The 113,457-nt window shown below is 69.0% G+C and carries 101 protein-coding genes (2 of these 101 cut by a window edge); 52 read left to right on the forward strand and 49 right to left on the reverse strand.

Annotated features, from left to right (window positions below):
• On the reverse strand, positions 1 to 134 hold the 5' portion of the coding sequence (locus FJ887_RS15950; RefSeq protein WP_249356398.1) for an ABC transporter permease. The gene continues 1,204 nt to the left of window position 1, outside the view; 134 of the gene's 1,338 nt are visible here — the first part of the coding sequence; its start codon is at positions 132 to 134; the stop codon falls past the left edge of the window.
• A gap of 123 nt (positions 135 to 257) precedes the next feature.
• Here FJ887_RS15950 and FJ887_RS15955 point away from each other — a divergent pair, with 123 nt between their 5' ends.
• The 3 genes from FJ887_RS15955 (at position 258) to FJ887_RS15965 (ending at position 2,777) form a co-directional block, all read left to right on the forward strand.
• Positions 258 to 827: a TetR/AcrR family transcriptional regulator gene (locus FJ887_RS15955; protein ID WP_137824168.1), complete on the forward strand. Its 570-nt coding sequence runs from the start codon at positions 258 to 260 to the stop codon at positions 825 to 827.
• Between the two features lie 76 nt (positions 828 to 903).
• Entirely contained in the window at positions 904 to 1,500 is a 597-nt protein-coding gene (locus FJ887_RS15960) for a TetR/AcrR family transcriptional regulator (protein WP_137824167.1), read from the forward strand.
• An 86-nt stretch (positions 1,501 to 1,586) separates the two neighbouring features.
• Entirely contained in the window at positions 1,587 to 2,777 is a 1,191-nt protein-coding gene (locus FJ887_RS15965) for a M20 metallopeptidase family protein (RefSeq protein WP_137824166.1), read from the forward strand.
• 43 nt (positions 2,778 to 2,820) lie between these two features.
• On the opposite strand, the gene FJ887_RS15970 is transcribed toward FJ887_RS15965, so the two are convergent.
• The 4 genes from FJ887_RS15970 to FJ887_RS15985 all read right to left on the reverse strand — a co-directional run bounded on the left by FJ887_RS15970 (position 2,821) and on the right by FJ887_RS15985 (position 6,283).
• On the reverse strand, positions 2,821 to 3,558 hold the full coding sequence (locus FJ887_RS15970) for an MgtC/SapB family protein (RefSeq protein WP_137824165.1): 738 nt from the start codon (positions 3,556 to 3,558) through the stop codon (positions 2,821 to 2,823).
• A 156-nt stretch (positions 3,559 to 3,714) separates the two neighbouring features.
• Positions 3,715 to 4,293 (reverse strand): NADPH-dependent FMN reductase, encoded by a 579-nt coding sequence (locus tag FJ887_RS15975; protein WP_140955606.1) that lies wholly within the window; start codon positions 4,291 to 4,293, stop codon positions 3,715 to 3,717.
• Between the two features lie 72 nt (positions 4,294 to 4,365).
• The gene (locus tag FJ887_RS15980; RefSeq protein WP_140955671.1) at positions 4,366 to 5,094 is read right to left on the reverse strand and encodes a DsbA family oxidoreductase; all 729 of its coding nucleotides are present in this window, start codon (positions 5,092 to 5,094) and stop codon (positions 4,366 to 4,368) included.
• A 133-nt stretch (positions 5,095 to 5,227) separates the two neighbouring features.
• Entirely contained in the window at positions 5,228 to 6,283 is a 1,056-nt protein-coding gene (locus tag FJ887_RS15985) for an iron-siderophore ABC transporter substrate-binding protein (RefSeq protein ID WP_137824162.1), read from the reverse strand.
• Between the two features lie 151 nt (positions 6,284 to 6,434).
• Between FJ887_RS15985 and FJ887_RS15990 the strand changes: the two genes are divergently transcribed.
• Positions 6,435 to 7,238: a helix-turn-helix transcriptional regulator gene (locus tag FJ887_RS15990; protein WP_249356421.1), complete on the forward strand. Its 804-nt coding sequence runs from the start codon at positions 6,435 to 6,437 to the stop codon at positions 7,236 to 7,238.
• A 46-nt stretch (positions 7,239 to 7,284) separates the two neighbouring features.
• Here FJ887_RS15990 and FJ887_RS15995 read toward each other — a convergent pair whose 3' ends face one another.
• Entirely contained in the window at positions 7,285 to 8,346 is a 1,062-nt protein-coding gene (locus FJ887_RS15995) for an Rv2578c family radical SAM protein (RefSeq protein WP_181365670.1), read from the reverse strand.
• A gap of 314 nt (positions 8,347 to 8,660) precedes the next feature.
• Between FJ887_RS15995 and FJ887_RS16000 the strand changes: the two genes are divergently transcribed.
• Both FJ887_RS16000 and FJ887_RS16005 read left to right on the forward strand, forming a co-directional pair.
• A complete protein-coding gene (locus FJ887_RS16000; RefSeq protein ID WP_140955607.1) occupies positions 8,661 to 10,202 on the forward strand; it encodes an NCS1 family nucleobase:cation symporter-1 in 1,542 nt (513 codons plus the stop codon).
• A 43-nt stretch (positions 10,203 to 10,245) separates the two neighbouring features.
• Complete coding sequence (locus FJ887_RS16005; RefSeq protein ID WP_137824159.1) at positions 10,246 to 11,034, forward strand: aspartate/glutamate racemase family protein; 789 nt, start codon at positions 10,246 to 10,248, stop codon at positions 11,032 to 11,034.
• Between the two features lie 26 nt (positions 11,035 to 11,060).
• On the opposite strand, the gene FJ887_RS16010 is transcribed toward FJ887_RS16005, so the two are convergent.
• Both FJ887_RS16010 and FJ887_RS16015 read right to left on the reverse strand, forming a co-directional pair.
• The gene (locus FJ887_RS16010) at positions 11,061 to 11,756 is read right to left on the reverse strand and encodes a GntR family transcriptional regulator (protein WP_140955608.1); all 696 of its coding nucleotides are present in this window, start codon (positions 11,754 to 11,756) and stop codon (positions 11,061 to 11,063) included.
• 91 nt (positions 11,757 to 11,847) lie between these two features.
• Positions 11,848 to 13,527: a DUF885 domain-containing protein gene (locus FJ887_RS16015; RefSeq protein WP_137824157.1), complete on the reverse strand. Its 1,680-nt coding sequence runs from the start codon at positions 13,525 to 13,527 to the stop codon at positions 11,848 to 11,850.
• Between the two features lie 162 nt (positions 13,528 to 13,689).
• Here FJ887_RS16015 and FJ887_RS16020 point away from each other — a divergent pair, with 162 nt between their 5' ends.
• Genes FJ887_RS16020 through FJ887_RS16030 form a run of 3 tightly spaced genes read left to right on the forward strand, consistent with a single transcriptional unit; the run spans position 13,690 to position 16,568 of the window.
• A complete protein-coding gene (locus tag FJ887_RS16020) occupies positions 13,690 to 14,886 on the forward strand; it encodes an MFS transporter (protein ID WP_137824156.1) in 1,197 nt (398 codons plus the stop codon).
• A gap of 60 nt (positions 14,887 to 14,946) precedes the next feature.
• Entirely contained in the window at positions 14,947 to 15,744 is a 798-nt protein-coding gene (locus FJ887_RS16025) for a carbon-nitrogen hydrolase family protein (RefSeq protein WP_137824155.1), read from the forward strand.
• A 47-nt stretch (positions 15,745 to 15,791) separates the two neighbouring features.
• Complete coding sequence (locus tag FJ887_RS16030) at positions 15,792 to 16,568, forward strand: TetR/AcrR family transcriptional regulator (RefSeq protein ID WP_137824154.1); 777 nt, start codon at positions 15,792 to 15,794, stop codon at positions 16,566 to 16,568.
• A gap of 43 nt (positions 16,569 to 16,611) precedes the next feature.
• On the opposite strand, the gene FJ887_RS16035 is transcribed toward FJ887_RS16030, so the two are convergent.
• Both FJ887_RS16035 and FJ887_RS16040 read right to left on the reverse strand, forming a co-directional pair.
• Positions 16,612 to 16,947 (reverse strand): hypothetical protein, encoded by a 336-nt coding sequence (locus FJ887_RS16035; protein WP_249356396.1) that lies wholly within the window; start codon positions 16,945 to 16,947, stop codon positions 16,612 to 16,614.
• A complete protein-coding gene (locus FJ887_RS16040) occupies positions 16,944 to 18,524 on the reverse strand; it encodes an acyl-CoA carboxylase subunit beta (RefSeq protein ID WP_137824153.1) in 1,581 nt (526 codons plus the stop codon). Before FJ887_RS16040 ends, FJ887_RS16035 begins: the two co-directional genes overlap by 4 nt.
• 67 nt (positions 18,525 to 18,591) lie before the next feature.
• On the opposite strand from FJ887_RS16040, the gene FJ887_RS16045 reads away from it, so the two are divergent.
• Both FJ887_RS16045 and FJ887_RS16050 read left to right on the forward strand, forming a co-directional pair.
• Positions 18,592 to 19,551 carry a biotin--[acetyl-CoA-carboxylase] ligase gene (locus FJ887_RS16045; RefSeq protein ID WP_137824152.1) on the forward strand — a complete coding sequence of 320 codons (960 nt, stop codon included), beginning with the start codon at positions 18,592 to 18,594 and terminating at the stop codon, positions 19,549 to 19,551.
• Positions 19,517 to 21,163, forward strand: coding sequence for an adenylate/guanylate cyclase domain-containing protein (locus FJ887_RS16050; RefSeq protein WP_249356393.1), 1,647 nt, complete (start codon positions 19,517 to 19,519; stop codon positions 21,161 to 21,163). The genes FJ887_RS16045 and FJ887_RS16050 overlap by 35 nt, the downstream gene beginning before the upstream one ends.
• Before the next feature lie 116 nt (positions 21,164 to 21,279).
• On the opposite strand, the gene FJ887_RS16055 is transcribed toward FJ887_RS16050, so the two are convergent.
• The 3 genes from FJ887_RS16055 to FJ887_RS16065 all read right to left on the reverse strand — a co-directional run bounded on the left by FJ887_RS16055 (position 21,280) and on the right by FJ887_RS16065 (position 27,644).
• Positions 21,280 to 23,949 (reverse strand): DNA gyrase/topoisomerase IV subunit A, encoded by a 2,670-nt coding sequence (locus FJ887_RS16055; RefSeq protein WP_137824151.1) that lies wholly within the window; start codon positions 23,947 to 23,949, stop codon positions 21,280 to 21,282.
• A 197-nt stretch (positions 23,950 to 24,146) separates the two neighbouring features.
• Positions 24,147 to 24,701, reverse strand: coding sequence for a TetR/AcrR family transcriptional regulator (locus tag FJ887_RS16060; protein ID WP_137824150.1), 555 nt, complete (start codon positions 24,699 to 24,701; stop codon positions 24,147 to 24,149).
• Between the two features lie 270 nt (positions 24,702 to 24,971).
• The gene (locus tag FJ887_RS16065; RefSeq protein ID WP_137824149.1) at positions 24,972 to 27,644 is read right to left on the reverse strand and encodes a bifunctional acetate--CoA ligase family protein/GNAT family N-acetyltransferase; all 2,673 of its coding nucleotides are present in this window, start codon (positions 27,642 to 27,644) and stop codon (positions 24,972 to 24,974) included.
• A 73-nt stretch (positions 27,645 to 27,717) separates the two neighbouring features.
• Here FJ887_RS16065 and FJ887_RS16070 point away from each other — a divergent pair, with 73 nt between their 5' ends.
• Together FJ887_RS16070 and FJ887_RS16075 are read left to right on the forward strand one after the other, a co-directional pair.
• A complete protein-coding gene (locus FJ887_RS16070; protein ID WP_137824148.1) occupies positions 27,718 to 28,305 on the forward strand; it encodes a DUF5998 family protein in 588 nt (195 codons plus the stop codon).
• Complete coding sequence (locus FJ887_RS16075) at positions 28,305 to 29,483, forward strand: alkaline phosphatase family protein (RefSeq protein WP_137824147.1); 1,179 nt, start codon at positions 28,305 to 28,307, stop codon at positions 29,481 to 29,483. Before FJ887_RS16070 ends, FJ887_RS16075 begins: the two co-directional genes overlap by 1 nt.
• Here the strand turns inward: FJ887_RS16075 and FJ887_RS16080 are convergent.
• Complete coding sequence (locus FJ887_RS16080; protein ID WP_137824146.1) at positions 29,443 to 30,063, reverse strand: GtrA family protein; 621 nt, start codon at positions 30,061 to 30,063, stop codon at positions 29,443 to 29,445. The two genes, FJ887_RS16075 and FJ887_RS16080, sit on opposite strands and share 41 nt — an antisense overlap.
• Positions 30,064 to 30,294: 231 nt before the next feature.
• Between FJ887_RS16080 and FJ887_RS16085 the strand changes: the two genes are divergently transcribed.
• From FJ887_RS16085 to manA, 6 genes are all read left to right on the forward strand, one after another.
• Positions 30,295 to 31,470 (forward strand): 5-(carboxyamino)imidazole ribonucleotide synthase, encoded by a 1,176-nt coding sequence (locus FJ887_RS16085; RefSeq protein ID WP_284711335.1) that lies wholly within the window; start codon positions 30,295 to 30,297, stop codon positions 31,468 to 31,470.
• 1 nt (position 31,471) lies between these two features.
• A complete protein-coding gene (purE, locus tag FJ887_RS16090; protein WP_137824144.1) occupies positions 31,472 to 32,011 on the forward strand; it encodes a 5-(carboxyamino)imidazole ribonucleotide mutase in 540 nt (179 codons plus the stop codon).
• Between the two features lie 36 nt (positions 32,012 to 32,047).
• Positions 32,048 to 33,196, forward strand: a complete 1,149-nt coding sequence (locus FJ887_RS16095) for an acyl-CoA dehydrogenase family protein (RefSeq protein ID WP_137824143.1) — start codon at positions 32,048 to 32,050, stop codon at positions 33,194 to 33,196.
• A 279-nt stretch (positions 33,197 to 33,475) separates the two neighbouring features.
• Entirely contained in the window at positions 33,476 to 34,975 is a 1,500-nt protein-coding gene (locus tag FJ887_RS16100) for an LCP family protein (protein WP_137824142.1), read from the forward strand.
• Positions 34,976 to 35,342: 367 nt separating this feature from the next.
• The gene (locus FJ887_RS16105) at positions 35,343 to 37,931 is read left to right on the forward strand and encodes an NlpC/P60 family protein (protein ID WP_249356387.1); all 2,589 of its coding nucleotides are present in this window, start codon (positions 35,343 to 35,345) and stop codon (positions 37,929 to 37,931) included.
• Between the two features lie 217 nt (positions 37,932 to 38,148).
• The gene (gene manA / locus FJ887_RS16110) at positions 38,149 to 39,471 is read left to right on the forward strand and encodes a mannose-6-phosphate isomerase, class I (protein WP_249356384.1); all 1,323 of its coding nucleotides are present in this window, start codon (positions 38,149 to 38,151) and stop codon (positions 39,469 to 39,471) included.
• Positions 39,472 to 39,642: 171 nt separating this feature from the next.
• On the opposite strand, the gene FJ887_RS16115 is transcribed toward manA, so the two are convergent.
• From FJ887_RS16115 to FJ887_RS16130, 4 genes are read right to left on the reverse strand one after another with little or no spacing between them, the layout of a single operon-like run.
• On the reverse strand, positions 39,643 to 40,308 hold the full coding sequence (locus FJ887_RS16115; RefSeq protein WP_137824140.1) for a CoA transferase subunit B: 666 nt from the start codon (positions 40,306 to 40,308) through the stop codon (positions 39,643 to 39,645).
• A gap of 12 nt (positions 40,309 to 40,320) precedes the next feature.
• Entirely contained in the window at positions 40,321 to 41,109 is a 789-nt protein-coding gene (locus tag FJ887_RS16120) for a CoA transferase subunit A (RefSeq protein ID WP_137824139.1), read from the reverse strand.
• Entirely contained in the window at positions 41,097 to 41,822 is a 726-nt protein-coding gene (locus tag FJ887_RS16125) for a hypothetical protein (RefSeq protein ID WP_137824138.1), read from the reverse strand. The genes FJ887_RS16120 and FJ887_RS16125 overlap by 13 nt, the downstream gene beginning before the upstream one ends.
• 34 nt (positions 41,823 to 41,856) lie before the next feature.
• Positions 41,857 to 42,996 (reverse strand): coenzyme F420-0:L-glutamate ligase, encoded by a 1,140-nt coding sequence (locus FJ887_RS16130; protein WP_249356379.1) that lies wholly within the window; start codon positions 42,994 to 42,996, stop codon positions 41,857 to 41,859.
• A gap of 499 nt (positions 42,997 to 43,495) precedes the next feature.
• On the opposite strand from FJ887_RS16130, the gene FJ887_RS18605 reads away from it, so the two are divergent.
• Genes FJ887_RS18605 through FJ887_RS16145 form a run of 3 tightly spaced genes read left to right on the forward strand, consistent with a single transcriptional unit; the run spans position 43,496 to position 48,368 of the window.
• Complete coding sequence (locus tag FJ887_RS18605; protein ID WP_332839545.1) at positions 43,496 to 43,756, forward strand: WhiB family transcriptional regulator; 261 nt, start codon at positions 43,496 to 43,498, stop codon at positions 43,754 to 43,756.
• A complete protein-coding gene (locus FJ887_RS16140) occupies positions 43,753 to 46,914 on the forward strand; it encodes a glycosyl transferase (RefSeq protein WP_181365671.1) in 3,162 nt (1,053 codons plus the stop codon). Before FJ887_RS18605 ends, FJ887_RS16140 begins: the two co-directional genes overlap by 4 nt.
• Entirely contained in the window at positions 46,911 to 48,368 is a 1,458-nt protein-coding gene (locus FJ887_RS16145; protein WP_137824136.1) for a DUF5719 family protein, read from the forward strand. Before FJ887_RS16140 ends, FJ887_RS16145 begins: the two co-directional genes overlap by 4 nt.
• 33 nt (positions 48,369 to 48,401) lie before the next feature.
• Here FJ887_RS16145 and FJ887_RS16150 read toward each other — a convergent pair whose 3' ends face one another.
• The gene (locus FJ887_RS16150; protein WP_137824135.1) at positions 48,402 to 48,770 is read right to left on the reverse strand and encodes a metallopeptidase family protein; all 369 of its coding nucleotides are present in this window, start codon (positions 48,768 to 48,770) and stop codon (positions 48,402 to 48,404) included.
• Positions 48,771 to 48,942: 172 nt separating this feature from the next.
• Between FJ887_RS16150 and FJ887_RS16155 the strand changes: the two genes are divergently transcribed.
• The 3 genes from FJ887_RS16155 (at position 48,943) to ahcY (ending at position 52,266) form a co-directional block, all read left to right on the forward strand.
• Entirely contained in the window at positions 48,943 to 49,269 is a 327-nt protein-coding gene (locus tag FJ887_RS16155) for a DUF3499 family protein (protein WP_249356376.1), read from the forward strand.
• A gap of 32 nt (positions 49,270 to 49,301) precedes the next feature.
• Positions 49,302 to 50,735, forward strand: coding sequence for a phosphohexomutase domain-containing protein (locus FJ887_RS16160; protein WP_137824133.1), 1,434 nt, complete (start codon positions 49,302 to 49,304; stop codon positions 50,733 to 50,735).
• Positions 50,736 to 50,805: 70 nt separating this feature from the next.
• Positions 50,806 to 52,266, forward strand: coding sequence for an adenosylhomocysteinase (ahcY, locus tag FJ887_RS16165; RefSeq protein WP_137824132.1), 1,461 nt, complete (start codon positions 50,806 to 50,808; stop codon positions 52,264 to 52,266).
• Positions 52,267 to 52,282: 16 nt separating this feature from the next.
• Here the strand turns inward: ahcY and FJ887_RS16170 are convergent, their stop codons facing one another.
• Positions 52,283 to 53,131 carry an RDD family protein gene (locus FJ887_RS16170; RefSeq protein WP_137824131.1) on the reverse strand — a complete coding sequence of 283 codons (849 nt, stop codon included), beginning with the start codon at positions 53,129 to 53,131 and terminating at the stop codon, positions 52,283 to 52,285.
• Positions 53,132 to 53,211: 80 nt separating this feature from the next.
• On the opposite strand from FJ887_RS16170, the gene FJ887_RS16175 reads away from it, so the two are divergent.
• Positions 53,212 to 54,210, forward strand: a complete 999-nt coding sequence (locus FJ887_RS16175) for a stage II sporulation protein M (RefSeq protein WP_140955609.1) — start codon at positions 53,212 to 53,214, stop codon at positions 54,208 to 54,210.
• 55 nt (positions 54,211 to 54,265) lie between these two features.
• On the opposite strand, the gene FJ887_RS16180 is transcribed toward FJ887_RS16175, so the two are convergent.
• From FJ887_RS16180 to FJ887_RS16200, 5 genes are read right to left on the reverse strand one after another with little or no spacing between them, the layout of a single operon-like run.
• Positions 54,266 to 55,552 (reverse strand): DUF58 domain-containing protein, encoded by a 1,287-nt coding sequence (locus FJ887_RS16180; protein ID WP_137824129.1) that lies wholly within the window; start codon positions 55,550 to 55,552, stop codon positions 54,266 to 54,268.
• Entirely contained in the window at positions 55,553 to 56,575 is a 1,023-nt protein-coding gene (locus FJ887_RS16185; protein WP_137824128.1) for an AAA family ATPase, read from the reverse strand.
• A complete protein-coding gene (locus tag FJ887_RS16190; protein WP_140955610.1) occupies positions 56,572 to 57,807 on the reverse strand; it encodes a DUF4350 domain-containing protein in 1,236 nt (411 codons plus the stop codon). Before FJ887_RS16190 ends, FJ887_RS16185 begins: the two co-directional genes overlap by 4 nt.
• Positions 57,804 to 58,511: a DUF4129 domain-containing protein gene (locus tag FJ887_RS16195; RefSeq protein WP_181365672.1), complete on the reverse strand. Its 708-nt coding sequence runs from the start codon at positions 58,509 to 58,511 to the stop codon at positions 57,804 to 57,806. The genes FJ887_RS16190 and FJ887_RS16195 overlap by 4 nt, the downstream gene beginning before the upstream one ends.
• The gene (locus tag FJ887_RS16200; RefSeq protein ID WP_140955611.1) at positions 58,508 to 59,563 is read right to left on the reverse strand and encodes a hypothetical protein; all 1,056 of its coding nucleotides are present in this window, start codon (positions 59,561 to 59,563) and stop codon (positions 58,508 to 58,510) included. Before FJ887_RS16200 ends, FJ887_RS16195 begins: the two co-directional genes overlap by 4 nt.
• A 79-nt stretch (positions 59,564 to 59,642) precedes the next feature.
• Here FJ887_RS16200 and mtrA point away from each other — a divergent pair, with 79 nt between their 5' ends.
• The 5 genes from mtrA (at position 59,643) to hpf (ending at position 65,281) form a co-directional block, all read left to right on the forward strand.
• Positions 59,643 to 60,323 (forward strand): MtrAB system response regulator MtrA, encoded by a 681-nt coding sequence (gene mtrA, locus FJ887_RS16205; RefSeq protein ID WP_137827092.1) that lies wholly within the window; start codon positions 59,643 to 59,645, stop codon positions 60,321 to 60,323.
• The gene (gene mtrB / locus FJ887_RS16210; protein ID WP_250786266.1) at positions 60,320 to 62,092 is read left to right on the forward strand and encodes an MtrAB system histidine kinase MtrB; all 1,773 of its coding nucleotides are present in this window, start codon (positions 60,320 to 60,322) and stop codon (positions 62,090 to 62,092) included. Before mtrA ends, mtrB begins: the two co-directional genes overlap by 4 nt.
• Positions 62,089 to 63,813, forward strand: coding sequence for an LpqB family beta-propeller domain-containing protein (locus tag FJ887_RS16215; RefSeq protein WP_140955612.1), 1,725 nt, complete (start codon positions 62,089 to 62,091; stop codon positions 63,811 to 63,813). Before mtrB ends, FJ887_RS16215 begins: the two co-directional genes overlap by 4 nt.
• A 9-nt stretch (positions 63,814 to 63,822) precedes the next feature.
• Positions 63,823 to 64,533 (forward strand): ComF family protein, encoded by a 711-nt coding sequence (locus FJ887_RS16220; protein ID WP_137824744.1) that lies wholly within the window; start codon positions 63,823 to 63,825, stop codon positions 64,531 to 64,533.
• Positions 64,534 to 64,600: 67 nt separating this feature from the next.
• Positions 64,601 to 65,281: a ribosome hibernation-promoting factor, HPF/YfiA family gene (gene hpf, locus FJ887_RS16225; RefSeq protein WP_137824743.1), complete on the forward strand. Its 681-nt coding sequence runs from the start codon at positions 64,601 to 64,603 to the stop codon at positions 65,279 to 65,281.
• Positions 65,282 to 65,392: 111 nt separating this feature from the next.
• Here the strand turns inward: hpf and FJ887_RS16230 are convergent, their stop codons facing one another.
• From FJ887_RS16230 to FJ887_RS16245, 4 genes are all read right to left on the reverse strand, one after another.
• Complete coding sequence (locus FJ887_RS16230) at positions 65,393 to 66,433, reverse strand: DUF418 domain-containing protein (protein WP_137824742.1); 1,041 nt, start codon at positions 66,431 to 66,433, stop codon at positions 65,393 to 65,395.
• Positions 66,434 to 66,500: 67 nt separating this feature from the next.
• A complete protein-coding gene (locus FJ887_RS16235; RefSeq protein WP_137824741.1) occupies positions 66,501 to 67,154 on the reverse strand; it encodes a response regulator in 654 nt (217 codons plus the stop codon).
• Positions 67,151 to 68,410, reverse strand: a complete 1,260-nt coding sequence (locus FJ887_RS16240; RefSeq protein WP_171006979.1) for a sensor histidine kinase — start codon at positions 68,408 to 68,410, stop codon at positions 67,151 to 67,153. The genes FJ887_RS16235 and FJ887_RS16240 overlap by 4 nt, the downstream gene beginning before the upstream one ends.
• 61 nt (positions 68,411 to 68,471) lie before the next feature.
• On the reverse strand, positions 68,472 to 69,035 hold the full coding sequence (locus FJ887_RS16245; protein ID WP_140955613.1) for a hypothetical protein: 564 nt from the start codon (positions 69,033 to 69,035) through the stop codon (positions 68,472 to 68,474).
• Positions 69,036 to 69,206: 171 nt separating this feature from the next.
• Between FJ887_RS16245 and FJ887_RS16250 the strand changes: the two genes are divergently transcribed.
• Both FJ887_RS16250 and secA read left to right on the forward strand, forming a co-directional pair.
• Complete coding sequence (locus tag FJ887_RS16250; RefSeq protein WP_249356662.1) at positions 69,207 to 70,451, forward strand: winged helix-turn-helix domain-containing protein; 1,245 nt, start codon at positions 69,207 to 69,209, stop codon at positions 70,449 to 70,451.
• A gap of 55 nt (positions 70,452 to 70,506) precedes the next feature.
• On the forward strand, positions 70,507 to 73,203 hold the full coding sequence (secA, locus tag FJ887_RS16255) for a preprotein translocase subunit SecA (RefSeq protein WP_140955614.1): 2,697 nt from the start codon (positions 70,507 to 70,509) through the stop codon (positions 73,201 to 73,203).
• A gap of 40 nt (positions 73,204 to 73,243) precedes the next feature.
• On the opposite strand, the gene FJ887_RS16260 is transcribed toward secA, so the two are convergent.
• Together FJ887_RS16260 and FJ887_RS16265 are read right to left on the reverse strand one after the other, a co-directional pair.
• Positions 73,244 to 73,702: an Rv3235 family protein gene (locus tag FJ887_RS16260; RefSeq protein WP_137824737.1), complete on the reverse strand. Its 459-nt coding sequence runs from the start codon at positions 73,700 to 73,702 to the stop codon at positions 73,244 to 73,246.
• Positions 73,699 to 74,514, reverse strand: coding sequence for a LysM peptidoglycan-binding domain-containing protein (locus FJ887_RS16265; protein ID WP_212743285.1), 816 nt, complete (start codon positions 74,512 to 74,514; stop codon positions 73,699 to 73,701). The genes FJ887_RS16260 and FJ887_RS16265 overlap by 4 nt, the downstream gene beginning before the upstream one ends.
• Positions 74,515 to 74,652: 138 nt before the next feature.
• On the opposite strand from FJ887_RS16265, the gene FJ887_RS16270 reads away from it, so the two are divergent.
• A complete protein-coding gene (locus FJ887_RS16270) occupies positions 74,653 to 75,168 on the forward strand; it encodes a hypothetical protein (RefSeq protein ID WP_137824736.1) in 516 nt (171 codons plus the stop codon).
• Positions 75,169 to 75,205: 37 nt separating this feature from the next.
• On the opposite strand, the gene FJ887_RS16275 is transcribed toward FJ887_RS16270, so the two are convergent.
• Complete coding sequence (locus FJ887_RS16275; protein ID WP_137824735.1) at positions 75,206 to 75,427, reverse strand: helix-turn-helix domain-containing protein; 222 nt, start codon at positions 75,425 to 75,427, stop codon at positions 75,206 to 75,208.
• 164 nt (positions 75,428 to 75,591) lie between these two features.
• Here FJ887_RS16275 and FJ887_RS16280 point away from each other — a divergent pair, with 164 nt between their 5' ends.
• The 3 genes from FJ887_RS16280 (at position 75,592) to FJ887_RS16290 (ending at position 78,005) form a co-directional block, all read left to right on the forward strand.
• Complete coding sequence (locus FJ887_RS16280) at positions 75,592 to 76,221, forward strand: hypothetical protein (RefSeq protein WP_137824734.1); 630 nt, start codon at positions 75,592 to 75,594, stop codon at positions 76,219 to 76,221.
• A 5-nt stretch (positions 76,222 to 76,226) separates the two neighbouring features.
• On the forward strand, positions 76,227 to 77,477 hold the full coding sequence (locus FJ887_RS16285) for a CpaE/TadZ family protein (RefSeq protein ID WP_140955615.1): 1,251 nt from the start codon (positions 76,227 to 76,229) through the stop codon (positions 77,475 to 77,477).
• A 69-nt stretch (positions 77,478 to 77,546) separates the two neighbouring features.
• Positions 77,547 to 78,005 carry a DUF6912 family protein gene (locus tag FJ887_RS16290; protein ID WP_137824732.1) on the forward strand — a complete coding sequence of 153 codons (459 nt, stop codon included), beginning with the start codon at positions 77,547 to 77,549 and terminating at the stop codon, positions 78,003 to 78,005.
• Positions 78,006 to 78,014: 9 nt separating this feature from the next.
• On the opposite strand, the gene FJ887_RS16295 is transcribed toward FJ887_RS16290, so the two are convergent.
• Positions 78,015 to 78,479, reverse strand: coding sequence for a DUF2505 domain-containing protein (locus tag FJ887_RS16295; protein WP_137824731.1), 465 nt, complete (start codon positions 78,477 to 78,479; stop codon positions 78,015 to 78,017).
• A gap of 143 nt (positions 78,480 to 78,622) precedes the next feature.
• Between FJ887_RS16295 and FJ887_RS16300 the strand changes: the two genes are divergently transcribed.
• Entirely contained in the window at positions 78,623 to 83,506 is a 4,884-nt protein-coding gene (locus tag FJ887_RS16300) for an NAD-glutamate dehydrogenase (protein ID WP_137824730.1), read from the forward strand.
• Between the two features lie 103 nt (positions 83,507 to 83,609).
• Positions 83,610 to 85,124, forward strand: coding sequence for a sensor histidine kinase (locus FJ887_RS16305; protein WP_137824729.1), 1,515 nt, complete (start codon positions 83,610 to 83,612; stop codon positions 85,122 to 85,124).
• Positions 85,125 to 85,268: 144 nt separating this feature from the next.
• Here FJ887_RS16305 and FJ887_RS16310 read toward each other — a convergent pair whose 3' ends face one another.
• Positions 85,269 to 85,517, reverse strand: a complete 249-nt coding sequence (locus FJ887_RS16310) for a WhiB family transcriptional regulator (protein ID WP_009374875.1) — start codon at positions 85,515 to 85,517, stop codon at positions 85,269 to 85,271.
• A 415-nt stretch (positions 85,518 to 85,932) separates the two neighbouring features.
• On the opposite strand from FJ887_RS16310, the gene FJ887_RS16315 reads away from it, so the two are divergent.
• The 5 genes from FJ887_RS16315 (at position 85,933) to FJ887_RS16335 (ending at position 89,745) form a co-directional block, all read left to right on the forward strand.
• A complete protein-coding gene (locus FJ887_RS16315; RefSeq protein WP_137824728.1) occupies positions 85,933 to 86,493 on the forward strand; it encodes a gamma carbonic anhydrase family protein in 561 nt (186 codons plus the stop codon).
• Positions 86,494 to 86,574: 81 nt separating this feature from the next.
• Positions 86,575 to 88,008, forward strand: a complete 1,434-nt coding sequence (locus FJ887_RS16320) for an NAD(P)H-quinone dehydrogenase (protein WP_137824727.1) — start codon at positions 86,575 to 86,577, stop codon at positions 88,006 to 88,008.
• Positions 88,009 to 88,128: 120 nt separating this feature from the next.
• Complete coding sequence (locus FJ887_RS16325) at positions 88,129 to 88,470, forward strand: YciI family protein (protein WP_137824726.1); 342 nt, start codon at positions 88,129 to 88,131, stop codon at positions 88,468 to 88,470.
• An 8-nt stretch (positions 88,471 to 88,478) separates the two neighbouring features.
• On the forward strand, positions 88,479 to 89,438 hold the full coding sequence (locus tag FJ887_RS16330; RefSeq protein ID WP_249356661.1) for an RNA polymerase sigma factor: 960 nt from the start codon (positions 88,479 to 88,481) through the stop codon (positions 89,436 to 89,438).
• On the forward strand, positions 89,416 to 89,745 hold the full coding sequence (locus FJ887_RS16335; protein WP_249356660.1) for an RNA polymerase sigma factor: 330 nt from the start codon (positions 89,416 to 89,418) through the stop codon (positions 89,743 to 89,745). Before FJ887_RS16330 ends, FJ887_RS16335 begins: the two co-directional genes overlap by 23 nt.
• 27 nt (positions 89,746 to 89,772) lie before the next feature.
• Here the strand turns inward: FJ887_RS16335 and FJ887_RS16340 are convergent, their stop codons facing one another.
• From FJ887_RS16340 to FJ887_RS16350, 3 genes are all read right to left on the reverse strand, one after another.
• Positions 89,773 to 91,581: an acetyl/propionyl/methylcrotonyl-CoA carboxylase subunit alpha gene (locus FJ887_RS16340; protein ID WP_137824725.1), complete on the reverse strand. Its 1,809-nt coding sequence runs from the start codon at positions 91,579 to 91,581 to the stop codon at positions 89,773 to 89,775.
• Positions 91,582 to 91,705: 124 nt separating this feature from the next.
• A complete protein-coding gene (locus FJ887_RS16345; RefSeq protein WP_137824724.1) occupies positions 91,706 to 92,383 on the reverse strand; it encodes a Maf family protein in 678 nt (225 codons plus the stop codon).
• The gene (locus FJ887_RS16350; RefSeq protein WP_249356659.1) at positions 92,380 to 93,348 is read right to left on the reverse strand and encodes an SGNH/GDSL hydrolase family protein; all 969 of its coding nucleotides are present in this window, start codon (positions 93,346 to 93,348) and stop codon (positions 92,380 to 92,382) included. Before FJ887_RS16350 ends, FJ887_RS16345 begins: the two co-directional genes overlap by 4 nt.
• Before the next feature lie 66 nt (positions 93,349 to 93,414).
• Here FJ887_RS16350 and FJ887_RS16355 point away from each other — a divergent pair, with 66 nt between their 5' ends.
• Positions 93,415 to 94,830: an AI-2E family transporter gene (locus FJ887_RS16355; RefSeq protein WP_137824723.1), complete on the forward strand. Its 1,416-nt coding sequence runs from the start codon at positions 93,415 to 93,417 to the stop codon at positions 94,828 to 94,830.
• 134 nt (positions 94,831 to 94,964) lie between these two features.
• On the opposite strand, the gene greA is transcribed toward FJ887_RS16355, so the two are convergent.
• Together greA and FJ887_RS16365 are read right to left on the reverse strand one after the other, a co-directional pair.
• Complete coding sequence (gene greA, locus FJ887_RS16360) at positions 94,965 to 95,459, reverse strand: transcription elongation factor GreA (RefSeq protein WP_137824722.1); 495 nt, start codon at positions 95,457 to 95,459, stop codon at positions 94,965 to 94,967.
• 254 nt (positions 95,460 to 95,713) lie between these two features.
• Positions 95,714 to 96,136 (reverse strand): DUF4307 domain-containing protein, encoded by a 423-nt coding sequence (locus tag FJ887_RS16365; protein WP_140955616.1) that lies wholly within the window; start codon positions 96,134 to 96,136, stop codon positions 95,714 to 95,716.
• Positions 96,137 to 96,260: 124 nt separating this feature from the next.
• On the opposite strand from FJ887_RS16365, the gene mca reads away from it, so the two are divergent.
• Positions 96,261 to 97,244, forward strand: a complete 984-nt coding sequence (mca, locus tag FJ887_RS16370) for a mycothiol conjugate amidase Mca (RefSeq protein WP_137824720.1) — start codon at positions 96,261 to 96,263, stop codon at positions 97,242 to 97,244.
• On the forward strand, positions 97,241 to 97,606 hold the full coding sequence (locus FJ887_RS16375; protein WP_249356658.1) for a hypothetical protein: 366 nt from the start codon (positions 97,241 to 97,243) through the stop codon (positions 97,604 to 97,606). Before mca ends, FJ887_RS16375 begins: the two co-directional genes overlap by 4 nt.
• A gap of 170 nt (positions 97,607 to 97,776) precedes the next feature.
• On the opposite strand, the gene trhA is transcribed toward FJ887_RS16375, so the two are convergent.
• Positions 97,777 to 98,550: a PAQR family membrane homeostasis protein TrhA gene (gene trhA, locus FJ887_RS16380; RefSeq protein ID WP_137824719.1), complete on the reverse strand. Its 774-nt coding sequence runs from the start codon at positions 98,548 to 98,550 to the stop codon at positions 97,777 to 97,779.
• A gap of 208 nt (positions 98,551 to 98,758) precedes the next feature.
• On the opposite strand from trhA, the gene FJ887_RS16385 reads away from it, so the two are divergent.
• Positions 98,759 to 99,520 carry an isoprenyl transferase gene (locus FJ887_RS16385; RefSeq protein WP_137824718.1) on the forward strand — a complete coding sequence of 254 codons (762 nt, stop codon included), beginning with the start codon at positions 98,759 to 98,761 and terminating at the stop codon, positions 99,518 to 99,520.
• A 60-nt stretch (positions 99,521 to 99,580) separates the two neighbouring features.
• On the opposite strand, the gene FJ887_RS16390 is transcribed toward FJ887_RS16385, so the two are convergent.
• Entirely contained in the window at positions 99,581 to 100,309 is a 729-nt protein-coding gene (locus FJ887_RS16390) for a class I SAM-dependent methyltransferase (RefSeq protein ID WP_137824717.1), read from the reverse strand.
• A 175-nt stretch (positions 100,310 to 100,484) separates the two neighbouring features.
• On the opposite strand from FJ887_RS16390, the gene phoH2 reads away from it, so the two are divergent.
• The gene (gene phoH2, locus FJ887_RS16395) at positions 100,485 to 101,792 is read left to right on the forward strand and encodes an RNA 5'-3' helicase PhoH2 (RefSeq protein WP_137824716.1); all 1,308 of its coding nucleotides are present in this window, start codon (positions 100,485 to 100,487) and stop codon (positions 101,790 to 101,792) included.
• A gap of 77 nt (positions 101,793 to 101,869) precedes the next feature.
• On the opposite strand, the gene FJ887_RS16400 is transcribed toward phoH2, so the two are convergent.
• The 3 genes from FJ887_RS16400 to glpX all read right to left on the reverse strand — a co-directional run bounded on the left by FJ887_RS16400 (position 101,870) and on the right by glpX (position 105,213).
• Positions 101,870 to 103,273, reverse strand: a complete 1,404-nt coding sequence (locus FJ887_RS16400) for a class II fumarate hydratase (RefSeq protein ID WP_137824715.1) — start codon at positions 103,271 to 103,273, stop codon at positions 101,870 to 101,872.
• Between the two features lie 79 nt (positions 103,274 to 103,352).
• The gene (locus FJ887_RS16405) at positions 103,353 to 103,979 is read right to left on the reverse strand and encodes a carbonic anhydrase (RefSeq protein ID WP_137824714.1); all 627 of its coding nucleotides are present in this window, start codon (positions 103,977 to 103,979) and stop codon (positions 103,353 to 103,355) included.
• A 109-nt stretch (positions 103,980 to 104,088) separates the two neighbouring features.
• Positions 104,089 to 105,213 carry a class II fructose-bisphosphatase gene (glpX, locus tag FJ887_RS16410; protein WP_137824713.1) on the reverse strand — a complete coding sequence of 375 codons (1,125 nt, stop codon included), beginning with the start codon at positions 105,211 to 105,213 and terminating at the stop codon, positions 104,089 to 104,091.
• 331 nt (positions 105,214 to 105,544) lie between these two features.
• Here glpX and FJ887_RS16415 point away from each other — a divergent pair, with 331 nt between their 5' ends.
• Positions 105,545 to 106,114 (forward strand): DUF4245 family protein, encoded by a 570-nt coding sequence (locus FJ887_RS16415; protein WP_137824712.1) that lies wholly within the window; start codon positions 105,545 to 105,547, stop codon positions 106,112 to 106,114.
• Positions 106,115 to 106,251: 137 nt separating this feature from the next.
• Here the strand turns inward: FJ887_RS16415 and FJ887_RS16420 are convergent, their stop codons facing one another.
• Complete coding sequence (locus FJ887_RS16420; RefSeq protein WP_137824711.1) at positions 106,252 to 106,488, reverse strand: exodeoxyribonuclease VII small subunit; 237 nt, start codon at positions 106,486 to 106,488, stop codon at positions 106,252 to 106,254.
• Between the two features lie 2 nt (positions 106,489 to 106,490).
• Positions 106,491 to 107,792, reverse strand: a complete 1,302-nt coding sequence (gene xseA, locus FJ887_RS16425; RefSeq protein ID WP_137824710.1) for an exodeoxyribonuclease VII large subunit — start codon at positions 107,790 to 107,792, stop codon at positions 106,491 to 106,493.
• A 176-nt stretch (positions 107,793 to 107,968) separates the two neighbouring features.
• Here xseA and FJ887_RS16430 point away from each other — a divergent pair, with 176 nt between their 5' ends.
• A complete protein-coding gene (locus tag FJ887_RS16430) occupies positions 107,969 to 109,027 on the forward strand; it encodes a 4-hydroxy-3-methylbut-2-enyl diphosphate reductase (protein WP_137824749.1) in 1,059 nt (352 codons plus the stop codon).
• Between the two features lie 87 nt (positions 109,028 to 109,114).
• On the opposite strand, the gene FJ887_RS16435 is transcribed toward FJ887_RS16430, so the two are convergent.
• A complete protein-coding gene (locus FJ887_RS16435; protein WP_137824709.1) occupies positions 109,115 to 110,281 on the reverse strand; it encodes a DNA recombination protein RmuC in 1,167 nt (388 codons plus the stop codon).
• 72 nt (positions 110,282 to 110,353) lie between these two features.
• Between FJ887_RS16435 and ychF the strand changes: the two genes are divergently transcribed.
• Positions 110,354 to 111,439: a redox-regulated ATPase YchF gene (ychF, locus tag FJ887_RS16440; RefSeq protein ID WP_137824708.1), complete on the forward strand. Its 1,086-nt coding sequence runs from the start codon at positions 110,354 to 110,356 to the stop codon at positions 111,437 to 111,439.
• 401 nt (positions 111,440 to 111,840) lie between these two features.
• Here ychF and FJ887_RS16445 read toward each other — a convergent pair whose 3' ends face one another.
• Together FJ887_RS16445 and FJ887_RS16450 are read right to left on the reverse strand one after the other, a co-directional pair.
• Positions 111,841 to 112,884 (reverse strand): zinc-dependent alcohol dehydrogenase family protein, encoded by a 1,044-nt coding sequence (locus FJ887_RS16445; protein WP_137824707.1) that lies wholly within the window; start codon positions 112,882 to 112,884, stop codon positions 111,841 to 111,843.
• Positions 112,885 to 112,918: 34 nt separating this feature from the next.
• Positions 112,919 to 113,457, reverse strand: the 3' end of a protein-coding gene (locus tag FJ887_RS16450; protein WP_137824706.1) for an MFS transporter. The gene runs 706 nt beyond the window's last position; 539 of the gene's 1,245 nt are visible here — the last part of the coding sequence; the start codon falls outside the window, past its right edge — the gene reads right to left on this strand; it ends in the stop codon at positions 112,919 to 112,921.

The raw sequence follows: 113,457 nt of genomic DNA on the forward strand, positions 1-113,457 counted from the left end.
CGCCCGCTCGCACCAGCGGCTCTGCCCTGATCCCCGTCCTGATCGGCGGCTCCGCCCGGGGAGTCGGCACCGAGGTGGTCGTCGCCGGTGCCCGGAGCGGAGGCGGCAGAGGTCCTGAGAAGTCTCGTGGTCATGGTCGTCCAATCATTGAAAACGAATGCACGTTCATTTTTACGCCGTGGTCTACAATTAATCAAGAATGATCATTCGTTTTTGGAGGAGCGGTGCCGAAGGTCACAGAAGAACACAGGGCCGCGATGCGCACGCGCATCCAGGATGCCGCGCTCGTCTGCTTCGCGCGCAAGGGCTTCGCGGCGGCGTCGATGGCCGACATCGTCAAAGAGGCTGACCTGTCGGCGGGAGCCGTCTACCTCTACTACTCCTCGAAGTCCGAACTCATGGTCGCCGCCGGTCGGCGGATCATGGAGGAGCGCATCACCGCGCTCGGCGACCTCGATGACGCCGAGGCGGTGCCCCCGCCCAGCATTGTCTTCCCACGCCTGCTCGATGCGGTCCTCGACGGCAACCCGTTCCCCTCTCTTGTCGTTCAGGTCTGGGGCGAGGCCGCCCATGTGCCCGAATTCGCGGCGATCGCGGAGAAGATCTTCGGCGAGGTCCAGGCTCGCTTCGAGGCCTACCTCGCCGCCTACTTCCACCGCACTGCCGGTCTCGACGAAGCGGAGGCTCAGACCCGGGCACGCGAGACGTCTCCGGCGGCACTCGCGATGGTCCAGGGCGGCATCGTCCAGACCGCCGTGCTCGGCCCGGCGGTCCGACCGCGCGTCGCTGGATCGATGGCCGCGCTCCTCGCCGAGCTCGAGAGCTGATCTGGCGGACACCACGATCCGAGACAAACGATACGCAGTGTTGCGGAAAAAGCTGTCTGCGTGAAAGGCTCGGCCTATGACGCAGGCCACCCCGAAGGGTCGACCGCTCGACCCTGAGCTCACTGAGCGCGTGCTCGCCGCTGTGCGCGCCGAGGTTGCGGAGCACGGCTTTCTGAACCTGCGCATCGAGAGCATCGCCACCACCGTCGGCTGCGGGAAGACCGCGATCTACCGCCGGTGGCCCACCAAGCCCGAACTCGTCGCCGCCGCCATCCTCGACACCTTCGAACTCGGCGAGGTGCCCGACACCGGCGACGTCGTCGACGATCTCGTCGCGCATGCGTGGCAGAACATCGAGAACTTCCGCCGCTCACTCGACGTCCGCACGCACGGAAACGGCCTCCTGCTCGCGATGTTCGACATGGACGTCATCCCGCTCATCTCCGCCGACTACATGGACGAGCGCCACGCCAGGGGCCGGGCGATCCTCGCCCGCGCCGTCGACCGCGGACAGATGAGTGCCGCGCTCGACCACGATCTCATCCTCGACACACTCGCCGGACTCACGCTCTTCACGATGACACTCCGACCCGAGAGTCCACCGCCGGACGATGCCGCGCTCACGGACAGATACCGCGCCCTGGCGAGATCACTCGTCGGCGCGGAGGACTGAGACCCACAACGTCGACGGGGCCGCGACCAGGTCCCACCGCTGACCACCCACCACCGACCATCCACCGCGAAAGGAACAACTCCACCATGACGATCGACTTCACCGCCGAGGCCGCCGCGATCGGCGCTGAACTCACCGCCCTCCGCCGCGACCTCCACCGGAATCCCGAACTCGGACTCGACCTGCCGTACACACAGCAGGCCATCCTCGACGCCCTCGAGGGCCTGCCGCTCGAGATCACCCTGGGTCGCGAGCTCAGCTCGGTCGTCGCGGTGCTCCGCGGCGGTCGGCCCGGACCGACGATCCTCCTGCGCGGCGACATGGACGCCCTGCCGGTCGTCGAGGCCACCGGCCTCGACTTCGCCTCGACGAACGGGAACATGCACGCGTGCGGCCACGACCTCCACGTCTCCGGCCTCGTCGGCGCCGCCAAGCTCCTCGCCGCGCACCAGGACGAACTCGCCGGCACGATCGTCTTCATGTTCCAGCCCGGCGAAGAGGGCCAGGGCGGCGCGAAGCTCATGATCGACGAGGGCATGTTCGACCTCGCCGGCCAGATTCCCGACGCCGCCTACGCAATCCACGTTGCCCCCGGAGCCCCCGGCACGTTCGTCACCCGCCCCGGCTCAATCATGGCCGGAGCCAACACCTTCCACCTCACGATGCACGGCAAGGGCGGACACAGCTCCCGACCGCAGGACGCGATCGACCCCGTCCGTCCCCTCCTCGAGTTCGGGCAGGCGGTGTACGCGATGATCACCGGGTCCTTCAGCGTCTTCGATCCCATCGTCGCCGAGGTGACCCTCCTCGACGCCGGCAGCGCGGTCAACATCATCCCGTCGACGGCGACGCTGGGCATGTCCGTGCGCACCCTGTCCCCGGAGACGACGCAGCGGTTCCCCGAACTCGCGACCCGCTTGGCCGAGTCGATCGCCGCCGCCCATCGCTGCACCGCCGAGGTGGTGTGGAACGAGCAGTACCCCGTGACGGTCAACGACGCCGCAGAGGCCGCGTTCACCCTTGAGACGCTCACCGAGGCCTTCGGCGCTGACCGCGTCGTCAACGCCCCCGACCCGGTCATGGGCTCCGAGGACTTCTCCTACGTCCTCGAGGAGGTGCCGGGAGCGTTCATGTTCCTCTTTGTTACCCCTCAGGGCGTCGATCCCGACACCGCTGCGGTCAATCACTCGCCCGAGGTCCTCTTCGACGACGCTCACCTCGCCGACCAGGCCGCAGCCCTGGCCACTCTCGCGTGGAAGCGGTCGCTGCGCGACTGAGCAGTCAGACTGAGGAATCACGCTGAGGAATCAGACTGATTCCTCAGACCGAGTCGCCGTCGGCGTCGACGGAGTGGACGCGATCCTCGCGCAGGGCCACTTTGTCGACGCCGTCGAGTTCCATGAGCGGCGGCACGAGCATGTCGAGTGGGCGCTTGCCCTCGAACCTCACCTCGATGCGGACCATCTTCGCCCCGTCCTCGGCCTCGAAGCGCTGGGAATCGAGGATCGTGTTCGAGAACCCCATCGTGCTCGCCACCCCGAGGATCTCCCGGAGCACTCCGCCGCCATCGCGGTAGACGATGTGCACGAGCTTGCCGCGATTGCGGTCGGGGATCTTCCGCACGAGCGGCGCCACGACGAAGAGCGTGAGCAGGTGGAGCCCCGTGAGCATCGTCGCCAGGGCGAGCATTCCCGCTCCGCAGGCCATGCCGACGGCCGCGCACACCCAGATCGATGCTGCCGTCGTGAGCCCCCGGACCATGTTCCGTCCCTTGAAGATGACCCCGGCACCGAGGAAGCCGATGCCGGAGACGATCTGCGCGGCGATCCGCGAGGGATCGAGCTGGACGTCGCTGTCGAGGACCCCGGCGAACCCGTAGGCGGAGACGAGGGTGAACGCGCACGTGCCGATGCCGACGAGGACGTGCGTGCGGTAACCGGCGCTCTTCTGCCGGAACTGCCGTTCGAAGCCGATGAGCGAACAGAGCACGAAGCTCGCCAGCAGCAGCGTGCCCTCGAGGAGGATGTTCGATCCGAAGATGTCGCCGAATGAGCCCATAGTGGGCACCTTAGTCGTGTTGCCGCGCGCTGAGAACGGTTCGACCGAGCGCCCCGCACTGTGCTCAAGGCAGGAGCAGAGCACGCCTGGAACAGCAGAACTCCGCGGACCCGCCTCGGCGGATCCACGGAGTTCGGACAGTGCTGGCGAGCCCTTTCAGGCCTGGGGGACGAGGCTGCGGTCGAGAGCCTTCGCAGCGGTGCGGAGCTCGTCGGCGTATCCGGCCACGACCTCCTTCGCGTCGGTGAGTCGCCAGTCCGGGCCGTAGGAGTCGCGCGGCAGGGTGATCTCGACGTTGTCGCCGACGAGGTCGAGTCCGATGAACTCGAGCACGGCCCGCAGCTGCGCGCCGGACATTCCGCCGCCGTGGCCGCCGTAGCTGATGATCAGCGACGGCTTGTCCTTCCATTCGGCGAAGAGGTAGTCGATGGCGTTCTTCAGCGAGGCGGGGTAGCCGGCGTTGTACTGCGGGGTGACGAAGACGACGGCGTCGGACTCGTCGACGATCCGCGCCCATTCCTTCGTGTGCTCGTTCTGGTAGTCACCGAGTGCCGGCATGCGCGGCTCGTCGAGCAGCGGCAGGTCGAGGTCGGCGAGGTCGATGATCTCGGTGCGGGCAGCGGCCGCATCGGAGATGATCTCGGCAACGGCGGCGGCGATCTGATCGCCGACCCGCACCGGGCGGACGCTGCCGACGATGATGCGGATGAGCGGGGCGGTCGGGGTCTCAGTCATGGGTGGTGGTCCTTTCGACGTCTGTGGATCTGAAGTGAGGTGGAGAACTGGGGTGGCGTGGATATGAGGGAGTCAGCTGCAGCCCTCGGGGCCGCACACGGCACCGTCGGGATAGTCGTCCCCGCCCTCGGCCGTCGAACCGGTGCCGGCGAGCACGGTGAGCTTCTGACTCTCGTCCCATGCGGTCTCGAGCGCCTGAGTGAAGACCGGCGGCTTCTGCGCGCCGGAGATCCCGTACTTGCGGTCGATGACGAAGAACGGCACCCCGTTGGCGCCGAGCATCCGAGCCTGGGCGACATCAGCCTTGACAGCGTCGGTGTACTCGTCGGATTCGAGGACCCGACGGGTCTCGGTGGGATCGAGACCGAGGGACTGACCCACCTCGGCGAGGTAGTCGATGCTTCCGATGTCACGACCGGACTCGAAATGCCCGGACATCAGCGCCTCCTCAGCGGCCGCCATAACACCGTGGCTCTTGGCGAAGTGGAGGAAGCGGTGGGCGGTGAAGCTGTTCGCGACGACGACGGAATCGAAGTCGTAGTTGAGGCCCTCGCGCGCTGCCTGGTCGCTCACCTGGGCGAACATCTGCCGCACCTGCTCGGCGGGCATGCCCTTCGAGCGGCTGAGATAGTCCGCCTCCGACTCCTCGACATGTGCGGGAAGGGTGGGATCGAGCTGGAAGCTGCGCCACTCGACCTCCACGTCGTCCTTGTGCGGGAAACCCTCGAGGGCGGTTTCGAAGCGACGTTTGCCGATATAGCACCACGGACAGGCGATGTCCGACCAGATCTCGATTTTCATAGACATTTCAACTACCTGCCCGTGGAGGATATTCCCGCCGCCGGGCCGGGTGCGACCCTTGTCACATCCGGCCCGGAGGGGCATTCCGCCGAGGCGGTCGTCCCGCTCCGGAGGCTCCCGATCCGATGGAGGGTCAGCGCGACACCGTCTCCCTGATCTGGGGCACCATCTCCCCGAGCGCGTAGTCGAGGCTGAGGATCGTGCCCCAGCTGAAGGCCCCGGACACGACCTCGTCCTCGACCCAGAGCACGCGGCCGTCCCGGACCACGGGGAGGTCGGAGTAGAGCGACATGGCCTCGACGGTCGCCTTCGCATCGGGGGAGAAGCCGACGTTCCACACGAGCAGGTCCGTCGAGAGCTCGTCCATCCGCTCGTCGGGGACGTAGACCTCACCGGCCTCATTCGGTGCGAATTCGGCGATCCGACTCGGAACCGCGAACCCGAGCTGGCTGAAGAACTGGGCCCTGACGTCATTGCCCGTGCGCACGACTGTCTCGCCCTCCTGGAAGCGCTCGGCGACGACGGCCTCCCGGCCGGCGAAGTCGGGATTGTCCTCGCGGGCTGCGGTGAAGGAGGCTTCGAGATCGGCGACGAGGGCGAGTGCCTCGTCCTCCCGTCCCAGGGCCTCTCCGGTGGCTCGCGTCGCCTCCTGCCACGTGATCCTGAAGTTCGTGTACTCCTCGTCGGGGACGACGACGGGCGCGATTTCACTGAGCTGCTCGTACTGCTCCTCGGTGGTGCCGTTGTAGAGGGAGATGATGAGATCGGGTTCGAGCGACGCGATCTCCTCGACGGGCGGATTCGCCTCGTCTCGGACCCCGCCGTTGAGCACCGTCGGCTCCGCGTCACCGAGTTCGTCCTGGGCCCAGGGCCACGTCGCGAACTCGTAGTCACCCCACCAGGGGGCGACGGCGATCGGCGCGACGCCGAGGGCGAGCAGCGGATCCTGATCGGAGAGGCCGAGGGTGACGACCCTCTGCGGCTGTGCGGTGATCGTCGTCGACCCGTACGCGTGATCGACGGTGACCGGGAACGACCCCTGCGCCGAGGAGGCCGCGCCATCGCTCGCCGCCTCCGGTGAGGCCGAGGGCGCACAGGCCGAGAGCGCCAGGGCCAGGGCGGAGGCGCACGCGATCATGGACAGTCTCGCCCGGGAGCGGGCGCGGCGGGTCAGGGTCATCGAACTCATCTCTCATCGGTGTCGGAGTGCTTCGGCAGGGGAGGGGGCTGAAGCCGTCTCATCGCCCTGTCTCAGGTAAGGCTATCCTCAGGAGAAACGGCATTCCACTCTTCTCAGCGGACAGAGATGGGCCTGGGCAGACGCTAAAGTGTCGTCTGTGATGAATCGCGATGCGCTCGAGCCAGCAGCGGCGAGGGGTGAGGGTCCTGTGCCGCCGATCCATGCCTCTGAGCTGACATCGGCGACTTTCTCCGGCGCCGAGCATCGGGACGTCTCCTACGCCGCCCACAGCCACGACGGCGACCAGCTCTTCTGGTTTCCCGACGGCGGCATGGATGTCCTCATCGACGACCGGCGCTGGCTCGTCCACGCCGACACCGTCGTCTGGATTCCCGCCGGCATCGTCCACTCGAACCGTCTCCTGCGGGAAGGAACGACGCTGAGCGTCTATCTCAGTCCGTCGCTGCGGCCACCGGGGGACCGCTGGTCGCTGCCGCGGGCCCTCGCCCTCGACCCCCTTCTCGGCGCGCTCATGCGCCATCTTCCCGGGCGACGCCTGTCCCCGGTCCGGCGAGAGCACTGCTGCCGGCTCCTCATCGATCTCCTCGCCGAGGCCGAAGACCGGGAGATGACCGTGCCCACGCCGCGCCATCCGGCCGCGCGCACCGTCGCCGAGGCGGTGCTCGCCGATCCCGCCGACCGCACCGAACTCACCGACTGGGCGCAGCGCACCGGGGTGAGCGCTCGGACGATCGCCCGGGCCTTCGCCTCCGAGACCGGTTTGAGCTTCTCCGCCTGGCGGACGCAGGTGCGCCTGCTCTCCGCTCTTCCGCTGCTCATCGACGGCAGCGCCGTACACGAAGCCGCCGCGCAGAGCGGATACGGCAGCGTAGGCGGGTTCATCTCCGCCTTCGCACGGGAATTCGGGACGACGCCCGCCGCCTACGTCCGCGATCGGTGGTAAAACGCGGGGACAACGGCATCAGAGCAGTGTGGTCAGAAGAGCACCGTCAGAACAGCGCCGCCTGAGGGTCAGGCAGGGCGGACTCGACGGCGGCACTCGGCGTTGCCGGTCCGACTCCGGTGGCGCCGCGCCGGGGCCCATGCCTCGTCCGCCTCGTCGCGGGATAGTCATCGTCGCTGGTCCCGCGCAGGTCGTAGCGGTCGATGAGCGGGTTGATCCGCGCCGCCAGCCAGGTCCGGTACTCCTTCGAGGCATAGGCCGAAGTCGCATACATGCGGCGGTAGCGGGGGAGGAGCTCGGGGTGCTCGCGGTCGAGCCAGGCGAAGAACCACTCGCGAGCGCCCGGGCGCAGGTGAAGGGCGCCGTAGACGACTCTGCTCGCGCCGGCGTCCTTGATCGCCGCGAGCGCCGTGTCGAGATGCTCGCGCGAATCGGTGAGCTTGGGCAGCACCGGCATGATGAACACGGTGACCCGGAATCCCAGCTCCGCTGCCGCGCGCACCGTCGCCAACCGCGCCGCGGTCGTCGGCGTCCCGGGTTCGATCGCCTGCTGGAGCTCGTCGTCGTAGACGGCGATCGACATGCTGATCTCCACGGGGACGTCCCGGGCGGCGTCGGCGAGCAGCGGGAGGTCGCGCCGCAGCAGGGTGCCCTTCGTGAGGATCGACAGCGGGGTGCCGTGTTCGGCGAGGGCGGTGATGATTCCGGGCATGAGGCGGTAGCGTCCCTCGGCGCGCTGATAGGGGTCGGTGTTCGTCCCGAGGGCGACGAGCTCGCGTGACCAGCGGGGCTTGGCCACCTCGGCGGCGAGCACCTCAGGGGTGTTGACCTTGACGATGACCTGCCGGTCGAAGTCGTCGCCGGAGTCGAGGTCGAGATACCGGTGGGTGCTCCGGGCGAAGCAGTAGACGCACGCGTGGGAGCAGCCCCGATACGGGTTGATCGTCCACGCGAACGGCATCGCACTCGATCGCGGGATCCGGTTGAGCGCCGACTTCGCGAGGACCTCGTGAAACGTCATCCCCGCGAACTCCGGGGCCCGCACGGTGCGGATGAGTCCGGTGACCCCGAAGAGCCCGGCTGTCGGTTCCGCGTCATTCCATCTCACACCGGTATTCGAACACGTGTTCGAGTCGAAGTCAAGAGGGGTGCGGGTGTCTGTTCCGGCAGCAGGCCACGATTCAAACAAATGGTATGCCAAATAGTCCAGGCTCGGGCATCATCGATCTGCGGCCATCGCCCCAGGTCCGGAGGCGCGCCTCGCGCACTCCAGGCGTTGTCAGTACTGGACTGACGGAGATGAGCCCATTGCGGAAGCAGTGTGACCCAGGTTACGCTCACGGGGTCAGCTCTCACTGCCGCGAGGCCGCGAAGACCTCCTTTGGTATTCCAGCACCGCGCCCGTCTGATTCGAGAACTCCCATGGCCCACACCGTGACGTCCGACCAGCCCGTGCCCGACCCTCAGTCGAGCACCGTGCCGCACCGGCTCGGACCGAGCCCGGAACAGCTCGCCGCGCACCGGATCAGCCCGCGCTTCTACAACGCCGATCTCGCACCGAGTAAGAAGGAGGGTCGCAGCTGGACGGCGTACAGCGTCTTCTCGCTCTGGGCCAACGACGTCCACTCGCTCGGCAACTACGGATTCGCCCTCGGCCTCTTCGCCCTCGGCCTCGGGGCGTGGCAGATCCTCGTCGCCCTCCTCGTCGGTGCCGTCCTGCTCTTCGTCCTCCTCACCCTCTCCGGGTTCATGGGCCACAAGACCGGCGTGCCCTATCCGGTGATGTGCCGCATCGCCTTCGGCATCCACGGCGCCCAGCTGGCCGCCTCGGTGCGCGGGATCGTCGCGATCGCCTGGTTCGGGATCCAGACCTACCTCGCCGCGAACGTCCTCAACGTTCTCCTCATCACCCTCATCCCCGGCCTCCAGGCGTGGACGGAGGTCGAGTTCCTCGGGCTGAGCGGCCTCGGCTGGTTCTCCTTCACTCTGCTGTGGATCGTCCAGGTCGTCATCGTCAGCTACGGGATGGAGATGATCCGCCGTTACGAGGCGATCGCCGGCCCGATCATCCTCGCCACCTTCCTCGCCCTGGCGATCTGGATGCTCGTCCGCGTCGACTTCCGCATCGCCTGGTCGATCGACGACCCGCTCACCGGGTGGCAGATGTGGACGAACATCCTCGGCGGAGGGGCCCTGTGGGTGGCGATCTACGGCACCTTCGTCCTCAACTTCTCCGACTTCACCCGGTCGGCGAAGAAGAAGGGCTCGATCGTCGTCGGCAACTTCTGGGGCATCCCCATCAACATGCTCGTCTTCGGCCTCGTCGTCATCTCACTCGCCGGCGCCCAGTACTCGATCGACGGCACGGTCATCAGCTCGCCCGCCGACATCGTCCAGGCCATCGGCAACCCGGTCCTCCTCGCCGCCGCCTCGCTCTCGCTGCTCGTGCTCACGATCGCCGTCAACCTCATGGCGAACTTCGTCGCCCCGACCTACGCCCTGACGAACCTCTTCCCGCGCCATCTCGACTTCCGCCGGGCCGCCATCATCTCCGCGATCATCGGGTTCGCCATCCTCCCGTGGAACCTCTACGACTCACCCGTCGTCATCGTCTACTTCCTCGGCGGCCTCGGCGCGCTGCTCGGGCCGCTGTTCGGCGTCATCATGGTCGACTACTGGCTCGTGCGGAAGACGAAGGTCAACGTCCCGCAGCTTTACACCGAGGCCCACGACGGCGAGTACTTCTACCACCACGGCGTCAACTGGCGGGCGATCGGGGCGTTCATCCCCGCCGCGATCCTCTCGCTCATCCTCGCCCTCGTCCCCGCGTTCTCCGGCGTCTCCCAGTTCTCCTGGTTCCTCGGCGCAGGAATCGCCGCAGTCATCTACTTCGTCATCGCCCGCCGGGACTTCACGTTCCGCGAGGTCGACGGCGAGGAGATCGCCGTGCCCACCGCACACTGACGCTAATCCAAAGACCCACCGGACCCCGCGAAGGACAGCGCCCATGAGAATCCTCGTCGTCAACGTCAACACCACTGCGGCGATGACCGCCGGCATCGCCCGCGCGGCCCGTGACGCCGCCTCGGCGGGCACCGAGATCATCGGCCTCACCCCGACCTTCGGCGCCGAATCCTGCGAAGGCAACGTCGAGAGCCATCTCGCCGCGCTCGGCGTCATGGATGCCGTGCTCGGCTACGCCGGAGAGTACGACGCCGTCATCCAGGCCGGATACGGCGAGCACGGCCGTGAGGCTCTCCAGGAGCTCCTCGACGTCCCCGTCGTCGACATCACCGAGGCGGGGGCGCAGCTGGCGATGATGCTCGGGCGCCGGTACTCCGTCGTCACCACCCTCGACCGCACCGTTCCCCTCATCGAGGACCGCCTGCTGCTCGCCGGACTCGACCGGCACTGCGCGTCCGTGCGGGCGTCGGGGATGCCGGTGCTCGACCTCGAGGCCCACCCCGATCGGGCGGTGACCGCGATCGCCGAGGCGGCCGCCGACGCGGTCGGGACCGATCGCGCCGAGGCCATCGTCCTCGGCTGCGGAGGAATGGCCGACCTCGCTGAGGTCATCGAACAGCATTGCGCGGTGCCCGTCGTCGACGGCGTGGCCGCCGCGGTCAGACTCGCCGAGGCGCTCGTCGGCTTGGGTCTGACGACATCGAAGGTGCGCACATACGCCCCGGCCCGCCCCAAGCGCCTCGACGGCTGGCCCTTCGCGGCACGAGCCGGAGCGTCCCCGGCGACTCCGGAGACCGTGACGAGGCACGACTCCGCCGTCCGGGCCTCCTGAGGCCGGGGCAGCCCGAATCCGCGGCGTCAGTCCGAATCCGCGGCCCCGCCGGGGTCGGAGCCCTCCCGCGGCTCATGGGCGAGACGTTCGCGGTGCTTGTCGTGCTGCTGCCGGCTCGTGTCGAGATGGTGGGAGGCCAGCGCGCGCACCCGTTCGATGTCGCGGTGGGCGATGGCATCGAAGAGCTCGGCGTGTTCGGTGGCGACGACGTCGAGCTCGTCATGCTGGCTCAGCTGCCACCGCATCCGGGAATCGAGGAGCTCGCCGACCTCGACGAGGAGCCGATTGCCCGAGAGCTCGGTGACGATGGCATGGAAGTCCGCGGCGGACCGGTGCGCCCCCACGGCGTCACCGGCCTCGGCCTGGCGGCGACCGGCCGTCATCGTCGCCTCGAGCCGCTCCAGCCCCTCGCGGGTGTGACGCTGGGCGGCGAGTTCGAAGGAGAGGAGATCGAAGGCCTGACGCACCTCGGCGAGGTCGGCGATATCGCTGGGGGAGAACTCGCGCACGGTCGCCCACGTGTTCGGCCGGTGCGTCACGAGCCCCTCGGACGCGAGCTGCTTGAGGGCCTCCCGGATCGGGACCCGACTCACCCCGAGCTCGGAGGCGAGGTTGCGTTCGACGAGGCGGCTGCCGGGCGCCCGCTGACCGTCGATGATCTCACCGCGCAGCACCTCGGTGACCCGCAGCGTCTCCGATCGGGGGGTGTCGTTGTTCTTCACGCGCTCATTCTCTCACTTCGCCGGGCACGGACGCGGGCGCCCACCGCCGTGCGGACGGTGGGCGCCGGCGCCGGAACGCAGGTCCGCGGCCTCAGCGCCGCATCGCCCGGCCGAGGGTGTCGAGGCCGACGGACCCGAGACCCAGCGCCTTCGAATGGAACGCCTTGAGATCGAAGTCCTCGCCCGCCTCGGCGGCCGCCTCATCGCGGAACTGCTCCCACAGGCGCTGACCGATCTTGTAGCTCGGTGCCTGCCCCGGCCAGCCGAGGTAGCGGTCGAGTTCGAATGCGAGGAAGCTGCGATCCATCGCGACGTTGTCGGTGAGGAACTGCCAGGCCTTCTCCCGATCCCACGTGCCCCCGCCGAGGCTCTCGGGAGCCTCGAGGCCGAGGTGGAAGCCGATGTCGAGGACGACGCGAGCCGCCCGCAGGCGCTGCGAGTCGAGCATCCCGAGGTAGTCGGCCGGGTCGTCGAGGTAGCCGAGGTCGGCCATGAGCTTCTCCGCGTAGAGCGCCCAGCCCTCGCCGTGCCCGGAGACCCAGCACATGAGCCGGCGCCAGCGGTTGAGGGTGTCGGAGACGTACGTCGCCTGCCCCACCTGGAGATGATGACCGGGCACGCCCTCGTGGTAGACGGTGGTCTTCTCCTGCCACGTCGCGAACTCGGTGACCCCCTCGGGCACCGACCACCACATCCGCCCCGGCCGGGAGAAGTCGTCGGTCGGGCCCGTGTAGTAGATTCCGCCGGTCGACGAGGGCGCGATCATGCACTCGATCGTGCGCACGGGCTCGGGGATGTCGAAATGGGTCTTCCCGAGTTCGGCGATCGCCTCGTCGGCGACTCCCTGCATCCACTCGCGCAGGGCCTCCTTGCCGACGAGCATGCGCTCGGGGTCCTTGTCGAGCGCCTTCATGACGTCGAAGAGGTCGACGCCGGGCATGATCTGCTCGGCGACGCGCCGCTGCTCGGCGTCGATGCGCTCGAGTTCGGCCAGACCCCACGCATACGTCTCGTCGAAGTCGATCTCGGCGCCGAGGAAGTCCCGCGAATGCAGGGCATACGCGGCCCGGCCCGCCGCCTCGTTCTCCGGGGCGATCGGGAGCAGCTCGGCGGCGAGGAAGTCGGCGAGTCCGGCGAACGCGGTGCGGGCCGCCTCGGCGTGGGAGGCGAGGTCATCGCGCAGCGTCTGGGGCACCTCGGCGACGTCGTCGGCTCCGGCGATGACGGCGAGATACGGGGACTCGTCCCCGGCGATCGCCTGCACCTGGTCGATGACCTTCTCGATCTGGATGCGTGCGGCGACCTGCCCGCGGTCCTTGGCCAGGGCCAGCGACTCCTCGTACCCGGCCACGGAGGCGGGAATGGCCGCGAGCGTCTCATCGACGGTCTCCCAGTCGGCGACGGTGGCGGTGGGCATGAGGTCGAAGATGTCGCGCATGTCCTGGACGGGGGAGGCGATGACATTGAGGCTGGCATGCGTGAAGCCGGCCTCGTAGAGGTCCCGGTCGACGCCGAGGCGGTCGCGCATCGCGTCGATCGTCACCCGATCGATGTCGTCGAGGTCGGCGCTCGCCTCGACCTCGTCGAGCTTGGCAAGCGTCTCCACGGTGAGGTCGTGGTGGGCGGCGAGTCCGGCGGGGGAGAAGTCGTCGAAGCCCTTCGCGCCGTCGATCCCCAGGTAGAGGGCGAGGGAGGGGGAGAGGGCGAGGGAGCGATCGACGTACTCTTCGGCGACGGCGTCAACGGCCGACGGGGTTCTCTTCTCAGTCATGACCTCACCATATATGAGGCCGGACACACCCCGTGACCGGGCCGACAGTCTATGAGGAGAGGCACACGGCCACGGGCTGGAATGCGGCGTCTGGGAATTCGCTGAAGCTATAGCCTGGTTGAGCCCGCCCCCCCGGACAACCGTGAATCGAGAGTAGAGAACGTGGCACGAGCACAGCTGTGGACCAAGGACTTCATCGTGGGCATCGGCCTCAATCTCACGATGTCCATGGTCTTCTACCTGCTCATGACCTCGATGGCCGGTTACGCGGTCGCGCGCTTCTCCGCCGGTCAGGCCGCAGCCGGTTTCGCCTCCTCGAGCTTCATCGTCGGCGCCGTCGTCGCCCGCATCCTCACCGGCAAGTATCTCGACTTCATCGGCCGCCGCAAGCTGCTCGTCATCTCGATGGGCGTCTTCGTCCTCGCGTCCCTCGCCTACATCGCCGCCGACACCCTCACCCTCCTCATCGTCATCCGCCTCATCCACGGCGTCGCCTTCGGGGCGGGGAACACGGCGATCATGACGGCCATCCAGTCGGTCATCCCCGCCTCGCGGCGCGGGGAGGGCACCGGCTACTTCGGCACCGCGACGACGCTGTCGACGGCGCTCGGGCCCTACCTCGGCGTGCTCCTGCCCGCCGAGTTCGACTTCACCGTCCTCTTCATCGCCTCGGCGATCATGTCGCTCATCTCCCTCGTCCTCTGCTTCTTCCTCGACCTGCCGAAGCAGGAGCTCAGTCAGGCCCAGCGGGACACGAAATGGCATCTCCATCCCCGCACGATGGTCGACCGGGACGGTCTGCGCATCGGGCTCATCATGCTCATCGCCGGTGTCGCGTTCGCCGCGGCCCTCGTCTTCCTCGCCGGCTACGCGGCCGACAACGGCGTGCCCGGCGCCGCGTCGCTCTTCTTCATCGCCTACGCCGCGGCCTCCCTCATCGCCCGCCTCTTCGTCGGGCGGATCCAGGACGCCTACGGCGACAACGTCGTCATCTACCCAGTGCTCATCCTCAACGCCCTCGGCAACGTCCTCCTCGCCCTGTGGCCGACGACGGCGGGCATCGTCAGCGCCGGCATCCTCATCGGCTTCGGCTTCGGCTCCCTCATGCCGAGCGCCCAGACGATCACCGTGAAGTCCGTGCCGATGTCCCGGGTCCCGGTGGCCACCGCCTCGTTCTTCCTCCTCCTCGATGCGGGCTCGGGAATCGGCCCGATCATCCTCGGCGCGCTCATGCCGCTCACCGGGGGCAGCGGGATGTTCCTCCTCTGCGCCGGACTCGTCGTCGTCTCAATGCTCGTCTATTCAGTCGTCCACGGCCGCGGACGCGGCGGCCGGCCCGGACGCGAGTTCGTCGGATGACGCAGGCTGGTGATCCGAGTAGCCTGAGAGCACGTCACCGACTGCCCACGGAGGATGAGGATGAAGCTCGGACTCGCCCAGATCAACACGACCACCGATGTCGCCGGCAACCTCGAGAAGGTGCGCGACTATGCGGGGCGGGCCGCTGCTGACGGTGCCGAGGTCGTCATCTTCCCCGAGGCGACGATGTCGGCGTTCGGGTCGGGTCTGGCCGAGATCGCCGAACGCGAATCCGCAGGCTGGCGTGAGGCTCTCACCCTGCTCGCCGCCGACACCGACACGGCGATCGTCGTCGGGGAGTTCGCCGTCTCCGCCGGCAAGGTCGTCAATCTCCTCGCCGTCTACGCCCCGGACGGCACGCGCTCCGAATACGCGAAGATCCACCTCTACGACGCGTTCGGGTTCAAGGAGTCCGACACCGTCGAGGCGGGGGAGGACCCGGCCCTCGTCGCCCTCGGCGGCGAGGACGTCGGCATCGCCATCTGCTACGACATCCGCTTCCCCAAGCTCTTCGCCGAACTCAGTCGCCGAGGCGCGCGCCTGGCGATCGTCTCCGCATCGTGGGGTGCGGGGCCGGGGAAGGTCGAGCAGTGGGAGCTGCTGGCCCGGGCGCGGGCGGTCGACTCGAACATGTTCGTCGTCGCCGTCGGACAGGCCGATCCGCAGGTCAGCGGCGTGGCCGTGCCTCCGAAGGGGCCGACGGGAGTCGGTCACAGTCTCGTCTCCGATCCGTTCGGGCACGTCATCGTCGCCCTCGGCGGAGAGGAGGCCCTCGAGATCGTCGACCTCGACCTCGGACTCGCCGATGAGGCCGCCGAAGCGCTGCCCGTCCTCGCGAATGCGAAGCTCGGGTACTAGACCCCATCGCGGACTCGCGCACCCGGGCAGAGTGGGAGAATGAGGGCATGGCGATCACCGACAGCCCTGCGCACGTCGACTCCGGAGAGGACTCCGTCTCCCCGCACGAGGGGACAGCTCCGCAGGAGAGAGCAGTTCCGCCGGAGGAGACAGCCCCGAAGGAGGGCCTGCGTGAGCGGAAGAAGCGCGAACGCCAGCGCGCACTGCGCCGGGCCGCGATCGAACTGACCCTGGAGAAGGGGTTCGCCAACGTCACGATCGAGGACATCTGCGAGCGCTGCGGGGTCTCCCGGCGCACCTTCTTCAACTACTTCTCGAGCAAGGAGGAGGCACTCCTCGGGCGGGCGGACACGGTCTTCGACGACGAGGACGAACCGGCGATCGCCGTGTTCGAAGCCGGGGGACCGACGGGCCGGCTGCTCGAGGACCTCGAGCGGCTGCTCGCCGGGGTCGTGCGCACCCGGCTCAGTCACCGCGAGGAGCGCCATCAGTACCATCAGATCCTCAAACAGGAGCCCGCGCTCATGCAGGCGCAGATGTCGCGGATGGGCGAGAACGAACGCCTCTTCCGCGAGATGATCCAGCGACGGCTCGACACGCTCGGTGCCGCCGAGGGGACCGCCCGCGGGGAGGACCCGGGTGCCGTCGGCCGCTGCACGGTCGACGACGGACCGCCGGTCTCACCGAAGGCCGAGGTCCTCGCGGCGCTGGCGATGATGGCGATCAAAGCGACCTTCGTGCGGCTGCGCCGCGTCGAAGGCGACCCGGCGCCGATCATCCACGACCTCTTCGACGAGCTGCGCACGATCTTCGGCGAGGGCTGACGACGCCCTCCGTGCCGAACAGCAGGGCGGCGTCAGCGAGTGCTCAGCGGCCGAGCGGCTGCGTCCACGTCTGTGGGAGCCGCCTGCGGACGTTGCGGCGCGGAGCATTGAAGCCCGCGCGGTCGTGCTTCTTCGTCTCCACCTCGGCGAGGGCTTCGGCCTGGTGCGCGGCATAGGCGAGGGCGACCTGGCGGATCGCGACGACGGCGGCCACCGCGGCGGCACTGGCCATCTCGTCGCTCACCGGCTGGCCGTCGTCGGCGCGCACCTGCGCGCGGTCCTCGACCGAGGGCACCGTCGCAGGCGCCGCGCCCGCCGGGGCCTGGTCGGCCCCGACCGCCTCGGCGCTTCGGGGATCTGACTGCGCATCCGTGCTCATAGGGGGATGTTACCGTGCTTGCGCGCCGGCGCGTCGACGTGCTTGTTCTTCAGGGCACGCAGCGCGCGGACGATCCGGTTGCGGGTCTCGCTCGGCTTGATGACGGCGTCGATGTAGCCCTCCTCGGCCGCGAGGTACGGGTTGAGCAGGGCGTCCTCGTAGTCCTGGATGAGGTCGGCGCGGAGCGCATCGACGTCCTCTCCGGCCTCCTCGGCGGCCTTGAGCCTGCGCCGGTAGACGATGTTCGCCGCCCCCTGGGCGCCCATGACTGCGATCTGCGCCGACGGCCACGCGAGGTTGATGTCGGCGCCGAGCTGCTTCGACCCCATGACGCAGTACGCGCCGCCGTAGGCCTTGCGGGTGATGAGCGTGATGAGCGGAACCGTCGCCTCGCCGTAGGCGTAGATGAGCTTGGCCCCGCGGCGGATGATGCCCCCGAGCTCCTGGTCGGTGCCCGGGAGGAAGCCCGGCACGTCGACGAAGGTGAGGATCGGCAGGTTGAACGCGTCGCAGAGGCGGACGAACCGGGCCGCCTTCTCCGAAGCGTCGATGTCGAGGGTGCCGGCCAGCTGCATGGGCTGGTTGGCGATGACGCCGACGCTCACCCCTTCGACACGGCCGAAGCCGGTGACGACATTCGGTGCGAAGAGCTCGGAGACCTGGAGGAACTCACCGTCGTCGAGCACCGTGGTGACGACGTCGAGGATGTCGTAGGGCTGCGAGGGCGAGTCCGGCATAAGGGTGTCGAGCGCCTCGTCCTCAGGCGTGAGCTCGAGGTCGGACTCGAAGACGTCGGCGTCGGCGGGATCGAGGTTGTTCTGCGGGAGGAAGGAGAGCAGGTCGCGGACGTAGTTGAGGGCGTCCTCCTCGTCGCTGGCGAGGTAGTGGGCGTTGCCGGAGACGGTGTTGTTCGTCCGGCCGCCGCCGAGCTCCTCATGGCCGACCTCCTCACCGGTGACGGTCTTGATGACGTCGGGACCGGTGATATACATGTGGCTGATCTTGTCGACCATGATCGTGACGTCGGTGAGGGCGGGGGAGTAGACCGCGCCGCCGGCCGAGGGGCCCATGATGAGCGAGATCTGGGGGATGACGCCGGAGGAGGCGACGTTGAGGCGGAAGATCTCGGCGAACAGCGCGATCGATCCCACACCCTCCTGGATGCGGGCGCCGCCGGAGTCGTTGATGCCGATGATCGGGCAGCCGAGCTTGAGCGCGAGCTTCTGGACCTTGACGATCTTCCGGCCGTTCGCCTCGGCGAGTGACCCGCCGAGCACGGTGAAGTCGTGCGCGAACACGGCCACGGTCTTTCCGTCGATCGTGCCCAGACCGCACACCACGCCGTCACCGTCGGGACGGTTCTTCTCCATCCCGAACTGGGTGTTGTGGTGCCGGGCGAATTCGTCGATCTCCTGGAACGAGCCCTCGTCGAGGAGCTGGTCGATGCGCTCCCTGGCTGTCTGCTTGCCGCGCTTGTGCTGGTTCTCCACCGACTTCTCGTTGCCGGTGTGGGCCGCGTCCCGACGCGTCAGGAAGGCGTCGATGCGATCGGCGGTGGTGCGTGGGGTTTCCGTCATGCTCCCACCCTATCGAGGGGAGCCGAGTTCATTGTGCACTCCCACCAAAAGAATCTAGAGTGGTCTGGTGACCAGCCAACACGCGCCCTTCCTCGTCGATGTCGAATCGCTCCGCGCCCGTGCGGAGGCCATCGGAATCGACCTTCCGCTCGTCATCTGGGACGAGTCGAGTCCGTCGACGAACGATGCGCTCGCGGCCCTGGTCCACCATCCCGCCGAGGTGACCGCCTCCCCGCAGGTCGTCCGTGACCTCGCCGGTGACGCCCCCGCTGCGGGGCTGGCGGAGCTGACGATCCTCGGCACCGATTTCCAGAGTGCGGGCCACGGCCGACTCGGGCGCACATGGACCGTGCCGCCGCGCCGCTCGCTGACGTTCTCGATCCTGCTCACCCCGACGACACCCGTGCGCACGTGGGGCTGGATCCCGCTCATCACCGGTGAGGCAGTGCGTGCGGCGATCGCCGAGGCGGGGGTGCCCGCCGTGCTCAAATGGCCCAACGATGTGCTCACCGCAGACGGCAGGAAGCTGTGCGGGATCCTCGCCCGCATCGAGACGACGCCGGAGGGTCCGCGCATCGTCCTCGGGATGGGGACGAACACGCGTCTCGAACCTGCGGACCTGCCGCGGGAGGACGCGAGCTCACTGGCGATCGAGCTCGGCGTCGCGGGTTCAGAGATCGATCATGAACGGTTGCTACTGTCGATTCTCAGCACACTTGTTCCCGGCCTGAGGGAGTTGGCAGAGTATGGAGAGGACTTCGGTCGCAGCCCGTTCGCCGCGAGAGTGCGGGCGGGAATGGTGACGCTCGGGACGCGGGTCAAGGTCGAACGCCCCGACGGCAGCTTCCTCGTCGGTGAGGCCACGGGCCTCGACGCGACGGGTGACCTCGTCATCGACGATCGGGTCTCGGTCAGTGCCGGCGACGTCCACCATCTGCGCCCGGCGGCTCCGGCCGACGGGACCGGACCGGAGGCCGGGACTGGTGCGGCGAATGCAGCAGTGGGACGACGCAGCGATGACCGGTGACGGCTCGGCCCGTCGGGACCGGACGGGCGGCATCGTCGAACGCGACCCGCAGTCGCGTCCCGTGGTGCGGGCGAGCAGCGGCGCGCACCTGCGCGGGGACGGCGACGCGTCACACGATGCCGTGAGCGAAGATCGCGCGCAGACGACGCCGGAGGCTGCGACCCCGGCCGCATCGGCACCGCCGAAACCCGTGGGTGCGCCGGAACCGGTCGCTCAGGCCGCTCCATCCGCACCGGCGCGCTCGACGCCGGCCCGAGTCGAGCCCGCACAGACCGGCGACGATGACGATTCCGCGTCACACGCCACGGCAGAAGACGACGATCACGGGCAGGCACCCCAGGCCACAGGCGATGCCGAACTGCCGGCCACCTCGGTGATGCCGGTCATCCAGTCAGCGGAGTCCGGGTCGGAGGAGGCAGGCGAAGACGACGACGCCTCCGAGCCGAACACGACCGCACAGCAGACCGGGAAGCCGATGTCGTCCGACTTCTTCGGCGGCCTGCACGAGGACCCGCGCACCTCGGCGCTGAGCATCGTCGACGAGGACACCGACGACGATCCGATCTACGAGACCCGGAGTGCTGCCGAACGCCTCGAGGAGATCCTCCTCGACGGCAAGCGCGTGCTCGATCGTCGCGAAGCGGCGAAGCTCGGCGGCATCTCGACGGTCTCGGCGCGGAAGATGTGGCGGGCGCTCGGGATGTCGCAGACCGATGAGCACGACAAGGCGTACACGGTCAGCGATGCGCATGCGCTGCGGATGTGGGCGAAGCCGGTGGCCGACGGGCTCATCGACCAGGAGACGGCGCTGTCGCTGGCGCGCGCGATCGGGCAGACGACGGACCGGCTCGTCGTGTGGCAGATGGAGACGCTCGTTGAGTACCTCACCGAGGAGAAGGGCATGAGCGAGCCCGAGGCCCGGCGGGAGGCGCTCGAGGTCATCGAGGACCTCATCGATCCGATGCAGAAGATGCTCGTGTATTCGTGGCGGCGCAACCTCGCCGAGGTGATGGGCCGCCTCAACGTCAACGTGTCCGACGGTCTCGCGATGGACAACCGGCAGGGCTGGTACGACTCGTCGATGCCGCTGGCGCGGGCGGTCGGGTTCATCGACCTCGTCTCCTACACGCGCTTGTCGCAGAAGCTCGAGCCGAGGCAGCTGGCGAACATGGTCCAGGAGTTCCAGGGCATCTGCTACAACATCGTTGCCACCGGGGGCGGGCGGATCATCAAGACCGTCGGCGACGAGGTGTTCTTCGCCGCCGAGACGCCGATGGCCGGCGCCGAGATCGCGATGACCCTCATGGAGCGCGTGTCCGCGGCCGCCGATCTGCCCCAGGCGCGGGTCGGGTTCGTGTGGGGGAGGGTGCTCTCCCGCCTCGGCGACATCTTCGGCTCGAGCGTCAACCTCGCCGCCCGGCTCACGGCCGTCGCCGAGCCCGGAACGATCTTCACCGACGAGGAGACCGCGCGTGTGCTGTCGACCTCCGACGCCTACGTCTTCGAACCTCGGGGATCGCTGACCCTCCAGGGTCTCGGGGAGACGGGCATCTGCCAGATGCTGCGCGGCACGGCGGCGCGGATGAAGCTCGACCTCGACGACGAGAGCTGAGCCCCGTGGGCTGAGTTCCGAGGCCTGAGTCTCGAGGCCTGAGTCCACAGGTGTGAGCGCGTCGCGCGCTCGGAACTCAGACGGGCGCCCCGGCTTTCACAAGGGCGCCCCGCGACTCAGAAGAGCGCGGAGTCGTCGTCTTCGTCGTGGGAGACGATGACGCCGTTGTCGGTGTCGATGCGGGCGCGGGCGATCGCCTCGCGCGCGTCGTCGACGTCGAGGTCGAAGCCGTCGAGGCTCGTCGCCAAGCCTCCCGTCCCCGGTGCCTGCGCCGCCACGGCATCGGCCCCGGTGTCCCCGGAGCCTGCGTCACCGAAGTCCGCACCATCACCTGCGGCTGCGACATCATCCGGACCGCCGAGGCGGGGGAGCGTGCCGATGACATCGATCTTCGACTCGAGCGGGGAGCCCGAGCCGTCGCGCTTCGACATCTCGGTCGGCAGGGTCCGCGCACCGCCGGCCGAGGCTGCCGCCTGCGGTGAGTCGCCGACCCACGCGAGCGAGAGCTCGGTCTCGCCCTTGAGGAACTTGTGGGCCCGCACACCGGCGGTCGCCCGGCCCTTCGTCGGGAACTCGACGAACTCGCTGACCTTGATCGACGACGACGGGGCGCCGTAGAAGTTCTCTCCGCTGGCGATCGTCACGACCGACAGCGCCATCTCCTCATCGGGTTCGGCGGGGACGGCGCCGAAGAAGATCGCCGTCGCCTCGGCGGCGAGCTTGATGCCGGCGACGCCGGAGGCGTTCCAGCCCTGCGCCCGCAGTCCCGAGGCGTCGAAGGCGAGCAGCTGGGCGTTCGAGGTGACGAACACGGCCCGCGACGCATCGATCTCCCGCGGCTGGGCGATGCCGATGACGGCGTCCTTGCCCTTGAGGGCGATCGCATCCCACTCGGACTTGTTCGGCCGTCCGGCCACCGACACCCGCTTGACGACGCCCTCGGCGGTGCCGAGGAGGAACTCGCGGTCGAGGTCGATGAGCCCGATGACCTTCTCGGACTTCTCCAGCGCCATGTACTCGGCGATCTTCACCCCGCCGGCGACGTTGGGTCGCGCCGCTCCCGGGGGCAGCGCCGGGAGGTCGACGACATCGACCATGTGGAGCCGGCCGGTCGACGTCACCGCACCGATCCGGCCTTGCGTCGTCGTCACGATCTCCGAGACGAGCGCATCGTGGCTGGCGCGCTTGCCCGACCGGGCGAGCACGGCGGCGTCGGAGGTCCGCGCGATGCGTCCCGACGTCGAGAGGAGCACCCGGGTCGGGGCGTCGGCGATCTTGAGGTTCTCCGGGGCCTTCTTGCCCTTGGCCGTGAGCTCCTTCATCGCCCCTTCGATGAGCACGGTCCGGCGCGGGGTGCCGATGATCTCGGCGGTGGCATCGAGTTCGGTGGCGACGAGCTCACGCAGCTTCGCCTCATCGGCGAGCAGACCCTCGAGGTACTCGATGCGGTTCTTGAGCTCATCGCGTTCGGCTTCGAGTTCGAGGCGGGAGAACTTCGTCAGGCGCCGCAGCTGCAGATCGAGGATGTACGTGGCCTGGAGCTCCGAGAGATCGAAGACGTCCATGAGCCGGGTCCGTGCGGTCGCGGCGTCGTCGGAGGAGCGGATGAGCTGGATGACCTCGTCGATGTCGAGGATCGCGATGAGCAGACCCTCGACGAGGTGGAGGCGGTCCTTGGCCTTGCGCAGCTGGAACACCGTGCGCCGACGCACGACGTCGATGCGGTGGGAGAGGTAGACAGTGAGGAGGTCGCGGAGTCCGAGGGTGCGCGGCTGGCCCTCGACGAGGCACACGTTGTTGATGCCGAAGGACTCCTCGAGCGGCGTCTGCCGGTAGAGCTCGGCGAGCACGGCTTCGGGGTTGAACCCGTTCTTGATCCCGATGACGAGCCGCAGACCGTTCTTCCGGTCCGAGTAGTCGTCGATCGAGGCGATGCCGGTGAGCTTCTTCGCCCCGACCGCGTCCTTGACCTTCGCGACGACCTTCTCCGGGCCGACGAGGTAGGGCAGCTCGGTGACGACGATGCCCTTGCGCCGGGCGTTGATGTTCTCGATCGAGACCGTCGCACGGGTGCGGAACGTCCCGCGCCCCGTCTCGTACGCCTCCCGCACGCCGTCGAGTCCGATGATCCGCCCGCCCGTGGGCAGGTCGGGACCCGGAATGAAGCGCATGAGCTCGGCGAGATCGGCCTCGGGGTTGCGGATGAGGTGGCAGCACGCGGCGATGACCTCGCCGGGATTGTGCGGGGCCATGTTCGTCGCCATGCCCACCGCGATGCCCGAGGCGCCGTTGATGAGGAGGTTGGGGAACGCGCTCGGCAGGACTTCGGGCTGGGTGAGCGTGTTGTCGTAGTTGGGGACGAAGTCGACGACCTCTTCGTCGAGGCCGGCGATCATCTGCATCGACGCCGTCGTCAGCCTGGCCTCGGTGTAGCGGGGGGCCGCGGGGCCGTCGTCGAGGGTGCCGAAGTTGCCGTGGCCGTCGACGAGGGGCACGCGCATGATGAAGTCCTGGCTGAGCCGGACGAGGGCGTCGTAGATCGCAGTGTCACCGTGGGGATGGAGCTTGCCCATGACATCGCCGACGATGCGCGAGGACTTCACATGGCCGCGGTCGGGGCGCAGCCCCATGTCGCCCATCTGGTAGACGATGCGCCGCTGCACGGGTTTGAGGCCGTCGCGGGCATCGGGAAGCGCGCGTGAGTAGATGACCGAGTAGGCGTACTCGAGGTACGAACTCTCCATCTCCGCCGAGACGTCGACATCGATGACTCTGCCTTCGGTCATGGAACTCCTTCGACACGTGGAACACTGCAGCGCCGTCGAGCACTGACGACGGCACCCGTCGATTCTAGCGTTCTGGCAGGGTTCCCCGGCTCAACTGCGCCGGTTCGTGTCGGATTCCGCGCAGAGCTCACGCCGACCGGACGCTCAGCCCCGATGCGCGGGGCAGTCAGGCCGAGACCGGCGGGGCGCACCTCAGCTCAGGCGGAGGCGAATTCGGCGCGCAGCCACTTGTCGAGCTCGCTGATGTACTTCTCGACCCGCTCGCGGCTCGCGGTGCCCGAGATCAGCTCGGTGATCATCATCCCGAGCACCGAACTCGAGATCCGCTTCGCCAGGTCGGGCTCGACGCCGCTGAGTCGGGCGACGAAGGCGTCGACCTGGTCCATGTTCGCCTGCTTCGCGGCGACGGCCTCGGTCGGCAGCGCGGGATCGAGGCCGAGCATCACCGAGGTGTAGAAGCGGCTGCGGTCGGTGGTCAGCAGCTCCATGCACAGGCCGACCGCGGCATCGAGCTGGGTGGTCTCGTCGTTTCCTGCAGTGTCGAGGAGTCGCTCGAGGCGACGGGCGTTGAGTTCGCCGATCCTCTCCATGATCCCGGTGATGAGGGCGTCGCGGGTGCGGTAGACGTTGGACGTCGAACCGACCGGCAGCTCCGCCATCGCATCGACGGCCCGATGGGTGAGTCCGCGGACTCCCTGTTCGGCGACGACGGCGATCGCGGAATCCGTGACGACATCTTTACGCGAAATCAATACTCTCAGCCTCGCTCTCATGCGGCTGTTCCCGATCAAGGGTGCCTGCTGACGGTGAAGGACGAACACTGCTCACTGCCATGTCACGTTTTCACCTTCTCGTTGAATGGCACAAAACGATAATTATTCATGGAGGAACGGAATCAGACACTACAGGTTCGGTGCCGGAATTGGTATAAGACGCGCCAAACTGACAGTCGGTTCCCACTTATCGGGTCGAATTCGCAGGTCCGGCGCGATCTCACCCGATAAAGGTCCATGTCAGCAAGGTCAGCTGAGCAGTCGCCTTGTCGTGTCGATCCGGGTCGCGTCCGCGAGCAGCGAGATCCGCACGCTGAGGATGTAGCTGTCGGTCTCGGTCGCGACGATCGGGTGCATCTCGACGTCGAGGATCTGCGGATGGCGTTCGACGAGGACGGAGAGGCGCTCGAGGACGTCGATGAGCGGATCGATGTTGACCGGGGGCAGACCTCGGTAGCCGAACAGCCTCGGCGAGGATTTGATCGCGCGGATCATCTCACCCGCGTCCTTGTCGGTGAGCGGGGAGACGCGGTGCTCGACATCGCCGAGGAGCTCGGTCGTGTCCCCGGCCAGAGAGAACGAGAGCATCGGCCCGAGCAGCCGGTCCTCGCCGGCGCGGATCACGCACGGCACCCCGGGCGGGGCCATCGCCTGGACGTCGACGAGGGGCTCCTCGTCGGCCCCGAGCGATTCGATGAGGGCCTGGAGGGCCGTGAAGTCCTCGACGAGTTCGTCGGGGGTGTCGATGTTGAGCCGCACCCCGCCGAGCTCCATGCGGTGGCGCAGGGCCTTCGTCACCGCCTTGAGCGCGACCGGGTAGCCGAGCGTCTCGGCCGCCTTGAGCCCCTCGTCCACCGAGGCGGCCGTGATGTAGGGCATCGTCTCGATTCCGTAGCAGTCGAGGAGCGCCCTGGCCTGATCGCGCTCGAGGACGACGGGGCAGCCGGGCCGCGCATCGGTGAGCGCGGCGTCGACGATGTCGCGCACGCCCTTGTCGTCGAGGTCCTCGATCTCGAGGAAGTTGCCGTGATCGGCCGAGCGCCACCGGGCGTAGTCCGTCGCCCGCGCGAGCGCCCACACGGCATCCTCGGGACCCACGTAGCTCGGGACGGTGTGGGTCACGCGCTTGCCGTCGGAGTCGGTGAGGAAGCTCGTGAGCTCGTCCTGGACGCCGAGGATGCCGAGGAAGCAGGCCACCGTCGTCTTCGACGACCGGGCGGCGGTCTCGGCGAGCACCGCGGCGATCTCGCTCTCCTCGGCTCCGGCCGAGGGCGTGAAGTTGACGATGACGGAATCGATGTCGTCCCGGTCGTACATCGCGGTGAGCCTCTCGCCGAAGGTCTCGGCATCGACCTCGGGGTGGAGGGAGACGGTCGCGGATTCGACGCTCAGCCCTTCTGCCCGGGCCCGTTGGACGATGAGGGTCGACAGCGCGGCGGAGTTCCCGATGACACCGACCCGGCGCCCCGCCGGCAGCGGCTGGGTCGAGAACACCTGAGCGAGGTCGAAGAGCTGGTGGACGGTGTCGGCCCTGACCACCCCGGCCTGGCCGAGCACCTGGTCGAGGGTGTGCGGGGCGAGTGAGGACGTGCGCACGACGTGGCCGGGCGGCAGCTCACGCCCGGTGACATCGGACTTGACGACGATGACGGGTTTGACGCGGGAGACGCGCCGGGCGATGCGGGAGAACTTCCGCGGGTTGCCGATCGATTCGAGGTAGAGGCCGACGGTCTTCGTCGCCGGATCCTCCTCCCAGTACTGGAGGACGTCGTTGCCGGACATGTCGGCGCGGTTGCCGGCCGAGACGAACGTCGAGATGCCCAAGCCCCGCGTCTTCGCCGCCGCGAGCAGGGCCGTGCCGAGCGCCCCGGACTGGCTGAACAGGCCGAGGGTGCCCGGTTCGGGGAGGAACGGGGCGAGTGAGGCGTTGAGGGAGACGTCCTCGGCCTCGTTGACGATGCCGAAGGAGTTCGGCCCGATGAGCCGCATGCCGTACGCCCGCGAGGTCGCGACGACCTGGCGCTGGAGCTCGGCACCGGCGCGGCCGGTCTCGGCGAAGCCCGAGGAGATGACGAGCACGCCCTTGGCGCCGTGGGCGGCGCACTCCTGGACGACCTCGGTGACGGATTCCGCGGGCACGGCGATGACGGCGAGGTCGGCGGTGCCCGGCAGCTCGGCGAGGCTCGGGTACGCCGGGACGCCGGCGACCTGGTCGGCCTCGGGGTGGACGACCCAGAGCTCGCCCTTGAAGTCCGCGGAGACGATGTTGCGGATGAGGAGGTTGCCCGTGGAGTTGCGCTTGCGGCTGGCGCCGATGACGACCACCGAGGCGGGATGGAGGACGGTGCGCACGCTCTTGGCCTCAGCACGGTGCTCGCGGGTGGCCTGGACCTCGAGCGAGCGGGCGGTGGGGTCGATGTCGAAGCTCACGGCCACGACCCCGTCGTCGAAGCCGCGGCTGACCTCGTAGCCGGCGGCCTGGAAGACCTGGAGCATCGAGCGGTTCTGGGGGAGCACCTCGGCGGTGAATTTGCGCAGCCCCGATTCCCGGGCGGCCGCGGCGAGGTGCTCGAGGAGGATCGAGCCGATCCCGCGGCCCTGGTGGGCGTCGGCGATGTTGAATGCGACCTCCGCGGTGCCCGGGGAGATCTTGTCGTAGCGGCCGACCCCGATGATGTCGTCGCCGATCGTCATCACGAGCGCCACCCGGTCGTGGTGGTCGACGTTGACGAAGCGGTCGAGGTCGCGTTTGGGCAGTTTGGGCAGGGGCGCGAAGAAGCGGAGGTAGATCGACTCCGGCGACTGCGACTCGTGCATCCGGGACAGCGCCTCGGCGTCGTCGGGAACGATCGGACGCAGGTGCGCGGTGCCGCCGTCGCGCAGCACGACGTCGGCCTCCCACGCGGCAGGATAGTCTTCCATACCCCAAGCATAGGTGCCCGACCGGTGCGTTCGCGGCTGGGAACGGGTGTGCGAGTACGGCACAATGGTGGGCATGTCTCTACCCGACGTCCTCGTCCGCGATCTCCAATCGGCCGGCTACTACCCGCAGCTCACCGAGGGGATCCTCGCCGACTCCCTCTACGACGAACCGGTGCTCAGCCACTTCGTCCACATCGACACCCACGTCGACATCGAATCGATCCACCGGCACGTCACGGCGTTCGTCCTCACCGAGACCCGTCTCCTCCTCGCCCACGTCGACGATGACCCCGCCGTGGCTCCCGGCGGCAAGGCGCGGGCGGTGACGAGCAGCGAGGACATCGAACTCGAGCGCCTCGGCACCGTCATGGTCGGGCGCACCTTCGCCGACCCCGCCTCGTATGCCCCGGGCGACGCCCCGGTCGAGGTCTCGCTGACGCTGTCGTGGGGTGCTGCCCGGCGCATCGAGGCGTTCCCGGAGACCTGCGGTGACCCGGACTGCATGGGCGACCACGGGTACGGGGGGTCGATCTTCGCCGAGGACGTCCTCCTCCGCGTCTCCGCCGAAGCCGAAGGACAGGCCGCCGTCGACCGCATCGCCGACTTCGCCGACCGCCTGCGCGCCGCCGTCTTCCACGCCCGCCTCCGGTCGCGGCGCTGATGGCCGACCTCCCCTCGCACCAGGTCCCCACCGCGAGCCTGCTCGCTCCTCCCGACTACGGCAGTCCCCTTCTCTCCGATGTCGTCCCGGCTGCGGCGCTCAGCCTCGGCGCCGGCGGCGTCCTCGATGACACCGCGGCCCGGCGCGCGCAGCGCCTCGGACTCGACCGCGAGGTGCGCACCGCGATCGTCGTCCTCATCGACGGCCTCGGCGAGCAGCTGCTCGCCCGCGACAGCGGCTACACCCCGTTCTTCCGGTCCCTGGCCGGCCAGCGGCGGACCGTGTCGACGGGATTCCCGTCGACGACGGCGAACTCCCTGTCCTCATTCGCCACCGGCAGGCTGCCCGGGGCCCACGGCGTCGTCGGCTACCGGCTGCTCGACCCCGCGAAGGACGCGGTGTTCAACCAGCTGACGTGGGATCTCGACGTCGATCCCGTGAGCTGGGTGCCCGACGCCACGCTCTTCGAGCGCCTGGAGACCGCCGGAGTCGACGTCGTCAGCCTCGGGGAGGCGAAGTTCGCCGGTCGCGGACTCAACCGCGCCTCCCTGCGCGGGGGCCGGTTCCGGGCGTCGAAGACGCTCGAGGAGCGGTGCGCGCAGGCACTCGCCGAGGTGCGGGCCCCGGGCACCCGGCTCGTCTACCTCTACTGGGGCGGACTCGACAAGACCGGGCACGTCCACGGCTCGAACTCGGCGCAGTGGACCGAGGAGCTCGAACGCATCGACCTCGCCCTGTCCCGGCTCGCCCAGGACCTGCCGGGCGATGCGGCGATGATCGTCACCGCCGACCACGGGATGGTCGACGTCGACCACGACACCCGCCTCGACCTCGTCGACGCTCCCGAGCTCAAGGCCGGTCTGCGCCACCTCGGCGGGGAGCCGCGGGCCCTCCACCTCTATGCGCAGCCCGGCGCCGCCGGCGATGTCGCGGCGGCGTGGACGGAGACGCTGGGGGAGCGGGCGCTCGTCCTGCCGCAGGCCGACGCGGTGCGGCGGAACTACTTCGGTCCCGTCGATCCCCGGGTCCGCGGGCGCATCGGGGACGTCGTCGTCATCTGCACCGACGGCTTCGCCGTCGTCGATTCGGAGACGGAGTCAGCCTCGGCCCTCGCGCTCATCGGCCATCACGGGGCGACTACGGCACGCGAACTCGAGATCCCGCTCCTCGTCGTCTGACGCCGGTCCGCGGGACTGCAGCACTGGCGTCAGTGCCGTCGTCGGTCGCGATGTCTTCAGCGGTGCCGCTCGCGGCGTCGTCGGCGCTCGCGACGCTGTCGCAGTCGTCGTCGGCGCTCGCGTCGCTGTCGTCGGTCGCGACGATGGCCCGCCTCGGCGAGGTCGTGCCGGGAACGCGGTAGAGGACGCGGCTGTACATGATGTAGCGGAAGATGTTGCCCAGCAGCACGCCGACGACGTTGGCGGAGATGTTGTCGGCCAGGGGCGAGGTCCAGCCCATGACGTAATGGCTGACGATGAGGCAGAGGCCGGCGATGCCGAGCCCGGCGAGGTTGACGAGGAAGAAGCCGATCGCCTCGCGCCAGGGCCGGCTCGTGCGGCCGTCGCGGAACGTCCAGTGCCGGGAGCCGAGCCAGCTCACCGTCGTCGCCGCCGCCACGGACACGACCTTGGGGATGAGCGGACCGATGTCGGTGGTGAAGAGGATGAGGTTGAAGACGCCGAGGTCGACGAGGAACGCGATCGTCCCGACGGCGGTGAACTTCGCCAGACGGGAGAGCTCGGACCGGGTGCGTCCCATGTCCCTCCTCATCTCGCGGCTCGTGGTCTCCTGGCTCGTGGGCGGAGACCCGAGGTCATCGTACGACAGCCGGATCGGCGTTCCCTGCGGACAGGGGCGTCCGCAGCGGACAGGGGAGCCGACGGGAGCCGGAGGACTGCCCTCGCGCACCGTTCGGAGCGGCCCCGCGATAGGATGGCAGGCGTGACTTTTCCTACCATCGGCGTCATCGGCGGCGGTCAGCTCGCCCGCATGCTCGCCCCCGCCGCCGAAGCCCTCGGCGTGAGATTCGCCGTCCTCTCCGAGTCCGCTGACGCCCCCGCCGCGCAGGTCATCCACGACGTCACGGTCGGCGACTACACGGATCTTGCGACGCTCAAGGCCTTCGCCGAGACCGTCGACGTCATCACCTTCGACCACGAGCACGTCCCGCCGGAGCACCTCGAGGCCCTCGTCGCCGCCGGGCACGCCGTCCGCCCGGGACCGCAGGCGCTCATCTTCGCCCAGGACAAGATCCTCATGCGCCGGAAGATGGACGAACTCGGCCTGCCCAACCCCCGGTGGGCGGAGATCGGCAGCCTCGCCGATGCCGAGGCCTTCGCCGCCGAGGCGGGTCTGCCCTTCATCCTCAAGACCCCGCGCGGGGGCTATGACGGCAAGGGCGTGCGCGTCATCTCCGACCTCGCCGAGGTCACCGAATGGCTCGCCGAGGTCCCCGTCCTCCTCGCCGAGGAGAAGGTCGACTTCACCCGGGAGCTCGCCGTCATGGTCGGTCGGTCCCCGATGGGTCAGACGGCCGTGTGGCCGGTCGTCGAGACCTGGCAGCAGGACGGCGTGTGCAAAGAGGCGATCGCTCCGGCCCCCGGTCTGCCCGGGCAGAAGGCGACCGCGATCACCGAGGCGGTCCTCACCGTCGCCGGTGCCCTCGACGTCACCGGGGTGATGGCGATGGAGATGTTCGAGACCCCGGACGGCTTCCTCATCAACGAATTCGCGATGCGCCCCCACAACACCGGGCACTGGACCCAGGACGGCTCGGTGACGAGCCAGTTCGAACAGCACCTGCGCGCCGTTCTCGACCTGCCGCTCGGCAGCCCCGCGGCCCGCGACGAGGTCTCGGTCATGGTCAACATCCTCGGCGCCGACCACGAGGACCTCTACCATCCCTACCTCCACGTCATGGCCCACGACCCCGACGTCAAGGTCCACCTCTACGGCAAGGGCGTGCGCCCGGGGCGGAAGGTCGGACACGTCAACGCGTACGGCGCCGATCGCGCGCTCGTCCTCGCCCGAGCCCGGCACGCCGCGGACTTCATCGCCGGCGTCGACGTCGACCCGCACCCGAGCCTGCCGACACCGACCGATCTCACTCCGGAGGGCGCGGACGACAGCGCGCCCCGCGCGACCTCAGCCGAGGAAAGGGACTGACATGACCACCTCCACGCAGCAGACCGACGAGGCGACCGCCTCGGCGAGCGTCCCCGTCGGGATCGTCATGGGATCGGACTCGGACTGGCCGACGATGCGGGCCGCCGCTGAGGCGCTCACCGAACTCGGCATCGCCTCGACCGCCGAGGTGGTCTCGGCCCACCGCATGCCCGAGGACATGATCGAGTGGGCGCGGACTGCGGCCGACCGCGGACTGCGCGTCATCATCGCCGGGGCCGGGGGCGCGGCGCACCTGCCGGGGATGATCGCATCGATGACGTCCCTGCCGGTCATCGGGGTGCCCGTGCCGCTGAAGCACCTCGACGGCATGGACTCCCTCCTCTCGATCGTCCAGATGCCCGGCGGCGTGCCCGTCGCGACGGTCTCGATCGGAGGAGCGAAGAACGCAGGACTGCTTGCGGCACGGATCCTCGCCGCCGGCACCGACGCCGAGGCGCTCGCCCTCCGCGGCCGACTCGACGACTACCGGGCCACCCTCCGCCAGGTCGCCCTCGACAAAGGGGCGGCACTCGGGCAATAATTGTTGACTGAACGATCGATCAGTCAAAGGAGCACGATGTTCGACCTCTACCAGCCCAGTGACGAGCACGAAGAGATCCGCGCGGCGGTGCGCGACGTCGTCGAGAAGCGGATCGCGCCCTTCGCGGCCGAGGTCGACGCCGAGTCCCGGTACCCGCAGGAAGCCCACGACGCGCTCGTCGAGACCGACTTCTTCGCCGCCCACATCCCCGAAGAGTACGGGGGAGTCGGAGCCGATGCCCTGGCGGTGGCGATCATCATCGAAGAGGTCGCGCGCGCCTGCGCCTCGTCCTCGCTCATCCCCGCGGTCAACAAGCTCGGCAGCATGCCCGTCCAGCTCGGCGGAGACGACGCGATCAAGGAGAAGTACCTCACCCCCGTCGCCCGCGGCGAGGCCGGATTCTCCTACGGGCTGTCCGAACGCGAGGCCGGCTCCGACACCGCCTCGATGACGACGCGGGCGACCCGCGACGGCGATGACTGGGTGCTCAACGGCGTGAAGACGTGGATCACCAACGCCGGCGTCTCCGAGTACTACACGGTCATGGCCGTGACCGATCCCGACGGCGCCCGCGGACGCAACATCTCCGCGTTCGTCGTCGAGAAGTCCGACGAGGGCTTCACGTTCGGTGAGAAGGAGCGCAAGCTTGGCATCAAGGGCTCGCCGACCCGAGAGCTGCTCTTCGACAACGTCCGGCTGCCCGGCGACCGCATCGTCGGCGCCCCGGGGGAGGGCCTGAAGATCGCACTGCGCACCCTCGACCACACGCGCGTGACGATCGCCGCCCAGGCCGTCGGCATCGCCCAGGGCGCACTCGACTACGCGCTGGGCTACGTCAAGGAGCGCCAGCAGTTCGGCAAGCGCATCGCCGACTTCCAGGCCATCCAGTTCATGCTCGCCGACATGGGCATGAAGCTCGAGGCCGCGCGTCAGCTCACCTACACCGCGGCGGCGAAGAGCGAACGCGGCGACGCCGACCTCACGTACTTCGGGGCCGCCGCGAAGGCGTTCGCCTCGGATGCCGCGATGGAGATCACGACCGACGCCGTCCAGCTCCTCGGCGGGGCCGGCTACGTCGTCGACCACCCCGTCGAGCGGATGATGCGCGACGCGAAGATCACCCAGATCTACGAGGGCACGAACCAGATCCAGCGCCTCGTCATGGGTCGCCAGCTGCTCGGCTAGCGCGAGCTGCCCGGCCGCGCCGCCGGCAGTCGCGCACCCGGCAGCGCGACCGACGCGGGACCGCAGCGGGAGGCGGACACGTGGTCTGCCTCCCGCTGAGGCAGTGTGAGGAGAAACACTGAGGCGCCGCGACATGCGCAGATCCCAGGTGCGGGAATCCACGGCGTCCACGCGACACAATGGATGAACACAGTGGACTCTGACGAAGCTTTGGCAGAGTGGTCACTGGCGCGGCCGCGAACGGCTGCTGCGAGAAGCGCGTGAGACGAAGGTGAGGCAGTGGCCGAGACGAAGTACATCGACCCCATTCACTATCCGTCGTACGCCTCGCAGCCGACGAGGGACGTCCGGGCGTGGTTGCTGCTTCTCGTCACCATCCTCCTGCCCGGTGGGGTCCAGCTGCTCTTCCGCAGCCGGCGCTGGGCGCGGGTCTCCCTGTCGATCACCGCGCTCAGCTGGCTGCTCCTCATCGTCGCTGTCATCGCGATCCTCATCAATCGCACGTTCGCGTTCACGATCGGCACGAACCCGATCATCCTCACGTTCCTCACGATCTGGGTGCCCATCGTCGGGCTCAACTGGTTCGTCTGCCTCATCGACACAATCCGCCGCATCCGGCTGGTCACACTGTCGAAGAAGGCCCGTCCGCGCTTCCTCGCCGCGTTCTGCGCGCTCATGCTCATCGTCGTCGGGCCGCTGGCCTGGGGGACGAACATGCTCAACAGCCAGCGCGGGCTCGTCAGCGACCTCTTCGCCTCGGGCAAGGTCGCCAAGCCCGTCGACGGACGCTACAACATCCTGCTCCTCGGCTCGGACGCCGGCAAGGGCAGGACCGGCATCCGCCCCGACTCCCTGTCACTCGTCTCGATCGACGCGGAGACCGGCAAGACCGTCATCATCGGCCTGCCGCGCAACATGCAGAACGTTCCCTTCGCCGAGGGCTCACCGCTGGCCTCGGTCTACCCGCAGGGCTTCAACTGCGGCAGCGAATGCCTGCTCAACGCCGTGTTCCAGCAGGGTGAGAAGTACAAGGACAAGTTCGAGGACCCGCAGCGGGCCGGCGAGCAGGCGACGATGGACGCCGTGTCCGCCGTGACCGGCCTTGAGGTCCAGTACTACGCGATGATCAACCTCAAGGGCTTCGAGAACCTCATCGACTCCCTCGGCGGCATCACCATCGTCTCGGGCAAACGCGTCCCGATCTCCTCGAAGGTCGACCCGACGACGGGCAAGCACGGACCGGTCAAGGGGTGGATCGAACCCGGAGAGCAGAAGCTCGACGGGTATCACGCGCTCTGGTACGCCCGGTCCCGCGAGTTCTCGAGCGACTACGAGAGGATGATCCGGCAGCGGTGCGTCCAGGAGGCGATGGTCAAGCAGCTCGACCCGGCCACCGTGCTCACCCGCTACCAGGACATCGCGAAGGCGACTCCCGGCGCCCTGTCGACGGACATCCCGTCGACGCAGGTCGACACCTTCGTCGACCTCGCGCTCAAGGTCAAGAGCCAGAAGATCGAGTCGCTTGACCTCACTCCGCCGCGCGTGACACCATCACAACCGGACTTCGCCGAGGCGCGGCGCCTGGTTGCCGAGAAGATCGACGCTGCCTCCAAGGACGCTGAGAAGCAGACCCAGGCGCTCGCGATGCCGGCAGGCGTCGGGGCGGGCGTGTCCGCGGACATCGGCACCGGTGCCGCGGTGACGGCATCCGGCACCGGCGACACCACTCCTGACGAGGGTGAAGAGTCCGACGCACGGGCGATCTGCTACGTCCCGTGAGGCTCCGGCGACCCGGTCGATGACGACCTGAGAACGCCTCGGCGAAAAAACTTTCGCACGGTGTGTCGCCTGTCAACACTGGGAACCACACCGGTGTAACTTTCCTCGTTCGTTATTTTTCCACTCTGACACGCCGGAAATGTGTAACAATTTTGAGATGTTGGGGTCGCCCACCGTATGCCGACGGTGAAGTGGACTCCCGGGCCTGAACTTCCCTGACTTCCTCGAAAAGGCTGTAACGATGAAATACATACTGCCCACTGTCGCGGGCTGCGCGTCTGTCGCGCTCGTCGGCACCTTAGCGGTCACGGCTACGGACGCCTTTGCTGCAACCGTCGAACCGGAAGTGACCCAAGAAGCGCTCAATGTGAGCGAAGACGGACTCGACGTCCCCGGCGCGCGCGATGCGAGCAGTGCCGGAGCCAGCGTCTCCAACCAGAGCGCGACCAATCTGCCCGACGTCTTCAAGTCGCAGTCGGCGCTGGCGGCCGCGGAGATCCCTGAGACGGTCAACGTCAGTGCTCAGCCGGTCGCTGCGACCGTCGCCCCCACCTCGGCGGGCCTGACCTCTCCCGAGGGGTCTGAGGCCCCGGCTGAGACTCCCGCACCCGCGGAGAGCACGGCTCCGGCCGAGACCGGCGACTCCGGAGAGGGCGAGGACGCTGCCGCCGATGACTCGCAGGACAGCGAGGACATCGCGGGCTCGGTGCGCCAGCAGACCGAGGACGGCGTCAACATCGCGCTCATCTCCGACGTCCTCGATGTGCCCACGAAGAACCCGAGCCTCGTCGGCGTCACCTTCTCCGATGCGCCGAGCACGATCCGCATCCAGGTCCGCGTCAAGAGCGATTCCGGCTGGGGAAACTGGCAGGACCTCGATGAGGACAAGCAGGAGGAGGCGAAGAACGAGGGCTCCGAGCCGTTCACCGTCAACGAGGCCAGCGGAGTGCAGCTGCGCATCCTCGGCGACAAGGCTCCCTCGGACGCCGAACTCGTTCTCGTCGACCCGAAGTTCTCCGAAGCCGATGCGCAGGCGGTCGCGGACAATGCGCCCGTCCAGATCGACCCGGCCGCCTCGGCGGCGGACTCCGGAACGACGGCACCGGCTGTCGACGAATCCGGCACCACCGACACCGGTGCGACCGAGGCCACGACGGTGTCGGCGACCGGTACTGCCACGGTGACGACGCAGAACTACGTGCCCGGTGACGCGCAGGTCAACACGGTCGCGAACTCCGCGAAGGTCCCCAAGCCCGACATCGCCTCGCGGAAGTCGTGGGGAGCGAAGTCGTACAAGGGCAGCCCGGACTACGCGAGCAGCATCAAGCAGGCCGTCGTCCACCACACCTCGGGATCGAACAGCTACTCGGCCGAGGACGTTCCCGGCATCATCCGCGGCATCCAGACCTTCCACCAGCAGGGTCGCGGATGGTCCGACATCGGATACAACGTCGTCGCCGACAAGTACGGTCGCCTGTGGCAGGCCCGTGACGGCGACATCTCGAAGGCCGTGATCGGTGCGCACACCTCCGGTCACAACACCGGCACGTTCGGCATCTCGGTGCTCGGCACGTACAACAGCTCGGCTCCGCCGAAGGTCACCCGCGACGCCGTCGCCTCGGCGATCGCGTGGAAGTTCTCGATGTACGGCCTCACCGCGAGCAAGTCGACGCTCGTCGGACACCGCGATCTCGGCAGCACCGACTGCCCGGGTGACGCGTTCTACGCGAAGCTCGGCGAGGTCCGCGACACCGTCAACAACATCCTCAAGTCCGGCGACCTGCCCTCGGACAGCAGCGATGACGACAAGACGGAGACCCCGAAGCCGGCTCCGCAGACCGCGATCGAGAAGTACGCCGCGGACAACAACCTCGGCAAGGCCACCGGCAACGAGTACGACGTCAAGGGCGTTGACGGCGCCAAGGCCCGCAACTACGAGAAGGGTGTCGTCTACTGGTCGCAGAAGACCGGCGCCTACCATGTCACCGGGGCGATCGCCTCGGCATACAAGGGTGATGCGATCACCCAGCTCGGGCTGCCCGTGAGCACGGAGAAGGGCGGCCTGAAGAACGGGGGCGTCTACCAGACGTTCTCGAAGGGCTCGTTCCACTGGTCGCCCCAGACCGGGGCGGCCTACACCACCGGCGTCCTCCTCGGCTACTGGAAGGACAAAGGCTACGAGCGCGGTCACCTCGGCTACCCGAAGTCCAACCCCGTGATCAAGGACGGCCGCGCCGAGCAGCTCTTCGAAGGAGCGAAGCTCGTGTGGGCCGAGGGCTACGGCACGACCGAGTTCTCCGCCAAGGGCACGATCTCGGGCACCGCGATCGATGAGAACGCGCCGGGCGACGCACCCCCGCCGGGGGACAGCGCCGCCGACGGCGGTTCGGGTGCAGACTCCGGGGAAGGTGCTGCAGCCGAGGGAAACGCCGACGGATCTGACAACGGCTCCGACAACGGCGGTTCGACCGACGAACCGACGCAGGAGCCCACCCCTTCGGATCCTCCGAAGGAAGAGCCCAAGCCGACCGAGCCTCCGAAGGAGGAGCCGAAGCCCACTGAGCCGCCCAAGGAGGACAAGCCCTCGAAGGAGGAGCAGATCCAGGCGCAGCGGGACAAGGTCATCGAACAGGCGAAGAAGTACGTCGGGACCAAGTACGTCTGGGGCGGCACCACGCCGAACGGCTGGGACTGCTCGGGCTACACGCAGTACGTCTACGGCAAGGCGGGCATCGATCTGCCGCGCACGACGAGCCAGCAGCGCAATGCCGGCAAGGAGATCTCGATCAAGGACGCCAAGCCCGGCGACCTCATCTGGATCCCCGGTCACATCGGAATCATCTCCGAGACCAAGGGCCAGATGTACGATGCGGGCTCGACGCGGACGAACACGACGAAGCGCAGCTACGAGTGGATGCTCAGCCGCGGCGCCAAGGTCATCCGGGTCATCGGCTGATCATCGTGCAGTGATCACTGGGGAGTGACCACTTCACCAGCGGCCCCCGAGACGCACTCGCGTCTCGGGGGCCGCTGCCGTGTGTGCGGTGAACACTGTGTGACCGGGCCTGAACAGAAAGTGAAGTCACGGCATCATCGCGGGAATCCGGCAGACGCACGCGCTACGGTTGAGGGATGGACGCGCGAGAGCGCACGGACGATACGCAGGAGAGGTGATGCCGGTGCGGCGGCTGCACAACACCGTGAAGAACTTCGACTGGGGCACCCCGGACGCGATCCCCGCGATCCTCGGCACCGTCCCGGACGGCACGCCGTGCGCCGAACTCTGGCTGGGAGCGCATCCGCTCAGCCCCTCACGACTCGAACTCTCCGCCGCCCAGGGCTCGCACGGGGCGGTCGGCTACGGACACGTCGGCTCGTCCTCGTCCGTCGACGTCCGCACCTCCGGCCGACTCGACCTCGGACCCAACCTCATCGAGTACATCGCCGGTGATCCCGAGGGGCTTCTCGGACGCGACTCGCTCGAGGTCTTCGGGCCCCGCCTGCCCTTCCTCCTCAAGATCCTCTCCGCGGAGAAGGCGCTGTCGATCCAGGTCCATCCCACCCCGGAGCAGGCCGCCGCCGGATACGCCCGGGAGGAGGAGACGGGACCGGAGCTCGACGCTCCCGACCGCAACTACAAGGACGCCTCGGCGAAGCCCGAGCTCATCTACGCCCTCACGGAGTTCCACGCCCTCTCCGGATTCCGCCCGCGCAAGGCGGTGCGGGCGACCTTCGAGCGGTTCCTCTCCCTGTCACTGTCGGCGTCCGCGCTCGACTTCCTCGGTGAGATCCTCGCGTCGCTCAAGGCGCTCAGCGATGCCAAGGCGTTCGCGCGGACCGTCGAGCTCATCCTCGGCGACGACCGCGCGCCGGGACTCGTCGCGGAGATCGCCGGCCAGGACTTCGCGACCCCGCCGCGCGGGCACGCCTCCCAGCTCGGCACGGCCGTCGATCCGATGCAGACCTTCGTCGAGCTCGTCACCGACTATTCGGACGATCCCGGAGTCCTCGTCGCGCTCATGCTCTGCCGCGTCCACCTCCAGCCGGGCGAGGCGCTCGCGATGGAATCGGGGATCCTCCACGCCTACCTCGGCGGGACGGGGATCGAGATCATGGCCTCGAGCGACAACGTCCTGCGCGGGGGCCTGACGAGCAAGCACGTCGACATCCCCGAACTCACCCGGATCGCGACGTTCGCGGCCGCGCCTCCGCAGCTCCTCGAGCCCGACCGCGACGGCGTCCTCACCGGTGCGACCGAGGACTTCGCACTCCAGGCCCTGCGGTGCCCGCGCCTGACACGCATCGACCGGCGCGGGGCGGCCATCGTGCTGTGCACCTCGGGGACGATCACACTGACGTCGGTCGGGAACTCGACGACGCTGACGCGGGGACAGAGCGTCTTCATCGGCGCCAACGAACCCGCCGTCACGGCCGACGGCCACGGCGACCTCTTCGTCGCGACCACCGGACTCGATCGCGCGCTGCCCTTCGCCTGAGCGGATCGCTCTTCCCCTGAGAGGAGTCCGGAAGGGTCTGCGGGCCGGACAGCGCACGAGGCCGCTGCCCACCGACACTCCGATGGAGCGTCAGCGGGCAGCGGCCTCGTGTCGCGCACGTGCGTCCGCGCTGCCGGCAGTGCGTACCGCCGGCAGCGAGCCGCGCGGGTCTCAGACGTCGGGGACGGTGATGGTCGTGACGTCGTCGGGGACGATCACCTCGGCGCCGGTCTTCTCCTTGACCTCCTCGACGGTGACTCCCGGTGCGAGCTCGACGAGGGTGAAGGCGTCACCGGAGACATCGAGGACGGCGAGGTCGGTGATGACGCGTTCGACGACGCCCTTGCCCGTCAGCGGCAGGTCGCAGGCGCCGAGCAGCTTGTGCGTGCCGTCCTTCGCGACGTGGTCCATGACGACGATGACGCGCTTGGCGCCGTGGACGAGGTCCATCGCACCGCCCATGCCCTTGACCATCTTGCCGGGGATCATCCAGTTCGCGATGTCGCCGTTGACCCCGACCTGCATCGCGCCGAGGATCGCGGCATCGATCTTGCCACCGCGGATCATGCCGAAGCTCGCCGCCGAATCGAAGTACGAGGCGCCCGGCAGCATCGTCACGGTCTCCTTGCCCGCGTTGATGAGGTCGGGGTCGAGCTCGTCCTCAGTCGGGTACGGCCCGACGCCGAGGAGGCCGTTCTCCGACTGGAGGACGAGCCGCACCCCGTCGGGCACGTAGTTCGGGACGAGGGTCGGCATGCCGATGCCGAGATTGACGTAGCTGCCGTCGGCGAGCTCCTGCGCCGCGCGCGCGGCCATCTGGTTGCGTGTCAGTGCCATGGTCGGCTCTCCTCAGGCGTTCGCGGCGGTCGGGGTCGGGCGGAGGGTGCGCTTCTCGATCGGCTTGTCGGCGATCTGCTCCGCCGTCAGCGGGACGACACGGTGGACGAAGACACCGGGCAGGTGCACCTCGTCGGGATCGATGTCACCGGGTTCGACGAGCTTCTCGACCTCGGCGATCGTGATCCGACCGGCCTGCGCGGCCGGGGGATTGAAGTTGCGGGCCGAGGAGTGGAAGACGAGATTGCCGTCGCGGTCGCCGACGGCGGCGCGGACGAGGGCGTAGTCGGGGGCGAGCGACTCCTCGAGGACGTAGGTCTTCTCCTCGCCGAAGGTGTCGAAGACCCGGGTGTCCTTCGCCGGGGACTCCTTGATGACATTGCCGTCCGCGTCGTACTTCCACGGCATGCCGCCCTCGGCGACCTGGGTGCCCGCGCCGGTGATCGTGTAGAACGCGGGAATGCCCGCACCGCCGGCGCGCAGCTTCTCTGCGAGCGTGCCCTGCGGGGTGAGCTCGACCTCGAGCTCACCGGAGAGGTACTGCCGGGCGAACTCCTTGTTCTCCCCGACATAGGACGCGATGATCCGCCGGATCCGATGGTCGGCGAGCAGCACCCCGAGCCCGCGGCCGTCGACGCCCGCGTTGTTCGAGATCACCTCGAGGTCTGTCGTCCCCTGTTCCCTGATCGCGCGGATGAGGAATTCGGGGACTCCGACGACCCCGAATCCGCCCACGGCGATCGACGATCCATTGGCAATATCGGCCACCGCTTCTGCGGGCGTATCAACTACTTTGTCCATGTCCCCAGTCTGCCACGGACCTCACCGAGCTCCCGTGCGAGGTCCGCGATGCGAGCCTCATCGACTCCCGTGCCGAGCACGGTCTCACCGCCGCCGAGGAGGTGGCCGAGCAGGTCCGGCCACTGGTCCTCGTGCGGGGTCGAGTGGGAGACGAGGATCCCCGCCGGGCGACCAGCAGGCATCTCCGCAGTCCACGGGATCTCCGTCGTCCCCGCGGGCCCGAGGACCGCGAGGGTGCCCGAGCCGTCGAGGCGGCGCGGGGTGACGTCGGGATACGCGCGGATCGCGGAGTTGACGTCGATGAAATCGGCATCGACCGGAGTGCTCAGCGCCAGGGCGGGGGGATTGAAGACGAAGATCTCCTCCGCCGAGGCGATCGCCGGGTCCGATTCGAACCCGAGCGGGACGAGCGCGTGGAAGTCCCCGTCCGGAACGGCCGACTGCTCGCCCCCGGCACCACCCTGCGCGCCGAGGACGACACGGCCACCGGCGAGGAGGACGCTGAGGATCGCGACGAGCTCGCGCCAGTGGAGACCGCCGGGCAGCGGGACGAAGAGGGTGAAGTCGGGGCCGAGATCGTAGTCGCCGAAGAGACCGACTCCCTTATTCACCCAGTTCGCGATGACCGGGCCGGTGAGGTCGAGGGTGTCGAAGTTGGGCCCGCGCCAGAAGAGCACCGGGCCGCCGGTGCGAGCGAGGCGGGTGAGATCCATGGGTCCTGCTTTCTCAGCGTGTGCTGTCGGGGGATCAGTGCGTGCTGTCGGGGGAGAGGAGACCGATGTCGATCGTCACTCCGCGCGGGAAGCTGCCGAGATCCCCCTCGGCCCAGTGCCACTTCGTCGTCGCGGAGAGATCCTCGGCGAAGAGCGCGGTGTGCATGCGCTCGACGAGGGAGCCGAGGCCGACCATCGCCTCGAGGATCGGCGGTCCGTCGGCCTGGGTCGTCGCCGGGGAGGTCGAGGGGCTCATGATGATCCGCGAGCCGGACCCCTCGATGCGCATCCGCCAGGCCGCATGACCGGGGGTGCGCGCGTTGCCGCCGCGGACGACGCGGATCGCTCGGGAGACGCGCTCGAGGATGTCGTCGCCCCCGTCCCCGGCAGGAGCACGGCCGGGCACGGAGTCGACGCCGAGCCCGCGCTGGATCGCCTCGACGTGTCCGAAGCGGAACCAGTCCTCACCGAGGTCCCGGCACAGCGCCTTCGCTCCATCGCCACCGTTGTCGAGGTAACCGCCGGCACCGCGGATCAGCGCCATCGGCAGACCGCGGGCGGCCCCCTTGACGAGGTCGGCGGCGGCGGCGATCTCATCGCCGACGGCCCGCACGGTCACCGTCTGCACGCGCCCGTCGTCGTCGGGCAGTCCGCGCTGATCGTCGAGGCCGGAGAACCCGGAGAGGCCGAGCGCGATGTCGCCGACCCCGACCCGCCACGGCCGCGAGGTCGTATCGGAGACGACGACGCCGATGCGCACTGCGAAGGCCTCCTCGACCCGGGCGCGCAGCCGGGCGGCGGACCGGTCGGCGTCGGTGGGGTGGAGGACGACGTCGCCTCCGGAGTTCGACTGGTCGAGACCGGCCGCGGCCTGCACCGTGCCGGCCTGAGTCCGCACGACCTGGACCGTCGTTCCCGAGGCATAGCTGCGTTCGGCCACGAGGTGGGTCGAGGACGCTCGGACGAGGTCTTCGAACTCGGCCCGATCGGCCACCGAGGTCAGGCGTCCGTCGGCCTTCGACACGACCTTCGAGGCGATGACGAGGATGTCGCCGTCCTTGAGATCGATGCGGTTGCGCCGCAGACTGGTGATGAGGATGCCCGCGAGGTCCGAACCGGGCCGGATGTCCTCATCGAGGGGAGGCGCGTAGACGGTCAGCAGTCTGTCGTTCATGCCTGCTCGCGGACCGTCACCCTGGCTCATTCCTCCATATTCCCATCACAGCCGAACGAATCCGAAATTCTCACGATCCCATCAGGTGGGCACCATGGATTGTGGCAGGTGCGCATGCCGGTCACCATATCTTGTGTTCGCGGCGCGTGTGTATGTGAAGGTGTGTTCGAATACGCGGTTTCTCCCCGCTTGGATACTGCACGAGGGCTTGACTCAGCGGTAATGACACGCGTGTAATTTATACCTAAGGGGAACGCGCTTAGCACGAATTCTCGGATTCGCATGGCACAACACGCTGAGCGTGAGAAAGGGGAGAACCGTGCAGAGCGCACAGAGCAAGAGACTGGAAGACGAGGAGTTCGTCTCCGTACCGGGGGTGACCTCCCGCAGCGCCGGCGACTGGTTCGTCGAACCCGGCGCCCGCACACCGGACACGCTGCCGGACCCATTGGCGATCGATCCGAACGACCTCACACCGCTGCCCGTCGACGATGCGGCAGTGTCGCCGCTCTCGCTCCTCCTCGGCGCCGCCGAAGACGGCGAACTGTCGTGGCAGGACCAGGCGCTGTGCGCCCAGACCGACCCTGAGGCGTTCTTCCCGGAGAAGGGCGGATCGACCCGCGAGGCCAAACGCGTCTGCGAGTCCTGCGAGGTGCGCTCCGAATGCCTCGACTACGCGCTGGCCAACGACGAGCGGTTCGGGATCTGGGGCGGCATGTCCGAGCGCGAACGCCGTCGACTCAAGAAGCGAGTCGTGTGAGACCTGCCGTCACGGTCGTCGTCATCTCCGGCGACGACTCCCGCAAGGCCGAGCTCGAAACCACCCTGGGCAGGATCCACCCCGAGATCCCCGTCGTCGATCTCGGGGGCCTTGCCGTCTCCGAGGCGCTGGCCCTGCCGGCCGTCGCCGGCAGCGACTACCTGTGGTTCCTCACACCCGACTCCCGTCCCGCGCCCGGGTGCCTCGACGAGCTCCTCGATGCGATGAGCGCCGCGGACTCGGTCGCCGCGGTCGGGCCGAAGCTCTTCAGCGGCGAGCGGATCGTCTCCGCCGGGGTGACGACCACCTCGGCGGGGGTGCGCGTCAATCCTGTGGGGTCGGGAGAGCTCGACCAGGGACAGCGGGACGGGGAATCCGAGACGCTCGCGCTCGACCTGCCCGGCATGCTCATCGCCACCGGCGACCTCGATCGCATCGGCGCTCCCAGCCGCGGACTCGGCCCGGCCTACCGCGGCATCGAATACTCCCGTCGCCTCCGCGACCTCGGACGGCGGGTGGCACTCGCCCCCGGCGCTCGACTCGACATCTCGTCGGCCGAGGCGGCTCAGCTCGGCACCTCGGCCAAGCCCCCGTCCTCGCGCGGCCAGGTGCGCACCGAACAGCGCTACCGGCTCAGCCTCGCCCGGCCCGGCCTCGTCCCACTGCTCATCACCCTGGCCGCGACCCAGCTCGGTTCCGGGCTGCTCTCCCTGCTCGGCAATGACGTCCGCACCGCCGGCTGGCGCTTCGCCGCGCTTGTCGGCCTGCCCGCCGACGTCCGCGCGACCGCCCGCCTGCGCCGGGCCAACGCGAAACGCGGCCGGCTCGCGAAGCGCGCGAACACCGCGCACCTCGACTCGCTCTTCGCCGACCCCGAGGAACTCGCCGTCCACCGGCGCAGCATGGCCGCGCGCGGCGCCGGGACCGGCTCCGGCGACGGCGACCACGACTCCCTCGACGAGGCCGACCTCAATCAGGTCGGTGACACCGAGGAGGCCATCGACTCGTTCTCCCGCCTCGAGGTCAGCGGCGGCGCCGGCATCTTCACGCACCCGCTCTTCCTCCTCATCCTCGCCTCCGGTCTGCTCAGCGGCCTCGTCTCGCACCGGCTCGTCGGTCCCGGACACCTCGTCGGGGGTGCGCTGGGGTCGACCGACATCGGCTACGGGGAGCTCGTCACGCGGCTCCTCGGCGGCTTCCTCGACGCCGGCACGGGCATCGACGCCCCGGCCGATCCGCTCCAGCTCGTCCTCGCGGTGCTCGGTCTGCCGTTCCTCGGCAACCTCGACGTCGCGGTCCGCGTCCTCATCCTCGCCGCCCCGATCGCGGCGGCGATCGCCGCGTACGCGTGCGCCGGCATCCTCGTGTCCGGCAAGTGGGTCCGCGGTTTCGCCGGTCTCCTGTGGCTCGTCGCCCCGCTCTTCGTCATGGGGCTCTCGACCGGCCGCCTCGGCGTCATCCTCGTGTGGATCGCCGCACCGCTGTTCATCATCGCGCTCACCCGCAGCCTCCGCACCGGCTCGGTCTCGGCGGCCGCGGCGGCCGGGCTGCTCCTCGTCGTCATCATCGCCGGCGTCCCGCTCATGCTCGTGGTCGGCCTCGTCCTCACGATCGCCCTCGTGGTCCGCCGGCGGGGTCTGCGTCATCTCTGGCTGCTCGCCCCGACCCTTGTGCTCACGTGGCCGTGGCTCGCCGGGGTCGTCACCCACCCCGGCACCCTGTTCGTCATGCCCGGTCAGACGCTGTCGCCGGGCACCGCTCCGACGTATCTCCTCGCTGTCGGGTTCCCCGCCCCGCTCGATCCCACGTGGCTGACAGGACTGCTCGAACCGCTCGGGGTGACCGGCGTCAGCCAGCTGTGGGCGCTCGTCATCGTCCTGCCGATGCTCCTGCTCGCCTTCCTCACCCTCATCGAGGCCAGGATCCCGCTCACGGTGCTCACCTGGGCGGTCGGGCTCTACCTCACCGGCCTCGTCGTCTCGATCATCCAGGCGCACCTGCCCGCCCAGGTCGGCCCGTTCGCGCTCATCGGGTCGTACCCGGCGGCCGGAGTGACGCTGACGAGCATCGGTGCGATCGCGCTCCTCGTCCTCGGCGCCGACCGCCTCACCGCGGCCCCGCGCAGAGTCTCCCGGGTTCCCCTGCGCGTGCTCACCGGCCTCGTCGCCGTCGCCGCCGTCGGCCTCGCCGTGCTCGGCACCGGTCCTGCCTCCGAGGCGGTGTCGACGACGGAGGACGGCACTGTTCCCGCCCTCGCCGCCGACCGGGCCGCCGGACCCACGGAGGCCCGCACGCTGCGCCTCGACGCCGTCGACGGCGACGTGCTCGCCACCCTGCTCTCGACCGCTGACGGCACCGTCATCGGCACCTCGACCGTGGCCTCCGCCGAGGCGGTCGGCGGTCCGCCGTGGCAGCGGCGACCGCTGCCCATCGGCGAGGACGAGGTCCTCGTCGCCCAGGCCGCGGCCGCGCTGTCGGCCGACGACGCCGGCGACGTCCGCGAGCTGCTCGGCCGCCTCGGCGTCGATTTCGTCCTCGTCGACGAGGACGACGCCGCGCTGCGCTCCTCCGTGGCCGCAGCGACCGGCCTCGTCGAGGTCGGACCGACGGATGCGGGTGTGCTCTGGAACGTCGACAAGCCCTACAGCGGCCGCTTCCTCGTCCGCGAACCCGACGGCACGCTGTCGACGGCACCGCGCTCCGGGGAGACGATCGACATCGCGCCCGGCGCGGACGGGCGCACGCTCGTCGTCGCCGAGGCCGCACACGGGACGACCGCGAGCATCGACGGAGAGGACCTCCCGCGCCCGGCCGAACCGGATCAGGCGTGGGATGAGCAGTTCACCCTGCCGGCCGCGGGCGGCACCGTCGAACTCGACGATGCGTCACCGCTGATGGCGGCCGGGGTCATCGCCGGCTGGGTGCTCGGTCTCCTCTGCCTCATCGTCGCCCTGCCCATCGGCAGCCGCCGCCCCGGCCCGAACCGTGCCATGCGGCGGGCCGAGCCGGCGACCCCACGAGGGGAATCCGAGACCGCGGCGCAGCGCACCGCCCCTGACGACACCGCCACTGAAGGCACCCCCGCTGACGACAGGGCACCACTGGACGGCTCGTCGGCTGACGGTGCCGCAACGGACAAGTCGGAGGAGAGAGCATGAGGCTCGGCCGCAGCACCGTGACATTCGCAGCGATTGCCGTTCCCGGCATCCTCATCGCCACGACGTCGTTCCTCACCCCGCTGCCGGCGGGCACGCTCAGTCGCAGCCCCGAACAGGTGCGCATGCCGACCGCAGACACCCAGGTGATCTGCCCGGGACCGCTGCTCACCGATCAGGCCGCCGAGGGCACCGACGCCGAGTTCGTCGACGATTCGAACGTCAGCACCCGCGTCGTCTCCGCGACCGCCCCGATCAGTGCCGCCGACGGCTCCGTGAGCGCCTCGCGTCTCCAGGTCGCCACCCTCGGCGGGTCCCCGGACTTCGACAACCCCGCTTCAGGAGGTTTCGTCTCCGGCGACGATGCGGTCGAGAACACGAAGATCGTCACCGGCTTCGCCCGTCCCGGAGCCCCCGCCCTGACCACGGCGCTCCAGACCGTCGAAGGCACCTCCGGGGACCTCACGGGGCTCGCCACCCTCACATGCGCGGCACCCGCGGCGAACTTCCGGATCGTCGCCGGATCGGGTGAGGCGGGATCGAACTCGCAGCTGCTGCTGAGCAACCCCGGCAGCGTGCCCGTCCAGGCCCAGGTCCAGGTGATGACCCCCTCGGGATCGCGGGGTGAACCGACCGAGCTGAGCATCCGGGCCGGCTCCCAGCGGGCCGTCCGCCTGGCCGGACTCGCCGCGGGCGCCCCCGAACTCGCCGTCGACGTCTCCGTCGACGGGGGAGTCCTCGCCGGCTCGATCCAGGAGACGAAGCTCGACGGGCTCACCCCGCAGGGCATCGACCTCGCCGCGCCGGGGGCACCGGCCGCGAACCAGCAGGTCCTCACGGGACTCGACGGCAGGAGCGTGCGCGTGCGCGTGGCCAACCCCGGTGACGATCTCGCCGAGGTGGCCCTCAAGGCCTACGGTCCCGACGGGGAGGTCGACATCCCCCGTTCGGCGCTCACCGTCGTCGCCGGGGGCGTCGCCGAGGCCGACCTCGGCGAGCTCACGGCCACGAGCCTCGTCCTCCAGTCCGACCAGCCCGTCCAGGCCTCGGCATCCGTGGCGACGAATCCCGACGGGGGAGCCGGCGACTTCGCGACGATCACCGCCACCGAAGGCCTCGCCGACGCACAGCTCATGGCCCTGCCGCGGACCGGGACCGCACAGCTCTTCCTCTCCCCGGGGCAGGGGCAGGTGCAGGTCAGCGGCATGCTCGACGACGGCTCCCTGACCGACCCGCGCACCGTCGACCTCAACCCGACCGCGACGACGACCCTGGCTCCGGCCGAGATCTCCTCCGAAGCGGTGCGCGCCCTCGTCATCAGCGGACAGGGCGCTGCCGGGTCACAGGCCGACGGCGTCCATGCGAGCCTCGTCGTGACCTCGGACAGCGGGCTGTCGGCAGTCATGCCCGCGCCGGCCCCGGCCGGCGTCGCCTACCGCGACATCCGACTCGACTGAGGAGCCGGCTCGGCCGCAGGCCGGCTGTGTCGTTCAGCCCTGCGCGCCGCGCAGCAGCGCGACCTGGTCGGCGATCACCTCGGCGATGAGGGTCTCCCGTGTCCCGCCGAGGCTGTGGTATTCGATGGGCCGACGATAGAGCACGATGTGCGTGCGGCGCTGCGGGGTCGCGGGGAACACCCGACCGAAGCTCGGCTCCGTCGACCCCGGCGGGGGGACGACATCGATGGCGAGGACCACCTCGGCGAGGAGATCGGGCTCCTGCTCACGGTGCCGGGCGAACTCCTCGGCGGCGACCCGCGCGAAGGACTCCGCCCGGGTCGCGCGCGCGGGGACATTCGCGCGGAAGAGGGGGGACCTCAGGCCCCGTCCGTGCCGGTCCCGGCGGCGTCTGAAGCTCATGGTCGATGATTCTACCGAGACCCCTGCCCGTCCGCGGAGGAAACCCGCAGAACTCGTCGGCCGCTCGGCCCGGCCACCGGGGAACGGCCAGTGACAGCGTGTAAAGTGAACGACTGTGTCAGCCTTGCGAACGTGCTCGAAAGTCAGCTGCTCGCGCAGCGCCTCCGCGACCATGACCTATGTGCATGCGGACGCGTGTGTCGTCGTCGGTCCCCTCGCCCGCCGCGCCGAACCCGGCGCCCACGACCTCTGCGCCGATCACGCCGCCCGGCTCACCCCGCCGGTGGGCTGGGAGCTCATCCGCATCGGCGCGTCCGAGGAACCGCCCGAGCGCACCCATGACGATCTCCTCGCGATCGCCGACGCGGTGCGCGAGGCCGCGGCGACCCCCGCACCTGGCCGCGCGAGCGGACCGCGCGCCGTCGACGCCGACACCGACTCCGACGCCGATTCCGGGCAGGGCCGCAAGCACGGTCACCTGCGCATCATCGGCCCGTGAGCGCCTCCGACGATCTCCACGAAGGACACCCCATGACCCTCCCCGCCTCCCGTGCCCGCGCCCTGGCCACCGCCGTCGGCGCCTACGACATCCGCGGGAGGATCCCCGACGAACTCGACGACGACATCCTCTTCGCCCTCGGCTGGGCCACGGCCACCGCGATGGCGGAGATCCACGGCAGCACCGAGGTCGTCGTCGGCCATGACATGCGCCCGAGCTCCCCGGGATTCGCCGGGGCCTTCGCCGCGGGCGTCGCCGCCGCGGGTCGGCGCCCGGTCCTCCTCGGCCTCTGCTCGACCGACCAGCTCTACTTCGCCTCCGGGATCTTCGACCTGCCCGGGGCGATGATCACCGCGAGCCACAATCCCGCCGACTACAACGGGATCAAGATCTGCGGCCCCCGTGCCGGCGGCGTCAGCCTCGACTCCGGACTCGGACGGATCCGCGACCTCGCCCCCGACGCCCCGGCGCCTGAGCCGGAGGCCGCCCCGGTGCCCGTCGACGAGCGCGCGGCGGCGACGATGCGGGGCAGCTATGCCCAGCGCATCCGTCAGCTCACCCACGTCGACGGCGTGCGCGGTCTGCGCGTCGTCGTCGACTGCGGCAACGGCATGGCCGGACGGCTCCTCGACGAGGTCTTCGGCACCGCCGCGGGGCTGCCCGAGCTCGACCTCGACGTCATCGGCCTCTACACCGAACTCGACGGGACGTTTCCCAACCATGAGGCCAACCCCCTCAAACCCGAGAACCTCGTCGACGTGCAGAGGGCGGTCGTCGAGTATGGCGCCGATCTCGGGCTCGCCTTCGACGGCGACGCCGACCGGTGCTTCTTCATCGACGAGACCGGAGCGACGCTGTCGGCCTCGGCCGTCGGCGCTCTCGTCGCCGAACGCGAGATCACCCGCGCCCGGGCCGCCGGCGCCCAGACGCCCGCGGTCATCCACAACCTCATCACCTCCCGCAGCGTCCCCGAGGCGATCGCCGCCGCCGGCGGTCGCGCGATCCGCTCGAAGGTCGGCCACTCCGGGATCAAGACCCTGATGCGCGAGGAGCACGCGGTCTTCGCGTGCGAGCACTCCGCGCACTTCTACTTCGAGGAGTTCTACGGCGCGGATTCGGGCATGCTCGCCGCCTGCCACCTCATCACCGCTCTCGCCACCGCCGGCGGCCTGGCCTCGAGCCTCGTCGCCGCCTACGACACCTACCGCCAGTCGGGGGAGATCAACTTCACCGTCGCCGATCCCGATGCCGTCCTCGCCGCGTTCGCCGCGGCCGCCGCCGACTTCGGTCCCGGGCGCATCGAGGAACTCGACGGGATCAGCGTGCAGGGCGAGGACTGGTGGGTCAACCTGCGCAAGTCGAACACCGAGCCGCTCGTGCGGCTCAACGTCGAAGCGCCCGACGAGGCGCGCGTGCGCGAACTCACCGACCTCGCCACCGTCATCGTCTCCGGCCGGGCCGCCTGAGCCTGCCGCACCGACACTCAGCCGCACTGACTCTCAGCCGCACCGACACCCCACCGCACAAGGAGGCACCGTGCTCGAACCCACTGACTTCCAGGTCGCCGATCTCAGTCTCGCCGAGGCGGGTCGCCATCAGATCCGACTCGCCGAACGCGAGATGCCCGGTCTCATGGCTCTGCGCGAGGAGTACGCGGAACAGGCTCCGCTGGCCGGTGCCCGCATCGCCGGCAGCCTCCACATGACGGTGCAGACGGCCGTGCTCATCGAAACGCTCGTCGCCCTCGGCGCGCAGGTGCGCTGGGCGAGCTGCAACATCTTCTCGACCCAGGACGAGGCCGCGGCGGCCGTCGTCGTCGGTCGCGGCACCCCCGAGGCCCCCGAGGGCGTGCCCGTCTTCGCGTGGAAGGGCGAGTCCCTGCCCGAGTACTGGTGGGCCGCCGACCGGATCTTCGACTTCGCCGACGGACCCAATCTCATCCTCGACGACGGCGGGGACGCGACGATGTACGTCCTTCAGGGTGCGGCCGCCGAAGCGGCCGGACGCGTGCCGAGCGCAGCCGAGGACGATCCCGAGGAGTACCAGGCGTTCCTCGCCCAGCTCGAATCCGCGATGACCGCGGCACCCGGGCGCTTCACCGCGCTGGCCGCCGGCATCCGCGGAGTGAGCGAGGAGACGACGACCGGAGTCAACCGGCTCTACCGCCTCGCCGAGGCGGGGGAGCTGCCGTTCCCCGCGATCAACGTCAACGACTCCGTGACGAAGTCGAAGTTCGACAACCGCTACGGCATCCGCCATTCCCTGCCCGATGGGCTCAACCGCGCCACCGACGTCCTCATCGGCGGCAAGATCGCCGTCATCGTCGGCTACGGCGACGTCGGCAAGGGCGCCGCCGAGGCGCTGCGCGGTCAGGGGGCACGGGTCGTCGTCACGGAGATCGACCCCATCTGCGCCCTCCAGGCGACGATGGACGGCTACCAGGTCGCCCTCCTCGACGATGTCGCCGCCGAGGCCGACATCGTCATCACGACGACCGGCAACACCCGGGTCGTCGGCGTCGAGACGCTCCAGCGGCTCAAGTCCGGGGCGATCGTCGGCAACGTCGGGCACTTCGACGACGAGATTGACCTCGCCGGTCTGCGCCGCCTGCCCGGGGTGTCGACGATCGAGATCAAACCGCAGGTCCACCAGTGGACGGTTCCCGTGCCCGCCGAGCTCGGACTCGATCGGGAGACCACGGAGATCCTCGTCCTCTCCGAAGGCCGCCTGCTCAACCTCGGCAATGCCACGGGCCACCCGTCGTTCGTCATGAGCGCCTCGTTCAGCAACCAGGTGCTCGCCCAGATCGAACTGTGGGCCGCGCACTCCGACTACGACAACTCGGTGCACCGGCTGGCGAAGGAGCTCGACGAGAAGGTCGCCCGCCTCCATCTGCCCGCCCTCGGAGCGCGCCTGAGCGAGCTGACGAAGGAGCAGGCCGAGTACATCGGCGTCGACGTCGCCGGTCCCTTCAAACCCGATCACTACCGGTACTGAGGCGGGCGCAGCCTCGTCAGCGGCGGTGCTCGCCCGGCGTGGTCTCGGCACGCATCCGCAGGCCGTGCGGCAGATGGTCGATGCCGGCGCGGAACCGGCGTGCCTGCGCATCTCGGCGCTGCTGCTTCGCGGCCTCGGTCACCCGCTGCCGGTGGGCGATCGCGGAGAGGAACTGCTCGGGCAGGGTGCCCTCCGGCGGGGCGGGGGCGACATGGGGATTGAGCTCCGTGGCGAGTTCGATGGCCCGCTGCCACCGGGACTCGTGGCTGAGGTTCGGGGCGATCGCGAGGAACGCGACGATGCGCCGGTGCAGTCCCGTCGGCACCGCGGAGACATCGGTCTCGCTCAGCCACTGGACGAGCTGCGGGGCGACGTGGGTGGTGACCGGCGGGGGCGGGCTCGTGCGTTCGCTCACCGCAAGCGTCCCGGCCAGATAGTCGCCGAGGCGCTTGGTCTGCGGTGAGACGAGACCGGAGAGCGCGGCGAGCCCGCCGCCGGTCGCGAGCACCTCGAAGGGCCACAGGAGCGCGCGGATGACGGAGTGCCGCACCCGGATCGCCCCGCCGTCGTCGCGGACGATGCGCAGACCGAGGATGAGCTTGCCGACCGACCGGCCCTTCGTGAGCACCTCGACGAGCATCGGCAGGAGGACGAAGACGCTGATGCTCATGATCGTCATCACCGACCCGAGGATGAGGGTGTTGACCTCGACGATCCGCAGAAGCAGCCAGAACATGCCGATGAGCAGACCGATGTTGACGAGGCTGTAGATGAGCCAGTCGATGGCGCAGCTGAGCGCCCGGGCGGCCAGCGCTGCCGGCTGGACGCTGAGTTCGACGGCTTCACCGGTCACGAGAGTGCTCACCCCACCATCCTGGCACACCGAGGCGGTCGCCCGCCTGCGGCACAGACTCGGACCGGTTCCCGATCGTCTAGGGTGGAGGCATGGATCCGAACCTGCTGGCCGAGATGCACGGCGAGAACTGGCGGGAGCTCGCGGATCTCGCGAAGCGCAATCGGCTCGATCCGGCGCAGTCGCAGCGCTTCCTCGACCTCTACCGGGCGGCGTCGAAGGACCTCTCCCAGATCATGACGGTTGCCCCGGACTCCCTCGAGGCGGCGCGGCTCTCGGCGATCGTCCACCGGGCGCGGAACCACCTCTCGTCGGTGCCGGCCGGCGGTCTGTCCGGCATCGCCCGCTACTTCGCCATCGCACTGCCGCTGTCGATCTACCGGCTGCGCTGGGACTTCGTCGTCATCGCCCTCGCGTTCCTCGCCGCCTCGGTGCTCGCCGGGGTGTGGGCGGGCACCCACCCGGAGGTCCTCGACACGTTCGGCGACTACGAGTACCGGCGGCAGTTCGCCGAACAGGACTTCGTCGAGTACTACAAGGAGAACCCCAACGGCTTCTTCGCCATCGGCGTGTGGACGAACAACGCGTGGATCGCCGTGCAGTTCGTCCTCCTCGGCGTCACCGGTGTCTTCGTCCTCCAGGGACTGCTCCTCAACGCCGTCAACGTCGGCTTCTCCGGGGCGATGATGTTCGAGTTCGACCGCGGTGCCGACTTCTTCCTCTACATCCTTCCCCACGGCATCCCGGAGATCAGCTGCATCCTGCTCGCCGCGGCCGCCGGCCTGCGGCTCTTCTTCGCCTGGGTGATCCCCGGCCCGCAGCTGCGCCGCACGAAGCTCGCCCGGGAGGCGCGCTCTCTCCTCGTCGTCGCCGGGGGACTCGTCATCATGCTCTTCCTCTCGGGTCTCATCGAGGGCTTCGTCACGCCCAATCCGCTGCCGCCGGCCCTGAAGATCGCGATCGGCGTCGCCTACACGGCCGCCATCGTCGTCTACGCGGGAACGCTCGGAAGGCGAGCAGCCCGGGCGGGGCTGTCGGCGGACCTCGAGGACCACGAGGCGGGTTACGCGATCGTCGCCACCGACCGGTGACCGCGCCGAGAGGACGGTCCCGCGCCGAGGCGGTGGTCGGCAGTGCCCGTGCGGCTCAGAGTCGGCCGGTGGCCTTGAGCCCGATGTAGAGGTCGGCGAGCGCTCCGGGCAGGCGCTCGGGGGTCGCTGCGACCGAATCGACGCCGATCCCGCGCAGCCGGGCACGCAGGGCCTCCACCGTGAGGAGCTCGGCGGCTGCCGCGGCTGCGGTGTAGACCTCGGTGGCGTCGCCGCGGCGGGCGGCGAGGTCGTCGAGGTCGGGGTCGGCGACGGAGGCGACGACGACGCGGTGGCGGCTCATCAGCGTCGGGAGGACGGGGAGGATCTCCTCGGCCACGGTCGCCTCGTCGAGGGCAGTGATGACGACGACGAGGGCGTGCTGCCGCGAGGTCGCGAGCACGCTGGCAGCGATCTGCTCCCAGTCGGCGTCGTAGAGCTCGGGGTGGACGGGGGTGAGCGCGACGGAGAGGTCGTGGACCGGGTCGGAGGAGCGGTGGCTCGAGGCGGTCGCGCGCACCCGGGCATCGGCGACGATGACGTCGACGCGGTCGCCGGCCCCGGCGGCGAGGGCCGTGAGCAGGAGAGCGGATTCGAGGGCGGCGTCGAAGACCGTGCCCGCACCGCTGCGGCGGGCGGCGAGCCGGGAGGAGTCGACGACGATGACGACCCGGCGATCGCGCTCCGGGCGCCATGTCTTGACGATGAGGTCCTGGGCGCGGGCACTGGCCCGCCAGTCGATCGACCGGACGTCGTCGCCGTCGACGTAGTCGCGCAGGGAATCGAACTCGGTGCCCATGCCGCGGATCATCACCGCCGACCGCCCTTCGAGCTCCCGCAGCTTCTGCACCTTCGACGGCAGCTCCCGGCGGGAGACGAAGGGCGGCAGGACCCGGATCGCCGCGGGGACGTCGACGCTCTTCTGCCGCCGGACGAGGCCGAGGGCAGTCGCCGTGCGCAGCGTCACCTGATCGGCGGCGAGGGCACCGCGTCTGCGGGGAGTGAACACGGTCGTGATCTCCCGCGTCTCACCGGGATCGAGGGTGAGCGCGGTCCGGGTGCTGTGGGCTCCGGCGCTCGGGGCCCACGCGTCGCGCACGTGCAGCCGGATCCGCCGGGGCGAATCGTTGACGAGGGTGAGTGTGGCCGTGGTGTCCTCGCCGAGGCGGACCATCGGCCCCGGCGTGCGCTGGAGGCCGATGAGGCGCGGGGCGGGGGCGAGCCGCCAGTCGACGACGGCGACGACGGCGATGACCCCGGCGACGATGAGCGCGCTCGGCCACCCCGGGACGAGCATCACCGGCACGATCCCGAGGAGGGTGAGGAGAAGCAGACGAGAGGTCATTCAGCGGGGGACCTCGGTGGTCGCGACGATCGAGTCGAGGACCTGGCCGACGTTCAGCCCGTCCATCTGCGCCTCCGGACGGAGGATGACCCGGTGGCCCAGGGTCATCGGCACGAGGAACTTGACATCGTCGGGGGTGACGTAGTCACGACCGGCCAGCCAGGCCAGGGCGCGAGCGGCGGCGAGCATCCGCGTCGCCCCGCGGGGTGAGACGCCGAGTGCCAGGGACGGCGCCTGCCGGGTGGCGCGGGCGAGATCGACGATGTACGTGATGATCTCCGGTGCGATGTGGACGGTCGCCACCGCCTGCCGGGCCCGGGCGATCATGTCGCGGTCGAGCACGGGGCGCAGCCCCGCGTCGTCGAGGCGGCCGGCGTCGAAGCCGTGGGCGTGCCGGTCGAGGATCTCGAACTCGCGGTCGCGATCGGGCAGGGTGAGGACGAGCTTGAAGAGGAACCGGTCGAGCTGGGCCTCCGGCAGCGGGTAGGTTCCCTCGTACTCGAGGGGGTTCTGCGTGGCGGCGACGATGAAGGGCTCGGGCAGAGCCCGGGAGCGGCCGCCGACGGAGACCTGATGCTCCTCCATCGCCTCGAGCAGCGCCGACTGCGTCTTCGGCGGCGTCCGGTTGATCTCATCGGCGATGAGGACGTTCGTGAAGACGGGCCCGCTGCGGAACTCGAAGTCCGAGGTGGCAGCGTCGAAGACGAGCGACCCGGTGACGTCGGAGGGCATGAGGTCGGGGGTGAACTGGATGCGCGTGTGATCGAGGTCGACGGCCGTGGCGAAGCTGCGCACGAGCAGGGTCTTCGCCACCCCGGGCACGCCCTCGAGGAGCACATGGCCCTGGCACAGCAGGGCGAGCAGCAGGCCGGTGACCGCATCGTCCTGGCCGACGACGGCCTTGCCGATCTCACCGCGCACCGCGGCGAAGGCCGCCGCGAGCGGGTCGGCGGGAGACTCGGCCGGTGGGACGGCCGGTGCCTGCGGGGGAGTCGAGGGGCGAGCGGGGTGGCTGCTGGTCATGGGATCTCGCTTTCGATGACATCGATGAGGTCGACGACCTCGGTGAGTTCGCGGTCGGTGGCGGGGGCGGCGGTGACGAACGCCCAGGTCACCTGCGTGGGGTCGCGGCCTGTCGCGCCGGCGATCCGAGTGAGGAGGACATCGCGGCCGACCTCGGGACCGAGCGCGAGACGCCCGGCGATGCGCAGCAGCGCCGCGGTGCGCAGCGCGTGGAGGGCCCCGGCGCGGTCGCGACTGCGCTCAGCCAGTGCCGCCCGGCCGAAGACGGTCTCGACGGCGGGCACGACGACGGGCAGGCGTTCGACGGCCAGCGGTCCGAAGCGGCGCCCGAGGACGAGGAGGAGAACGAGGAGGCAGGGGACGAGCCAGCCCGCGCCGGCGAGGAACCAGCTGGGCACGAAGTCGATCGTCGACGGGGGAGGAGCGACATCGGTGCCCTCCCGCGGGTAGTAGACGACGAGGTTCGGAGTCTGCGACAGCGTCGAGAGGGACAGCGCCGCGTTGCCGTCCTCGTCGATCTCGCCGTTGCTCAGCCAGCTGCCGTTGCCGAGGACCGTCAGCGGGACGTCACCGCCGTCGTCGACGACGAGCTGCCCGGCGGGGTCGCTCGGGTCCGCGATGATTCCGGGTCCGGTCTGCGGATAGCAGATGCTGATCTGCCGGTCACCGGGCTCGACGGCAGAGTAGAGGTTCTCACCAGTGCTCACGTCACCGGCCGCCACGGCTGCGGGAAGCCGGCACGCGGGCGCGGACACCGGATCGGGGTCGGCCAGCGGGGAATCGGAGACCGCGGTGGTGAGCCGATCGGTGAACGCGCCGAGGCTGACGCCGGGGTCGACGAGGACGAGCCGGTTGCGCTCCTCGCGCAGGGCCGCGGTCAGCCCGTCGACGTCCCCGGGACTGAGGACGTCGGCACCGGCGGGAATGAGCAGCGTTGTGTCGGGCCGGGCACTCGCCTCCCGGGCCGCATCGAGGCTCTCCGTCGTCACCACCTCGGTGCCGTGGTCGCGCAGGGTCTCGACGAGGGCCTTCATCCCCTCCCGGCCCACCCCGTCGTAGTGGAGCGGGTCCTCCGGGGCGCGGTCGCTGGTCATGAGCATCGTGGCGATGACGGTGATGAGGACGACGACGGCGCCGACGATCCACACCCCGGCCGAGCGCAGCCGGGCGCTCAGCGGCACCGCCGCGGTGCTCCGGGTGCCGCGGGTGGCGACATCGATGGCCGCGCTCATCGTCCCGCCTCGGCGGTCACGGTCCGCGAGACGCCGCCGCTCCGGGCGGCGACGTCACGGTGAGCGGACAGGGCGTCGAGCTCGGCGTCGAGGGCGAGGAACTCGGCGTAGACGCCCGCGAGATCGGTCAGCCCGAGCTCGTCGTCGGGCCCGAACATGAGGTCGTTGAAGACGCGCGAGACCTGCGCCAGCGCGGTCGCGTGAGCGGGCAGGGCGGTGCCGGCGACGCGGGTGATCTCGTTCGCGGTCTGCGCGGCTTCGAGGTCGATGACGTGTCTGAGGCCGAGGACGGCGAAGATCGCCCGGGCCTCGTCGATGACCGCGGTGCGATGATCGCCGCGTTCGTGGGCGGCTCGGGCGCTCTCCCGCCAGGGTTCGGGGCGCGGGGTGGCGACGACGGCGTCGAAGGCCGCCAACGGCATCCGGGCCCGCCGCAGTCCCAGGCGCCGCACCCGCCAGACGATGAGCCCGATGAGCACCGCGACGCCCGCAACGACGAGGAGGAGCAGCCACGGCGAGTTCCCCTTCAGCGCCGCGGAGAGGAGCGTGGCCCAGACATCGCCGAGCCAGCGCCCGAGCTGTTCGAGCGGTGTGAGGTCGTTCTCCGCGTACTCGCTGCGGCTGAGTTCGCGGTTGATCCACTCGCGACCGGTGTCACGGTCGATGACCCCGGAGGCGGCGGAGGCGATGACGGGCGGGATCATGACGCGGCCGCCTCCTCGGTGCGGATGACGACGAGGTCGAAGCCCTCGCTGCGCATCCGGGCATCGAAATAGCTCGCGCACACGAGGCACGAGAAGTAGCCGTAGAGGACGGCGGAGGAGACTGCGGTGAGGGCGAGGACGAGGGCGCCTGCGGTGACCGCGATCGCCGTCATCACCGCGGTGTCCCCGCCGGAGGTCGAGAGGAGCGCGGTGAGGACGATGGTGAGGACGAAGATGAAGGGAGCGATGACGAGCTGGATGAGCTGATTGGCCAGCAGGTACCCGAGTCCGAGCTGGCCGAGGGTCCGCCAGAAGCCGCTGCCGGTCAGCCGCCACGAGCGGGCGAGGGCCGCGCCGATGCCGAGGCCCTCGGCGGCGATCACCGCACCGGTGAAGGCCAGGCGCAGGTTGAGCCAGACGACGGCGAGCACCCAGACACCGAGGAGGATGAGTCCGATGACACCGCCGATGATGGGAGCGCCGAGGAGGCCGGCGGCCACGGCGGGGCCCGCGACCAGCGCCAGCAGCACGGTGTCGATGCCGGTGATGAGCACGGCCGCCCCGATGAGCCGCCAGCGGCGTCCGGCCAGGGCGCGCCAGGCCTGCGTCAGCGTCGTCCGCCGTGCCCCGAAGGAGTTCTCGGCCCCGGGGGCGAGCAGTCCGGCGAGGAAGTGGACGAGCCCGAGGCTGAGCAGGCCGAGGACGAACGATCCGAGCTGCGCGAGGAGCGCGAGGCCCGACATCGCCTCGTCGTCGGCCATGACGTCTGAGAGGAACGGCAGGAAGGTCAGCGTCAGCGCCGTGCCGGCAGCGGTGAGCGCCAGCGTGCCGAGGGTGAAGACGATGAGCGGGGCGCCGATGGCCAGGGATGGGATGAAGCGGAGCAGGCGGAAGCCGGCGTCGAGGACCTCGAAGAACGTCAGGGGACGCTTGGGGAGGATGCCGCGGGGAAGCGGCGGTCGCCACGGCGAATGCCCCGGAGACGGACTGCGAGGCTGCCACCGGCCGGTTCGCCAGTCGACCTGCGAAGTCCATGCGTTCTCTCGTCCCATTGCAGACAATCCTGCCACGGATGGCCGTCACCGGGTGTCCCGGTCGAAACTTCACATGACTTTAAGCGACAATGGAGGTATGAACGCTCGTATCCTCGTAGTTGATGATGACACGGCTCTGGCCGAGATGATCGGAATCGTGCTCAAAAGTGAGGGCTTCGAACCCTTCTTCGCCGCGACCGGCGACCAGGCCTTCGACGAGTTCCAGAAGGTGGGACCCGACCTCGTGCTCCTCGACCTCATGCTGCCCGGCAAGGACGGGCTCGAGGTCTGCCGGGAGATCCGCGACGTCTCCGCGGTGCCGATCATCATGCTCACGGCGAAGTCGGACACCGTCGACGTCGTCCTCGGTCTCGAATCCGGCGCCGACGACTACGTGCCGAAGCCGTTCAAGCCCAAGGAGCTCATCGCCCGGGTGCGGGCGCGTCTGCGCATCTCCGAGCCGCAGGCTCCCGAACTGCTCACCGTCGGCGATGTCGTCGTCGACGTCGCCGGGCACACCGTGACGAAGGGCGGGGCGCCGATCTCGCTGACCCCCCTCGAATTCGACCTCCTCGTCGCCCTGGCCCGCAAGCCCTGGCAGGTGTTCTCGCGTGAGACCCTGCTCGAAGAGGTGTGGGGCTACCGGCATGCTGCCGACACCCGGCTCGTCAACGTCCACGTCCAGCGCCTGCGCTCGAAGATCGAACGCGATCCGGAGAAGCCGGACATCATCGTCACCGTCCGCGGGGTCGGGTACAAGGCGGGCCGAGCGGCGTGAACCCCACCTCCGCCGTGCGCGGAGCCCTCCGCACCACAGCGAACGGACTCACGAGCCTCTGGGCGTTCATCCGCCGGTCGTTCAGCTACTCCCTGCAGGTGCGGATCGTCGTCCTCACCGTGATCCTCACCTCGGTGGCGATCTTCGGTGTCGGCACGTACATGTCCCAGCAGATCTCCCGCGGGCTCTTCGACAACCGGCTCGACTCCCTGTCGAAGCAGGCGGCGACGATCGTCGCCGAACTGCGCAGCGTCGCCCCGGCCGACGGGCAGGCCGTGACCCAGGAGAACCTGTCCTCCCAGCTCTCATCGATCTTCAACCGCTCGACCGGCTCGGTCTACGCGCTCACCCTCCAGCCGCGGGACCCGAACTCGTCGTTCTCGACGATCAGCGTCGGCATGGACTCCTCGGCCGAGTCGGCGGCGGAGATGCCGGTGAGCGCGGATCTGCGGGAGGCGATCGGTCAGGCGCCGACCGATGACATGCTCTACCAGTCGGTGAGCCTGCCGGGCGGGCAGGGGCCGGGCCTGCTCATCACGCAGGAGCTCACAGTGCCTGGGGCCGGGCAGTTCCAGCTCTACTACCTCGGCGATCTGTCCGAACAGCAGAACACCCTCGACTTCGTCCAGCGGTCGATGCTCGTCGCCGCCCTCGTCCTCGTCGTCCTCGTCGGTGCGGTCGCGTGGATCGTCACCCGCCTCGTCGTCACCCCGGTGCGCACCGGCGCCGAGGTGGCCCGCCTCATCGCCGACGGCGACCTCGACGAGCGCATGCCCGTCCACGGCAACGATGAGATCGCGGTGCTCGGCGAGAGCTTCAACGACATGGCCGACACCCTCCAGCACCAGATCCAGCAGATGGAGCGGCTCTCGGTGCTGCAGCGGCAGTTCGTCTCCGATGTCTCCCATGAGCTGCGGACCCCGCTCGCGACGATCCGCGCCGCCGCCGACCTCATCTACGATGCGCGCGACGATCTCGATCCGGTGACCGCCCGCAGCGCCGAGCTGCTCAACTCGCAGGCCGAGCGCTTCGACGCCCTCCTCTCCGACCTCCTCGAGATCTCCCGCTACGACGCCGGGGCCGCAGCGCTCGTCGCCAAACCCGTCGACGTCGGCGCGATCGTCACCTCCGTCGTCGAGACCGTCTCGATGATCGCCGACCAGATGTCGACGCACATCGTCGTCCATGCCCCGTCCTCACCGGTCATGGCCGAGGTCGACCGGGTGCGGATCACGCGGATCATCCGCAACCTCGTCGTCAACGCCATCGAGCACGGCGAGGGCAGGCCGATCGACGTCTACGTCGCCTCGAACGCCGAGGCGGTGGCGGTGAGCGTGCGCGACCACGGCGTGGGCATGAATGAGGAGCAGGTCGAGCACGTCTTCGACCGGTTCTGGCGCGCCGACCCCGCCCGCAAGCGCACCCTCGGCGGCTCCGGGCTCGGCCTGGCGATCTCGCTCGAGGACGCCCACCTCCACAACGGCTGGCTCCAGGTGTGGGGCAATCCCGGGGAGGGCTCGTGCTTCCGGCTGACGCTGCCGCGCCGTCCCGATCAGGAGATCACCTCCTCGCCGCTGCCGCTGCCGCCGCGGGACGCGCAGATCCGCGGCTCCGCCCTCGTCGCCGGCCCGATGTCCTCCGACGGCTCGGTGCGGATCCAGACCGGGTCGATCCCCATCGTCGTCGAAGCCGATCTCGCCGAGGCGGCCTCCGACCGCAGCGAACCCGCCGAGGCCGAGGAGAGCGAACTGCAGAAGGGAAGCTCATGAGACCGTCGACAGCCCGGATGCGCGTGGTCACGATCGTGTTCGCCGTCTGCGCGAGCCTCGCCCTGACCGCATGCTCCTCGATTCCCACGAGCTCACCGGTCGGACACCTCCCGGCCGCCTCGAACGAGGCCGCGGCCGGCAGCGCGCGGACCCCCGACGGGCCGAAGCCCGGTGACAGCGTCGGGGAGATCGTCCGCGGGTTCCTCGCCGCCGGTGCCGGGACCGGCAACAACTTCGCCGTCGCGAAGTCGTTCCTCACCGAGGCGGAGGCTCAGGAGTGGAACCCGCTCGCCTCGGTGTCGGTCCTGCCCGGGGACACGGACCTCGACTCGCTCAACTACGAGGTCACCTCGGACCAGAAGACGCTGACGATGTCGGCCCCCGTCGTCGGCATCGTCGACTCCTCGGGGATCTTCTCCTCGGCGACTCCGGACACCCGCTCGAACCTCGAGTTCTCGCTGCGCCAGGAGAACGGCGAATGGCGGATCTCCTCGGCCCCCGACGGCCTGCTCGTCACCCCGACGACGTTCCGCACGATCTTCCTCAGCTACTCGCTCGAGTTCTTCACCTCGGACTTCTCCTATCTCGTGCCCGACTCCCGGTGGTTCCTCCGATCGTCGTCGACCCCGACGGCGATCATCAACGAACTCCTCACCGGGCCCGCGCCCTACCTCGCCGGGGCCGTCATCACAGCGGCCCCCGACGGGGCGAAGCTCAACGACTCGAACGTCGTGACGATCGAGAACGGCGTCGCCAGCGTCTCCCTCGGCAACCTCACCCCGGCGCCGACGGACCGGGAGAAGGGCCTCATCCGGCAGCAGATCGCCTCGACGCTGCGCGCGATCCCCTCGGTCTCGAGCGTCGAGCTGACGATCGGCGGTCAGGTCGTGTCCGAGAGCCTGCAGCCGAAGACGGACTCCTCGGTCCAGGTCGATGGGCCGCCGGTCGTCATCGCCAACAATCGGATCTCCCGGATCTCCGGCACCACCGTGGCGCGGGCGGAGAACAGCCCCGACCTCAGCGATGCCAAGGCCAGCGACCCGGCCGTGTCCTTCGACGATTCGATCTACGCGTACCTCGAGGACGACGGGCAGCACCTCAAGCAGCTGCGCGCGGACTCCTCGGAGTCGCGCACCGTGCTCAACGGGTCGTCCCTCGTCGGGCCGAGCATCGACCGGTTCAACTCGATCTGGACGGGTGAGCGCGACAACAAGGGCGAGATCACAGCGGTCGGCCGCGACGATCAGGTCTACACCGTCGCCGCGGACTTCCTCTCCGGTCGCACCCTGCTCGACCTCGAGGTCTCCCGGGACGGCACGCGGCTGGCGGTGCTCAGCCGGCAGGGCGATCAGCCCGAGCGCATCGACGTCGTCGGCATCCCGCGCGACCGGGCGGGCAATCCCGCCGCCTCCCTCTCCGACGCCCCGCTGCAAGTCGGATCGTACTTCTCCGGGATCCAGGACATCTCGTGGGGCGGGTCGACCTCGCTCGCGGTGCTCGCGCAGCTGCCGGGGGAGACCGTCCAGCCCTACCGGGTCCATGTCGCGGGTCCGCCCGAGCAGCTCGGCCAGCTGCCCGGCGGCGGCGATCGGATCGCCGCGGGCGAGGACGGTCGCTCGATCCTCGTGACCGGCAGCGCCGGCGAGATCTACTCGTACAACTCGAATGCGTGGCAGAAGCTCATCGACGTCACCGCGAAGGATCCCGCGTATCCGGGCTGAGTCGCTGCGATGGGGCTGCTGAGCGAGTTCTCCGATCTCTTCCTGCCGCGGCGGTGCGCGGGCTGCGGGCGGGAGACCGTCTCGCTGTGCACGACGTGCCTCATGCTCCTCGGCGGCATTCCTCGCGCGATGGAGCCGCGGTACGGAACGCTGCCCGTCGTCGGGGTCTCGGAATACAATTCGCGAGTGTCCCATATGGTGGTCAATTTCAAGGACAACGGCCGCCGGGACGTCCTCGACCCGCTCGCTCTCGCTCTCGCGCGGGCGATCGTCGCCGCTCTCGACCTCGTCGGTCATCCGGGCGGACCGGTGGGCGTCGTGCCCGCACCGAGTTCGCAGGCGGCTCTCCGCCGCCGCGGAGGATCGCACACCGCGGCCCTCGCCCGGCGCGCCGGACAGCTCGCTCCGGACCTGTCGCTCGAGGTCATCGACGTCCTCGCCGCGCGCAGGCGCCACGACCAGGTCGGGCTCGGGGCGCACGAGCGGGCGCACAATGCGGAGAACTCGCAATTCCTCATTCCGGATCTGTCCGCCGAGCGGGTGCGGAACATCGCTGAGGAGACTGCCACGGTCATTCTCGTCGATGATTTCTCGACCACCGGCGCGACCTTGGCCGAAAGCGCAAGAGTATTAACATCGGTGCAGGTCAGACCCGCTGTTGCCGCAGTCATCGGACTCGGTCGCGGGGGCACTCGATTTGTCTCTCCCTTTACTGTATAACGGTGTTTACCCATCCAAGGGAATGGGATCGGATTCATCCGAAGAACGAGTCGCCAAAGGACCCATCATGGACATTGTTGTCACCGGACGCCAACTGACCATCTCCGACAGCTTCCGCGCGCACATCGAAGACAAGATCGCCAAAGTCGAGCAGCTCGCGCCTCGCGCGCAGCGTGTCGAGGTCCACGTCGCTCACGATAAGAACACGAAGCAGCCCGAGACGAGCGAGCGGGTCGAACTCACGGTGGTGGCGAAGGGTCCGGTCATCCGCGCCGAGGCGATGGCGAGCGACAAGTACGCCGCCCTCGACCTCGCGTGGGCGAAGCTCGTCGAGCGCTTGAGGCGGGCCAGGGACAGGAACAAGGTGTCCCGCGTCGGCCGTCATCGCAAGGAGTCCACCGCCGAGGCGCTGGCGAAGATGCCCGTCGCCGAGCCGCTCGGTGGGACCGCGGCGGATGCCGACGCCGAGGCGACTGCCTCGGCGCCCGATCAGACGAACGGCCGGATCAAAGCCGAGGGCGATTCGCCGGTGGTGCTGCGGGAGAAGTCGTTCGCCGCGGCGCCGATCGGCATCGAGGAGGCGCTCAACCGCATGGAGCTCGTCGGCCACGACTTCTACCTCTTCATCGACGAGGAGTCGTCGAAGCCCTCCGTCGTCTACCGCCGGAAGGGCTGGAGCTACGGTGTCATCGCCCTCGACGAGGACCTCGTGAGCGAGGAGGCGCTGCCGGAGACGGTCGCCGAATAACCTCTGGGCGGACCTGACGACGCGACCGAGGCGGCACACCCCGACGAGAGGGGAGTGCCGCCTCGGTGCATGTCCGGGAGGTGGGCGGCCCCGCGCTCGGCGCGGAGCTCCTCAGCGCTCGGCGCGGGAGGGACCCCACGTGACGATGCGCCAGAGGCGCTCGAGCGGGCCCTGGGAGAAGAACCGCAGCCACAGGGCGGAGGCGATGATCTGGACGATGAGGATCGCCGCGCACACCACCGCAGCCGCGACGTAGCCGCCCTCGCTGTCGAGGGCCGCGAGGTCGGGGACGAGGGCGCGGACGCCGACGAGGAGGAGCGTGGCGCCGATGTAGTTCGTCAGCGCCATCCGCCCGAGCGGGGCGAACACGGCCCGGAGGACCGCCTCGGCGGGGGTGCGCATGAGGAGCATGACGACGATGACATAGCACAGCGCCATCGTGATCCCCAGCCCCGCGGTGATCCACTGATCGAGCTGGCGGGTGAGGTAGTCCGTGGTGAGGAACCCGGTGACGGTGACTGCGGCGGCGAGCACACCGACGAGGGCGAGACGGCCCGGATGGGCAAGGGCCGTGCGGACGAAGCCCGTGTACCCGATCGCGAAGCCGAGGAGGAAGAGTCCGGGGATGATCGCCATCCCGCCGCCGGTGGCGACTCCGGCGATGAGGAGGAGCGCGCCGAGACCCGAGGTGATCGCCGGAAGCACGCGGGCGGGCAGCCACGTCGAGGGCAGCAGGACGACGAGCGCGGCGATCGCGTACGGCAGGAGCGCCTCGCCGGGCTGGAGCAGCATGTGGAGGGCGCCGAGGACGCCGAGGAAGAGGAACCGGCGCAGCAGGGCCAGCCGCGGACGGGGGCTGCGGCGGCGGGCGGAGTGCCACATGATGCCGAAGCCGATGCCGAAGAGGATCGAGAAGATCGGGAAGAACCGGCCCTGGACGAAGTCCTGGCTCGCGGCATAGAACCCGAGGGTGTCGCCGCTGCCGTCGACCGAGTTGAGCCCGAACATCGGGGGCAGGTTGACGACGATGATGCCGCACAGGGCGACGCCGCGCAGGACGTCGAGGGCGGCGATCCGGCGGGGGCGGGTGAGCTGGTCGCCGGTCGGCTGCGCGGGAGCGGGCACCGGCGGGATGAGTGCGTGTGAGTTCATGGCTTCCATCCTCGTCGGGGAAGCGGCCTGAGACATCGGCCGGGTGACCGGTTCGCCGGCCCCGCCCTCAGCCGTTCGGCTGATTCATCGCCCCCGACTCCCACATGCGCGCGGCGATCTCGACGCGGTTGCGGGCGCCGAGGCGGGTCTGGATGTTCCCGAGATGCGTCTTCACGGTGCCCAGGGAGATGTAGAGCTCGGCGCAGATCTCCTGGTTCGTCAGGCCCGTGGCGACGAGGGCGGCGACGTCGCGTTCGCGTTCGCTCAGACTCTCGACCCGGGCGCTGCCGGGACCGGCCTGCGCCCGCGCCGCCGGTGACCGACGCTTGAGCAGGTCGAGCGTCAGGGCAGGGGAGATGAGGGCCTCACCGTCGACGGCGGCCTTGACCCCGGCGATGAGGAGGTCGGGTCCGGCGTCCTTGAGGAGGAATCCGCTCGCCCCCTGGTCGAGGGCTGAGTCGACGTACTCCTCATCGTCGAACGTCGTGACCATGATGACCTTCGTCAGGGGAGTCAGGCGCGGGAGTGCGGAGAGGCCGTCGAGGCGGGGCATGCGGATGTCGAGGAGGACGACGTCGGGCTTCTCCCGCTTTGTCAGGTCGATCGCATCGACCCCGTCGGCGCCCTGGGCGACGACGGTGATGTCGGGGTCGGCGTCGAGGATGAGCGCGAACCCCATCCGCACCATCTCCTGATCGTCGACGAGCGCGACGCGGATCATGCTCTCTCCTCTCCGCCTTTTGCGGGGTCGATCTCCTGTGAGTCTGTCGGTGCCGCGGCACGCACGGGCAGGTGCGCGCACACCTGCCAGCCTCCTCCCGGCGCCGGGCCGGTCTGCAGGGTGCCGCCGGCGCTGACGACGCGGTGCCGCATCCCGATGAGACCCGTGCCGCTGCCGCGGCCGATTCCCGCGGTGCCCGGACCGTTGGCGATCGTCAGGGTGAGGGCACTCGGTCTGCGCGCGGAGTCCGGACCGGCGGCCGTCTGCGGGGCACCGCCTGTCAGCGGGTCGTCGGCGGTGAGCGGGTCGTCGGCGGTGAGCGTGACCGTGACCGGCACCGTCGTGCCGGCGTGCCGGCGGATGTTCGTCAGCGCTTCGACGAGGACGCGGTCGAGCACGGCCCAGACCGGTGCGGGGACCGCCTCGGCGAGGGACCGGTCGATGTCGGCGCGGACATCGGTGCCGCCGGAGGCGCGGAAGGACTCGACCCGGTCGGTCAGGCTCTGCGGTCCCGTGGCCACCGGGAGGCGGGCGGCGGCCGACGTGTCCTCGGCGGTGGAGGAGACGAGCGCGCGGATCTCCTCGAGAGCGCGCGTGCTCGAGTCCTCGATCTTTCCCAGCGCGGTGTGGAGGATGCCGACGTCGCTGCTGCGGCCGGCAGCCTGGGAGAGCACGACGATGCCGGTGATCTCGTGGGCGACCATGTCGTGGAGTTCGGTGGCGATGCGGCGGCGCTCGTCGGCCACGGCGGTGGCGTGGCGTTCGACGAGGGAGCGATCGACCATGCGCAGCAGCAGCCCCAGGGCGAGGGCGGCGATGACTCCCGTGGACGCGCCGAAGGCGAAGGTGAAGCCGTCGCCGGCGGCGAAACCGGCCACGAGCCCCGGTGCGAGCACGGTGATGACGGCGAGGACGACGAGGCCGATGATCTGCTGCGCCGAGGCGGCGACCCGACCGAGGACGGCGAGGACGACGAAGCTCAGCCACAGCACGGTCACGCCGATGCCCTCGCCGAAGACGAGCGCGATCTGTGCGGCCGTGAGGACGGCGACGGCGACGAGGAGCAGGCGAGCGGTCGCCGAGTCGACCCCGGCGGCGGTGCGGCTGGGCATCCGCGTCCGGATGAGGATCGCGGTGCAGACCACGGTGGCGACCACCGTGACGAGAGCGGTGAACGGACCGAGCGAGGCGAGGAGGTCGAGTCCCAGGCAGAGCGGGATCGGGACGAGCCACAGCCAGGTCAGGACGGTCTTCATGCCTCGGAGTCTAGTCATGACCGCGCTCTCGCGCGGCCATGACTGAGTCGGAGGGCGAGGATCAGGCCAGGGCGCACGTCGGGCCCGCGTACTCGAGCTCTGCGGCGACGCCGGACTGGTTGGCGAACACGGAGGTCAGCGTCACGTTCTTCCGCAGGGGGAGCTCACCGAAGCTGCGGCCGTCGGCGAAGACCTCGAGCCTGCCGTCGCCGGCGGTGCCGGAGAACTTCACGGTCTTCCCGTCGATCGTCGCCTTGTCGGTGTAGGCGCCGTCGGCGTCCTCGACCGGCTGAGCGCCGGCCTTCGGGTAGTCGAAGGTGACGAAGCGGGTGACCCGGTCGGCCTTGCCGTCGGCGAGTTCGCGGACGAGGAGCTGATCCTTGTTCATGCCCGGCTGCGGGGCGACGTCGACGTAGGTGAGCTCGGCCCGCTCGGCCATCGCCGAGAGGATGAACGGCCGCCCGTGGACTTCGAGATGGGACGGCTTGACGTCGCAGGTGCCGAGGTAGTCCTCGACCTGGGCTTCGAGCTGCGCCTTCGACCGGTACTCCCAGTAGAAGAGCGCGCCGACGCCGACGGCGAGGACGGAGAGGATGGAGGTGAGGGTGATGATGACCTTCTTCATGGCAGGTCCTTTCGATCTTCGTGTGCCGACCGGAGGGTGTTCCGGCTTGTGATGTCCATCCTGTCGCCCGGCAGGGGGTCGCGAACTCAGCCGTTCGGCCGATCCGCCTCGGCCGAACGGGCGGAGCTGTCGCTGCGGGGCCGCGTCAGTGGCGTGGCCTATCGTGGGGCCATGCAGACGATGTCACTGGCAGCGGCGCGACGAACCGCGATCGCGGCGACCGGTCTCGACCGTGCGCGCCCGCAGCAGGTCACCGCGTGCCACCTCAAGTCGACGTTCGAGAGGATGGGACTGGCGCAGATCGACTCGGTCGCCCGGGTCGTGCGCTCCCACTACCTGCCCTTCTACTCGCGGTTGGGCCCCTATGACCGCAGCCGGCTCGACCGTCTCCTCTACTCCGCCCCGCGGATGGGCGTCGAGTACTGGGCGCACGCGGCGGCCTTCGTGCCCCCGGAGACGTGGCGCCACTTCGACCGCAGCCGTGCGGAGTGGTGGCGCCAGGATCACGGACAGCGGCACCCGGAGACCGGGGCTGCGTTCCGCGCCCTGCAGCGGTCGCTCCTCGACGCGCTCGAGGACGGACCGCAGACCGCCAGATCGGCCTCCGAGCTCGTCGACCACGACATCCCCGAACGCCACCGCGGGCACTGGGGCTGGAACCCGAGCCAGGTGAAGACGGCGCTCGAGGCGCTCTTCGTCTCCGGGGCGGTGAGCTCAGCGGGGCGCAACGACCACTTCGAGCGCATCTATGCGCTGCCGCGCGATGTCAGCCCCCTCCTCGGCGAACCGGTCCTCACCTACGGCACCCCGGAGGATCCGGATCTCGGACTGCGCAGCGGTGCGGGCAAGCCCCCGCGGGGCGTGTCCGGGACCGCCAACGATGTGCTCGCCCTCACCCGCATCGCCGCTCGAGCGCTCGGCGTCGCGCGCCCCGACTGCCTCGCCGACTACTTCCGTCAGCTGCGCGCCCCGACCGACGCCGCGATCGAGACGCTGCTCACCACGGGCGAACTCGTCGAGGTCGAGGTCGCGGGCACTCCTGCCCTGCGCTGGCACGCGGCGAGGACCCCGCGGACGACGGCGGCGAGGGCGCTGCTCGCCCCCTTCGACCCACTCGTCTTCCACCGCCCCCGCATCGAATGGCTCTTCGACTTCCGCTTCCGGATCGAGATCTACACCCCGGCGCCCCAGCGGCAGCACGGGTACTACGTCATGCCGTTCCTCCTCGGCGACCGCCTCGTCGCCCGCGTCGACGTCCACCGCGACGGTCGGGCCGGGGTGCTGCGCGCACTCAAGGTGACATGGGAGCCGGGGGAGGAGCACTGGGAGCAGCTGAGCGCTGAACTCGCCGACATGGCGCGGTGGCTGGGGGCGGAGTCGGTGGATATGTGCGGGACTCACCTGCCATTAAGCTAGGGACTATACAGTCATTCGAGTTGTCGTCAGGCGCCCAGCGCCGAATAGGAGAGAAGTGGCTAACATCCTCGAGAAGCTTCTGCGCACCGGCGAGGGTCGGACGCTGAAGAAGCTCCGCCGGTACACCGACGCCATCAATCAGCTGTCCGATGAGTTCAGCGAGATGTCCGACGCCGAGCTGCGCGAGGAGACCGACCGGTTCAAGAAGCGCGTGGCCGACGGGGAGTCGCTCGACTCGCTGCTGCCCGAAGCCTTCGCCGCGGTGCGCGAGGCCTCCGGCCGCACGCTGGGCATGCGCCACTTCGACGTCCAGCTCATGGGCGGTGCCGCCCTCCACCTCGGCAACATCGCGGAGATGAAGACCGGTGAGGGCAAGACGCTCGTGGCCACCGCGCCCGCGTACCTCAACGCGCTCACCGGCAACGGCGTCCACGTCATCACCGTCAACGACTACCTCGCGACCTACCAGTCCGAGCTCATGGGCCGGGTGTTCCGGTTCCTCGGCATGGAGACCGGCTGCATCCAGGCGAACATGCCCTCGGACGAGCGCCGGAAGCAGTACGCGGCGGACATCACGTACGGCACGAACAACGAATTCGGCTTCGACTATCTGCGCGACAACATGGCGTGGTCGTCCGAGGAGCTCGTTCAGCGGGGCCATTCGTTCGCGATCGTCGACGAGGTCGACTCGATCCTCATCGATGAGGCCCGCACCCCGCTCATCATCTCCGGCCCCGCCGAGGGCGATGCCAACCGCTGGTACGACGAGTTCGCGAAGGTCGTCAAGCGCCTCAAGGTCGACCGCGACTACGAGGTCGACGAGAAGAAGCGCACTGTCGGCGTGCTCGAACCCGGCATCGAGCGCGTCGAGGACTACCTCGGCATCGGCAACCTCTACGATGCCGAGAACACCCCGCTCATCAGCTTCCTCAACAACGCGATCCGGGCGAAGGAGCTGTTCAAGAAGGACAAGGACTACGTCCTCCTCGATGGGGAAGTGCTCATCGTCGACGAGCACACCGGTCGCGTCCTCAAGGGCCGCCGTTACAACGAGGGCCTCCACCAGGCCATCGAGGCCAAGGAGAACGTCAAGGTCCAGGCGGAGAACCAGACGCTGGCGACGATCACCCTGCAGAACTACTTCCGCCTCTACGACAAGCTCTCGGGCATGACCGGCACGGCCGAGACCGAGGCCGCCGAGTTCATGTCGACGTACAAGCTCGGCGTCGTGCCGATCCCGACGAACAAGCCGATGCAGCGCGTCGACCAGTCGGACTTCGTCTACAAGAACGAAGTCGCGAAGTTCGATGCCGTCGTCGACGACATCGTCGAGCGCCACGAGACCGGACAGCCGGTCCTCGTCGGCACGACGAGCGTCGAGAAGAGCGAATACCTCTCGAAGCACCTCGCCAAGCGCGGAGTCCGCCACGAGGTCCTCAACGCGAAGAACCACGCCCGTGAGGCCGCGATCGTCGCCCTGGCCGGACGCAAGGGCGCGGTCACTGTGGCCACGAACATGGCCGGACGCGGCACCGACATCATGCTCGGCGGCAATGCGGAGTTCATCGCCGTCGCCGAGATGGAGAAGCGCGGACTCGACCCCGTCGACGACGCCGAGGAGTACGAGAAGCAGTGGCAGGACGTCCTCGCCGAGGCGGAGGCGAAGGTCGAGTCGGAGGCCGAGGAGGTCATCGAGCTCGGCGGTCTCTACGTCCTCGGCACCGAACGCCACGAGTCCCGACGCATCGACAACCAGCTGCGCGGACGCTCGGGACGTCAGGGCGACCCGGGGGAGAGCCGCTTCTACCTCTCGCTCACCGACGACCTCATGCGCCTCTTCGGCTCCGGTGCCGCCGAGCGGATCATGGCCACGGCCAATGTGCCCGACGATGTCCCGCTCGAGTCGAAGATGGTCACCCGGGCGATCCTCTCGGCGCAGACGCAGATCGAGCAGCGCAACGCCGAGCAGCGCAAGAACGTGCTCAAGTACGACGATGTCCTCAACCGCCAGCGCACGGTGATCTACGACGAGCGCCGCAAGGTCCTCGACGGCGAGGACCTCGCCGATCAGGTCGCGAGCTTCCGCGAACAGGTCATCGACGCGTACGTCCAGGCCGCGACGACCGGCCCGGTCGAGGAGTGGAAGGTCGATGAGCTCTTCGAGGCGCTCGGCAAGATCTACACCCCCTCGATCACCGAGGAAGACCTCGCCGAGGAGGTCGGCGGGCTGAGCAACCTCACGAAGAACCGCCTCAACGCGGAGATCCAGTCCGACATCGACGTCTTCTACGCCCAGCGCGAAGAGGATCTCGGGGAGGAGGCGACGCGTGAGCTCGAGCGTCGTGTCGTCCTCTCCGTCATCGACAAGCGGTGGCGTGAGCACCTCTACGAGATGGACTACCTCAAGAACGGCATCGGCCTGCGCGCGATGGCCCAGCGCGACCCCCTCGTGGAGTACCAGCGCGAGGGCTTCGAGATGTTCACGACGATGCAGGACGGGATCAAAGAGGACGTCGTGCGTCTCACCGACACCCTCGAGGTCACCGTCAACCGGCCGCAGGGCGAATCCGGAGACGACTCGGAGGTCGAGGTCGACGCGGCGGAGCTGCGCCACACCACCCCGAAGATGCAGCTCTCGGCGCCCTCGGAGGACGGCGGCACCTCGGTGACCGAGGACGACGCCGACGGTGCGGACGACCCGGCACCGGCCAACCGCGCCCAGCGCCGGGCGAAGAAGAAGGCGAAGCGCTGAACCGGCGCTGAGACATGAGACGGTGCGGCCCGGGCGGGGCTCACATGGTCTGCAGCGCCGTCATCGTCCACCGGTTCGTCAGCAGCTCGAGGCGGATCGCCACGGCTCGGTAGCGCGCGGGCGTGCGGACCATGACCGTGACCTCGGCGACGGTCTCGGCGACGCGGCACACGCGGGAGCGCCCCGCCGTGAGGGTGCGTTCGGCGCCATGGTCGCGGACCGGTCTCGTCGGGGCGATCTCCGCCCGCAGCTGAGCGCGCCGATCGATCTTCTCGAGCAGCTCCTGGTCGACCCAGCGGGCGATCGTGTCGCTGCGCCGCACCCCGGAGAAGATCTCGAGGCACGCGATGGCCAGCGACGTCGCCGTCTCGGCGATCCGTTCGCCGTCATCGTCCGGCGGCAGCGATCGCGGGGGAGACGCACCGGTGGCGCTGCGGGTCAGCCGCGTGGCCGGGGCTGTCGTCCGGGCCGGGCGCGTGAGAACGAGGGGTGCGCTCATGAGGGGATCTCCAATCGCTGTCCGGGCATGATGAGATCGGGGTCGGCGCCGATGATGTCGCGGTTGGCCGAGTGGATGGCGGCCACGAGCGTCCCGCGCGCGTCATCGGAATCGGTGAGCTCGGAGGCGATCGACCACAGACTCTCCCCACGGCTGACGACGTGCACCGTCGGCTCGAAGGCGTCGGACGAACCGTCGGACGAGCCGTCGGGCGAATCGTCGGGCGGAACACCGTCATCGGGTGGAACACCGTCATCGGGTGGATCCGTGCTGCTGGGTGGATCGGTGCTGGTCGGTGGATCAGTGTTGCTCGGCGGATCGGCAGGGTCGGTCGTCGGCCATCCCGGGTCGAGCGGCGCACCGGGAGTCGTCGGCCATCCCGGGTCGGGCAGGGCCGCGGCACTGACAGGCCTGTCGTCGATACTCGAACTCCCCGTGACACTCGCCGCCCTCGGATCACCGGCGATGCCCGTGCCGGCATCTCCGGCGATAGTGCCGCTGAAGGCGAGGGCGCTCTGCGCCGCGCAGCCGACGGCGACGGCGGTGAGCACGCTCGACGCGAGCATCCGGGGCGCCAACCGCACCGCTGCCGCACTGAGCCGGGTCCGCAGACGACCGGTCGGGAGCACGGCCACGCCGAGGGCGAGGAGGGCGGTGACGCCGAGGCGGGCGAACGCGAGGACCGCGGCCCCGGCGAGTGTGAGGACGACGAGGTCGCTGACCGTCCACGGCTGGGCGAGGACCACCCACAGCGTGGCGAAACCGCCGAGCAGAGACAGCCAGGAGATGGCGCAGAGACCGATGAGATACATTGTGGACATCCTTAAGCGTGAATGTTCACTCAGGATGCAGTTTGATACTGTTTCATGTCAATAGTATCCGTCGAACTACGACAGTGTAGTTAGTTCAGTCTCTTGCGGACGTCGCGGGACTCGGGCAAGCTTCACGATATGGACGAGCGGATCGACGCCTTCCTCGATGACCTCGAAGCCATGCACACATGGCGGGAGCGTCATGCCCGACGCGGCGAGTTCTCCGATGAGCTGGCGATGCAGGCCGCCGAGCGGACCCTCCTCGAACGCCTGCGCGGCAGCCTCGGGGAGGAGGTCAGGGTGACGACCGAGAGTCGGGAGATCACGGGGACGGCGGCCTTCCTCGGCGCCGGGATCTGCGTCATCGCCGGGGCGGAGGTGACGATCGTGTCACTGGCCTGTCTCTACGAGCTGCGGACCGGATCCCGCCGGCACGACCACGGGGCGGGGGCGCTGGAGAAGCTCGGCATGGGATCGGCGCTGCGGCGTCTGGCCGCCTGGCATGAGGAGATCGTCATCGAGCTGCGGGCGACGGGCAGGACGATCCGCGGCCGCACCGACATGGTCGCCGCCGACTACGTCGAGATCGCGGGACGGATCATCCCGCTCTCGCGGATCGCCACCGTGCAGGCGCGGGTGAATCCCTTTGCGTGAGGGGCGCGGGAGACCTCTGCGGGAGCGGCGCAGGAGATCAGTCGTCGAGGAGGCCGGCCTTGATCTCGTGCTCGGTGCGCTCGTACATCCGCTGGATGTACGCCTCGATCTCGGCCTTCTCGACGCGCCACTGCCCGCGGCCGCCGACCTTGATGGCGCGCAGGTCGCCCGTGCGCACGAGGGCACGCGCCTGAGCGATCGAGACATTGAGCAGTTCGGCCACGTCGGTGAGTGGCAGGAAGCGGTTTTCGACGACCATGACGGTTCTCCCCAATTCCAAGCGACGGCATTGTTCCCAGCGATGACAGGGTTTCAAGCGACAACAGTTTTGCCTGAAATCATTGCTTTGACCCCATTTGATACTCGATACTATCACTCACAGGCAATTCCTGTCATGGGAAAATCCCCCGAATCGGAGATGCAATGGAGCTCTCGAGACGTTTCCGCCCACCCCGCTGGACCGATGCCAGACTGCTCGTCGGCGCAGTCCTCGTCATCGCGGCCATCGTCGCCACCTATCTCCTCGTCAGCGCCGCCACGGCGACGACGCGGGTCTGGGCCAGCGCGGCATCCCTCGTGCCCGGTCAGGCGCTCGGACCCGACGACCTCGTCGTCGCCGAGGTCAACCTCGCCGACGTCGGGGACAAGTACCTCTCCGCCGATGCGCCCCTGCCCCAGGACTCGAGCGTGCGCTCCGTCATCGCCGAAGGCGAGCTCGTGCCCGCCTCGGCGGTGACCCCGATGGCCGAACTCGAGGGCCGGATCGTCGCGATCGACGTCCCCGGATCGGTGCCCTCGGTCGTCGACCGGGGCAGCCTCGTCGACGTGTGGGCCCAACCGGAGTCGACGGGACTCGATGATGAGGCCGGCGACCCCGAGCAGATCGTCAGCGGCGCCCCGGTCGCGCACATCACCCGTGACGTCGGCAGCTTCGGGGTCGGCGACGGCGCCCGGATCGAAGTCTTCGTCCCGGCCACCGCGCTGTCCGGGGTGCTGTCCGCTCTCGACGGCCGCAGCGTCCTCTCCGTCGTCGGCGCTCCCGGCGGGAGCTGATCGCGATGCCCCAGGTGCTGCTCGCCGTCGACTTCGAGTACGACCTCATCCTCTTCGAACTGCTCAGCGACCTCGACGACGTCGACGTCATCGCCCGTCCCGCCGACGACGTCGAACTCCTCGCCCTGTGCCGGACCGGCAGCGCCGACATCGCGATCGTCGGCGAGTACTTCCCCGGCCTCGACGCCGACGTCATCGCGGCCGTGCTCGCCACCGGGACGAAGGTGCTCGGGGTCGGAGCCGATGAGGCGGCCCTGGCCCGTCTCGGCATCACGACGGCCGTGCCCGCCACCGCCGACGCCCTCCGGGTCGCCCGCGCCCTCGACGACGTCACCCGCAGCGCCGTCGTGCCGCCCCGCCCGGCGTCCCCGCCGGGACGCACCAAACCGGCCGGGCGGATCGTCACGGTGTGGGGGACGGGATCGTCCCCGGGGCGCACCCTCACCGCGGTCAACCTCGGCGATCAGTCCTCCCGTCTCGGACATCGCACCGTCGTCGTCGACGCCGACACCGTGGGGGCGATGGTCGCCACGACGCTCGGGCTGACGGAGGAGTCCTCCCACCTGGCGAGCCTGTGCCGGCTCGAGGCGGAGAAGTCCCCGCCCACCGACATCAGCGGGGTGCCGCACGCGGCGATCCGCGACGACTTCCACGTCATCACCGGGCTGACCCGGCCCGAACGGTGGCCGGAGGTGCGGGGAGCCGTGCTCCGCTCGGCGCTGCGCGACCTCGCAGGACTCTACGATCTCGTCGTCGTCGACGTCTCCGACCGCCTCGATCCCGACGACGACTTCGCCGATCCGTTCTACGACCGTCACTGCGCGACCCGTGCGGCCCTCGACGCGGCCGACGATGTCCTCGTGCTCGCGACCGGGGATCCGATCGGCCTGCAGAAGCTCGTGCGGCTCTTCGGCACCGAACGCTGCGAGCAGATGCGCGACACGCTGCGGATCGGGATCACGAAGGTGAGGGCCTCGGCGGTCGGGCATCCGGCGGAGACGCGGATCAGGGAGGCGCTCGGACGCTTCGCCGGGCGCGAACCCGACTTCGTCCTCAGCGACGACCGGGCGACCGTCGACGCCGCGCTGCTGTCGGGACGCACTGTGGCCGAGGTCAGGCCGAAATCGGTGCTGAGCCGGCAGTTCGCCGAGGTCGCTGCCGGGCTCCTGCCTACGCGCAGGCGGATCCGACACCGGTCCGGCAGTGCCCGGGGTGCGAGCGGGCGCGGAGTCGCGGCCCGCCTCCGGTCGCGCTGAGCCCCGCGGGTCGGCCCCGGCGGGGATCGTCTGCGCCTCATCCGGGGATCCTCGCCCTAGGATGGAGGCATGGCTGTTCGCTGCTACATCCCGACCACCCTCGCCGCCCTCGCCGCCGGCCTCCAGTCCGTGACCGCGGTCGCCCCGGACGCCGCTGCCGCCCAGCTCCGCGGTGACGACCTCGACGAGGCCGAGTTCACCGCCATGAGCATCGCCGCGGCCCTCGCCGCCGACGAGGCGCTGGGGTCCGGCGCGGAATCAGCGTCCCCGCGCGTCGTCGTCGCCTACGACGCGCCGTCGACAACCGGTCGGGAGCCGCTCGCGCCGGGATTCGATGCGCTCACCCTCACCAGGGTCGACGAGGACCGCATCGTCAGCGTCCACCTCGACGAGGCCTCCGACTGGGAGGCGGCGATCGAGCTGGCCGCAGCGCACGGGGCAGAGGCGGCCGGCGACCGCCTCGGCGAGTCCGATCTGCTCTGGTACGACCGGACCGAACTGCGCGATCTGCTCCGCGATCGCACCTGAGCCTGCGGGTCAGACCTCGGCGAGCCGGTCGAGTCGCTCGCGCAGCTGGGTCTCGAGGATGGGCACGAGCGCCTGTTCGATCATCGACCCGAACATCGGCACCGAGGAGCTGATCTCGGACCGCACGGTGGCCGCTGTGCCGCTGCCCTCGGAGACGAGGGTGAGGAGAGAGTCGATCTCCACGGGCACGCCGGCGGCGTGGGCGGTCATCCGGACCTCGGCACGATCGCCGATGACGTCCCCGGGAACCATGTAGACCTCGACGAGCTCGGCACCCGAGGGCAGGCGCGAGGCCAGGGTCGCCGGCAGCTCACTGGCCGGCACAGCGGTGCGCACGGTCACCTCGGTGTCGGGATCGACCCGCTCCGTCGTCGCCGCGGAGCCGAGCTTCTCCCACGTCGCGGCGTCGGCGAGCAGGGCGAGGAAATCGGTGAGTCCGATCGCATAGTCATGGCTGAGTGTCAGTGTTCTCATGCCCTCAGTCTGCCAGCCGATCGACGCCGTGCCGCGGCAGGCCGACCGGCGTGCCTTTCTCGCCGATTGAGCATAGTGTGGGGGATGGCGGCTCCGAGTCGAGCCGGCAACATTATTTGTGCGCTGATCGTAGAGGTGTAAAGGTGTCTCAGGTCTCATATTCGGACATTGCTGGAGAGTGGAGGAAGCAGAAGGGGCAGGCCGCTCCGGAGAATTTCATCGAAGCGTACTACCCCCGATTCGAACCGGGCACCGCCGAGGCGGGCGCCGAAGGTCTCGCCGCAGCGGCGGCCACCCACTACGCTCTAGGCCTCGAGTATGACGGCACCGCCCCGGTCCTCAACATCTACAACCCGTCGGTCGACTCCCCGGAGTACCTCGACAACCACACCGTCATCGCGATGGTCCTCCCCGACATGCCTCACCTCGTGTCCTCGATCGTCTCCGACCTCGCAACGAGCGGACGGGCCATCCGCCTCGTCCACCATCCCATCCTCGCCGTCGAGGGGCACGGCTCCGATCTCACCGTCCTCTCTCCCGCCGAAGCGCCCGCCGTGTCCGCCGACACCGCGGGCATTCCTGTGGTCACCGAGGCCGCGGAGCCGACCGGTGACGCCCCCGACCAGCAGTCGTGGATCCGCATCGAGGTCGACCGGGTGCCGCCGGAGGACCACGACGGACTCGAGAAGCAGCTGCGCAGCGTCCTCGACTACGTCGCTGCCGCCGCGCGCGATGCCGATGCGATGTCGGCGAAGGCCAAGGAGATCGCCGGTGAGCTCCAGGCGCGTCCGCCCCGCCCCGAGCTCGCCTCCGAGGCGGAGGCCGCCGCCGAACTGCTGACCTGGCTCGACGGTCATTTCACGTTCCTCGGCTACCGCGAGTACGACTACTCCCACGACGCGGAGTCGAGCAGCCTCGAACCGATCGAGCACACCTCGCTGGGCATCTCCGCGCTGCGCCCGCTCGCGAAGTCGCCGCTGTCGAGCGCCGTGGCGGCGAAGGCGGCCGAACCGCACGTGCTCGTCCTCACGAAGGCGAACTCCCGGTCCCGGGTCATCCGGGGCTCGTTCATGGACTACATCGGGGTGAAGACCTTCGATGAGAACGGCGAGATCGTCGGTGAGCGACGCTTCGTCGGCGTCTTCAAGCCCGAGTTCTACAACGACAGCGTGCTGAGCATCCCGGTCATCAACCGCAAGGTGCGCAAGATCCTCGCCTCGAGCGGGTTCCCCGCCGGATCCCACTCGGCCAACGAGCTCCTCGGCATCCTCGAGACGTATCCGCGCGATGACCTCATGCACGATGACACCCAGTCGATCTTCGACGTCGTCATGCAGATCGTCGACATGCAGGAGCGCCGCCAGTCGCGGGTCTTCGTCCGCGAGGACCCCTACCAGCGCTACGTCTCCGTCATCCTCTACCTGCCCCGCGACCTCTACGACACTGCGGCCCGCCAACGCGTCCAGGACGTGCTGCGCGAGTTCTACAACGCCGAGAGCGTCGACTTCGACGTCCTCCTCACCGAGTCCGCGCTGGCCCGCATCCACTTCGTCGCCCGTGTCGCCCGCGACGCGGAGCTGCCGGAGATCGATCCGGCGGTCGTCGAGAAGCGCATCGTCGCCGCCGTGCGCTCGTGGAACGAGGACGTCCACGCCTTCCTCGCCCCGACCGAGCGCGGCGACAGCGGCCGCGCCATCGAACGCGCCGACCTGTGGTCGAAGGCGTTCCCTCCCGGCTACGGCGAGTACCACACGCCCGCCGACGCCGTCGCCGATGTCGAGCGCTTCGAAGCGCTGAGCTCCGGTGAGGGATCGGCCGTGCGCCTCTACACTCCCGACGACGCCGACGATGCGCCGACGCGGCTCGCCCTCTACCGCGACGGTCGGGTCGGCCTCTCCGAGGTCCTGCCGTACCTCACCGCGTTCGGCGCCACGGTGCTCGACGAGCGACCCTACGAACTCGACCTCGCCGACGGCACCCACCGCTACATCTACGACTTCGGCGTCCGCTTCGACACCGACCTCGACGAGGCGGCCAGCGAGCGCATCGCCGAGGCGTTCATCGCCGGCTGGGACGGTCGCAAGGAGGCAGGCGTCTTCGACCGCCTCGTCGTCTCCGGTCTCGACTGGCAGCAGGTGACGATCATCCGGGCGCTCGGGAAGTACCTGCGCCAGGCCGGGTTCACCTACTCCGACGCCTACGTCGGGGAGGTCTACAGCGACAACCCGGAGATCTCCCGCCTCCTCGTCGACTACTTCTTCGCGAAGTTCGACCCCGCGGCCGACGACGCCGGACGCGAGACCGCCACCGCGGCGATCGACGAGCGAATCGAGACCGCCCTCGGCGACGTCGCCAGCCTCGACGCCGACCGCGTGCTGCGCTCCTCGCTCGAACTGCTGCGCGCGACCCTGCGGACGAACTACTTCATCAACCCCGACGGCGAACTCCCGACGGCACTGGCCCTGAAGATCCGCCCCACCGAGCTCAGCTTCGTGCCCAAGCCCCGGCCCGCACTCGAGATGTGGGTGTACTCCCCGCAGGTCGAGGGCGTCCACCTGCGCTTCGGCACCGTCGCCCGCGGCGGCCTGCGCTGGTCGGATCGCCGTGACGACTTCCGCACCGAAGTCCTCGGTCTCGTCAAGGCGCAGATGGTCAAGAACGCGCTCATCGTGCCCACCGGCGCCAAGGGCGGGTTCTTCCCCAAGCAGCTGCCGCCGATGAGCGACAGGGATGCGTGGATGGCCGCCGGTCAGGCCGCCTACGAAGTGTTCATCGAAAGCCTCCTCGAAGTCGCCGACAACCTCGTCTACACCGAGGACGGCAGCCAGAAGGTCGTCCACCCCGACCGCGTCGTCCGCCACGACGGCGACGACTACTACCTCGTCGTCGCCGCCGACAAGGGCACCGCGCGCTTCTCCGACGTCGCGAATGCGATCTCCGAGCGCCGCGGATTCTGGCTCGGCGACGCCTTCGCCTCCGGCGGCTCGGTCGGCTACGACCACAAGAAGATGGCGATCACCTCCCGCGGGGCGTGGAAGTCCGTCGAACGCCACTTCCGCGAGCTCGACCTCAACACCGCCGAGGAGGACTTCACCGTCGTCGGCATCGGCGACATGAGCGGTGACGTCTTCGGCAACGGCATGCTCCGCAGCGAGCACATCCGCCTCGTCGCCGCCTTCGACCACCGCGACATCTTCCTCGATCCCAACCCGGATGCGGCGAGGAGCTTCACCGAACGGCAGCGCCTCTTCGACCTGCCGCGCTCGTCGTGGCAGGACTACGACCGGGACCTCATCTCGCAGGGCGGGGGAGTCTTCCCGCGGACGGCGAAGTCGATCGACCTCAGCCCGGAGGCCGCCGCGGCCCTCGGCGTCGATCCCGGCCGGCGCAGTCCCGCCGAACTGATGTCGGAGATCCTCGCCGCTCCCGTCGACCTCCTCTACAACGGCGGCATCGGCACGTACATCAAGTCCTCCGGGGAGAGCCACGCCGACGTCGGCGACAAGGCCAACGATGCGATCCGGATCGACGGCGACGACGTCAGGGCACGGGTCATCGGGGAGGGCGGCAACCTCGGCGTCACCCAGCTGGGACGTGTCGAAGCGGCGCTGAACGGGGTCGCGATCAACACCGACGCCGTCGACAACTCCGCCGGCGTCGACAGCTCCGACCACGAGGTCAACATCAAGCTCCTCCTGCGCACCCTGCTGCACAAGGGGGCGTTCGCGGCCGAGGATCGGGAGAAGGTGCTGCTCTCCTTCACCGACGACGTCGCCGATCGGGTGCTGGCGAACAACTACGCGCAGAACGTCGTCCTCGGTGAGGCGCGCTCGCAGACCGAGGCGATGTCGGGCACCTACGGCCGGATGCTCGCCTACCTCGAGAAGCACGCGGACCTCGACCGCCACGTCGAGTTCCTGCCGAACGCCGAGGAACTGGCCAAGCGCGAGTTCAGCTCGTACGTCTCCCCGGAGCTCGCAGTGCTCCTCGCTTATGCGAAGATGCACGCCGTCGACGAGATCCTCGACAGCGTCGTGCCCGATGAGCCGTGGATGAAGCGGGAGCTCGCCGGATACTTCCCGGACGCCCTGCGCGAGCAGTACGGGGACTACATCGCCGAGCATCCGCTGCACCGGGAGATCGCCACGGCGAAGCTCGTCAACCGGATGGTCGACCGCGGCGGACTCACCTACGTCTACCGGATGCTCGAGGAGACTCCGGCCTCGGTGCCGCAGATCGCCCGTGTCTTCGTCGTCGTCTCCGAGATCTTCGGGCTCGACGACTTCTTCGACGCGGTCACCGCGCTCGACAACAAGGTGCCCACGGAGGTCCAGGTCAAGCTCCAGCACGACTACGTGCGCCTGCTCGACCGGTCCTCGCGCTGGCTCGTCCAGCAGGCCCCCGACACCCTCGACGTCGATTCGGGCATCGAACTCTACGGCAAGGTCGTCGCCGCTCTGCGCGAGCGCGTGCCCGCCCTCGTCGACGGCTTCGACGCCGAGGCGATGGCCGCCAAGGCGCAGGAGTACATCGACGACGGGGTCCCCGAGGAGCTCGCATGGCGGGCTGCGGCGCTGCTCGACGAGTTCGCCCTCCTCGACATCACCCAGCTCGCGGCGCGCACCAACGAGTCCGCCGAGGACGTCGCCGAGGTCTACTACGCCGTCAACGACAAGTTCTCCGGGTCGCAGGTGCTCGCCCTCATCGGCGACCTCGACCGGTCCGATCGCTGGTCGGCACTGGCCCGCGGCTCCCTGCGCGATGACTTCTACTCCGCGATCCTCTCGGTCGCCGGCTCCGTCATCGCCGCCACGGACTCGCCGATCTCCGGGACCCCGGACGAACGCGCCAAGCAGCGGCTGACCGAATGGCTCGAGCGCAACGAGACGGTCGCCGCGCGGGTGCTCGAGACGATCGAGACGGTCATCGCCCTCGACACCGTCACGCAGGCTCCGCTGTCGGTGCTGCTGCGCATGATGCGCGGTGTCGTGCGGTCCTCGGCCTGGGAGTCCGAGCACAGCGCCTGATCCCCACCGTCTGGCCGAGCGTCATCGGTGATAGCGTCAACCTCAGCGGGCTCGAAGACGACCTTCGGGCCCGCTGAACACTCCCCACCCGGAAGAGGGACCCGTGCTCAACGAACAACTGGCAGCCGAAGGCATCACCGATGAGGCGGATGCCGAATACCTTCACCTCCTCGTCGGGGACTGGCAGCTCATCGCCGATCTCTCGTTCGCCGACCTCGTTCTCTGGGTGCCGTCGGCGAGCGGGGCGTTCACGGTCGTCGCGCACGCGAGGCCGACGACGGGGGCGACGCTGTTCAATCGGGACCTCCTCGGCGCGCGGGCGACCGGGCTCGAACGCGAGCTCCTCGAGGCGGCGGTGGAGACCCGGACCATCGTCACCGAGGTGGCTCCGGCCAAGGAGCTCGGCGTCAACGCGGGCACCGAGGAGACCGAGGTGAGCGCCGAGGCGGTGCCGCTCGTCCGCCACGGGGAGACGCTCGCCGTCATGGTCAGGTACTCCGAGGAGATGCGCCGGCGCGGGACCTCGCGGCTCGAGAAGCACTACCGGGACGCGGCGAAGGCGCTGCTGACGATGATCGCCCAGGGCGCGTTCCCCGATCGGGAGGCGCCGAGCGGAGTGCGCCACGGTGAGCCGCGGGTCGGTGACGGCATCTTCGTCCTCGACCGTGACTCCCGGGTCCAGTACGCCTCCCCGAACGCCGTGTCGCTGATGAATCGCCTCGGCCACGGTGGGGAGATCGAAGGCGCCTACCTCTCCGAGGTGGTGTCGAGCCTGAGCACGGAGTTGCGGCAGGTCGATGAGACCCTGCCGCTCGTGCTCACCGGACGCGCGCCGTGGCGGACCGAACTCGAGGTGGGGCGCACGAGTGTCTCCCTGCGCGCGATTCCGCTCACCGACGACGGTGAGCGCACCGGGGCGATCGTGCTGGCCAGGGACGTCTCGGAGATCCGGCGGCGCAAGCGGGAGCTGCTCTCCCGCGATGCGATGATCAAGGAGATGCACCACCGGGTGAAGAACAATCTGCAGACCGTCTCCGCACTGCTGCGCCTGCAGACGCGGCGGATCGACAATCCCGCGGCCAAGGCGGCGCTGTCGGAGGCGATGCGGAGGGTGTCGATCATCGCCGTCGTCCACGATGTGCTCAGCCAGGGAGTCGAGTCCGAGGTCGACTTCGACGAGGTCGTCGACAAGGGCCTGCGACTGACCCCGGAGCTGACGAGTCCGCTCGTCCAGATCTCCCTGCAGCGCCAGGGCAGCTTCGGGACGATCTCGTCCGCCGACGCGACGTCCCTGGCGCTGGCGATCACCGAGCTCATCACGAACGCGATCGAGCACGGCTTCCCGCTCGAGGAGCAGGAGGGGCTCGCGCCGGGGGAGACGCTCACCGGCCATGTCTGGGTCGTGCCCGAGCGCAACGGCGACCACCTCCACGTCACGATCGCCGACGACGGCGTCGGGCTGGGCGACCAGCAGAGCCCGGGCAACGGCCTGGGCACCCAGATCGTGCGCACCCTCGTCTCGGCGGATCTCGCCGGGTCGATCCAGTGGCGGGAGCGGGAGGGCGGGGGCACCGAGGCGATCCTCGACGTCCCGCTGCGCCCCGACTCCTACGACTGACGGTCCGCCTCGGTGCTGCGATGCGCGCCGCGGTGGTGCGACGGGTCCGGGCACGACAAAGTCCCCAGCTCGGATCGCGAAGATCGTGGTTCGAGCAGGGGACTCTGACGAGGTTCGGACTGTGCGAGTTCGGTGGAGCGGGAGTCAGCCGGCGCGGCGGGCGCGGGCGGCGCGACGCTTGAGGGCGCGGCGCTCGTCTTCGCTGAGGCCGCCCCAGACGCCGGCGTCCTGTCCGGATTCGAGTGCCCACTGGAGGCAGGTCTCCGCCACTTCGCAGCGACGGCACACAGTCTTGGCCTCTTCGATCTGAAGCAATGCCGGACCCGTGTTTCCGATGGGGAAGAACAGTTCGGGGTCCTCATTGAGGCATGCAGCGCGATGACGCCAATCCATGGTGGCCTTTCGACGGTGATAAGTGAAAGCGGTGTGCGCGCACGACAGCAGCGGCGCGCAACTCTCACAGTCAAGGTTCACATAACCGCAAAAGGCACACAAGAGTCTGGCAGTGTGAAGTTTCTGACAAATATTCTGTCCATTTTCCTGCTAAGGCGTGCTCGTTGCAAATCCGTCCAAAACGCGTCTCACTCTGCAGAAGCACGGTGTCGCCGGGGTGAACGGAAAGGGGAGGGACCGTGAAGTCGCCCGTCCTCGGAGGAGGATGTCACGCGGCAGGCGGACAGCCGCCCCTCGTGGTGGGCGGAGACTATCACTGCGAGGAGAACTGCACGTGAGACGCCTGCCGCAGGGACCTCGGCCGTGGGTAGACTGGCAGGCACCTGAACCAGCACCGAGAGCCGATGGAGGACTCATGACGGAATCGCAGGCACGCATCATCTCTGTCGGCGGGCACACCCCGCAGATCGATCCCGAGGCCTTCGTCGCCGCCGGCGCCACCCTCGTCGGCGACGTGCGCGTCGAACGCGGCGCCGGCATCTTCTACGGCTGTGTGCTCCGAGCGGAGAAGGCCCCGATCACCATAGGCGAGGACTCCAACGTCCAGGACAACACGGTGATGCACACCGACGAGGGCAAACCCGTCGTCGTCGGCCGGCGGGTCTCGATCGGCCACCAGGCCCTCGTCCACGGCGCCGCCGTCGACGACGATGTGCTCATCGGGATGCATGCGACGGTCCTCAACGACGCGCACATCGGCTCCGAATCGCTCATCGCGGCCGGCACGGTCGTCCTCGAGGGCACCGACATCCCGCCGCGCTCCCTCGTCGCAGGCGTCCCCGGCAAAGTGCGACGCGAGATGACCGACGACGGCGTCGAGAAGGTCAGGGCCAATGCGCAGGCCTATGTCTCCCTCTCCGCGCTCCACCGCGACACCGCCGAGGTGGTCGACCCTGCCGACGCCGCCGATTCCTGACCGGCGCCGCCCGCCTGACGACGCACTTTCCGCCCCGAGAGTTCATTCGCTCCCGGGGTGGCGATTTGAGAGGATTGAGCCGTGAACGAAGAATTTGAATCCGCAGCAGATCGAGTCGTCGTCATCGGCGGTGGTCCGGGAGGCTACGAAGCCGCTCTCGCCGCCGCACAGCTGGGCGCCGACGTCATGCTCATCGAGCGCCACCGCACCGGCGGCGCCGCTGTCGTCACCGACGTCGTGCCCTCGAAGTCGCTCATCGCGACAGCGGAGATGATGGACGAGATCACGCGCTCGTCGAGTCTCGGCATCAGGATCACCGGCAAGGACGAGACGACCGAGGAGCACCCGGACCACGACCGGGTGACTGCGGACCTCAAAGCGGTCAACGACCGCATCCTCTCGCTCGCCACCGCCCAGTCCGACGACATCTACGACGGTCTCATCCGCGCCGGGGTGAAGATCATCAAGGGCAGCGCGACGCTCGTCGACCGCGATCGGGTCGAGGTCGTCGAGGAGAGCGGCACCGAATACACCCTGCGGGCCTCGACGATCCTGCTGGCCGTCGGCGCCCACCCGCGCGAACTCGACACCGCCAAGCCCGACGGCGAGCGGATCCTGTCATGGACCCAGCTCTACGAACTCGAGGAGCTGCCCGAGCATCTCATCGTCGTCGGGTCGGGCGTCACCGGTGCCGAGTTCGCCTCGGCGTACCGCGCCCTCGGCGCCGACGTCACCCTCGTGTCCTCCCGCGAGAAGGTCCTGCCCGGGCAGGACGAGGACGCCGCCGACGTCCTCGAGTTCGTCTTCCGCAACAAGGGCATGAACGTGCTCTCCCGCTCCCGCGCCCAGTCGGTCGAGCGGACCGACGACGGCGTCGAGGTCACCCTCGCCGACGGCCGCCGGGTCCAGGGATCGCACTGCCTCATGGCCGTCGGGTCGATTCCCAACACCGCCGACCTCGGACTCGACGCGGCCGGCGTCAAGGTCAACGACTCCGGGCACATCGTCGTCGACGGCGTCTCCCGGACCAACCGCCCCGGCATCTACGCCGCCGGTGACTGCACCGGCGTCCTGCCGCTTGCCTCGGTGGCGGCGATGCAGGGGCGCATCGCGATGTCCCACGCCCTCGGCGATGCCGTCCAGCCGCTCAAGCTGCGCAACGTCGCCTCGAACGTCTTCACCGCCCCGGAGATCGCGACCGTCGGATTCACCCAGCAGAACTACCGCGAGAACCCCACCGACATCGACACCGTCATGCTGCCGCTCGACACCAACCCGCGGGCGAAGATGCTCGGCATCGAAGACGGCTTCGTCAAGATCTTCGCGCGTCGCGGTTCGGGCTCCATCCTCGGCGGAGTCGTCGTCGGGCCCCGCGCCAGCGAGCTCATCCTCCCCATCACGATGGCCGTGGAGAACCGCCTGACCGTCGATCAGCTCTCGGCGTCGTTCGTCGTCTACCCCTCGCTGAGCGGATCGCTGACCGAGGCCTCGCGGCGCCTCCACCGGCACCTCTAGAGATCTTTTCGCCTCCCGGTGTCGATATCCTGACCTCAGGGACGTCACAGTGGTGTCGGACGATCCCGTCCGGCGCCACCGGGTGCGCGAGGCGCATCCGCACGCGAAGGGAAGTCAGAGATGAAATACGCACTGCTGCTCATGGGCAGGACCGCCGACGCCGACTGCGGTGAGGACGGCGGACCCGACCCGAGCGAGTTCATGCGCTTCGACGAGGAGATCAGCGCCGCCGGCATCGTCGTCGGCGGATTCGCCCTCGAAGGCCCCGAGCACGGGGTGAGAGTGAGCGAAGCGGAGGGGCAGGCGCTGGTCACCTCGGGGCCGTTCGCCGAATCGAGCGAGTTCGTCGGCGGCAGCTACGTCATCGAGGTGCCGACGATCGACGATGCGATCGGCTGGGCGAAGCGCAGCCCCGGCGCGCGGTTCGGGCACATCGAGATCCGGCCCCTCGCCGACTACTGAGTCCGGCCATGGCCACCGAGTCCGCGGCAGCCGCCCGGGCCCTCACCGTGATCGGCGAGGAGGACCACGGGCGCCTGCTCGCGGCTCTGGCCCGGACCTTCCACGACCTCGATCTCGCCGAGGAGGCACTCGCCGACGCGATCGTCCGCGCGGTCGAGACCTGGCCGGGCAGGGGAGTGCCCGCCAACCCCCAGGCGTGGCTGATGACGACGGCGAAGAACCGCGCGATCGACCTCATCCGTGCCGATGCCCGCAGAGCACGGCACCTCGCACGACTGCGGATCGAGGACGAACGGCGCCCCGGCGATCACGAGGACCACGCCGACCGCCTCGGCGCGGACCTCGATTCCGCCCGTATCCCCGATGACCGGCTCGGTCTCTTCTTCACCTGCGCGCATCCGACCTTGAAAGAGCCCGAGCGGATCGCCCTCATCCTCCGCTTCCTCGCCGGACTGAGCACCGCCGAGGTGGCTGCCGCCTTCCTCGTCGACACGACGACGATGCAGCAGCGGATCGTGCGGGCGAAGAAGCGGATCACGGTGACGGGGATTCCGTTCGGCACCCCCACCTCGGAGGTCCTCGGTGACCGACTGTCCGGAGTGCTGCGCGTCGTCTACCTCATCTTCACGCAGGGGTTCGCCGCGACAGCCGGACCGGTCCATGCGCGCGCCGACCTCCAGGAGGAGGCGATCCGGTTGGCCCGCCTGCTCGTGCGGCTGCTGCCGGACCGGACGGAGCCCCGCGGTCTGCTCGCCCTGCTCCTGCTCACCCGGGCGCGGGCGGAGGCGCGGGTCGATGAGCACGGGCGTCCGATCCCGCTCGAGCACCAGGACCGGCGGCGCTGGGATTCGCGGCTCATCGCCGAAGGCCTCGGGCTGGCGCAGGCGGCCGCCGGTGAACAGGGTGCGGGGGCGTACACGGTGCAGTCGGCGATCGCGGCCGTCCATGCCGAAGTTCGCCGAGACTGACTGGCCGCAGATCCTCGTCCTCTACCGGCTGCTCGAGCGGTTCGAGCCGACCCCGGTCGTCGCCCTCAACATCGCGGTGGTGCGGGGGAAGGTCAGCGGTCCGGCGACGGGGCTGGCGTCCCTCGATGCGCTCGCCGGTGACGCGCAGCTGCAGCGCCATCGTCCCTATCACATCGCGCGGGCGATCACGCTGCGTGAGCTGGGACGCGAGGACGACGCCGAGGCGGCGCTGCGCAGCGCACTGGCGTGTCCGGGCAATGATGCCGAGTCCGACTACCTCACTGCCCGGATCACCGACGACGGGTGATCCGGGCAGTGGGTGAGCGCGGTGGACTCAGGCGGCGAACCGGATGATCGGCTCTCCCGACTTCACGGCGGTGCCGGCATCGACGAGGACCTCGGAGACCGTGCCCGAGTGACCCGCCTTGAGCGGCTGCTCCATCTTCATCGCCTCGATGACGGCGAGCGTGTCCCCGGCCTCGACGGTGTCCCCGGCGGCCACGGCGACGGAGACGATCGTGCCCTGCATCGGGGCGTTGAGCGCGTTGGACTCGTCGGTCAGCTGCGCGCCCTTGCGGCGCAGGTTGCGCTTGCGGCGGGGCACGCTCGGGCTCGGGACGTGACCGAGGTCGGAGATGACGTCCTTGGGAACCGACACGGTCATTCGGCGGCCGTCGACCTCGACGACGACACTGAAGCTGTCAGCGGTGGTGCTCATGTGATCTCCTGTGGTCGGTGCGGCGAGCGGGTTGACGAACGCGGTTTCGAGCCAGTTGGTCCACACCGCGAAGTCTCCGGCGAAGGCCGGTTCCGAGGCGAGGATGCGGTGGAGGGGCAGCAGAGTGGAGACTCCGTCGATGCGGTATTCGCTCAGGGCGCGACGCGAGCGGGCCAGCGCCTGGTCGCGGTCGGCGCCGGTGATGATGAGCTTGGCGAGCATCGGGTCGAAGTCGGTGCCGACGACGCTGCCCTCGCCGATGCCGGAGTCGAGGCGCACCCCGGGCCCGGCCGGTGCCCGGTAGTTCTTCACGGTGCCGGTGGCGGGGAAGAACGTCGTGGGATCCTCGGCGTTGATGCGGAACTGGATCGCGTGTCCGCGCACGGCGGGGAACGTCTCGGGGAGGCGCTCACCCGAGGCGATGCGCAGCTGCCAGCCGACGAGATCGACGCCGGTGACCTCCTCGGTGACGGTGTGCTCGACCTGGATGCGCGCGTTGGCCTCCATGAAGATGATCGTCCCGTCCGTGCCGAGGAGGAACTCGCACGTGGCGGCGCCGACGTAGCCGACGTGGGCGAGCACGCGGATCGAGGCCTCGGTGACGATGCGCTCCTGCTCCGCGGTGAGGAACGGGGCAGGCGCCTCTTCGACGATCTTCTGGTTCCGGCGCTGCAGCGTGCAGTCGCGGGTCGAGAGGACGCGGACTTCGCCGAAGGAGTCGGCGAGGCACTGGGTCTCGATGTGCCGGGGGTGGACGATCTGCTTCTCGATGAGGCATTCGCCGCGCCCGAACGCCGCCAGGGCCTCGCGGGTGGCCGCGGTGTATGCGGCTTCGAGGTCGTCGGCGGTCGGGCAGGCGCGGAAGCCGCGGCCGCCGCCGCCGTGGACGGCCTTGATGACGACGGGATAGCCGATGCGCTCGGCGACCGCGGCGGCCTCGGCGAGATCGGCGACGGCGCCGTCGGATCCCGGTGCGACGGGAGCGGAGACCGCCTCGGCGACCTCACGGGCACCGGACTTGTCGCCGAGGAGCTCGATGGCGGCCGGGGGAGGGCCGACCCAGGTCAGACCGGCATCGATGACGGCCTGCGCGAACAGCGCGTTCTCGGCGAGGTAGCCGTAGCCGGGATGGATGGCATCGGCACCGGAGCGTGTGGCGAGGGCGAGGATCTTGTCGATGTCGAGGTAGGTCTCCCCGGCGCCGGTGCCCTCGAGCAGCCAGGCGTCGTCGGCGAGCGACACGAACTCGGCGTCCGCATCGGCTCGGGTGTAGACGGCGACCGCTTTGATGCCCAGGTCGTGTGCCGCCCGGATGATGCGCAGGGCGATCTCACCGCGGTTGGCGATGAGGACGCGGCGCACGGGGGCCGTGGGGACGTGGGTCGACAGCGAATCGGTCGTCTCGTCGGGGAGAACTGAGGTCATGGCGCTCCTTTTGTATGATCTCAGATCAATTTAGGGATCGCCGCAAACCGTTTGTAGGCCAGCGATAAAAACCTCATGAGAAAACTTCAAAGGCGCCGGGCGTGTCCGCTCGACCGCTTCGAGTCTAGCCCCGGACGGACCAGAAATCGGGCCAGAACAGGCCCATGTCACGCGCGAGATCCCTCACAACCGGCAGGCTGAGCCCGAGCACCGTGAGATGGTCCCCGTCGAGCCGGTCGACGAAGGCGCCGCCGAAGCCGTCGATCGTCAGGGCGCCGGCGACGTGGAAGGGCTCCTCGGTGGCGATGTAGGCCTCGAGCTCCTCCGGGGTGGGAGTGCCGATGAGCACCGCGGTGGCCGACCGCTGCGAGCGGAGGTCCCGGAGCCGGAAGGGCTGCGCGAGGTCGGTGCGCTCGAGCACCGCGAGCGAGTGACCGCTGTGCAGCGTCGTCCAGGAGCCGGCCATCGACGCCCAGATCTCGCGTGTGCGCTCCGGCGTGCCCGGCTTCCCGATCGCCGCGCCGTCGTGTTCGAGGAGGGAATCGCCGGCGATGACGACGCAGGTGAGGGCCCCGCGCAGTGATTCGGGCAGGTCGGCGGCAGGCATCGCCTCGAGTCGGGTGACGACCGCCTGGGCCTTCGCCGCGGAGAGCTCCGTCGTCAGGTCCCCGACGGACCCGGTGAAGGACTCCTCGATCGCCCGTTCGTCGACGTCGGAGACGATGACGGTGGGGTCGATGCCCGAGGCGGCGAGGATCTGCCGACGGGAGGGGGACTGGGAGGCGAGGACGACCGGGATCACGGGGCTCTGCCCTCGGATGTCGGCGTCGTGGTGTCGGCGGGTGCGGTCGCAGACGCGTCCTCGTCGGCGACGCTGCCCTGGCCTGGGCCGGCGTCGGCAGACTCCTCGCGCGTGTCGTCGGGGATGTCCTGCGAGCGGTCGACGGCGATGGGGGCGGCGATGCGCTCGGCGATCGCGGCGAGCACCGTCGAGGCGAGCTGGGCGTATCCGAGGGCACTGGGGAACCGGCCGGACTCGTTGAGCAGCGATTTCCGGGTCGTGCCCGTCAGCGACCCGGTGGCGAGCAGCGGCACCGCGCGGGCCGACAGCGCCGCCAGCCACTGCGAGCCGGCGAGGACGCGGGACGAGCGCCGCAGTGTCGTCTTCAGCGGATCGCGCAGCCCCGGAAGCCCGCCGAGGTTGGGGCAGACGAGGACGAACACCGTGTACCGGCCTTCGCGCTGGAGCCGGTTGATCGCCTGGGTGAGCGCCGGCACGCCGATCGGACCGTGGATGGGGTGGATGACGTCACCGGTGCCGATCGAGATGATCGCGAAGCGGCGGTCCTGGGTCCACGACTCCGCGCCCTGCCGGGCGAGGCGCGACGAGCGGAGGATCTCATCGACCTGTGCCGAGAGCCGATCCGACAGCGCTGAGGGGCGGGCGGTCGCTTCGACCCGGACCGTGGTCCCGAGCAGTCGGGCCAGGCCGCGGCCGATGAGCATGGCAGGGGTCTGGGCGGGATCGTCGATGTCGACGCCGCACAGCCACGAATCGCCGATGACGGCGAGAGCGGCCACCTCCCCGTCATCGGCGCCCGGTGGAGGAACATCCTCGGCGATGGTGAGGTGGCGGCGGTCGGCGTCGGCGTCGAACCCCCGACGCAGGGACGAGGCCTGGCGGCGGAGCAGCCCGGCGGCCGATGCGCCGATGCCGACAGCCGCCCCTGTCATGGTGGCGGCTGCGTAGAAGATGCGCTTTCTCACAAAGAATCCCTTCCTGTGCTGTCATCATTCCACCTCACAGCCATGCGCAACAACTATTGTTGGAGCATGTCAGAGAACGAGAACACTGAATCCCGATTCCGGCTGAAGGGGGCATGGAACTCCTCCCGCGGAGACCGCAGCCGCTCGCGCCGGCGCAATGACGACGAGGCGGTGCGCGCCGGAGACGTCAGCTCCACCGAGGTCGCGCACGCCCGCCTCGACGCCGGTTCCGAACCGTACGTGTCCCCGGGCCTCAGAGTCGCCGCCGCATGGTCGTGGCGCTCGATCGTCGTCCTCGTCGGCATCGGCGTGGCCTTCTGGCTGCTGTCGAAGGTCTGGGACGTGCTCCTGCCCGTGCTCATCGCGCTGCTGCTGGCCGCGCTGCTCGGTCCGCTCACCGACTGGCTCGCGAAGCGGATGCCGCGCGGTCTTGCCGCCGCCATCGCCTTCGTCGGCTTCATCGTCGTCGTCGTCGGACTCTTCACCCTCGTCGGGCAGCAGATCTACTCCGGGATGCCCGATCTCATCGATCAGGTGATCACCGGATTCTCGAGCATCAGCGACTGGCTCGCGCACAACCCGTTCGGCATCGATTCGGGAACGATCTCGACCTACATCGACGACGCGATCCAGTCGGCGACCCAGTTCCTCCAGAACAACGGCTCGCAGCTGCTCGGCGGAGCGCTCCAGGCGACCACCTCGGTGGGTTCGTTCCTCGCCGGTCTCCTCATGACCCTCTTCGCGACGTTCTTCTTCCTCTACGACGGCAAGCGCATCTTCGGGTGGGTCGCGAACCTCCTCCCGATCCCCGCCCAGCCGGTCGCGATCGGCGCCGCCCGTCGCGGGTGGACCACACTGACCCAGTACGTGCGGGTGCAGATCCTCGTCGCCGCCGTCGATGCGATCGGCATCGGCATCGGTGCCGCGATCCTCGGCGTGCCGCTCGTCATCCCGATGACCCTGCTCGTCTTCCTCTCCTCGTTCGTGCCGATCGTCGGTGCCGTCGCCTCGGGCATCGTCGCCGTCGTCGTCGCGCTCGTGTCGAACGGCCTCGTCTCGGCGATCATCATGCTCGCCGTCGTCATCGGCGTCCAGCAGCTCGAAGGCCATGTCCTCCAGCCGTTCCTCATGGGCAAGGCCGTGTCCGTCCACCCGCTCGCCGTCGTCCTCGCCGTGGCCGCCGGAGGCTTCCTCTTCGGCATCGTCGGCGCCCTCTTCGCGGTGCCGCTCGTCGCCGTGCTCAACACCGTCGTCAGCTACATCGTCCACGCCAACGGTCCACGGGGAGGTGCGGCACCCCCGGAGGAGAGACCGGACACCGCCGAGGCGGATGCCGTGCTCGACTCCGCGCAGGCCAAGGTCGACGCGGCGGAGGCCAGGAGCGCCGCAGAGGGCCGCGATTCGGCCGAACCCGAGGACCTCCCCGGATCGGAGACCCCGAGCGGTCGCAGCGGCGCCGGCCGCGACGATCCGCAGCGCTGAGTCCGCCCGGTGCTGAGCGGCCTCGACCGCTCAGCACCGTGTCGTGGGGCGTCGTCCGCACGCGGAGAAGAGAAGACCGGTGGGCGGGTGCATGATGCACCCGCCCACCGGTCTTCGCTGCATCGCAGCCGGTCTCAGCCGGAGAAGGCCTCGATGTCGACGACCTCGACGGAGATCTCCTTGCCGTTGGGGGCCTCGTAGCTCGTCTTGTCGCCGACGGCGACGCCGAGCACGGCCGCACCGAGCGGCGATTTCTCCGAGAACACGTCGATGTCGGAATCGCCGGCGATCTCGCGGCTGCCGAGCAGGAAGCGCATCTCGTTGCCGGCGACCTTCGCGGTCACGACGGATCCGGGGGACACCGTCTTGCCGTCGCTCTCGCTCTCTCCGACCTTCGCGGACCGGAGTAGCTGTTCGAGCTGGCGAATGCGGGCCTCCTGCTTGCCCTGCTCTTCGCGTGCCGCGTGATAGCCGCCGTTCTCCTTCAAGTCACCCTCGTCGCGGGCGGCTTCGATTTTCTCAGCAATCTCTGCACGTCCCGGTCCGGAGAGGTGTTCCAGTTCCTTCGACAGACGGTCGAAGGCTTCCTGTGTCAACCATGTCTCTTCCTGGGTGACATCCTCGGTCATGACTTCTCCTTCTTCGGTTCGGTGCACTGACGGCACGTCAGGCAACGAAAAACCGGGCGTGGGGTACGCCCGGGTGGTGAATGAAACTACAGTCTAACGCATCTGCGGCGAAATACGATGATCTGGATCACCATCCGGACGCAGAAATCGTCCACGTCAGACCGCCTCGGCGAGGAACCAGTGGGAACAGGTGGCCTTGCGGCTCCAGCGCACGGCGGACGCATCCCGGTCGTTCGGCCTCGGGGTCGGCCGGCTCACTCGAACCAGCAGGCGTCGGCGTGGCCCGAGGCCGCGAGCTGCGTCGTCGCGACGGTGACGTCGATCTGCTTGGGCGAGGTGGGATCGGCCTGCGGGTCGGCCTCGAGACTGACCTCGGTGAAGCCGACGATCGCCTCGCGGTCGTTCGTCGCCTGCACGATGCAGTGCACGCTGCGGGTCTCATCAGGGTAGATGGCGACGCTGACCTGAGTCGTCGCGGAATCTACGATCTCATAATTGAGCGTCCGGGGGTCAGTGGGCTCCTGCGACGGCTGGAAGTTGATGACGCCGATGACGACGACGGCGACGGCGATGACCGCTGCGGCGATGATCGTGGCCCGGCGGCTGAGGCGCCGCTGCGGAGTGCGGCTGCGGCCGTAGCGGTCGCTCTGGGGGTCGGCGGCTGTAACCTCAGTCATTGAATTCCTCATCTGTCAGTCTCGCGCACTAACCTAGAGTAGTCGATCCGAGTTCTGCGATCATGTTCACGGGCACGTGGAGTGAGGAACGGCTCACGGCGAATCGAAAGGGATCTTCCGAGAAATGACTGCGCTTCCATATGAGGGTCTGCGTCTGCTGGCAGTCCACGCCCACCCCGACGACGAATCGTCGAAGGGGGCTGCGACGAGCGCGAAGTACGCGGACCTCGGCGCGCGCGTCCTCATCGCCTCGATGACCGGGGGAGAGGCCGGCGACATCCTCAATCCGGCGCTCCTCCAGTCGCCCAAGGCCGTCCGCGACATCGCGGGGCTGCGCCGTGAGGAGATGGCGGCCGCCGCTGCCGCGCTCGGCGCCGAGCACGTGTGGGTCGGTCATGTCGATTCGGGACTGCCCGACGGCGACATCGACGAGGAGACCCCCACCGGCTGCTTCTACCGGGTGCCCGACGAGATCGCGATGCTGCCCCTCGTCCACATCATCCGGCAGTTCCGGCCCCAGGTCGTCACGACGTACGACGAGCTCGGCGGCTACCCGCACCCCGATCACATCAAGAACCACGCGGTGACGATGGCCGCCGTCGCCGCTGCCGCCGATCCGCAGGCGCACCCGGAGCTCGGCGAGCCGTGGCAGGTGCAGAAGGTCTACTACAACCAGGACCTCTCGGCGAAGAAGTGGATCACGATCCACGAGAAGATGACCGAGGCCGGTCTCGAGTCGCCGTTCGCCGACCATATCGAGGACTTCAGGAAGCGCGATGCCGAACGCGTCAACTGGCTGTCGACGCGCATCGACTGCAGCGAGTACTTCGACGCCCGTGATCGCGCCCTGCTCTCCCACGCCACCCAGATCGATCCCGAAGGCGGGTTCTTCTCCGCCTCGCGGGTGGCGGCCCGGAAGTACTGGCCGACCGAGGAGTTCGAGCTCGCCGTCGACCGCACCGACCGGCCGCCGCTGACTCCGGGCGTCGACTTCCAGGAGTCCGATCTCTTCGCCGGCGTCCGACGCGACGACGGCAGCACGGTCCCGGCCGAGGGCATGCTCCCGGCCTCACCCTCCGTCGACGAATACCAGGGAGAGCGCGCATGAGCATCATGGCAACCGAGTCGAGCCTGTCAGCGGTCGCGGTGCTCGCGGCGACCGGAACGGCGACCCCGTCGGGTGGGCCCGATCCCGACCTCGTCACGCCCGGCACGATCGGCTTCCTCACGACGTTTGCGATCGTCGTCGTCGCGATCTTCCTCATCCGCGACGCCCTCAAGCGCGTGCGCCGGGTGCGGGCGCGGTCCCGAGCCAGCGACGCCTACCCGATCCCGCTGCGCAAGTACGCGGTGCCCAACCAGTCGAAGCTCTCCGGGGCCAACGCCCCCGAGGCCACCGGTGACGCCTCCGAGACCGACCAGGCCGATGCTGATGGTGGGGCCGAGGAGTCCCGGAAGCAGGACGGCTGAACATCTGAGGGGGTGGGGCGGGCGCCGTCCCGACCCCACCGGCAGCCCACAGCGCCGGATCCGCTGATCGCCGAGGCGGTCGCCGGGTCCGGCGCTGTTTTGTGTGCTGTGTGCTCGGCCGGTGCGGCGCGGCCGGTGCGGCGCGGCCGGTGCGGCGCGGCCGCCCGTGCTCAGTACGCGGCGACGGCCGCGACGAGGAGCGCGGCGAGGTGGCAGCCGTAGCCGGCGATCGTGAGGATGTGGAAGATCTCATGGAACCCGAGCCACCGCGGTGCCGGGTTGGGCCGCTTGATGCCGTAGATGACGGCACCGGCGATGTAGCAGACGCCGCCGACGACGATGAGGATGCCGACCGCTGGGATCGTCGCCCAGATCTGCGGGATGTAGCCGACTCCGGCGATGCCGAAGAAGACGTAGACGGGAACGAAGAGCCACCTCGGCGCGGTCGTGAAGATCGTCCGGAACGCCACCCCGAGGGCCGCGGCGCCCCAGAGCACCGAGAGCAGGAGGATCGCCTGATCCGGTCGGAGCATGAGAACGGCGAGGGGGGTGTAGGTGCCGGCGGTGATGAGGAAGATGTTCGCGTGGTCGAGGCGGCGGAGGATGAGGCGGGCGCGGGTCCGCCAGCGGCCGCGGTGATAGACCGCGGAGGTGCCGAAGAGGAGCATGCCGGTCACCGCGAAGACCGAGGCCGCCAGCCGCGATTCGATCGTCGGGGAGATGATGACGAGGGCGAACCCGCCGATCATCGCCAGAGGGAACGCTCCGGCATGGAACCAGCCGCGCAGCTTCGGCTTGACCTGTCCGGCGAGTTTGCCGAGCTCCGAGCGCAGGGCCGTGCGGCGCCGGGCGATGCGCACGGGATACGCGCCGCCGGAGCGGGGCTGCCGGTCCGGCGATTCAAGACGGTCGAGCGCTGGCGGATCCGTGACGGGAGCGTTCATGGGTTCAATCTACTGGCTTCTCCTGGCAGGATCCCCAGCGGCTCATGTGCCGGTCGTGGCAGTCCCATCCCGGGTGTGCCAGTCCCATCCCGGGGTGTGCGCTGACCTCGGAGAGTCACCGGCTGAGACCGACCGCAGGTGAGGCGGTCGGAGGATAGTACTCTGGATGATGTTCGACCGACCGGGACCGCAGGAGAAAGAAGGCGACGTGGCACGACCGCTGAGCTTGCTCTACCGCCTCTACGAGCGGAGACTCCTGCGCGAGCTCGACACCTCGGTGCCCGTGCCCCGGCACGTCGGGGTCATCACCGACGGCAACCGCCGCTGGGCGAAGGAATTCGGGGCGACGACCGCCGACGGCCACCGCGCGGGAGCCGACAAGATCGTCGAGTTCCTCGGCTGGTGCACGGAGGTCGACGTCGAGATCGTCACCCTCTACGTGCTCTCGAAGGAGAACCTCGCACGCTCGGCCGACGAGGTGGCCGTGCTCATCGAGATCATCTCCGACATGGTCGAGCGGATCGCGAAGCTCGACGGGGTGTGGGTCCAACTCGTCGGCGACCTCGACATCCTGCCTCCCGATCTGCGCGCCCGCCTCGAAGCCGCGGCCTCCTCGGACGGACGCGGGATGCGGGTCAACGTCGCCGTCGGCTACGGGGGTCGGCAGGAGATCGTCAACGCCGTGAAGTCCCTGCTGCGGACCCGAACCGACGACGGCATCGACCTCGAGACGATCATCGCCGAACTCTCACCCGAGCAGATCGGGGCCCACCTCTACACGAAGGGTCAGCCCGACCCTGACCTCATCATCCGCTCCTCGGGCGAACAGCGGCTCTCCGGGTTCCTCATGTGGCAGAGCGCATACTCGGAGTTCTACTTCTGTGAGACGTACTGGCCCGACTTCCGGCGCACCGACTTCCTCCGCGCCGTCCGCGACTACGGGCTGCGCCAGCGCCGCTTCGGCCGGTAGACGGGCCCACGGCCTCGGCGGAGGCCGTCGGACCAACCGCCGCATCTGTGGCCGCCGGGCTCAGCGCTTCTGCGCGACGAACACCCATTCGGCTCCGGGACGGTCCGGTGCGTCCCGGATATCGCGGACGGCGAAACCGGTCGCCTCGAGCGCCGCGTTGACCTCTCCCTGCGTGTGGAACCGCAGCCGGGAGCGCGAACCGATGACGTCCCCGGTGGCCGCGAACCGGTAGAGGTGGGAGAACGAGACGAACGGCAGGTCGACCTGGCCCAGTGCCAGGGTCTCCGTGACCTCGCCGATGCCGTCGACGTCGAGGGTGCGCGGCTGGCGCCGTCCCCACGCCTCCCAGGCCCGGAGAGCGGGGTCGCGGGTCTCGACGACGAGGTGACCACCGCGGCGCAGACCCCGGGCACAGCCGGCGAACGCGACTCGCAGGTCGTCGAGGCCGAGGAAGACCTGAGCGACGTTGCCGGTCATCGTCACGAGATCGGCGACAGCTGTGGGGATGTCCGCTGCGGTGCCGACGCGGAGATCGATGCTGAGCCCCTCCGCGGCGGCGTGCGCCGTCGCCAGCTCGATCGAGGCCCGGGCCGGATCGATGCCGAGGACGTCGCGGCCGGTGCGGGCGAGCCTGCGGGCGAGCACTCCGGTGCCGCACCCGAGGTCGATGACCGCCGACGCCGCGACCTCCTCGGCGAGGGAGGTGTAGAGGTCGAGATCGTCGCGGGAGCCCTCGAAGGCATCGTAGACGGCGACGAGCTGCGGGTTCTCGAAGATCGCATCGGCCATGGGCCGAAACTATCACCCATCCCATTCATGCGAAGTTCATGACGCGGATGCGCGTGCCGGTACCGGGACACGCCCGAGACCGGGGTTAGGTTGGCTGTAGTTGGTCGACACCAACCCGGGGTTCGGGGGATGTCAGGACTTGGACCTCGGCGCTACGCACGCAACAGGGGTCCCCATGGCCGAAAAGGTCCACACATACGTTCTCGACACCTCGGTGCTTCTCTCGGATCCGGGAGCACTGCTGAGATTCGCAGAGCATCACATCGTCATCCCTCTCGTCGTGGTCTCGGAGCTCGAGGCGAAACGGCACCATCCTGAACTCGGTTTCACTGCCCGCAAGGCCCTCCACATCCTCGACGACTTCCGCTCCGACTACGATCGCCTCGACGAGCCGATCCCCGTCGGCGACGCCGGGGGCACGGTGCGCGTCGAACTCAACCACATCGACGCCTCGACGATGCCCGTCGGCTTCGACCGGTCGGAGAACGACACGCGGATCCTCGCGGTCGCCCGCAACCTCGCCGCGGAGGGCCACGACGTCGTCGTCGTGACGAAGGATGTGCCGATGCGCGTCAAGGCCTCGGCGCTCGGCCTCCAGGCCGAGGAGTACCTGGCCGAGCTCGCCACGGATTCGGGATTCACGGGGATGAGCGAACTCGCGCTCGGCGATGAGGAGATGTCGGAGTTCTACGACTCGGGGTCGATCCAGACCGCTGCGGTGGCCGACGAGGTCGTCAACACCGGGGTCGTCATCACCTCACCGCGAGGATCGGCTCTCGGCCGGGTGCGGGCGAACAACACGGTCAGCCTCGTGCGCGGGGATCGGGACATCTTCGGCGTCCACGGGCGTTCGGCCGAGCAGCGGGTGGCCATCGACATGCTGCTCGACGACGAGCTGGGCATCGTGTCGCTGGGAGGGCGAGCCGGAACGGGGAAGTCCGCGCTCGCTCTCATGGCGGGGCTGCAGAAGGTGCTCGAGGAGAACAAGCACTCGAAGATCATGGTCTTCCGCCCGCTCTACGCGGTCGGCGGCCAGAACCTCGGCTATCTGCCCGGCAGCGAGGGGGAGAAGATGAACCCCTGGGCCGAGGCGGTCTTCGACACGCTCAGCGCACTGGTGAGCAAGAACGTCATCGACGAGGTCGTCAACCGGGGGATCCTCGAGGTGCTGCCGCTCACGCATATCCGCGGGCGGTCGCTCCATGATGCGTTCGTCATCGTCGATGAGGCGCAGTCGCTCGAACGCAATGTGCTGCTCACGGTGCTCTCGCGCATCGGCATGAACTCGAAGGTCGTGCTCACCCATGATGTCGCGCAGCGGGACAATCTGCGGGTGGGGCGCCATGACGGGATCGCCGCGGTCATCGAGAAGCTCAAAGGCCACGACCTCTTCTCCCACGTCACGCTCACCCGATCGGAGCGCTCGGACATCGCCGCCCTCGTCACCGACGTTCTCGAGGAGTTCGACCCGTTTCGATCCTAGGGTGTGCTCAGACGCGACAGCGCCCGCCGGCGGTCGGAGGGGACCGGCGGCGGGCGCTGTGCGGAGATCGGGTCAGCTCACTTGTAGGTGCCGATCATCGTCATGACATCGAGCGCCTTGTCGAGGTCGGCCTCGGTGATCGAGCCGTTCTCGACGAAGCCGAGGTCGATCGTCGCCTCCTTGACGGTCATCTTGTTCGCGACCGCGTGCTTGGCGATCTTCGCGGCGTTCTCGTAGCCGATGACCTTGTTGAGCGGGGTGACGATCGACGGGGACGCCTCGGCGAGGAAGCGCGCCCGTTCGACGTTGGCGGTGAGCCCGTCGATCATCTTCTCCGCCATCACCGTCGAGGCGTTGGCGAGCAGGCGGATCGACTCGAGGAGGTTCGAGGCCATGACGGGGATGCCGACGTTGAGCTCGAAGGCACCGTTCGTCGACGACAGGGCCACGGTCGTGTCGTTGCCGATGACCTGGGCTGCGACCTGGATCGTCGCTTCGCAGATGACCGGGTTGACCTTGCCGGGCATGATCGAGGACCCGGGCTGGAGGTCGGGGATGGCGATCTCGCCGAGGCCGGTGTTCGGTCCCGAGCCCATCCACCGCAGATCGTTGCAGATCTTCATGTAGCCGTAGGCGATCGTGCGCAGCTGACCCGAGGCCTCGATGAGGCCGTCGCGGTTGGCCTGAGCCTCGAAGTGGTTGCGGGCCTCGGTGATCGGCAGGCCGGTCTCCTCGGCGAGTATCTCGACGACGCGCGAGGAGAACCCGTCAGGGGTGTTGATGCCGGTGCCCACGGCGGTGCCGCCCTGCGGCACCTCGGCGACGCGGGGGAGCGCCGATTCGATGCGCTCGATGCCGTAGCGGACCTGCGCGGCGTAGCCGCCGAACTCCTGGCCGAGGGTGACCGGGGTGGCGTCCATGAGGTGGGTGCGCCCGGACTTGACGACCGAGGCGAACTCCTCGGCCTTCTTCTCCAGCGACGTCGCCAGCGTGTCCATGGCCGGGATGAGCGTGGTCACCAGGGCCTTCGTCACGGCGACGTGGACCGAGGTGGGGAAGACGTCGTTCGACGACTGCGAGGCGTTGACGTGGTCGTTGGGGTGGACGTCGATGCCCTTGTCGGCCAGGGCCTTCGTCGCCAGCGTCGCGAGCACCTCGTTGGTGTTCATGTTCGACGAGGTGCCGGATCCGGTCTGGAAGACGTCGATGGGGAACTGCGCATCGTGCTTGCCGGCGATGACCTCGTCGGCGGCGTTCTCGATCGCCTCGGCACGGTCGGCGTCGAGGACGCCGAGTTCGCGGTTGGCCTTGGCTGCGGCCTTCTTCACCTGCGCGAGGGCGGCGATGTGCGCGGATTCGAGGGTCTTGCCGGAGATCGGGAAGTTCTCGACGGCGCGCTGGGTCTGCGCGCTGTAGAGGGCGTCCTTGGGAACCTTCACTTCACCCATGGTGTCGTGTTCGATGCGGAACTCTTCGCTCATGCTTGGGCACTGTCCTTTCGTGATGGTGGTGTGGCCGCGACGTGCGGACGCCGCGGCGCCCTCACGTTCCGGCCACGGGTCAGGAGGCGTAGGTCGAGACCGCGGCCTCGTCGCCTCCGTACTGGGCGACGACGGTCGTGTGACCGTCGTGGAGCTGGTAGGTCATGCCGACGATGATGAGTCGGCCCTCCTCGACGGCGCGGGAGATCAGCGTGGAGAGCTGCATGATCTTCTCGACGGTGTCGATGGTGTTCTGCACGACCGTCTCATTGACGGTGGTGCGGTGGTTCTTCCGCGCCCGGGCCACGGTCGGGAGAATGCGGGCGACGACGTCGGAGATGAACCCGGGCGGGGTCTCCCCGGTGTCGTAGGCGTTGTAGGCCGCCGTCACGGCCCCGCAGCTGTCGTGGCCGAGGACGACGAGCAGCGGAGTGCCGAGCATTTCGACCCCGTACTCGAGCGAACCGAGGGTGACGGGGTCGATGACCTGTCCGGCGTTGCGCACGACGAACATGTCACCGATCCCGACGTCGAAGATCATCTCCGCGGCCACTCGGGAGTCGGCGCAGCCGAAGAGGGTGACGAACGGCTTCTGGTCGGCCGTCACCGCCTCGCGGCGCGCCGTGTCCTGGTTGGGATGTTCGGGCTCGTCGTTGACGAACCGGCGGTTGCCTTCCTGCAAGCGCTTCCAAGCCTGATTGGGCATTGCGTCCTGAACCTGCTTCCCTGGGCCGGTGATGGTGGAGCGAGCGGAATCGCACTCGCTGTGTCTGGGTCCGGCGCCGGGGATGCCGACGCCGGTGATGGAGTCCGGGTCAGACGAGTCCGCGGCGGGCGGCCTCTTCGGCGGCCTCGACGTAGGAGTGGGTCTTCGCCGACTGGTGTTCGGCGAAGACCGAGCGCACGGTGCCGGACTTCGACCGCATGACGAGCGAATGCGTCGAGACGTGGCTGCCGTGGAACTTCACGCCGTCGAGCAGATCGCCCTGGGTGATGCCGGTGGCGACGAAGTAGCAGTTGTCCCCGGTCACGAGGTCATCGGTGCCGAGCACCTGGTCGATGTCGAGGCCGGCCTTCGCCGCGGCTTCGCGCTCACTGTCGTCCTGCGGCCACAGGCGGCCCTGGATGACGCCGCCGAGGGCCTTGATCGCACACGCGGTGATGATGCCCTCCGGGGTGCCGCCGATGCCCATGAGCATGTCGACGCCCGTGTCGGGGCGGCAGGCGGCGATGGCGCCGGCGACGTCGCCGTCGGTGATGAGGCGGATGCGGGCGCCGGCGGCGCGGATCTCCGCGATCGTCTTCTCGTGGCGGGGGCGGTCGAGGATCATCACCGTCACCGAGGCGGGATCCTTCGTACCCTTGGCCTTGGCGACGCGGCGGATGTTCTCCGCGATCGGCAGGCGCAGGTCGACGGCGTCAGCGGCGGCGGGCCCGGTGACGAGCTTCTCCATGTAGAACACGGCCGACGGGTCGTACATCGCGCCGTCTTCGGTCACGGCCATGACGGAGATCGCGTTGGGCATGCCGAGCGCGGTCAGTCGGGTGCCGTCGATCGGGTCGACGGCGACATCGCAGCGGGCTCCGCCGCCGTCGCCGACCTGCTCGCCGTTGAAGAGCATCGGCGCTTCGTCCTTCTCGCCTTCGCCGATGACGACGGTTCCGGCCATCCGGACGCTGGAGATGACATTGCGCATCGCGGCCACGGCTGCGCCGTCGGCGGCGTTCTTGTCCCCGCGGCCCACCCAGGGGGCGGCGGCGATGGCGGCGGCTTCGGTGACGCGCACGAGTTCGAGGGCGAGGTTGCGGTCGGGAGCGTCGGCTCCGACCTGGGCCTGCTGGGACCATGCGTCGGTGACTGCGACGGGTGGCGCTTCCGCGTCCACTCGGCCCCGATCATGATGCGATTTCACGTCAACTGAATCCTGTGGGTCACTCATGCCTCCAATTGTGCCACCCTCCTCAGGTGGTCTCCGACACCTCCTCGGTGAGTGCTGACACCCAATTGATGAGTACTGACACCTCATTGATGAGTACTGGCACCTCCTCGGGTGTGCGCCGACAGCGGGGCCCGGCACGTGGCCGAGTGCCGGTCGCCGAACGGTGAGCCCGTGCGCCAGGCGTCAGTGGCACCACCGCGCCGGGCGTCAGCGGCGCTGCCGATTGGCTCCTGGTGGGCCGCGCGGGGACAATGGAGGGGTGAATGTCCGTTCCACCACCGACGAAACGGGTTCCCGGCAGCAGCAGGGGACCGGCCGTGAGGGAGTTTCCATGTCCGACCAGTCCGGAGTCGTCCTTCCCGGGTCGCGGGAAGAGATGCGTCTGCTGCGGAAGAACTCGAACTGGGTGAACATGACCGTGGCGATCATGGCGTGCCTGGCGCTCGTCGGCGGTGTACTCCTCCTTGCTCCGCAGCCGGAGGTCAACTCCGAGCGGGTCGTCGACTATCGCGCGATCGCCGAGGTGTCCCAGTCGAACACGGACTATCCACTCGTCGTTCCCGACGTGCCGTCGGGGTGGACGTCGAACGAAGCCAACCTCGATCGCATCGGCGACACCGGCGTCACCTCGTGGTACGTCTCGTTCCTCGGGCCCGACGATCAGTGGGTGAGCATCGAGCAGGCGCAGGCGTCGCAGGCGTGGGCCGACGGGAGGGTCAAAGATGCGACCGCCGCCGAGACCGTCGATGTCAGCGGCTACACCTACCAGGTGTACCGGACCGATGATGCGAAGGTGCAGTGGGTGACGTCGAAGGGCGACGTCTTCGTCGTCATCACGGCCATCGCCACTCCGGACACGGTCAACTACTTCGCCGATCAGGTGTCAGCCGACCTCGCCTGAGCCGACAGATCGCCTGAGTGGGCACCGCGCCACTGTTGCGTACGGTGCCCTGACTGCCTGCGCTTGCATGGGCCGCGCGTGACCGCGGCCCGCGGTCGGATCCAAGCCGTCGCCGGGCACCGGGGACGGCTGAACCGTCATTCGTCGTCGGTGCTGTCCTCGTGGGCCTTGTCGAGGCGTTCGCGCGCACCGTCGAGCCACGCCTGGCACCGGTCGGCCAGTGCCTCGCCGCGTTCCCACAGCCGCAGCGACTCCTCGAGGGGCAGGTTGCCGGCCTCGAGGCGCTTGACCGTGGTGACGAGTTCCTCGCGCGCCTGTTCGTAGCTCAGTGTGCTGATGTCGGGTTCGCTCTGCTGGGTGGCGGGTTCGGTCATGGTCAGCTCCTTGTCTCTTCTGTGGCATCGTCGATGGTCGTCACCTCGGCGTCGAAGCGTCCGCGGGCGACTCTGATATGGACGGTCGATCCGGTGTGGACTTCGTCGGCATCGCGCACGGCCTGGCCGCTGTCCGTCTGCACAACGGCGTAGCCGCGTTCGAGCGTGCGCAGCGGCGAGAGCGACCGGGCCTGCGACCGCAGGTGGTTGATCTCGTTCTGTCCCTGGTTGAGCTGACCGAACATCGCCTGCAGGCTGCGGCGCCGGAGCATGAGGAGTTCGTCCTCCCGGGCGTCGACGATCGTCTGGGGTTCGGCGAGGACGGGTCGCGAGCGCACGGCGGTGAGCATCTCCTGCTCGCGGTCGATGATGCGATTGACTGCGGAATCGAGCATGGCCCGGGCATTGAGGATGCCCATGGCTTCCTCGGCGACGTCGGGGACGATGCGCTTGGCGGCATCGGTCGGTGTCGAGGCGCGGAGATCAGCGACCTCGTCGAGGATGGGACGGTCGGCTTCATGGCCGATCGCCGAGACGACCGGTGTCTGAGCATTGGACACGGCGCGGACCAGCGCTTCGTTGGAGAACGGGAGGAGGTCCTCCATGCTGCCGCCGCCGCGGGCGATGACGATGACGTCGATCGACGGGTCCGCGTCGAGCTCGGCGAGGTTCTTCATCACTCCGGGCACGGCGTCAGGCCCCTGCACCGCGGTGTTGCGGATCTCGAATTCGGCGGCGGGCCAGCGGAGGTGGACATTGCGCACGACGTCCTTCTGGGCGTCGGAGTCGCGTCCGGTGATCAGCCCGATGCGGTTCGGGAGGAACGGCAGACGCTTCTTGCGGTTGGGATCGAACAGGCCTTCGGCGGCGAGCTGCTTCTTCAGTCGTTCGAGACGAGCGAGCAGCTCGCCGAGGCCGACGGCGCGGATGTCGTTGGCGCGCATCGTCAGACGGCCGGTCTTCGTCCAGAAGTCGGCTTTGAGGTTCGCGACCACATGGCTGCCTTCGGACAGCTGTGCTCCCGTGCGGTCGAGGACGTTCTTCCAGATCTGGACGGGCAGGGACATCTCGACGTCGGTGTCGCGCAGCGTGAGGTAACTGGCCTTGCCGCGGTGGTTGAGCTCAACGACCTGGCCTTCGATCCACACGCTCGACATGCGGTCGATGTAGGACTTCATCTTGTTCGACAGAACACTGAGCGGCCACGGGTTCTCCGCTGTGGTCTCCGCCGCCGTCGCCGGCAGCTCCTGCGGGTCGACGGACTCGCCGAGCGTCCCGGGGGTGCCGGATATTCGTTGCGCCATGTCATCTCCTTGTCCCGACCCAGCCTAACGAACGCCTCGGACATGGACGGTCAGCGCTGCCGGGCGGGTCCCGGGCAGCCGTCGGGCAAGGCAACTGCCTGTGGAATGGTTCACCTTTGTGGCCCACGCACAGCCCCGACACTTAGACTGTCCCTGTGACTGCCGTTTCTGTTCCCATGCCCACGATCCCGCGCAAGCGCATCGCCCCGGACGCTATTCGGACCCCGGCCGGCAGCGAGCAGAAGGTGCTGCTCGCCGCTCCGCGCGGTTACTGCGCTGGCGTCGATCGCGCCGTGATCGCGGTCGAACGCGCGCTCGAGCACTACGGTGCTCCCGTCTATGTGCGCAAGGAGATCGTCCACAACCGGCACGTCGTCGAAACGCTTTCGGAGCGCGGTGCGGTCTTCGTCAATGAGACCGATGAGGTTCCCGAGGGCGCCCGGGTCGTGTTCTCCGCTCACGGTGTCTCCCCGGCCGTTCACGCCGAGGCGGCCGCCCGCGATCTCGCGACGATCGACGCGACGTGCCCGCTGGTGACGAAGGTCCACCGGGAGGCTGTCCGGTTCGCCCGCGACGGCTACCGCATCCTCCTCGTCGGCCATGCCGGTCACGAAGAGGTCGAAGGCACGATGGGCGAGGCTCCGGATCACATCACGCTCATCCAGAACCCGGAGGAAGCGAAGACCGTCGAGGTCGAGGACACCGAGAACCTCGTGTGGATCTCGCAGACGACGCTGAGCGTCGATGAGACCATGGCGACCGTCGACATCCTCCGTCAGCGCTTCCCGCAACTGCAGGATCCGCCGAGCGATGACATCTGCTACGCCACCCAGAACCGTCAGGTTGCGGTGAAGAAGATCGCCCCGCAGGCCGATCTCGTGCTCGTCGTCGGGTCGGCGAACTCATCGAACTCGGTGCGCCTCGTCGAGGTCGCCCTTGAGCACGGTGCGAAGGCGGCCCACCGCATCGACTTCGCCCGTGAAGTCGACGAGACCTGGTTCCACGACGTCGCGACCGTCGGCGTCACCTCGGGGGCGAGTGTCCCCGACGGCCTCGTGCAGGAGCTGCTCGGACTCCTCGCCGACTACGGCTTCTCCTCGGTCGAGGAAGTCGTCACCGCCGAAGAGGATCTCATGTTCTCGCTGCCGCGGGAACTGCGCAAGGACCTCAAGGCGGCAGGCAAGAAGACGTCGAACAAGCGCGACGGCGCTGACCGTCAGCACGACATCATCTGAACTGTTCGACCCTTCACCGGACGCGTGAGCCGTTCGACCCCTCACCGGACGCGCTGATCGGACGAATCGCGCATCTGTGTGCTCGTCTCAGTCGGTGCCGGTATGTCGCCTCCTCAGCAGTGTCGGATCGTCTGCGCCGAAGCTCGGGCGTGAGAGCTCCGCAGCACTGACCCCCCGCGTTCGGGAGTCGAGTTCGGCGACCGCGTCGAGTTCCTCGCTGACGATGCCCGTCGACGGGAACTTGCGCGCCGTGACGAGGAAGCGCGACTCGAACGAGGAGACGAACCGGTTGTAGTCCTCCACGGAGCGGTCGAGGCTCGACCCCATCTTCGACACATGCGAGACGAGCGTGCCGACGCGTTCGTAGAGTTCCGTGCCGAGACGCAGGACCTCAGCCGCCGACGTGCTCATCTCCGCCTGACGCCAATTGAGCGCGATGGTCTTGAGCAGGACGAGGAGCGTGGCAGGAGAGGTGAGGACGACGTTCTTGCCCAGGGCATGATCGATCATCTTCGGATAGGTCGCGGCCGCGGCGGAGAGCAGGCCGTCGGTGGGAACGAAGCACACGACGAAATCCGGTGCGGTCTCGAACGCCTTCCAGTACTCCTTCGACGCGAGCGCATCGACATGGCGCAGGAGCGCGCGAGCATGGCTGCCGTCGGCCTCCTCTCCCTCGCCGATCCGCGCCGACAGCGGGGTCTTCGCATCGATGACGATGGTGCCTCCGCCGGGCAGGTGCACGATCATGTCGGGACGGTGGCGCTGTCCATCGCGTTCGACGCTGACCTGCGCATCGAAGTCGACGTGGGGGAGGAGCCCCGCGTATTCGACGATGCGCCGCAGCTGCACCTCGCCCCAATCGCCGCGCTGAGTTGTGGAGTTCAGGGCATTCGCGAGTGACCCGGTCGATTCCTGCAGCCGCAGATTCTGCTGGCTCAGGTGCGAGATCTGGGCGTTGAGCCGGGTGATCTGCTCGACCTGAGCCCTGTCCTGAGTGCGGACGCTCTCATGCAGCTGTCGGACACTGGCGGCGAGGGGCCCGATGGCCGCGGTGATCTCGCTGGCCATCTGGGCGTCGGCTTCGAGGTCCTCGGTCCGGGTGGAGAGGAGCTGGGAGGTCGTCTCCGCGCGGGTCAGGCGTTCGACGTAGCGGGAGCGGGTGAGGGCGCGACCGAGGAGGAACCCGAGGGCAGCGCTGAGGACGATCGCCAGGAAGAAGGCGACGATGACGCCGGCGGCGGGAAATGCATTCATGACTTCAGGGTGACAGACGGCACGGACACGAGGATTCGGGACCGCCTCGGCGCCGGGATAGACTTGACTACCGTGGCACTGACAATCGGAATCGTGGGACTGCCCAATGTCGGCAAGTCGACCATGTTTAATGCACTGACCAAGAACCAGGTTCTCGCGGCGAACTATCCGTTTGCGACGATCGAGCCGAATGTGGGCGTTGTGCCCCTGCCGGATGCGCGGCTGACGCGCCTGGCCGAGATCTTCGGGTCGGAGCGGATCCTCAACGCGACCGTCGACTTCGTCGACATCGCCGGAATCGTGCGCGGTGCCTCCGAGGGTGAGGGGCTGGGCAATCAGTTCCTCGCGAACATCCGCGAAGCCGACGCGATCTGCCAGGTCATCCGCGGTTTCGTCGATGACGATGTCGTCCACGTCGACGGCAAGATCAGTCCGGCCGATGACATCGACACGATCAACACCGAGCTCATCCTCGCCGATCTCCAGACCCTGGAGAAGGCGCGCCCGCGGATCGAGAAGGACGTCAAGGGCAAGCGGGCGCCGGCCGAGTTGCTCACGGCGATGGATGCGGCCACGGAGATCCTCGAGAGCGGGCGGACGCTCTACCAGGCGATGCATACGGACAAGTTCGACGTCTCGCCGCTGCGGGAGCTGCAGCTGATGACGACGAAGCCGTTCCTCTACGTCTTCAATGTCGACGACGAGGTGCTCGGCGATGAGGCGAAGAAGGACGAGATGCGGGCGCTGGTGGCCCCGGTCGAGGCGATCTTCCTCGATGCGAAGTTCGAGTCCGAGCTCGCTGAGCTCGACGAGGACGAGGCGCGGGAGATGCTCGAGTCGACGGGTCAGGAGGAGAGCGGACTCGATCAGCTCGCTCGCGTCGGGTTCGACACGCTCGGTCTCCAGACCTATCTGACCGCGGGGCCGAAGGAATCGCGCGCGTGGACGATCCCGAAGGGGGCGACGGCCCCCGAGGCGGCCGGAGTCATCCACACTGACTTCCAGAAGGGCTTCATCAAGGCTGAGGTCGTCTCCTTCGACGATCTCGACGCCACCGGCTCGATGGCGGCCGCCAAGTCCGCCGGCAAGGTGCGGATGGAAGGCAAGGACTACGTCATGGTCGACGGGGACGTCGTGGAGTTCCGGTTCAACGTCTAGTTCGCTTCTTCTGATTCCGACGGACGAACTGTTCGCTGCGGCGCCTGAGTTCGAGGATGCCCAGTTCCTGGTTGTGGAGCTGCGTCGGCGCGGTGACTCGAAGTGTGTCAACAGCACGATCGCGATGTCATGGCCCTTGATCACCTCGAGCACCGTCATCACCTCGCCGAAGTCGACTTTCTCCAACTCCTCGCGGGGAGCTGTGAGCGGCGTGGGCGAGCACGACACGGTCGATGCCCGGGGCCGCCGCTTCGATGAAAGCCGGGTCGGTGGCGTCGGCAGCGAACAGCGCGACGCGGGAGGACAGGAACTCCCGGTCCTCGCAGCGGACGAGTGCGCGGATGGCGAGGCCGTTTGTCGTCGCAACGGCGGGCAGTGCAACTCCGCCGCCGCTCACAGGGTTACGGACGGATAAGGACCTTCAGACTCCGTCGCTCGTCCATGTCTCGGTATCCGCCCGGGACGCCGTCGAGATCCGTATCGACATCGAAGACCTTGCCGGGGTTGATGGTGCCGTCGAGGATGTCAGGCATGAGTTCCTCGATGTAAGCGCGGACCGGAGCGGGTCCGCCGGCGAGGCGGATGTTGTGCCGGAACAGGCTGCCGAATCCGATCGGGGCGTCTTCGTACTGCGGGACACCGACTCGGCTGATCACATCGCCTGGGCGGACGACGCCGAGCGCCTGCTCGTAAGCCGGCAAATGGCCGACGGCCTCGAGCACGGCGTGGGCGCCGTGGCCGGCGGTGAGGTCTCGGACCTTCGCGATGCCCTCCTCGCCGCGCTCGGCGACGATGTCGGTGGCCCCGAACTCGCGTCCGAGGCTGGTGCGGCCAGTGTGACGACCCATCAGGATGATCTGTTCTGCGCCGAGTCGCTTGGCGGACAGGACTGCCATGAGGCCGACCGCGCCGTCGCCGATCACCGTCACGCGCTGACCGGGCGTGACTCCGGCCATCTTCGCGGCGTGGTGACCGGTGCCGAGCACGTCGGCCAGGGTCAGCAGCGAGGGGACGAGCGCTGAGTCTTCGGCGACGGGCAACTTCACCAGGGTGCCGTCCGCGAGCGGAATGCGGATGGCTTCGGCCTGGCCGCCCTCGTCGGCGATGCCGTCGAGGAAAGTCGCCTCGTGGTGGATGCAGGAGGTCTGGAGACTCTCACGGCAGAACTCGCACACGTTGTCCGAGATAGCGAACGGGGAGACGACCAGATCGCCCTTCTTCAGAGTGGTGACCTCGCTGCCGAGATCTTCGATTACGCCGATGAGCTCGTGGCCCATGCGGGCAGGGCCGTTCTCATGGGTCATCTGGTGGTAGGGGTGCAGGTCTGAGCCGCAGATGCAGGACGCGGTGACACGCACCAGAGCGTCTGTCGGATGCTTGATGATCGAGTCGGGGACATCCTCGATCCGGACGTCGCCTGCTTTGTACATGAGCGTTGCGCGCATGGTGTGTTCTCCTTCGTGGGGTGATGTTGAGTGGTCAGACGGACCGGGTTGGCTCGGCGATGCTTCTGCGTGTCATGACCGCGAGGACGAATGCCGGAATCAGGGACAGCGCGACGATCACCGTGCCCACGACCGGGGGACCGGACAGGCCCAGCGAAGTGGTCAGGGTGGCTCCGGCGATGGTGGTGCCGATGGCGGTACCGGCGTTGAATGCTGCGACAGCGAGTCCTGAGCCGAGAGTGGCCGCGCGGCCGGCGTAGCCGACGGCGAGGTGGATGAGCACACTGTTGGCGCTGAGTCCGAATGCCCCCAGCAGCACGACGAGCACGACGGTGGTCCAGGTCGACCCAGGCAGCAGGGCCATCGCCAGCAGCACGAGCGTCGTCAGCGCGGGGGCCGCGATCGTCACGGCGTGGGCATGCTTGTCGCCCAGTAGTCCGCCGAGCAGGGTGCCGAGGAAGGAGCAGATGCCGAAACCTGCCAGCACCAGCGGCACGAGACCAGCAGAAACTCCGGCCTGGATGGTGAGAATCGGTGCGATGAACGAGTACGCGGCGAGCACGCCGCCCGTGG

This window comes from Brevibacterium sp. XM4083 (assembly GCF_006489205.2).
Classification (GTDB): domain Bacteria; phylum Actinomycetota; class Actinomycetes; order Actinomycetales; family Brevibacteriaceae; genus Brevibacterium.

What these genes read in the sequence shown, in the direction of transcription:
- FJ887_RS15955 (WP_137824168.1), top strand. Translation starts at nt 258, where the DNA reads ATGCGCACGCGCATCCAGGATGCCGCGCTCGTCTGCTTCGCGCGCAAG.
- FJ887_RS15960 (WP_137824167.1), top strand. Translation starts at nt 904, where the DNA reads ATGACGCAGGCCACCCCGAAGGGTCGACCGCTCGACCCTGAGCTCACT.
- FJ887_RS15965 (WP_137824166.1), top strand. Translation starts at nt 1,587, where the DNA reads ATGACGATCGACTTCACCGCCGAGGCCGCCGCGATCGGCGCTGAACTC.
- FJ887_RS15970 (WP_137824165.1), bottom strand. Translation starts at nt 3,558, where the DNA reads ATGGGCTCATTCGGCGACATCTTCGGATCGAACATCCTCCTCGAGGGC.
- FJ887_RS15975 (WP_140955606.1), bottom strand. Translation starts at nt 4,293, where the DNA reads ATGACTGAGACCCCGACCGCCCCGCTCATCCGCATCATCGTCGGCAGC.
- FJ887_RS15980 (WP_140955671.1), bottom strand. Translation starts at nt 5,094, where the DNA reads ATGAAAATCGAGATCTGGTCGGACATCGCCTGTCCGTGGTGCTATATC.
- FJ887_RS15985 (WP_137824162.1), bottom strand. Translation starts at nt 6,283, where the DNA reads ATGAGTTCGATGACCCTGACCCGCCGCGCCCGCTCCCGGGCGAGACTG.
- FJ887_RS15990 (WP_249356421.1), top strand. Translation starts at nt 6,435, where the DNA reads ATGAATCGCGATGCGCTCGAGCCAGCAGCGGCGAGGGGTGAGGGTCCT.
- FJ887_RS16000 (WP_140955607.1), top strand. Translation starts at nt 8,661, where the DNA reads ATGGCCCACACCGTGACGTCCGACCAGCCCGTGCCCGACCCTCAGTCG.
- FJ887_RS16005 (WP_137824159.1), top strand. Translation starts at nt 10,246, where the DNA reads ATGAGAATCCTCGTCGTCAACGTCAACACCACTGCGGCGATGACCGCC.
- FJ887_RS16015 (WP_137824157.1), bottom strand. Translation starts at nt 13,527, where the DNA reads ATGACTGAGAAGAGAACCCCGTCGGCCGTTGACGCCGTCGCCGAAGAG.
- FJ887_RS16025 (WP_137824155.1), top strand. Translation starts at nt 14,947, where the DNA reads ATGAAGCTCGGACTCGCCCAGATCAACACGACCACCGATGTCGCCGGC.
- FJ887_RS16030 (WP_137824154.1), top strand. Translation starts at nt 15,792, where the DNA reads ATGGCGATCACCGACAGCCCTGCGCACGTCGACTCCGGAGAGGACTCC.
- FJ887_RS16035 (WP_249356396.1), bottom strand. Translation starts at nt 16,947, where the DNA reads ATGAGCACGGATGCGCAGTCAGATCCCCGAAGCGCCGAGGCGGTCGGG.
- FJ887_RS16040 (WP_137824153.1), bottom strand. Translation starts at nt 18,524, where the DNA reads ATGACGGAAACCCCACGCACCACCGCCGATCGCATCGACGCCTTCCTG.
- FJ887_RS16050 (WP_249356393.1), top strand. Translation starts at nt 19,517, where the DNA reads ATGCAGCAGTGGGACGACGCAGCGATGACCGGTGACGGCTCGGCCCGT.
- FJ887_RS16055 (WP_137824151.1), bottom strand. Translation starts at nt 23,949, where the DNA reads ATGACCGAAGGCAGAGTCATCGATGTCGACGTCTCGGCGGAGATGGAG.
- FJ887_RS16065 (WP_137824149.1), bottom strand. Translation starts at nt 27,644, where the DNA reads ATGGAAGACTATCCTGCCGCGTGGGAGGCCGACGTCGTGCTGCGCGAC.
- FJ887_RS16070 (WP_137824148.1), top strand. Translation starts at nt 27,718, where the DNA reads ATGTCTCTACCCGACGTCCTCGTCCGCGATCTCCAATCGGCCGGCTAC.
- FJ887_RS16075 (WP_137824147.1), top strand. Translation starts at nt 28,305, where the DNA reads ATGGCCGACCTCCCCTCGCACCAGGTCCCCACCGCGAGCCTGCTCGCT.
- FJ887_RS16080 (WP_137824146.1), bottom strand. Translation starts at nt 30,063, where the DNA reads ATGGGACGCACCCGGTCCGAGCTCTCCCGTCTGGCGAAGTTCACCGCC.
- FJ887_RS16085 (WP_284711335.1), top strand. Translation starts at nt 30,295, where the DNA reads ATGCTCGCCCCCGCCGCCGAAGCCCTCGGCGTGAGATTCGCCGTCCTC.
- purE (WP_137824144.1), top strand. Translation starts at nt 31,472, where the DNA reads ATGACCACCTCCACGCAGCAGACCGACGAGGCGACCGCCTCGGCGAGC.
- FJ887_RS16095 (WP_137824143.1), top strand. Translation starts at nt 32,048, where the DNA reads ATGTTCGACCTCTACCAGCCCAGTGACGAGCACGAAGAGATCCGCGCG.
- manA (WP_249356384.1), top strand. Translation starts at nt 38,149, where the DNA reads ATGCCGGTGCGGCGGCTGCACAACACCGTGAAGAACTTCGACTGGGGC.
- FJ887_RS16115 (WP_137824140.1), bottom strand. Translation starts at nt 40,308, where the DNA reads ATGGCACTGACACGCAACCAGATGGCCGCGCGCGCGGCGCAGGAGCTC.
- FJ887_RS16120 (WP_137824139.1), bottom strand. Translation starts at nt 41,109, where the DNA reads ATGGACAAAGTAGTTGATACGCCCGCAGAAGCGGTGGCCGATATTGCC.
- FJ887_RS16125 (WP_137824138.1), bottom strand. Translation starts at nt 41,822, where the DNA reads ATGGATCTCACCCGCCTCGCTCGCACCGGCGGCCCGGTGCTCTTCTGG.
- FJ887_RS16130 (WP_249356379.1), bottom strand. Translation starts at nt 42,996, where the DNA reads ATGAACGACAGACTGCTGACCGTCTACGCGCCTCCCCTCGATGAGGAC.
- FJ887_RS16145 (WP_137824136.1), top strand. Translation starts at nt 46,911, where the DNA reads ATGAGGCTCGGCCGCAGCACCGTGACATTCGCAGCGATTGCCGTTCCC.
- FJ887_RS16150 (WP_137824135.1), bottom strand. Translation starts at nt 48,770, where the DNA reads ATGAGCTTCAGACGCCGCCGGGACCGGCACGGACGGGGCCTGAGGTCC.
- FJ887_RS16155 (WP_249356376.1), top strand. Translation starts at nt 48,943, where the DNA reads ATGACCTATGTGCATGCGGACGCGTGTGTCGTCGTCGGTCCCCTCGCC.
- FJ887_RS16160 (WP_137824133.1), top strand. Translation starts at nt 49,302, where the DNA reads ATGACCCTCCCCGCCTCCCGTGCCCGCGCCCTGGCCACCGCCGTCGGC.
- FJ887_RS16175 (WP_140955609.1), top strand. Translation starts at nt 53,212, where the DNA reads ATGGATCCGAACCTGCTGGCCGAGATGCACGGCGAGAACTGGCGGGAG.
- FJ887_RS16180 (WP_137824129.1), bottom strand. Translation starts at nt 55,552, where the DNA reads ATGACCTCTCGTCTGCTTCTCCTCACCCTCCTCGGGATCGTGCCGGTG.
- FJ887_RS16185 (WP_137824128.1), bottom strand. Translation starts at nt 56,575, where the DNA reads ATGACCAGCAGCCACCCCGCTCGCCCCTCGACTCCCCCGCAGGCACCG.
- FJ887_RS16190 (WP_140955610.1), bottom strand. Translation starts at nt 57,807, where the DNA reads ATGAGCGCGGCCATCGATGTCGCCACCCGCGGCACCCGGAGCACCGCG.
- FJ887_RS16195 (WP_181365672.1), bottom strand. Translation starts at nt 58,511, where the DNA reads ATGATCCCGCCCGTCATCGCCTCCGCCGCCTCCGGGGTCATCGACCGT.
- FJ887_RS16200 (WP_140955611.1), bottom strand. Translation starts at nt 59,563, where the DNA reads ATGGGACGAGAGAACGCATGGACTTCGCAGGTCGACTGGCGAACCGGC.
- mtrA (WP_137827092.1), top strand. Translation starts at nt 59,643, where the DNA reads ATGAACGCTCGTATCCTCGTAGTTGATGATGACACGGCTCTGGCCGAG.
- FJ887_RS16215 (WP_140955612.1), top strand. Translation starts at nt 62,089, where the DNA reads ATGAGACCGTCGACAGCCCGGATGCGCGTGGTCACGATCGTGTTCGCC.
- FJ887_RS16220 (WP_137824744.1), top strand. Translation starts at nt 63,823, where the DNA reads ATGGGGCTGCTGAGCGAGTTCTCCGATCTCTTCCTGCCGCGGCGGTGC.
- hpf (WP_137824743.1), top strand. Translation starts at nt 64,601, where the DNA reads ATGGACATTGTTGTCACCGGACGCCAACTGACCATCTCCGACAGCTTC.
- FJ887_RS16230 (WP_137824742.1), bottom strand. Translation starts at nt 66,433, where the DNA reads ATGAACTCACACGCACTCATCCCGCCGGTGCCCGCTCCCGCGCAGCCG.
- FJ887_RS16235 (WP_137824741.1), bottom strand. Translation starts at nt 67,154, where the DNA reads ATGATCCGCGTCGCGCTCGTCGACGATCAGGAGATGGTGCGGATGGGG.
- FJ887_RS16240 (WP_171006979.1), bottom strand. Translation starts at nt 68,410, where the DNA reads ATGAAGACCGTCCTGACCTGGCTGTGGCTCGTCCCGATCCCGCTCTGC.
- FJ887_RS16245 (WP_140955613.1), bottom strand. Translation starts at nt 69,035, where the DNA reads ATGAAGAAGGTCATCATCACCCTCACCTCCATCCTCTCCGTCCTCGCC.
- FJ887_RS16250 (WP_249356662.1), top strand. Translation starts at nt 69,207, where the DNA reads ATGCAGACGATGTCACTGGCAGCGGCGCGACGAACCGCGATCGCGGCG.
- FJ887_RS16260 (WP_137824737.1), bottom strand. Translation starts at nt 73,702, where the DNA reads ATGAGCGCACCCCTCGTTCTCACGCGCCCGGCCCGGACGACAGCCCCG.
- FJ887_RS16265 (WP_212743285.1), bottom strand. Translation starts at nt 74,514, where the DNA reads ATGTATCTCATCGGTCTCTGCGCCATCTCCTGGCTGTCTCTGCTCGGC.
- FJ887_RS16270 (WP_137824736.1), top strand. Translation starts at nt 74,653, where the DNA reads ATGGACGAGCGGATCGACGCCTTCCTCGATGACCTCGAAGCCATGCAC.
- FJ887_RS16275 (WP_137824735.1), bottom strand. Translation starts at nt 75,427, where the DNA reads ATGGTCGTCGAAAACCGCTTCCTGCCACTCACCGACGTGGCCGAACTG.
- FJ887_RS16280 (WP_137824734.1), top strand. Translation starts at nt 75,592, where the DNA reads ATGGAGCTCTCGAGACGTTTCCGCCCACCCCGCTGGACCGATGCCAGA.
- FJ887_RS16285 (WP_140955615.1), top strand. Translation starts at nt 76,227, where the DNA reads ATGCCCCAGGTGCTGCTCGCCGTCGACTTCGAGTACGACCTCATCCTC.
- FJ887_RS16290 (WP_137824732.1), top strand. Translation starts at nt 77,547, where the DNA reads ATGGCTGTTCGCTGCTACATCCCGACCACCCTCGCCGCCCTCGCCGCC.
- FJ887_RS16295 (WP_137824731.1), bottom strand. Translation starts at nt 78,479, where the DNA reads ATGAGAACACTGACACTCAGCCATGACTATGCGATCGGACTCACCGAT.
- FJ887_RS16310 (WP_009374875.1), bottom strand. Translation starts at nt 85,517, where the DNA reads ATGGATTGGCGTCATCGCGCTGCATGCCTCAATGAGGACCCCGAACTG.
- FJ887_RS16315 (WP_137824728.1), top strand. Translation starts at nt 85,933, where the DNA reads ATGACGGAATCGCAGGCACGCATCATCTCTGTCGGCGGGCACACCCCG.
- FJ887_RS16325 (WP_137824726.1), top strand. Translation starts at nt 88,129, where the DNA reads ATGAAATACGCACTGCTGCTCATGGGCAGGACCGCCGACGCCGACTGC.
- FJ887_RS16330 (WP_249356661.1), top strand. Translation starts at nt 88,479, where the DNA reads ATGGCCACCGAGTCCGCGGCAGCCGCCCGGGCCCTCACCGTGATCGGC.
- FJ887_RS16335 (WP_249356660.1), top strand. Translation starts at nt 89,416, where the DNA reads ATGCCGAAGTTCGCCGAGACTGACTGGCCGCAGATCCTCGTCCTCTAC.
- FJ887_RS16340 (WP_137824725.1), bottom strand. Translation starts at nt 91,581, where the DNA reads ATGACCTCAGTTCTCCCCGACGAGACGACCGATTCGCTGTCGACCCAC.
- FJ887_RS16355 (WP_137824723.1), top strand. Translation starts at nt 93,415, where the DNA reads ATGTCAGAGAACGAGAACACTGAATCCCGATTCCGGCTGAAGGGGGCA.
- greA (WP_137824722.1), bottom strand. Translation starts at nt 95,459, where the DNA reads ATGACCGAGGATGTCACCCAGGAAGAGACATGGTTGACACAGGAAGCC.
- FJ887_RS16365 (WP_140955616.1), bottom strand. Translation starts at nt 96,136, where the DNA reads ATGACTGAGGTTACAGCCGCCGACCCCCAGAGCGACCGCTACGGCCGC.
- mca (WP_137824720.1), top strand. Translation starts at nt 96,261, where the DNA reads ATGACTGCGCTTCCATATGAGGGTCTGCGTCTGCTGGCAGTCCACGCC.
- FJ887_RS16375 (WP_249356658.1), top strand. Translation starts at nt 97,241, where the DNA reads ATGAGCATCATGGCAACCGAGTCGAGCCTGTCAGCGGTCGCGGTGCTC.
- trhA (WP_137824719.1), bottom strand. Translation starts at nt 98,550, where the DNA reads ATGAACGCTCCCGTCACGGATCCGCCAGCGCTCGACCGTCTTGAATCG.
- FJ887_RS16390 (WP_137824717.1), bottom strand. Translation starts at nt 100,309, where the DNA reads ATGGCCGATGCGATCTTCGAGAACCCGCAGCTCGTCGCCGTCTACGAT.
- phoH2 (WP_137824716.1), top strand. Translation starts at nt 100,485, where the DNA reads ATGGCCGAAAAGGTCCACACATACGTTCTCGACACCTCGGTGCTTCTC.
- FJ887_RS16400 (WP_137824715.1), bottom strand. Translation starts at nt 103,273, where the DNA reads ATGAGCGAAGAGTTCCGCATCGAACACGACACCATGGGTGAAGTGAAG.
- FJ887_RS16405 (WP_137824714.1), bottom strand. Translation starts at nt 103,979, where the DNA reads ATGCCCAATCAGGCTTGGAAGCGCTTGCAGGAAGGCAACCGCCGGTTC.
- glpX (WP_137824713.1), bottom strand. Translation starts at nt 105,213, where the DNA reads ATGAGTGACCCACAGGATTCAGTTGACGTGAAATCGCATCATGATCGG.
- FJ887_RS16415 (WP_137824712.1), top strand. Translation starts at nt 105,545, where the DNA reads ATGTCCGACCAGTCCGGAGTCGTCCTTCCCGGGTCGCGGGAAGAGATG.
- FJ887_RS16420 (WP_137824711.1), bottom strand. Translation starts at nt 106,488, where the DNA reads ATGACCGAACCCGCCACCCAGCAGAGCGAACCCGACATCAGCACACTG.
- xseA (WP_137824710.1), bottom strand. Translation starts at nt 107,792, where the DNA reads ATGGCGCAACGAATATCCGGCACCCCCGGGACGCTCGGCGAGTCCGTC.
- FJ887_RS16430 (WP_137824749.1), top strand. Translation starts at nt 107,969, where the DNA reads ATGCCCACGATCCCGCGCAAGCGCATCGCCCCGGACGCTATTCGGACC.
- FJ887_RS16435 (WP_137824709.1), bottom strand. Translation starts at nt 110,281, where the DNA reads ATGAATGCATTTCCCGCCGCCGGCGTCATCGTCGCCTTCTTCCTGGCG.
- FJ887_RS16445 (WP_137824707.1), bottom strand. Translation starts at nt 112,884, where the DNA reads ATGCGCGCAACGCTCATGTACAAAGCAGGCGACGTCCGGATCGAGGAT.